The sequence below is a fragment of the Duganella sp. CF517 genome (assembly GCF_900110275.1).
GTDB lineage: Bacteria > Pseudomonadota > Gammaproteobacteria > Burkholderiales > Burkholderiaceae_D > Rugamonas.
In genome coordinates this window covers 346,029-461,371 of sequence record NZ_FODC01000003.1, presented here as the reverse complement: position 1 = coordinate 461,371, position 115,343 = coordinate 346,029, and the positions used below count along the sequence as shown (strand labels likewise).

Sequence of the window (115,343 nt, the reverse complement as noted above, 5' to 3'; positions counted from 1 at the left end):
GCGCTGCTCGGCGTCGAGCAACGTCAAACCGCCCAGCACCCGCAGGCCGCGCGTCGGCACGCCGAACACGGTCATCTCCAAGCCGCGATTGCGCTGCTCGCCGAAGACGCCGAAGATCCTGTTTTGCACGTAGGCCGAAGGCTGCTTGGTGCTGAACACCGCCGCGCTGGCGCCGACCGTGCCGACGTCGTATTTCACGCCGATTTCCTTTTGCTTCGACACGTACGGCGCGAACGCCTGGCCGATGTTGTCGACATCACCTGAAGCCACCGCACCCTGCTGCAAGCCCTCGGTGTAGTTCGCGTACAGCGACACCGCTTTCACCGGACGATAGACGATTCCGGCCATCGGCGTGTTTTTGCTTTGATCGTAGTGCGACAGCGAGACGCCGGAGTTGTAGTCGTAGCTGTCGGACTTGATGTTCTGGCGGCGCACGCCAACCGTCAGCAGCACCTTATCGTCCAGCATCGACAGCGTGTCCGCCAGCGCGTAGCTGGAAAGGATCGATTTGGACGTCAGCTTCGGATCGCTCATCGAGCCACCGATGAAGAAGTCGGCGGCCGGCGCCGCGACATCGACCGGATTGAAGATATTGGTCGCGAAGCCGGCGAAATTACTGAACGCGTAAGCGTTGCGCGACTCCGTCCAGAAGCCCGACGCGGTCGCGCTCAGGCTATGGCCGATGGCGCCGGTGCGCAGCCTGGTGCGCACGCCGATCTCGCCGGTACGCACGCTGTCGTGGCGCACGTTGTCGAAGCGGTACATGCTGGCCGCGCCGCCGGCGCTGCCGACGGTCGGTTCGGCGATGATGTTGGATTCGTCGCCGCTGCGCGCGCCCATCGCCGCCCACGCCACCGTGTCCCTGGCCACATCGATTTCGCCGCGCAGCGTGCCGAAGGTGTCGCGTTCCTTCGAGTGGGTCCACTTCTGCGCCCAGTTGCCGTCGGAGTCCGGCGCGGAGGGCAGGGCGACGCCCTGGCTGACGGTCACGCTCGGACGCGCGCCTTGCAGATTATGGTTCTGGTAGCCGACATCGGCCGACAGGCGGAAGCCGCGACCCTGGAAATCGAGACCGACGGAGGCCACCGACAATTCGCGCTTCTCGCCGTCGATGGGCGTGTCGCCGTCGCGCCGCACCGCGTTGACGCGGATGCCGGTGTTGCCGTTTTCGCCGAAGCGGCGGCCGATGTCGACCGCGCCGTAACCCTGGCCGCCGCTGTCGACGCCGACCGTCAACTGCGTCAGCGGGTTGTTGCTGGCGCGCTTGGGCAGCAGGTTGATCGAGCCGCCCACGCCACCGCCGCCCGGCGCCGCGCCGTTGATGAAGGAGTTCGCCCCGCGCAGCACTTCGACCCGTTCGAGCAGTTCGGAGGCGACGAACTGGCGTGGCAGCAGGCCGAACAGGCCGTTGTAGGCCAGATCGTCCGAGTTGACCGGGAAGCCACGGATCACGTACAGCTCCTGGTAGTTGCCGAACCCGCGCGCCACGCGCACCGACGGATCGTTCTGCAGTACGTCGGCGACGCTGCGCGCCTGCTGGTCCTGGATCACGGCCTGCGTGAAGTTCAGGGTGTTAAACGGCGTATCCATCATGTCCACATTGCCCAGCAGCCCGAGACGGCCGCCGCGCGCGACCTGGCCGCCGGCGTAATCCCTGGTCAAGCCGTCGGCCGACGCATCCGCCGAGGCGCTGATGACGACGGTCGGGATCTTGCCCTCGGAAGTATCGGCGGCGGCCGTCTGGCTTTGCGCGCCGGCGGCGCTGGCAGCGGCCATGAGGATGGCGGCGACGGCGAACGGGGACAATTTCAGGTTTGGCGTGTTCATGATTCGTTTAATTTTTGGTAAGTAAATGAGAGCGATTCTCAATTATAACGCCGGGCGACGCCGTTTTGCTACTAAATGAGATTGATTTGCATTATCATTGTAATTTCCGGTTTGCCGACTTACTTACAAAATGACACCCGTTACCGTCCGCCGTTGGGCCTGGATCCACAAGTGGAGCAGCCTGGTCTGCACCGTGTTCATGCTGCTGCTGTGCTTGACCGGGCTGCCGCTGATCTATCACCACGAAATCGACCACCTGCTGGGCAACGCGATCGAGGCGCCGAAAATGGCGCCGGACACCCCCAAGGCCGATCTGGACACCGTCATCGCCGCCGCCAAGGCGCGCTACCCGAACAAGCTGGTGATGTATATGTCGCAGGAGGCGGACGAGCGCGAGATCTGGTATCTGACGATGGGCGACCATCCCACCGACGAAGCCTTCAAATCGGTCGCCGTCGATGCGCGCACCGCGCAGGTGCTGGCCGAACCGAGTTTCGAAGGCACTTTCCTGGGCGTGATGTTCCACCTGCACGTCGATCTGTACGCCGGGCTGTGGGGCAAATTGTTCCTCGGCTTCATGGGATTGCTGCTGGTGGTGGCGATCATTTCCGGCGTCGTGCTCTACGCGCCGTTCATGCGCAAGCTGGAATTCGGCGAGGTGCGGCGCGAACGCGGTCCGCGCGTCAAATGGCTGGACCTGCACAATATGCTGGGCATCGTCACGCTGACTTGGGCGCTGGTGGTGGGCGCCACCGGCATGATCAACACCTGGGCCGATCTGCTGGTCAAGTACTGGCAAGCCACCGAAATGGCCGAGATGACCGCGCCCTACAAGGATATGGCGTTGCCGAGCAAGCTAGGTTCGATGCAGAAGGCGATGGACAACGCCGTCGCCGCCGAGCCGGGCATGCAGGTGGCCTTCGTCGCCTTCCCGGGCACCGCGTTCTCCAGCCCGCATCACTACGGCATCTTCATGCACGGCGCCGAGGCGCTGACGTCGCGCCTGTACAAGCCGGTGTTGATCGACGCGCAAACCAGCGAGATCACCGACCGCCGCGCGTTGCCGTGGTACCTGACGGCGCTGCTGGTGTCGCAGCCGCTGCACTTTGGCGACTACGGCGGCGCGTGGATGCAATTCCTGTGGGCGATGCTCGATATCGCCACCATCTTCGTGCTGGGCAGCGGGTTGTACCTCTGGCTGAAGCGGGGCGTGCAGGCCAAGGCGCCGGCGCGCAAGGAGGGCGATGCCGCCGTCGAAATATCGCGCGAGCCCGCCTTTGCGGCCGAAGGGGAGGCGCGATGAGCGGCGCGCGTTCGTTCCGCCGCATGTGGGGCGCGCCGATCATGCTGGCGATACTGACGGCGATCGGCCTGGTCTCGGCCTTGCTGGGCGACGGCGTGTGGGATTACGTCTCCGCCGTCGCGCTGGGCGTGCCGACCATCGCTTGCGCCTGGTACGGGTTGCGCCGCTGAGGAGACGCCCGCTTAGCCGGCCAGATTCCGCAAGGCTTGTTGTTGCCGCGTGTCCGTCAGCAGCGGCAATAGCTGCGCGCTGAGTTCGTGCAGCTCCGCGCCGCCGCGCTCCCGGATCTTGTTCACCTGGGCGATGATCTGATCGTTCGCCAGGGTGTACTCGACGGCCTTGAGCATTTCGATGCGGCTGCGGATGCGCCGCAATTCCTCGACCGCCTTGGGCTCGGCGGTCGGCGCCGCCTGGTCGACGATGGCCAGCAACACGTCGGTGATCAACCCCAGCTGTTTGCCGTACGAGGCGACGCCGGTGAACGCCTTCTGTTCGATCGCCGCGTTGCCGGCGCCCGGGGTGATCCATTGGGAGAACCAGGTCAGATCGGGGTCGATCTGCTGCATGACGCCGCCGCTCCAGGGGAAGTAGAACTGCGGCGACCAGGTCCAGAATGAATGGGGCGATGTCATGATGACTCCGTTGGTTGTAGGTTTTGGTACCTGTTAGACAGGGCTCGGCCGCTTAGTTCACATGTATGAGTCTCAATATATAACTGATAATTCCTGTGGGTTTGTGGCAAGCCAAGCCGACGTTAAAAATGGTGCGCAACGGGCGCCCGTCCGCTACAGATGAGCTAGTTGTGTGCGGGCCACAGACTGCGGATATCCGGCTGTTCGCATCCTTTCCACCGTTGTCGGCGTAGGTCTTCGTGGTAACCTCGCTCTCATTGAAACCAGAGGGCAAACCAGGCGAAAGCCTCGGGACGCAAAGCTTCAGGCCTGCAGCGCACTCCGCGCCATGGCGGCTGGGCTACCGTTCAAGGACTACATTCCTTGCCGGCCTCTATCAATCTGAAGAGGCCAAACCATGTTGCAGAAGCAAGGCGCTATTGCGCGCCGCACATTTGTCATCCTGTCCGCCATGTTGACGGTTGCGCTGCTCGGCGTCGCGTCGAGCTCGCCGGCGGTGGCCCAGCCCGCCGAACTGTCCCGGCAATCCGAACGTACCCGCTACATCGTCGTCTTCAAGCCGGGCGCGGGCGCCGTCAAGCAGCACGCCGAGTCGCTGGCCAACGGTTCCGGCAGCCGTCCCGACTTTGTCTACGAACACGCCGTCCAGGGCTTCGCGGTGACGTTGCCGACCAAGTCGAGCGCCCACTACCTGGAAGCGATACGCCGCCATCCGCTGGTGCAATCGATCGAGCCCGACATGATCGTGACGCACACGCAGAGCACGCAAACCGGCGCGACCTGGGGCCTGGACCGGTCCGACCAGCGCTCGTTGCCGCTCAACGGCGCGTACGGTTATTCGGCCACCGGCCAGGGCGTGCAAATCTATGTGCTCGACACTGGCGTGCGCGCCTCCCATGCCGATTTCGGCGGCCGCGTGCGCCCCGGCTACACCGCGATTGCCGATGGCAACGGCAGCAACGATTGCCACGGCCACGGCACCCACGTTGCCGGCACGGCGGCCGGCGCGACGTACGGCATCGCGAAAGCGGCGAGCATCGTTCCGGTGCGGGTACTGGCCTGCGATGGTTCCGGCAGCATGAGCGGCGTGCTGGCCGGCCTGGACTGGGTGGCCGCCAATGGCGTACGACCCGCCGTGGTCAACATGTCGCTCGGCGGCGGCACGTCATACACGCTGGACAGGGCCGTGGCCAACGTCGTGTCGCGCGGCATCAGCGTGGCGGTCGCGGCGGGCAATTCCAACGCGGATGCCTGCTACACGTCGCCGGCCCGCGAGCCGTCGGCCATCACGGTCGGCGCCACCGCCAGCAACGATGCGCGCGCCTCCTACTCCAACCGGGGGCGCTGCCTGGACATTTTCGCTCCGGGGTCGTCGATCACATCGGCGGGCATTTCCAGCGATACGGCCGTCAGGACGATGAGTGGCACGTCGATGGCGTCGCCGCACGTGGCGGGCAGTGTCGCCTTGTTGCTTCAGAGCCAACCAGCGTTGACCCCGGGCCAGGTGGTTCAATTGCTCAAGGCGCGCGCCACGCCCAACAAGGTGTGGAGCGCGGGCACGGGCTCGCCGAACCTGCTGCTTTACACCGGCACCGACAGCGCCACGACGCTGCTGCTTCAGTGACCGCGGTTCCGCACGCAGCGCGCCGCATGCCGCACCGCACAAATCGGAGGTTGCATTATTTGCATGGGTTGCTATCATTTGCCGGGTCATCCCACAGGAGCCCCAATGAATGCATCGACCGCGCAGCAATCCACGCACCCCAACTACGACCGCCTGATCGCCGCCGCCCGCAACGCCGGGCCGGTGACGGTGGCGGTGGCCCATCCCTGCGACCGCAACGCGCTGGAGGCGGCGCTGGATGCGGCCGAGATGGGGTTGATCAAGCCGATCCTGGTGGGGCCGGAGGCGCGCATCCGCCAGGCCGCCGACGCGGGCAAGTTCGATATCTCCGCGCTGACGTTGATCGATACCCCGCACAGCCACGCCTCGGCCGCGCGCGCGGTGGAGCTGGTGCGCGAGGGCAAGGCGCAGGCGCTGATGAAAGGCAGCCTGCACACCGATGAACTGATGGGCGCCGTGGTGGCCGCCGACACCGGCCTGCGCACCGCGCGGCGCCTGAGCCACTGCTTCATCATGGATGTGCCGGGACGCAGCGAGCCGCTGATCATCACCGACGCCGCCGTCAACATCAATCCGGGGCTGAGCGAGAAGGTCGACATCGTGCAAAACGCGATCGACCTGGCGCTGGTGCTCAAATTCGATCCGGTCAAGGTGGCGATCCTGGCCGCCGTCGAGACGGTGAGCGCCAAAATGCCGTCCACCATCGACGCGGCGGCGCTGTGCAAGATGGCCGACCGCGGCCAGATCACCGGCGCGATACTCGACGGCCCGCTGGCGATGGACAACGCCATCGATCCGGAGGCGGCGGCGATCAAGAACCTGGTGTCGCCGGTCGCCGGGCAGGCCAATGTGCTGATCGCGCCGGACCTGGAGGCGGGCAACATGCTGGCCAAGAGCCTGACCTTCATGGCCGGCGCCGGCGCGGCCGGCATCGTGCTCGGCGCGCGCGTTCCGGTGATCCTGACCAGCCGCGCCGATTCGGTCGAGGCGCGCCTGGCCTCGTGCGCGGTGGCCGTGCTGCTGGTGCACAGCAAGGCGTCGATCGTCGCCGCGACCGGAGCCTGATCGGATGGCGCCCAATGATTCCATCGTCGTCATCAACGCCGGTTCGTCCAGCATCAAGTTCTCGCTGTTCGACGGCCCAACGCTGCAACCGGCGCTGCGCGGCAAGATCGAGAACCTGAATGCGGGCGCCACGCGCTTCGTCGCGCAGGATGCGCAGGGCGTGACGGTCGGCGAGCAAAGCTGGCCGGATGCGCCGCTCGATCACGCGGCCGGCATGCGCTTCCTGATCGACTTCGCGCAGACGCATCTCGATGGCAGGCGGGTGGCCGCCGTCGGGCATCGCATCGTGCACGGCGGCGTCGCCTATAGCGGACCGCAGGTGCTGGACCAAACCGTGGTGGCGCAGCTGGACAAGCTGGTTCCGCTGGCGCCGCTGCACCTGCCGCACAACCTGGCGCCGGTGCGCTCGATGATGGCGCTGGCGCCCGAGGTGACACAGGTGGGCTGCTTCGATACCGCCTTCCATGTCGGCCAGCCGGCGCAGGCGCAGGCGTTCGCGCTGCCGGCCAGGATCACGGATCTCGGCATCCGCCGGTACGGCTTCCACGGCTTGTCCTACGAATATATCGCCAGCCGCCTGCCGCAGGCGGACCCCGGCCTGTCCGGGGCGAAGGTGGTCGCCGCGCACCTGGGCAACGGCGCCAGCATGTGCGCCATGTCGGCCGGGCGCAGCGTCGCCAGCACGATGGGCTTCACCGCCGTCGACGGCCTGCCGATGGGCACCCGTTGCGGCGACCTCGATCCCGGCGTGGTGTTGTATCTGATCGAGGAGCTGGGCATGGACGTGGCGGCGGTCCAGAAGCTGCTGTATCAGGAATCCGGCCTGCTGGGCGTATCGGGCATCTCGGCCGACATGCGCACGCTGGAGGCCAGCGGCGATCCGCGCGCCGGGGCCGCCATTTCGTTGATGGTCTACCGCATCGGCCGCGAACTCGGTTCGCTGGCCGCCGCGCTGGGAGGACTCGATGCGCTGGTGTTCTCGGGTGGCATCGGCGAGAACAGCGTCGCGCTGCGCGCCGCCGTCTGCCGCGACGCCGCCTGGCTGGGCGTGGAACTGGACCCGGCGGCCAACGACGCCAATCCACGCGGCGTGGCCCGCATCAGCGCCGCCGGCAGCAAGGTGGCGGTGTGGGTGGTCCCGGCCAACGAGGAACTGATGATCGCCCGCCACACCCTGGCGATGCTGGAGGAAGCATGAACACGCAAACCGTTTTTCCCATTTTGGCCGGCAAGCGCGCCCTGGTGGTCGGCGTGGCGAACGAGCATTCGATCGCCTGGGGCTGCGCGCTGGCGTTCCGCAGGGCGGGCGCCGACGTGGTGCTCACCTATCTGAACGACAAGGCGCTGCCGCACGTGGCGCCGCTGGCGGCGCAGATCGACGCGCAGCTGCTGCCGTTGGACGTGACCCGGCCGGGCGAACTCGAAGCGTTGTTCGCGACCCTGGCCGGGCAGGGCAAGCTCGATATCCTGGTCCACTCGATCGCGTTCGCGCCGAAGGCGGATTTGCAGGGCGGCTTGCTCGATTGTTCGGTCGAGGGTTTTCTCCAGGCGATGGACGTTTCGTGCCACTCGTTCGTGCGGATGGCGAAATTGGCGGTGCCGCTGATGACGGACGGCGGCGCCATGTTCGCGATGAGCTATCACGGCGCCAACAAGGTCGTGCCCAACTATAACGTCATGGGACCGGTGAAGGCGGCGCTGGAGGCGTCCTGCCGCTATCTGGCCTATGAACTGGGGCCGCGCGGCATCCGGGTGCACGCGATCTCGCCGGGGCCGCTGAAAACGCGCGCGGCGTCGGGCCTGAAGGACTTCGACCGGCTGCTGAACGAGGCGGTGGAACGGGCGCCGCTGGGCGAGTTGGTCGACATCGACGATGTCGGCGCCACCTGCGCGTTCCTGGCCACGCCTTACGCGCACCGGCTCACCGGCAGCACCGTGTATGTCGATGGCGGCCTGAATATCGTCGGTTGAAGGCCGAGCGTATCGGCTAGGGTTTTCCGATCAACAGATACAGCGCGGTCTTGTTGCGGGTGGCGCGGCCGGCGCCGAGATAGATCGGCCCGAGCGGCGTGTCGATGGCGACGTACAGCGCGTTGCTGCGCACGTTCTGCACGCCGTCGACCGAATCGAGCGTGTCGCCCATCCGTCCCAGCTCCGCCGACAGGCCGATGTAGGCGCCGTCCAGCAGGCCGGGACGCGAGATGCGGTAGTTGTAGACCAGCCGCCCGAAGTGCAGGCTGTTGCCCAGCAGTTCGCCGGTGCGGTAGCCGGATAGCTTGAGGAAGCCGCCGAACGGGATCAGTTCATGATCGGGCAGCGGCTTGCCGCCCATCTTGCGCTGGATTTCCAGGCCGCCCTGCAGCGAGTGCGGCCCGGTGGCGACGGCGGTGCGCGCCGAGAACGACAGCTTGTCGTAGCTGGAGCTGGCGCCGAGGCCCGTACGCGACGAGTACACCTGCACGTCGGCCTCGAATCCGGAGCGGGGGAAGGCCAGGTTGTCCAGCGTGTCGGCGCGCAGGCGCGCCTGGATGGCGGCGGTGCGTGCGCTGGGATAGAGCAGGGTGGGTAGCAGGCTGGTGTCGCTCAGAAGCCGTGCGTGGCCGCGCGAGTAGCCGATCCTGGCTTCGCCCCATTCCGCCAGCGGCACGCCGATGTCGGTGCCGGCGGCGACCGACTCGCGCCGGTAGCGCGCCAGCCGGTCGCCTTTGGTGTACACGTCGAGCGGGGTGCGCTCCGCCGCCAGATAGACGGTGGCGAACAGGCGTTGCGCCGGCGTCAGGGGCTGGCGCCATTCGGTGCCCAGCCGGTCGGTGTGGCCGATCTCGATCTCGTTGCGCCACTCCGCGCCGAGTGAATTGAGCCAGGTCCAGCGGTGCGACGCCCGCAGCGAGAAGAAGGAATCGCCTTCGAAGTCGGTCGACACGCCCAGTCCTAGCCGCAGGTACTGCGGGCCCCACGATTTTTCAGTGACGGTGGTGGTCATCACGTGGCTGCCGTCGTGCAGCGGCGTGACCGCATAGCCAACGTGTTCGAAGTCGCCGCGCCCGTACAGGCGGCGCATGTCGCGCTCGGCGACGGCCGGATCGAACAACTGGCCGGGCTGGGATTCCATCGTGCCGCGCAGCGCCTCGGCGGGCACGCGCTGCGTGCCGGCGATACGGACCTCCTTGAGCAGCACGCCCTTGGGCGGCGGCTCGCCGCTGCGATGGCGCGCCAGCAGCGCATAGTCGTCGGCGCCGATCGCGTAGCGTCGCAGTTCGGGCGTCGACGCGCGGGCCGCTTCCAGCCCCTGGGCCTCGGCCTCCTTGAGCATGTCGAAGCTGGCCGCCTGGATCGCCGACAGGTCGGGCGTGATCAGCACATCCTTGTCATTGAGCTCGCGCAGCGACACCTGGACGTTGGTGTTGGTCAGCATGCGCGTCATCTGGTCCGACATCGACAGCACCGACGTGATCTCGTCGCGCCGCAGCAGCGGCGTGCCGATGTTGACCGCGATGACCACATCGGCGCCCATGGCGCGCGCCACGTCCACCGGCAGGTTGCGCGCGATGCCGCCGTCGACCAGCAGCCTGCCGTCGATCTCCACCGGGTTGATCGCCGCCGGTATCGCCATGCTGGCGCGTACCGCCTGCGCCAGGTTGCCGTCGGCCAGCACGATCATCTGGCCGTCGCTGACATCGGTGGCGATGGCGCGGAACGGAATCGGGAAGTGATCGAAGTTGTTGGCCGTCTGGCGCGCGGTCAGCCGCCGCAGCACCGCTTCGAGCGCCACCCCGGCCACGGCGCCTTTGGGTAGCGCCACGCCGCCGTGGCCGACGCCGATCTCCGGCCCGACGTAGGCGCCGGCGTTATCCGCCTTGCGCGCGATCGACAGGTCGCGCCGGGCGACGTCGTGAAACAGGTTGGCGGTGCTGAGGGTCTGCATTTCGCGTTCGATATCGGCCAGCGGCATGCCGCTGGCGTAGGCGCCGCCGACGATGGCGCCGGCGCTTGTGCCGACGATCATATCGACCGGAATCCGCAAATCCTCGAGGACTTTGAGCACGCCGAGGTGCGCGCCGCCGCGCGCGCCGCCGCCGGACAGCACCAGCGCCACCCTGGGGCGGGGGGATGGTTGCGCGGCGGGTGCCGCGTCCCGCGCCCGCGTCTGCGCGTGGGCGGTTTGGAGCAGAAGGCCAAAACAGCATAGCAGCGCGGTGATTTTTCGCATGGCTTGACTGTAGCACGGTGTTGTTTGTAAAACAACCAATCGCGCCAGCCGTCCGCGCTATGCGCGGGTCGCCATCAGCGGGTCAGACAGCCAGCCCGCGCCGCGCCAGGAACGCGTGTATCTGCGATACCACGGCGGCGCCTTCGCCGACGGCGGCGGCCACCCGCTTGGTCGAGTTGGCGCGCACGTCGCCGATCGCGAACACGCCGGGCACGCTGGTCTCCAGGCTGGCCTGGCGGCGCTCGGGCGTGCCGCCCGGGGCGTCGTAGCCGGTCAGGATGAAGCCCTTGGCGTCCACCTCCACGCCGCAGTCGCCCAGCCAGCCGGTGTTCGGATCGGCGCCGATGAACAGGAACAGGCGCCGCACGTCGTAGTCGGTTTCCACTTCATCGCGGTTGTCGCGCACGCGCACCTGCCGCAATCCGTCCTCGCTGGAGCCTTCCAGCGCGACGATTTCGGAATGCGTGTGCAGCACGATGTTCGGCGTCGCTTCGATACGTTCGATCAGATAGCTCGACATCGTCGATGCCAGGCTGTCCCTGCGGATCACCAGATGTACCCTGGACGCGAAGCCGGACAGGAAGACCGCCGCCTGGCCGGCCGAATTGCCGCCTCCGACCAGCATTACCTCCTCGCTGGCGCACAGTTTGGCCTCCAGCGGCGAGGCCCAGTAATACACGCCCTTGCCCTCGAACTGGGTCAGGTTGGCCAGGGAAGGGCGCCGATAGCGCGCCCCGCACGACAGCACCACCGTGCGCGCTTGCAGCCTTTGCAGGCTGCCGCACATCTCCACCTCCAGCGGGTAGTTGTCGCACACCAGGCGCCCGGCCGGCGCGGGGATCGCCATCTCCACGCCGAATTTGCGCGACTGCACGTAGGCGCGGCCGGCCAGCGCGCGGCCCGAGATCCCGGTCGGGAATCCCAGGTAGTTCTCGATGCGGGCGCTGGCCGCCGCCTGGCCGCCATAGGCGCGCGTTTCCAGCGCCAGCACCGACAAACCCTCCGAGGCCGCGTATACGGCCGTCGCCAGCCCGGCCGGCCCGGCGCCGACCACGATCACGTCCCACACCTGGTTGGAGTTCAGTTCCGGCAGCGTGCCCAGACAGCGCCCAAGTTCCACCGTCGACGGATTTTTCCGCACGCTGCCGTCGGGGCACACCACCAGCGGCATGTCGCCGGGCAGCGGACGATAACGTTCGCACAGCGCGCGCGCCTGCTCGTCGGCCTGCGGGTCGAGCACCATGTTGGGAAGTCCATTGCTGTTCAACCAGCCCTGCAGCGCGTGCACGCGCGGATGGCCCGGTGTTGCAATCAGCACCACGCCGCTGGCGCCGTTTTCCATTAGTTCGACGCGCCGCAATATGAAGGCGCGCACGATTTTCTCGCCCAGCTCCGCTTCCGCCACCAGCAGCGCGCGCAGCGATTGCGGGGTCAGTATCAGCACTTCGACGGCGCCGATCGCGTGACAGTTGACCAGCGACGGCGCGTTGGAGATCTGGCTCATTTCGCCGGCGAATTCGCCCGGCAGATGTTCGGTGATCACCGAGGTGTTTCCCAGTCCGTCATAGCGGCTGACGCGGATTTTCCCGCTGAGCAGAACGATCATGCCGAAGATGCTGCGGCCCGCCTCGACCAGCATCTCGCCGTCACGGTAGCAGGCGCGCGCGCCGAATCGTTCGACGCGCCGGATTTCGGACGCTTCGAGTGTGGGGAGCGCCTGGCCGGTGCGGGATTTGAAGGTGTCGTAGGTCGTCATGGTCACAGTGTAGCGCGGTTAAATGCTGCAGCGCCAGATTCTAAAGGGAGAGCGGTTGGTGATCATCATTGTGATTCTTTGAGCGGGCGATGATTTTTATGCGCAAGCGACTACTAGAATGCGCTCACAAGCTGATCATAAAACACCGGCCGGACACCCGGCCGAGAAGACGGGAGACAAAAATGAACATAGCAATGAACAGGACTGGTAAGCATCCGAAGCAGGCCGGCAGCCGCACCCGCTACACCCAGCGTGTCATCGTAGCGGCCGTGGCGTCGGCGGTCGCCTCCTTCCTGGCCAGTCACGCCGCGATGGCGCAATCGACCGAGGCGGCGTCCAGCCCCCGGCCGGCCAGCGTGCCGCGCGCGACGGACGACGCCGCGCCGGCCGTCGTCACCGTGGTCGGCACCCGCAAATCGGTGGCGTCGGCGATCGACCGCAAGATCCGCAACTCCACCGTCTCCGATTCGCTGGTGGCCGAGGACATCAACCAGTTCCCGGACAAAAACGTCGGCGAGGCGCTGTCGCGCATCACCGGCGTCCAGCTCACGCGCGATTTCGGCGAGGGTTCGCAGATTTCCATCCGCGGCGTCGAGCCCAATCTGAACCGGGTCGAGGTCAACGGCATGTCGGTGCTGGGCACCAATGGCGGCGCCGGCCGCGGCGCCGAGCTGCGCGAGCTGGCCTCGGAGCTGATTTCCTCGATCGACGTGTACAAGGGCAGCACTGCCGACCTGACCGAGGGTGGCGTTGGCGGCACGGTGGTGATCACCACGCGCAAGCCGCTCGACTTCAAGAAGTTCACGATGGCCGGCACGCTCTCGGGCGAACAGGCGTCGAGCCGTGGCGGCGTGCAGCCGCGCGCCAGCCTGCTGATCGCCGACCAGTTCCTCGACGGCCGCCTCGGGGTGATGGCCAACGTGGTCTACGACGACGTCCGCACCCGCAACGACTACACGCGCAACACCAGCTGGCGCTTCCTGCGCGACTGGGACTTTTCGCCCGAAAAGACCGTCACCTCGCTAGATCCGGCGGCGGCCGGTATTTCGGACCCCTCCGGCTGTTCGGCGTTGGCGCCCGGGCAGCGCGCCGCTTGCAGCTCGCAATGGTACGACTATTCGCCGGGCGTGCCGCGCTACGGCATCTGGACCCGCGACCACAAACGCTCGTCGGCGGAGCTGACGGCGCAGTACAAATTCAGCAACGACCTGAAAGCCTATGTGAGCTACCAGGGTAACAAGCAGGACCAGCGCCTCAACGATCGCAATTTCGGCACCGAGTTCGGCGCGGTCACCCGCCTCGCCAACGCCGGCGTCGCGCCAATCTACAGCGCCGCCGGCGTGCCCACCGGGGGAAGCTGCGTCGCCGCGCCGACCACCTCCACGCCGGCGGGGATGACCGTCACCAACCACTATGTCACCGACTACACCGTCGGCAACTGCAACTACGTGGCGGGCGTCGGCGCCCAGGGCGCCTTCAGCACCTCGGCGCGCGACTTCGACCTGAAGATCGATTCGCGCTACGTCAGCACCGGCTTCACCTACAAGAACGGACCGTTGGAGGTCGAGGGCTTGGGCGGCACCTCGCGCTCGAACTACCACAACGAGACCAACAGCATCGTGTTGACCCAGAACGCGCCAGGCCTGAAGGTCTCGCTCGACAAACAGGGCACGCCGCACTTCACCTTCCCGCAAGGGTACTCGCCGGACGACAGCAGTTCCTATGTGCGCGCCGAGCTGCAGTACCGGCCCTACGAAACGAAGAACGACGAAGACCAGGCCAAGCTCGATTTCAAGTACCGGCTGTCGACGCCTTTCTTCAGCAAGGTCTGGTTCGGCGTCCAGGCGCGCAAGGCATCGGCGCAGCAGTACAAAGGCGACCCGTATAAGCTCAGTAGCGGCGCGGACCTTGTCAGCACGGCGGATGACATCAACGTCGGCGGGGCCAACGCCAACCAGACCCTCACCTATGATCCGAACAACAAGACCGGCGTGATTCGCGCGCCGGATGCGGTCAGTCCCATCAGCCCGGCCGCCTCGAGCGGCTATCTCAGCGCCGCCCAGATGGCGCAGCTGGTCGACGCGGTGCGCGGTCGCTCGCCGGGCACGTTCTTCGCCGGCTACGATAAGGTCAACAACATCCCGAGCGATTGGCTTGCGCCGGTGTATAGCCAAGCGGCGCAATTTTTCAATCCCTCCCAATTCAACTTCGATGCCATTTACAATGGCTTGGGCACCGATGGCGCCATGCACCCGCAAGTGCCGGTCTACCGGGTCGAAGAGCGCATCAAGTCGGCCTATATGCGCGTCGACTTCGATACCGAACTGTATGAGCACCAGATTTGGGGTAACGTCGGCGTGCGCTATACCGGCACGCGCGACAAGTCCACCGGCTCGCAGACGTACGGCGTGCGCATGGCCAACCCAAGCAGCGGAAGCGGCTATTCGGACTACCTGTTCGGCACCAGCATCGCGTCGGTCGAAAATACCTACCACGACTACCTGCCTAGCCTGAACGTCATGGGCTGGGTGGTGCCGGACAAGTTCATGGTGCGATTCGGCCTGTCCAAGGTGATGTCGCGCCCGAGCGTCGACCTGCTGGTGCCCAATGCCCGCTGCATCCGTAACAGCGGCCTGGCGGTGTTCGGCGGCGACGGCGACGACGATTGCACGGCCGGCAATCCGGATCTCAAGCCATTCCGCGCCAGGAACACGGATTTGAGCTTCGAGTATTATCCAAGCGCCGACAGCCAGGTGAGCGTTGGCTTGTTCAAGAAGGATATCGACAGCTACATCCTGGAGAAGCAGATCGTCAAAGGCGTCGACCTGTTCAAGAACGGTGAACGGTTCGACGTCACGCAGGCGATCAACGGCAAGGGCGCCACCACCAAGGGTATCGAACTGACGGCGCGCACCGCCTTCACCTTCCTGCCTGGCTGGCTGGGTGGCTTCGGCGGCGACGCCAATTACACCCGCATGACGTACAAGTATGCGGCGGGGACCGAGCGCCTGAACATCCTGGACGGCACGGTGCTGCCGTATGCCGGGCTGTCGAAAAACAGCTACAACCTGGCGCTGTGGTATGACCTGGGCAAGGTCAACGCCCGTCTGGCCTACAACTACCGCGACCGCTTCTACACCGGCAGCAACGACGTCTCGGGCAATCCGAACTTCCAGGAGAAGACCGGCTTCCTCGACGCCAAGTTCCAATATCGCTACAATGACAACATCACCTTCTCGATCGAAGGCAAGAACCTGACGGACCAGGCGCAGACCACCGACGCCGGCGATACGTTCCGCGTGAACGAATTGGCATGGTCCGGGCGGCGTTACTTCGTGAGTGTATCGTTTAAAAACTAAGGGCATCCATGGCGCAGGCGTTCATTGCGCGCGGACTGAAAACGGCGGCCTGCATGGCCGCTGTTTTTTCGTTTGCGCTTGCCGCATCGGCGGCGGAACCGGTATTCAACAACCCGCTGGTCAAACAGCGGGCCGACCCCCAGGTCTCGCTGCACAGCGACGGCTATTACTACTTCACTGCGACGGTGCCGGAGTACGACCGCATCGAACTGCGGCGCGCCAAATCGCTCAACGACCTGGGGACGGCCGAGGCCAAGGTGGTTTGGCGCAAGCATGCCAGCGGCATCATGGGCGCGCACATCTGGGCGCCGGAGATGCATCACATCGACGGCAAATGGTACATTTACTTCACCGCCGGCAGCTCCGACAAGATCTGGGAGATTCGTCTCTACGTGCTGGAAAACTGCTCGCCGAATCCGCTGGAAGGTGAATGGAAGGAACTGGGGCAGCTCAAGACGGGTTGGGAGTCGTTCTCGCTGGACGCCACCACCTTCGCGCTGGAAGGCAGGCGGTATCTGCTATGGACGCAGGTCGCCCCGGAATCGACCACGCACGCCACCAATATCTACATCGCCGCCATGGATACGCCTTCGTCGATCAAGGGGCCCGCGGTGATGCTGACGAAGCCGGAGTACGACTGGGAGAAGGTCAAGCACGCGGTCAACGAGGCGCCGGCGGCGCTGGTGAAGAATGGCAGGGTCTTTGTCAGCTATTCGGCCAGCGCGACGGATGCCAATTACGCTTTGGGCTTGTTGACGGCGCCGGCGCGAGGGGATTTGCTGAAGTCTTCCACGTGGAGCAAATCGTCGAAGCCGGTGTTTGTCAGCAGCGAGCCGAATGGACAATATGGGCCGGGGCACAACTGGTTCACGACCACTCCGGACGGCAAGACGGACATACTGGTCTACCACGCGCGCAATTATCGCGACATCGTCGGCGATCCGCTGAAGGACCAAAACCGCCACACGCGCGCGCAAGTACTGCGCTGGAACGCCGACGGCACGCCGGATTTCGGGCAGCCGGTGCGTGATTGACCGAAGAGGCTCGCATGGCCAAATTACGCGCGCTAATCCGCCCTATGTGCCTCCACGAGCGACAACCAGCGCTGTCTGTATTCATCCCAGCCGTCTATCGCCAGCGGCGCCGCCGTTGCGGCGCGCACCGCCGGCGCGTTGCCCCAATGGTGCAGCATCCAGCCGCCGCACGCGGTGCCGCTGGCATCGTCCGTGCTGCTGATCTGCTGCCGCGGACGCAGTGCCGCCAGCAACGGCGCGAACCACGGATTGCCCGTGTAGCTACCCTCGACCACCACCGCGCCGTCGGCCCCCAACTGCTCCAGACAGTAATCGCTCATCAAAACACAATACAGCGTGGCGAGCGCGTAACGCTGCCTGTTGTCCTGCGGCGCGATCCCGACGATCGCCCCGGCCCGCCCGGCGAACGGACCGCCGGCCTGCGAGTAGCAGGGCAGCGCCATCGTCCCGCGCGCGACCAGCAAGCGTAAATCCTCGACGCCGCAAACCTGCGGCTCCACCCCCGCCAACTCGCCGAACTCCCGCCCACCCATGAAGCGGATGCACGCCACCGCCTGGCCAAACGCATTGCTGTTGGCGAGCATGTCGGCCTCCTCGCGCAACCCCGCCAGCGGCTTGCCCGGCGCGGCGGCGATCACCCATGTTCCGGTGGATAGCACCGCCGGCGTATCGCCTTTTCCGCCATCCGCACGCGCAAAATGGCGCAGCAGCGATGCGTTGCTGTCGTGGATACCGCACAAGACCTTGCACTCGGGCGGCAAGCCCGTTAGCCGCGCCAGCTCCACCTTCAGCAACCCAAGCGGCGCCCACGCCGGCTGCAGCGGCGGGAACATGCCGTTCCATCCCATGCGCTCGACCAGCGATGAATACTGCTGGCGTGCCGGTTGCCACAGGTCCGTGTGGCAGCCCAGCGAAGTCACTTCGCTGGCCGCGATGCCGCTCAAACGCCAAGCCCAATATTGCGGATACATGAGGATATGGCGCGCGCGGCGGAACTCGGCGGGAAAGGCCTGCGCCTGCCACGCCAGCTGCCTGCCGAGATTGAGTCCCGCCGGCAGCTGTGGCGAGTAAGTCGCGGAGTAGGGCGGCCGCTGGCCGGCGTAGTGCGCTCCTTGCCCGGCCGGCATCTCGAACTCGTAGTCGAGCACCGGCAGCACCAGTCCCTCGTCGTCGACCAGCGCCGCCGTGGCGCCGTGCGTCACGCTGACGATGGCGCCGACATGCGCCAGCGCCGAGAACTGCCGCAGCCCTTCGAGCATCCAGTTCCAGATGCGCTCCGTGTCGTGGTGCGGGTAAGGCGCCCGATCGCGTACCGTATTCGGACTGCGGCGCTCCGCCACGACCGCGCAGTTGGCATCGATCAGCACCAGCTTGACGTTGGTTTTGCCGATATCGAGGACGATGGTGGCTTCGGTCGGCGAGGTCATTTGGCGGTCTTCCGGCCGCGCAAAAGCCGGGGCAGGGCGATGGTCGCCAGCAGCAGGATACCGACGACGATGGTCATGTAGATGCCAGGGACATTGGCCAGCGACAGGCCGTAGGTGACGGTGCCCAGTGTCAGAACCGCCAGCATTACGCCGCCGATGGTGCCGGCGCCGCCGGCGATGCTGACGCCGCCCAGGATCACCATCGTGATCACTTCCAGCTCCCAGCCCATGGCGATGTTCGGCCGCGTGCTGCCGATGCGCCCCGTCAGCAGGTAGGCCGCAAGTCCGGCCATGGCGCCGGTCAGCATGAACAGCACCAGGCGATAGCGGTCGACAGCGATGCCCGAGAAGCGCGCGGCGACCGGGTTGTTACCGATGGCGTAGATGCGGCGTCCCCACGTGGTCGCGTGCAGCACGAACGCGAACAACCCGGCGAACAGCAGCAGGATGACGAATTCGCGTGGGATGAAGCCGAAGAAGTAGCCCTGGCCCCAATCGGCCATCACCTGCGGATAGCCGGTGAAGGCCTTATCGCCCAGCACCACGCTGGCCAGGCCGCGGAACAGCGAGACGGTGCCGATGGTGACGACGATCGACGGCAGGCGGTAGCGCGTGATCATGATGCCATTGAGCCATCCGCAGGCCGCGCCCGTGGCCAGCGCGACCGGCAGCAGCAGCTCCGGCGCGACGCCGTTGGTGTGGGCGAGGCCGATCGCGACCGACGACAGCGCGAGGATGCCGGACACCGAAATGTCGATCTCGCGGCAGATGATCAGCAACGCCATGGGCAGCGCGATCAGCGCCTTTTCGCTGAAGTTGAAGGTGCCGTCGGCCAGGTTGTACAAGTCGAGGAAGTGCGGCAGCAGGATGGCGTTGGCGGCGAAGGCCGCCACCAGCAGCAGCGCAAGCAGGCTTTCCCAACGGCCCAGCAGCGCGCCCAGGCGGAAACCCGGACGGTCCGCGATGATGTAGCGGGAGGAGCTGGGCTTTTCAGGCGCTTCGGCGGAGTTGGACATCACGGTACTCGTATTCACGCAGCGCTCCCGGTTGCGTTGGATTTATTCAGGTGCAGCGGCAGGATTTGCCGGCCGATCGGCCTGCCGCCACGGGCGTTGATCAGCACCGCCGTCAGGATCACCACGCCGGTCAGCGCGCTTTGCCAGAACGGCGACACCTTCACCACCGGCAGCGCGTTGCCGATCACGGCCAGGAACAAGCCGCCGAGCACCGCGCCGGCCACGCTGCCGCTGCCGCCGGCGATGCTGATGCCGCCGATGACGCAGGCGGCGATGACGGTGAATTCAAAGCCGTAGGCGATCTCGGTGTAGGCCACCGCGTAGCGCGCCACCCACAGGTAGCCGCACAAGCCGGCCATGGCGCCGGACAGGCCGTAGGTCCACATCAAGCGGCCGGCGATCGGAATGCCGACGTAGCGCGCGGAGAACGGTTCGTTGCCGATGGCGTACAGGTCGCGGCCGAAGCGGCTGTGCTTTGCGACATACCACGCCGCCAGCACGGCAAGCGCGGCGATCCACACCAGGTGCGTGACGCCGAACAGGCGCGCCAGAGGAAAGGCGATGAAGTCGGCCGGCATCTGGTGCGACGACACCCACGCGCCGCCGGACAGCACGAACACCAGTCCTCGATAAACGCTCATTGTGCCGAGCGTGACGACGATGGGCGCCAGATCGAGATAGCCGATCAGGTAGCCGTTGATCAAACCAAGCAGCAGGCCGATCGCCACCGCCGCCAGCATCACCAGCGGCAGCGGCAGTTCCGGAAAGCGCGACGCCAGTAGCGCCGACATCATGCCCGCCAGCGCCAGGCTGGAGGCGACCGACAGATCGACGCCACGCGTGACGATGACCAGCATCTGCGTCAACGCCAGCATGATCAGCAAGGTACTGTCGGTGAGCAGGTTGGCCAGGCTCGAACCGGTGACGAACACCGGCGCCCGCGTGCCGACCAATATAATCAGTGCGACGGTGCACAGCGCAAGCTGGACTTCGCGCATTTTCAGCAACGCCTTCATACGCATTCCTCCACTGGCAGCGCGCAGCCGGAGGCCGCCGCGACGATGTTTTCCGGCGTGGCGTCCGCTCGGTTGTAGGTGTGCTCGATCCGGCCCTGGTGCATGACGACGATGCGGTCGGCCAGGCCCATGACCTCGGGCAGCTCGGACGAGACCAGGATCACGGACAGCCCCTTGCTCACCAACTCACCGATGAACCGGTGGACGGCGGCCTTGGAACCGATGTCGATGCCCTTGGTCGGCTCGTCCAGGATGATCACTTTGGGATTGGTCGCCAGCCATTTGCCCAGCACGACCTTCTGCTGATTGCCGCCGGAGAGTTCGGAGACGTTCTGCGTCAGATGCGCCGCCTTCAATTCCAGCTGCTCGGCATAGTGGCGCGCGATCGCGGTTTCCTGCGCCCGGCGTCCGCGCAGGAAAAAGCCGACCCTGGACAGGATCGGCAGCGTGATGTTTTGCATGATGGGCAGCGACAGGTGCGCGCCCTGGTGCTGACGGTCCTCCGGCACATAGGCGATACCGTGCTTGATGGCGTCGGACGCGCAGGATACGCAAATTTCCTTGCCATCGAGCCTGACGGTTCCGCGCGCGGCGCTGCTCAATCCAAATATCGCGTGCATGACTTCCGAGCGACCGGCGCCGACCAGACCATAGAAGCCGAGGATTTCCCCACGCCGCAAGGAAAAGCTGACGTCGTCGAATTCGGTCGGGTGGCACAGGTTCTTCACCTCCAGCAGCACCTCGCCGGGTGTGACATCGGCTTTCGGGTAGGCTTGCTTGACGGTGCGACCCACCATCAGCGCCACCAGATCCTGCTCGGTGACGTCGGCGATCGCTCCCTCGGCGATGAACTGGCCGTCGCGCAGCACCGTGTAGCGGTCGGCCACGGCAAAGATCTCGTCGAATTTATGCGTGATGAAGATGATCGCCGTGCCGGCCGCGCGCAGCTGGCCGATGATGCGATACAGCTCGTGGATCTCGCGTTGCGACAGCGACGCCGTCGGCTCGTCCAAAATCACCACCCGCGCATCCTGCGACAGCGCGCGCGCGATTTCGACGAAGTGGCGCTGCGCCACGCTCAAATCCTTGACGCGGGCGCGCACCGGCAGGCTAACCTCCAGCCGCGCGAACAGCTTCTCCGCCTTGGCCTCGATTTTGCTCCAGTCGATGCGGCCGGTCGCGCCCTTGCACGGCTGGCGGCCGACATAGATGTTCTCGGCCACGGTCAGCTCGTCGAACATCACCGTTTCCTGATGCACCGCCGTGACACCCGCGCGCATGGCGTCCTGCGCGTTGGCGAACCTGATCGGTTGGCCGGCAAGTTCGATCATGCCTTCGTCGGGACGGTAGATACCGGTCAGGGTTTTGACCAATGTCGATTTGCCGGCGCCATTCTCTCCGATCAGCGCCATGACTTCACCCGCGCGCACCGACAACGACACGTCGTTCAACGCGACGATGCCTGCGAAGCGCTTGCAGATCCCGGTCAGTTGCAGCACCGGGGTTGTATTGTTATCCATGGGACTCCAGCTCAGAAGATCTTGGAGAACTTGTCGACGTTCCCTTTGTCGTAGGTGAATGGCGGCGCCATCGCGCCTTCACCGTTGGCGTCCAATGCGATACTGCCCATGCGTCCGGCCGATACGCTGCCACCCGCCTTCGCGGTGGGCTGGCCTTTGACGAAGTCGTAGGCGGCGTAAGTGGCCGCGTAACCGAGATCGATCGGGTTCCAGATCGCGAACTCGCGCACGGCGCCGCTCTTGACATGGCCGGCCATCTCCGACGGCAGTCCCAGGCCGGTGACGTACACCTTGCCGACCAGGTTTTCATCGACCACCGCCTTGCTGGCGGCGTTGATGCCGACGGTGGTCGGGGCGATGATCGCCTTCAGGTTCGGATTGCTGCGCAACAGGCCGATCGCCTCGCGGTAGCTCTTGTCCGACTGGTCGTCGCCATAGACGGTGGCGACCAGCTTCATGTCGCTGAACTCCGGCTTCTGCAACGTCTTCTTCATCACGCCGATCCAGATATTCTGGTTGGTCGCCTGCGCCGACGCCGACAGGATCGCGATTTCTCCCTTACCGCCGATGGCGTCGGACGCCATCTGGATTTGCTTCAATCCGATCAGCTCCGCATTGGAGGGATTGAGCTGCATCAGGCGGCCTTCCGGCGCCAGGCCGCTGTCGAACGAGATCACCTTGATCCCGCGCGCCATGGCCTTCTTGGTGATCGGCACCAGCGCGTTCGGATCGTTGGCCGAGATGACGATGGCGTCGACCTTCTGGCTGATCAGCGAGTTGATGATTTCGATCTGGCCCTCGGCGCTCGGCGTGGTCGGGCCGGTGTAGATGATCTCCACATTTTTCAGCTCCCTGGCGGCGTCTTTGGCGCCGGTGTGGGCGGCGTCGAAGAAGCCGTTGCCCAGGCTTTTGACGACCATCGCGATGCGCATGTTCTCATTTTTCTTCTCGCCGCAGCCGGCGATGGCCGTGAGCAGGCCGGCGGCAACGGCCGCCAATACGATCTTCCTGCGCTTCAATGCGATACCTCCGATTGGTACATCGCCGCCGACTGGTAGTCGAACGGTGGATTGAACTGGCTGGCGTTGTGCTGGGCGGGGATCGCTTCCGGCTCCACGGTCACCACGCGCACGCCGGATTGCTCGAGCAGCTGCACCGCAGAATCGGAGGCGTAGGTGTCGGTGATGACGGTCGATACGCGGTTCAAGCCGCACAGGATCAGGCCCGCCTTCTTGGCGAACTTGGAGCTGTCGACCAAAACGATCAGTTCCTCCGCCTGCGAGATCAGGCGCTTCTCGGCCTGGATCAGCAGCGGATCGGCCTCCATCAGGCCGAGCAGCGACAAGCCGTAGACGCTCATGAACATCTTGGCCGCGTAATGGTGCTGGGTGATGTCGTTGTCGAAGGGGCTGAGAATGACGTTCTGCTCGCGATAGACTTTGCCGCCGGGGACAATGATCTCGTTCTCGCTCGATACCAGCAGGCGCTCGGCCATCAGGAAGGAATTGGTGAGGATCTTGAGGTGCTGGTCGACCAGGAATTCGGCCATCATGAACGTGGTGGTGCCGCCGTTGATGATGATCGTTTCGCCTTCGGTGCACATGCCGGCGGCGTGGCGCGCGATGGCGCGTTTGCGCTCGGCGTAGCACTGGATATTGTGCTGGAAGGTCTCGCTGGTGAGGGTGAAGCTGCGCTTTTTCTGCTCAAGGTTGGCGGCGCCGCCGCGGGTGCGGGTGAGCAGACTGCGGGCGGCGAGCCAGCTGATGTCGCGGCGCACGGTGGCGGGGGAGGCGCTGAGCCAGTCGACCAATTGCGGCACGCTGGCCGTATTATGTTCGGCGAGCAACTTCAGCAAACGTTTACGGCGCTTGTGATTTACCATTCCTGTCTCCTTTTATTTGGCGCTTACTACCGTCGCTGCCACGGTTTTCTGGGGGACCGATCCGGTGTGCGCCTTTATTAATTACTAAGACTAAACATTTCAAAATCGTCCGTCAATCATTAGGCGATCAAATATTTGATTGTTTCGATATCGTTTTCGCGATCCAATCACGTTTCGATCATCGATATGATTATTTCCTACTTGGTCATCAAGTTGAGCGCTTGCGCATTGACACCCATGGCGCGCTGATTTCTACTGATTACAGTTGCCCAAAGCGGCATGAAGCAATCGCGAAGCACACAATCAAACAACGGAGATCAGTAAATGAAAGTAACCCAGCAGCAAGCCCCGATCACTTCTCTGTGGGACGACCAAGCTGCGGCAGCCATGAGCGAGCCGGAGCTGTTGCTATACCGTTCGAACCTGCTCGGTTCGGACCTGCGCATCACCAATTTCGGCGGCGGCAATACCTCGGCCAAAGTGATGATGGCCGATCCGCTCAGTGGCGAGCAAGTGGAGGTGCTGTGGGTGAAAGGCTCCGGCGGCGACCTTGGCAGCATCAAGCTTGACGGCTTCTCGACGCTGTACATGGATAAGCTCAACGCCTTGAAGGGACGCTATCGCGGCCTGGCGCTGGAAGACGAGATGGTGGCCTATCTGCCGCACTGCACGTTCAACCTGAATCCGCGCGCCGCCAGCATCGACACGCCGCTGCACGCCTACATCGCCCGCAAGCACGTCGACCACATGCACCCGGACGCGGTGATCGCCATCGCCGCCTGCGCCGGCAGCCAGGCGCTGACGCAAAAAATCTTCGAGGGCGAATTGGGATGGCTGCCATGGCAGCGCCCAGGCTACGACCTTGGCCTGAAGCTTGAGCAGGTATCGAAGGCGCAGCCCAACCTGAAGGGCATCATCCTCGAAGGCCACGGCTTGTTCACCTGGGGCGACACCGCCAAGTCCTGCTACGAGACCACGCTGGCAATCATCAAGCGCGCGGAGGAGTGGCTGGCCGCGAATTCGAAGCAGCCATCGTTCGGCGGCCAGGCGATCGAGCCGCTGCCGTCCGAACAGCGCAGCGCGCTGGCGGCCAGGTTGATGCCGCTGCTGCGCGGTAAAATCAGCCGCGACGAATACAAGCTCGGTCACTTCGACGACAGCGCCGCCGTGCTGGAATTCGTCTGCAGCCGCGACCTGCAACCGCTGGCGGCGCTGGGCACCTCGTGCCCCGACCACTTCCTGCGCACCAAAATCCGTCCGTTCGTGATCGACTTCGATCCGCTCCAGCCGGACTTCGACAAGCTGGTCGCGGGCCTCGATCAGGCGCTGGAAGAATACCGCGCCGGCTACGTGGCCTACTACGAGCGCTGCAAGCACGATAACAGCCCGGCGGTGCGCGACGCCAATCCGATCATCTACCTGATTCCTGGCGTAGGCATGCTGTCGTTCGCCAAGGACAAGGCCACCGCCCGCATCGCCGGCGAATTCTATGTCAACGCGATCAATGTGATGCGCGGCGCGAACGGCGTCGACACCTATGTCGGTTTGCCGGAACAGGAAGCCTTCGACATCGAATACTGGCTGCTGGAAGAAGCGAAGCTGCAGCGCATGCCGAAGCCGAAAAGCCTGGCCGGGCGTATCGCGCTGGTCACCGGCGGCGCCGGCGGCATCGGCCAGGCGGTGGCCAGGCAGCTGCTGCAGGAGGGCGCTTGCGTGATGTTGACCGATATCGATCCGGAAGCGCTGTCGCAGGCGCACACCGATCTGGTGAAGTCGGCCGGCAAGGACAGCGTCGGCAGCATCGTCGCCAACATCACCAGCGAAGAAGCGGTGGAAAGCGTGCTGCAGGCGGCCGCGCTGCGCTTCGGCGGTGTCGATCTGCTGATCTCCAACGCCGGCATCGCCTCGTCGGCGCCGCTGGAAGACACCACCCTGGAGATCTGGCAGCGCAACCAGGACATCCTGGTCACCGGCTACTTCCTGGCCAGCCGCGCCGCCTTCCGCATCATGAAGCAGCAGGGACTGGGCGGCAGCATGGTCTTCGTCGCCAGTAAAAACGGCCTGGTCGCATCGGCCGGCGCCTCGGCCTACTGCACCGCCAAGGCGGCGGAAATCCACCTGGCGCGCTGCATCGCGCTGGAAGGCGCGCCGCACGGTATCCGCGTCAACGTCGTCAATCCGGACGCGGTCATCAAGGGCTCGCGCATCTGGGACGGCAAATGGAAGCAGGAACGCGCACAGTCGAATAAAATCGAGGCCGACGACGTCGAGAAGTTCTACCGCGACCGCAGCATGCTCAAACTGAGCGTCCTGCCGGAGGATATCGCCGAAGCCGTGTACTTCCTGGCGAGCGACAAAGCCGGCAAGAGCACTGGTAACATTCTGAACGTCGATGCAGGCAACGCTGGCGCATTCACGCGTTAAGCCTCGCTATAAAAATAACGAAGGAGACCTAATGAGCACCATCATCGACAGCGGCCGCGTGGCCGAACACAACGCCAAGCTGCGCGCCAACCTGGACGAAGACTACGCGGCTCTGGGCGGCATGCTTGCGCGCCGTGGCCAGGACATCGAAAAACTGACCGAGCAGGCGCAGAAGTTCGCCGTGGCCTTGCCAAGTTGGGGCGCAGGCACCGGCGGCACGCGCTTCGCCCGTTTTCCCGGCAAGGGGGAGCCGCGCAACGTGGTCGAAAAGCTGGAGGACTGCGCGGTGATCCACCAGCTGACCTGCGCCACGCCCGGCGTCTCGCTGCACTTCCCATGGGATAAAACCTCGGACCCGTCGGCGCTGCGCCAGCAGGCCAAGAGCCATGGCCTGTACTTCGACGCCGTCAACTCCAACACCTTCCAGGACCAGGCGGGCCAGGAGCACACCTACAAATACGGCAGCATGACGGCGCACAGCGCCGCCACGCGCGCCCAGGCGGTCGAGCACAATATCGAATGTATCGAGTTGGGCCGGGCGCTGGGATCGAAGGCGTTGACGGTGTGGGTGGGCGACGGCGCCAACTTCCCGGGCCAGCACAACCTGCGTGGCGCGCTGGAGCGGTATCTGGACAGCGCGCGCGGCATCTACGCCGCGCTGCCCGATGATTGGAACATGTTCATCGAGCATAAGCTGTTCGAGCCGGCGTTCTACGCCACGACGATCGCCGACTGGGGCACCAGCTTCGCCTGCGCACAAACGCTGGGCGAGAAGGCGAAATGCCTGGTCGACCTGGGCCACCACGCGCCGAATACCAACATCGAGATGATCGTGGCGCGGCTGGCGCAATTCGGCAAGCTCGGTGGCTTCCACTTCAACGACAGCAAATACGGCGACGACGATCTGGATTCGGGCAGCATCAATCCGTTCCAGCTGTTCCTGGTCTTTAACGAGCTGGCCGATGCGGCCGAGCGCGAAGGCGCCTCGTTCGCGCCGGCATACATGCTGGACCAGTCGCACAACGTGACCGATCCGATCGAAAGCCTGATGAACAGCGCGGTCGAAGTGCAGCGCGCTTTCGTCCAGGCGAAGCTGGTCGATCGCGCGGCCCTGCGCCAGTATCAGGAAGCCAACGACGCGCTGCAGTCGGCGCAAACGCTCAAGCACGCGTACCGCACCGATGTCAGCGCGATTCTGGCGATGGCCCGTCTGCGTTCGGGCGGCGCGATCGATCCGGTGGCGTTCTATCGGTCCAGCGGATATCGCAGCCAGGCGGCGGAGCGCCGGCCGGCGAAGGCAGGCGCCAGCAGCAGCGGTATCGTCTAAGCGGTGGCCCCGACGATCAAGGGGCCGCGCGACGAGCGCCGCCCGGCCGCTCGCGCCGCACGGGCGGTCTGTTTGTCGTTGGCGTCGGCGCTGGCCTTGCTGTGCGCCGGCTTGGCGATGGCGCAGGGCGGCGCGCCCGGACCGGTGCTGTTTGACCGGCTCGCGGATGTCGCCGCCCACCTGGCCATTCCGCCGGCGGATGCCCGTCCCATGGTGCGTTGGTGGTGGTTCGGGCCAGCCGTCGTCCAATCGGAGCTCGAGCGCGAACTGCTGGCGATGAAGGCCGGCGGTTTCGGCGGCGTCGAGATCCAGCCGGTGTATCCGATGGAGCTCGACGACCCGGCACGCGGCATACGCAACGTCCCCTACTTGTCGGCCGATTTCCTCGAATCGGTCGGTTTCGTCAATCGCAAGGCGCGCGCCGAAGGCATGCGCGTCGATATGACCTTGGCCAGCGGCTGGCCGTACGGAGCCCCAACGTTCCCGTCACGGAGTCGGCGGGGCGCTTGCGCGTCGCCGTCGCGGAAGTGGCGCCCGGCGCGGCCAGTGTCGCGCTACCGGCCATCATGAGCGGCGAGAAGCTGCTGGCCGCATTCGTCGGCGCGGGCAACGCCAAGCAGTACGACGCCGCCGCGCTGAAACTTGCCCGGCTGCCGGCGGCCGCAGGCCCGGGACGCGCGGCGGTGGCTCCGGCGGCCGACGCGCGCGTGATGGTGTTCTACATCGCCAGCCGCACGGGCCAGCAGGTCAAGCGCGCCGCGCTGGGCGCGGAAGGCTTTGTACTTGACCATCTGAGCCGCAAGGCCATCGATCATCATCTGAATACCGTCGCCGAGCCGCTGCTGAAGGCCTTTGGCGATCAGCCGCCTTACGCGGTGTTCTCGGACAGCCTGGAAGTCTACGGCACCGACTGGACCGACGACTTTCTCGAAGAGTTCCAGCGCCGGCGCGGCTATGACCTCAAGCCGTATCTGCCGGCGATCCACAGCGGCGCCGGGGCGGATGCGGGCGCGCTGCGCCACGATTGGGTACAAACGCAAACCGAATTGGTCAACGAACGCTATCTGACACCCGTCAACGATTGGGCGAAAAAGCACAAGACGCAGTTCCGCTCCCAGACCTATGGCGAGCCCGCGGTATCCATGTCGAGCAACCGCCTTGTCGCCCTGCCTGAGGGCGAAGGGCCGCAGTTCCGCACTTTTTCGTTCACCAGGCTGGCGACATCGGCCGGGCACCTGTACAACAAACCGGTGATCTCGGCGGAGACCTGGACCTGGCTGCATTCGCCGGCCTTCAGCGCCACGCCGCTGGACATGAAGGCGGAGGCCGACCGCATGCTGCTGCAAGGCGTGAACCTGTTCGTCGGCCATGGCTGGCCTTATACGCCGCCCGGGTCGCCGGAACCCGGCTACTCGTTCTATGCGGCCGCCGTCTTCAACGATCACCAGCCCTGGTGGAACGTCATGCCCGACGTGACCTCGTACCTGGGTCGCACCAGCTATCTGCTGCGCCAGGGACGGCCGGCCAACGATGTCGCCGTGCTGCTACCGAACGACGATGTCTACGCCTCGATGACGCCGGGTAAAGTGTCGCTGTCGGCCGAGATGCACAGGCACGTGACGCCGGAATTGACGGAGCAGATCCTGGACGCCGGCCATAATCTGGACTACGTGGACGCCGAATCGATCCTCGCGCTGGGTGTCAGTCATGCGGTGCTGGTGATGCCGCATGTGACACGCCTGTCGCCGGAAGTGATGGCAAGGCTGGCGGACTACGTGCGTGGCGGCGGCAAGATCATCGCCATCGGCGGTTTGCCATCGATGGCGCCCGGCTTCGCCGACGCGCGGCGGATCACGTCGCAGGTTGTCGCGGCCTCCAAGACGCTGCAAGCCAGCGCCGGCGTAACGCTGGTCGCGGACGATACGGCGGTCGGCGCGGCACTCGCCAAGGTTCTGACGCCGGACCTCAAGCTGGCGTCGCAGTCGGCCGATGTCGGTTTCATCCGCCGCAAGCTGGCCGATGGCGATATCTACTTCATCGCCAATACCAGCAACCGCGAAGTTCGCACCACGGCAAAGCTGCGCGCCACGCGCAAATCCGCGTCGTGGTGGAATCCGCACGACGGCACCGCCAGCGCGGCCAGGGTCACGCCGGCGCTGGAGCTGGTTTTGGCGCCATACGAGTCGCGCATTCTGGTTCTTGATGATGGCGACGCCATCGGCCCGGTGGCGCTGCCCAAACCGTCGACGGTGCTTGCGGAGCTGGGCCGCGATTGGCAAGTACGGTTCCCTGGAGAGAAACCGCAAGCGATGCCGCAACTGCGCTCGTGGACCGACGATCCGTCCACGCGCTTCTTTTCGGGCATCGCCGTCTACAGCAAGGATGTGGAACTCAGCGCGTCGCAAGTGAGCGGCGGCGCCATTCGTCTCGACTTCGGCAAAGGCACGCCGTTGGACACAACGCCCAAGGTCCCAGCCGGCATGCGCGCAATGCTCGATAGCCCGGTGCGCGAGGCGGCCGAAGTCTTCGTCAACGGCCGGCGCGCCGGTTCGGTATGGCATCCGCCGTATGAGCTGGACGTCACCAGCCACCTGCGCGCCGGTGTCAACAAGATCGAGGTAAGGGTGGCCAATCTGTCGCTCAACGCGCTGGCGGGGCAGGAACGTCCGGATTACCGGCTGCTCTCGGCCCGTTATGGTCAACGCTTCGTACCGCAAGATACACATTTGATCGTCCCCACGGCGTCCGGCATGCTGGGCCCGGTGCGGCTGCTGACGCAACCCAAATAATGAGAACCACGATGATGATAACGAAGTGGATGCACCTCGCCGTGACGGCCATCCTTGCCCTTGGCATGGCCACGGCCGGCGCAAAAACCTACGACGCAGGCAGCTACGGCGCCAAGGGCGACGGCGTCACCCTCAACACCAAAGCGATTCAGGCGGCCATCGACGCCGCCGCCAACGATGGCGGGACGGTGGTGCTCAGTCCCGGCACCTACCTGAGCGGATCGATCTTCGTCAAGACCGGCGTCACGCTGCGGCTCGACAAGGGCGTAACCATCCTCGGTTCGCAGCGGATCGAGGATTATCCCATTATGCCGACCCGGATCGCGGGCATCGAAATGAGCTGGCCGGCGGCGCTGATCAACGTCTACGAGCAAAAGAACGCCGCGATCACCGGCCAGGGAACCATCGATGGCGACGGCAAGATCTTTTGGGACAGCTACTGGACCCTGCGTAAATCCTACGAGCCTCGCGGATTGCGCTGGGCCTCCGACTACGATGCCCGGCGTCCGCGCCTGATCCAGGTATTCAACTCGTCGCAGGTGAAGGTCGGCGGAGGCCTGCTGTTGCGCCGTTCTGGTTTCTGGACGCTGCACATCTGCTACTCGACCGATATCACCGTCGATGGTGTCGTCATCCGCAACAACGAGGGTGGACGCGGGCCGTCGACCGACGGTATCGATATCGATTCATCGAAAAAGGTCCTGGTGCAGAACGCCGATATCGCCGTCAACGACGACGCCCTGTGCCTGAAGGCGGGCCGCGATTCGGACGGCCAGCGCGTCGCCCGCCCGACAGAGGACGTCATCATCCGCGATTCCATCGTGCGCGACGGCGCCGCCGGCGTGACGTTCGGCAGCGAGACGGCTGGCGGCTTCCGCAACATCGAGGCCTACAACATCACGGTGCTGGATAAAGTCCCCGTCGGCATCCTGTTCAAATCGGCGCATACGCGGGGCGGTTTCGGCGAGAACCTGCGTCTGCACGATTTCACGATGAAGGGCACGCCCGTCGTCATCCGCATCACGATGAACTGGAATCCCAGCTACAGCTACGCCGAGATCCCGCAAGAGATCAAGGACTATCCGGCGTATTGGAAGGTTCTGGCCACGCCGGTGCCGAGGGAGAAGGGCATCGCGCACTTCCACGACGTCCGTATCTGGAATATCAAGGCGATTGGAGCGACCACCGCGTTCGAGGTCGATGGCTACAAGGAAGTGCCGCTGGACCGCTTCAGCCTCGCCAATCTGGACATCGAGGCGGAGAAGGGCGGCCATATCTACGACGCCAGGTCTTGGGAGTTCATCGATGCGAAATTGCGCCTGAAAGAGCCGGTCGCCATCGAGGACGCCGAGACGGTGCGCGGCCTGCCGGCGGGCAGCGTGGTCGTCAAGCCGGCGCCGCCCAGGGAAGATCCATCGAAGAAGAGTTTCGAAGAACAGGACAAGACTTGATGAAGACATCCTATTTGCTGCTGGCGGCGTTGGGCATTGTCAGCGGCTGCGCCACCACCAACACGCAGCGGTATCCGCTGCCGACGCCGGCCATGCAGGCCATCGTCGACAAGGACACCAGCCGCCATTTCGGCGACGCACCAGCCGACGCCGGGCCGCTGGCCACCGACCTGTCGCCAGCCTTGCGTTCGGGCGACATCGACAAGGCGCTGCGCAAGGTGGCGGACTGGCAGCTGGCGCGCACCTTGCCGCATCTGGACCGGATCTGGACCTCCAGTGTGCTGTTCAGCGGCTTCATGGCCGCTTCGGAAGCGACCGGCGACCCGAAATACCGCGACGCCATGCTGGCGATGGCCAACCAGTTCGAATGGAAGCTGAGCACGCCGTATCCCAACGCGGACGATATCAGCGTGGCGCAGACTTATCTGGAACTGCACGAGCGCGATCCGTCGTCTGCGCGCCTCGGCCCGACCAGAACCGAGCTCGATATCCTGATCGACCTCAAAACGCTCAAGCCCGGCGACGACCGCCTGCCGTGGTGGTGGTGCGATGCGCTGTTCATGGCGCCTCCGGTGTGGGTGAAGATGTACAAGGCCACCGGCGAGCGAAAATACCTCGACTATGTCCACGAGCAGTGGCGCAAGACTTACGATCTGCTGTACGACAAGGAAGATCATTTGTACGCGCGCGATGCCAGCTACATCGCCAAGCGCGAGCCGAACGGCAAAAAGATCTTCTGGTCGCGCGGCGAAGGCTGGGTGCTTAGTGGCTTGGCGCGCACGCTCGACTATATCCCCGACAACGATCCGCAAAAGCCGTTCTACGTGCGGCAGTTGCGCGACATGTCGGCCCGCATCGCCGGCCTGCAGGGCAAGGACGGCCTGTGGCACGCCGCGCTGCTCGATCCGGACAGCTATCCGCTGCCGGAGATCTCCGGTTCGGCGCTGTTCGTGTACGGCATGGCCTATGGCGTCAACAAGGGTTATCTGGACGCCAGAGTCTACCGCCCCGTGATCGAACGGGCGTGGGCCGGCATCCTCAAACATGTCTACGCGGACGGCCGACTTGGCGGCATCCAGCAGACCGGCGCGGAACCGGCGTTTTACCTGCCCGCGTCCAGCTACAACTACGGCGTTGGAGGCTACCTGCTGGCGGCCGCCGAACTGAAAAAGATGGCCGATGGAGGCAAACCATGATCACCCGCGCATTCCGCATGAAACTCAAACCGGGCACGGTGGACGAATACAAGCGCCGCCACGATGAGCTGTGGCCGGACCTTGCGGCGGCGTTGAAGGAGGCCGGCATCCACGACTACTCCATCTTCCTCGACGAGGAAACGCTGCACCTGTTCGCGGTCCTGAAGCTGGCGCCGGACAACAAGGTAGAGGCGTTGCCGGGTCAGCCCGTGATGAAGCGCTGGTGGGACCATATGGCGGACCTGATGGAGGTGGAGCCGGGCAACCGGCCCCGCGAGTGGCCGCTGCGGCCGATGTTCTATTTCGCCTGAGTGAGCAGGCCGCGATCGCGCATCCACTCTTCCGCACGGCGCGGCCACAGCGAAGAAGTGCCCAAGCCATCGCGCATGCCCATGCCGTGGCCACCGTGCTCGAACAGGTACATTTCCGCCGGCACCCCGGCCTTGGTCAGCGCCTGGTAAAACAGGATGCTGTTCTCGACAGGGACTGCTTGATCTTCCTGCGTGTGGATCAACAGCGTCGGCGGGGTGGCGGCAGTGACCTGTTTTTCCAGCGACAGCAACTTGAGCGATTCGGCCGATGGCGCCGCGCCCAGCAACGCTGCGCGCGAGCCCGCGTGGACGGCCGGCTCCTGCATCGAGATGACTGGATACATCAGCATCAGGAAATCAGGTCGGGCGCTGACCGCGTCCATGGCGGCGCCCGTGCGGCCGGCGGGATTGTCGAACAGCGTGCCGGCGCTTGCCGCCAGGTGGCCACCGGCAGAACTGCCCATGACGCCTATGCGTGCCGGATTGATGTTGAATTCGGCGGCGCGTGAGCGCAGCATGCGGACCGCGCGCAGCACGTCCTGCAGCGGGGCGGGGTGGCCGTACTCCTGCATGCGATACTTGAGGACAAAGCTGGTCACGCCCAGGGTGCTGAGCCAGTTGGCGTATTGATCGCCTTCGCGCGCGGTGGACATGCGCACGTAGCCGCCGCCGGGGCAGATGATGACGGCGGTGCCGTTCGGCCGGTCGACGGCGGGAGCGACCATGGTCAGCGTCGCCTCGCTGACGTTGGAGTTGTAGCCGCCACCGACCTTCTCGGGGCCGATGTCGGTTTTAAGTCCCGGCACGCCCTCGGGCCAAAGCCGGATGACGTTGGGGGCGGCGCCCGCGAGGCTGGCGCTGACGCCGAGGATCAGGGAAATCAAGGGTTTTTTCATAGCGAAGAGAGTATCAGATGATGAATCGGATGGCATGCGCCACCTTGCTGTTTTTTTCCACCCACACGGCTGGCGCGGTGGATTTGTTCAACGGCCGCGATTTCGGCGGGTGGGAGTTGAAGACGTCGCCGGCCGCCGGCGTCGACAGCGTGTTCCGCATGCTGCCGGGCGGTGTGGTCGCTTCGACCGGGCAGCCGTCCGGCTTTCTGGCTACGCGGGATATCTACCGCAACTACAAGCTGCACGTCGAGTGGCGTTGGAGCGGGAAGCCGGGCAATGGCGGCATCCTGCTGCATATCAGCGACGGTCCGATGGATCGCGTGTGGCCGCTCAGTCTTCAGGTTCAGACCAAGCGCGGGAATGCCGGCGATTTGCTGCCGATGGCCGGGGCTAGTTTTGCGGAGCCGTTGACGTCCGCTCATGGCGCCGAGCCGCGCATCAAAGGGCACACGGCGCCGGACAGCGAGCTCGCCGCCGGGGAGTGGAACGTCTGCGATATCGTTAGCCGCGACGGCAAGGTTGATGTCACGATTAATGGCGTTGTTCAAAATAGCGTGACCCGAAGCGAGCCGGCTTCGGGGCGTATCGGTTTTCAGCTTGAAGGGGCGCCGTATGAGTTGCGCCGCGTGGCGCTGGTGGAGCTGGATTGAGCTGGCGTCAGCGTTTGAGCCACGCCTCCGGCACCGGCACGATGCAAATGTTCATGCTGCGCCCATCCTCCGATAACATGGCCGATTGAATCTGTATGCGCGTGCCGTCGGCGTTGAACGTCGGGTGCGGATGGTCGGCCGCCGTGGTTTTGTGGCCGGTGGTGAGCATGATCATCTCGCGCGTTTTGCGGTCGATCAGGTAGACGCTGCGACTGAAATCATCGCCCACCGCCCAACGGCCGTCCGACGATCCATGCACGTGCCATAATCCGCTGCCGGACGGCGTCTGTCCGGCGATCGTCATCTCGCGGGTGCGCAGGTTGACGATCGCCAGGCCGCTCGGTTTCTCGCGGGTGCCGGTGATGCCCCAGCCCTCGTCCTGGCCGGGATTCGCTCCCTGCACACCGGTCGCCGGCGCGCCAACGCCGCCGCCGCCCTCGGCGATGGGCCGGTGCCCCATGATCGCCATCGCCACTTCATCCTTCGATATCACCGCTTCATGGGTCACCCACTCATACGGCGCTTCGGGATAGAGCGGGCGCAGGCCGGTGCCGTCGGCCTTGATCGTCCAGGTGCGTTGCGGCGACTTTCCGCCGGTCTCCCAGCAGAAGACGATCTCGCCGGGGTTCCACAGGTTCGCCTGGATATGACCGATCTGGAAAGGCACGGATACCACATGTTTGACCTCCCCGGTGCGCACATTCATGCGCGATATCCCGTTCGGACCGGCACCCATGCCTCGCGGGCCGAACGCCTTCTCGATCTTCACGCCAGGCGCCAGGTGTTTTGCGGCCTCGGTCGGGCCGGTGCGGAAGTAGGCCCATTCCTCGTCGGCGTCCAGCGCCATGTCGCCGCCGGCCTCCAGCTCCGGCGCGGTGGTGCCGCAGATGCGCTGATAGGCGTCGGCGGATTTAAGCTTGCCAGCCTTGCTGTCCGCCAGCAGCGCCGCCAGATCCACCTCGACGAACTGCATGCGTTTGGCGTCGGCGTCCTTGCGCATAAAGTAGAGCTTCATCGATTTGCGCGCTAGGTTCAACATGCCGACGTAGCCGCCCTCCGTGACCTGTACCAGGTCGCCGGTGTCCTCGTTGACGGCCATGGCCTCGCCCTTGACCCGCGCGGAGCGGAACACCAGCCACTTGCCGTCGGAGGTCCATTGCGGATGCGTCGGATAGATCTTGGAGTCGCCATTCGGTGTACTGGTCAGGAAGGTCAGCATGGTGCCGGTGACCGGGTCCTTGACCACCTTGCGCTCGGACGGAAACCGCTTGCCGATCTGCGCATGCGCGCTACTGGAGAGGATCAGGGCCGCGCACATCAGGATCTTGGTAATCATCGATAGCTCAAAACAGGTTGAAAGGTTACGATTGTCTGCTCATACCGACATGGACATTGCTCATTTTTCTGATTCTTTAAGCTCAAAGTACAAGCCTCGAAAATCCTCGCATAGAATTGGCGCCATGAACAGATACCTTGCCTTCGTCGCTAACTTGTGCTGCGCCGCAGCAGTCGCGGCTTCCTCGGCGGCCGCGCAGACACCTTCGCCGGCTATCAACACCGATCCGCGCAACGCGCAGGTGGTGCTGCCGGAACCGGCCAATCCAAACCTGCCTTCGCTGATACTGATCGGCGATTCGACTGTCCGCAACGGCAAGGACGACGGCCAGGGAAAAGGCGCGGCCGGCCAATGGGGCTGGGGAAATCCGCTCGCCACGATGTTCGACCCGGCCAGGATCAATGTGGTCAACCGCGCCATCGGTGGCCTGAGCAGCCGCACCTACCTGACCACCAGGCACTGGCAGCGCAGCCTCGCACTAATCAAGGCGGGCGACGTGGTGCTCATCCAGTTCGGCCATAACGATGGCGGTCCGGTCAACGACAACGTTCGCGCGCGCGGCACCATCAAGGGCACCGGCGACGAGACCGAGGAAATCGACAACCTGATGACCGGCGAGCGCGAAGTGGTGCACAGCTACGGCTGGTATCTGCGCGTCTTTGTCGCCGACATCAAGGCGCGCGGCGCCACCGCCGTCATCTGCTCGCCGATCCCGCGCAAAAGCTGGGGTGGCGACGGGAGGATCCGGCGCAGCCAGAACGAATACGCCGGCTGGGCCGAACAGGTGGCGCGCCAGCAAAAGGTGGGCTTTATCGACCTGAATGGCATCGTCGCCCGCCAGTACGACACGATGGGCCGCGACGAGGTGATGAAGATGTTCCCGCTGGTGACGCCGGACGAGCAGACCCATACCAACCTGGCCGGCGCCGAGTTGAACGCCCGCGCGGTGGTCGCCGGCCTCAAAGCGTTGCGCACGCCTGTCGTCATGACGGCGCTGAACGCGGCCGGCCTGGCCGTTCCCGCCGCCGAAGATGACCGTCCGGTGGTCGACGCCGGCAAGGTCGCCGGCGATAAGCCGCGCGATCCGTCGCTGCCTAGTCTATTCCTGGTGGGCGATTCGACCGTTAAAAGCGGCGGAGCGAATGGCGCGATCGGCTGGGGCGAGCGCATTACGCCGCACTTCGACACCAATAAGATCAATGTCGTCAACCACGCGATCGGTGGCCGCAGCAGCCGCACCTTCTTTACCGAGGGGCGCTGGGACAAGGTGTTGGCGCAGTTGAAGGCCGGGGACTTCGTCGCCATTCAATTCGGCCACAACGACGGCGCCCGCATCGGCGATCCCGCCGGTAAAAATCGCGGATCGGCGCCGGGCACCGGGGCGGAGACGGTCGAGGACACGCGGCCGGATGGCAGCAAGGAACAGGTGCACACCTTCGGCTGGTACATGGCGCGCTATGTCGCCGACGCCAAAGCCAAGGGCGCCACCGTGATCCTGTTCTCGCCGGTGCCGCACCGCGACGTGTGGGAGCAGGGCCGCGATTTCGCAAGCTATGCGCAATGGGACGAGGAAGTGGCGCGCCAGGGCGGCGCGCTGTTTGCGGACCTGACGATGGTCGTCAGCGACGCTTACCGCAAGGCCGGCGCCGGCGCCGTCGACAGCTACTTTTCCGACGCCCGCACGCACACCAACGAAGCCGGCGCGCAGTTCAACGCCGCACGCGTCGTTGACGCTTTCAACAGCTTGCCAGGCAATCCGCTGGCGGCGTATTTAAAACACTAACAACAACGAGACACATCATATGAAAGTTAAGCTTTTGCTCAAGAAAACCGCCGTCGCCGCCATGCTGCTGCCGTTGGCGTGCCAGGCCTGGGCCGAGACCAAGCCAGCCAACGATATGACGGCGCCGCTGCACCTGATGAAGGCCGACTATCCCACGCCGTACGGCAATCCGTCGATCGACGACGTGAACAAGGTGCTGGACCGCGTGTTTACATATCTGGATGGCGCCACGCCTGCGCAGGCGATCAACGCCAAAACCAAAAAAGAGCTCACCGATTTCAGTAAGATGGATGACGACACGGTTCTGGCGCCGGGCGATTTTCGCCTGACCAGCTACGAATGGGGCGTGACATACGCCGGCATGCTGGCGGCCGGCGGCGCCACGGGCGACAAGCGATACAAGGAGTACGTGAACAAGCGTTTGACGCTGCTGGCCAACCTCGCCCCGGCCACGCTAACGCGCATGAAGTCCAACCCCCAGAGTAAATCGCCGGTGCGCGGCATGCTCGAGCCGCATGCGCTGGACGACATCGGCGCGGTATGCGCGGCCATCGTCAAGGCGAAGCAGGAAGGTTTGCAGGCGGACGTGAAACCGCTGCTGGACAGCTGCATCACCTTCATCCGCACCAAGGAGCATCGTCTGAAGGACGGGACACTTGGCCGCGTGCGCCCGCAGGTCGATACACTTTGGCTGGACGATCTGTTCATGGCGGTGCCGGCGCTGGCGCAGCTGGGCAAGTTGACGGGGGACGCGAGTTACTACGACGACGCGGTCAAACAGGTGGAGCAGTTCTCCAAGCGGATGTTCAATGAGCAGAAGGGCATCTACATGCACGGCTGGGTGCAGGGGATGGAGGCGCATCCGGAATTCCATTGGGCGCGTGCGAACGGCTGGGCGGTGATGACGCTGGTGGAGCTGCTCGATGTGCTTCCGAAGAGCCATTCGGGTTATCCGATGGTGTTGAAACAGCTGCGCGCGCATGTCAAGGGGTTGGCGGCGTATCAGGATGGCACAGGCCTGTGGCATCAGCTGTTGGACCGCAACGATACGTATCTGGAGACGTCGGCGACGGCGATTTATGCGTATTCGATGGCGCGGGCGATCAACAAGGGATATATCGACAAGATGGCGTATGCGCCGGCTGTCATGCTGGCCTGGAACGCGGTGGCGACCAAGGTGAATGCGAAGGGGCAGGTGGAAGGGGTTTGTGTCGGGACGGGGATGGGCTTCGATCCGGCGTTCTATGCTTATCGTCCGGTGAATGTGTATGCGGCGCATGGATATGGGCCGGTGCTGCTGGCCGGGGCCGAGGTGATCACGATGCTGAAGACGAACAAGTTCGAGATCAACGATAGCTCGTTGCAGTTGTTGGTGAAGTAAGCCGGACGATGTGAGCCGCCGGTTGGCCGACGGCTCGTAGATGCTATTGCAACTTGCCCAGCACTTCCTCAGGCACGGCGATCACCGTGCCGTGGCGCAGCCGCAGCGGCGTGCCTTCGTCGGGGAACCGCATCTTGTCCGTGACGTCCTCCCAGTGCACCATGTCGCGCGAGCGCATGGCGCCATAGTGCTTGGTGGTGTAGGCGTCGTAGTAAAGGACGACGTCCTGGCCGATCTGCAGCGCCGTCGGGCCTTCCACCCACAGTCCCGGCGGGGTAATCGGCGCGCTCAGTTTGCCGAACGGTCCGCGCAAGTCCGGTGCCGACGCGATCTGCAGATACTTCTTCGGCGGATTGCGCGTTTCATCCTTGACCATCAGGTAGCTTTTGCCGTTGGCGCGCACGAAGCTGGCGTCGATCACGCTGAAGCCGGGATCGTAGTACAGCTTCGTCGGCGCGTAGGTGACGAAGTCGCGCGTCGTCGTGAAGTACATGCGGTGGTTGTATTTTTCCTCCGACGACCCGTCGGTGGCGGCAAAGCGGCCAGGTATCGTCGACGCCCAGAAGATCAGGAATTCGCCGCGCTTGTCGTCGTAGACGATCTCCGGCGCCCACGCGTTCAGCGAGCCCGGTTCATGCGCCATCACCGGCACCTGTTGTTGCGGCGACCAGTTGACCAGGTCCTTCGACGACGCATAGCCGATGTTATTCTCGTTCCAGCCCGAAGTCCACACCATGTGATAGGTGCCGTCCGGCCCGCGCATGATGCACGGATCGCGCATCAATTTGGCGTTGCCGACCCCGGGCGCCAGGAAGCTGCGTCCGCCCCCCAGCTTGCCCCATTTGTAGCCGTCGGCGCTGCCGGCGAAATGCAGGCCGTCCTCACCGTTGCCGGTGAAATAGGCGAAGACGTAGGCGTCGGCCGCCTGCGACGCGAAACTGGCCAGCGCCAGCGTGAAGCCAACGGCCAGTTGCCGCGTGATGTACATGCTATTGGTTCGCCTCGTCGCCCAGCGGGCGTTCATTGGTAAAGGTGGGGCTGGCCGGAACCTGAAACAAGGCCACGGGATCGGGACGGGATGGATCGAAATGGCCGTATCCTCCCGCGATAAACGCGGCGGCGGGCAGGCCGCTCGCGCGCATGCCGGTCAGCACGGCCTGCGCCAGCTCGTAAGCGCCATAGTTGTTGTGGTGCGTGTTGTCGATACGGCCCGGTTCCGGTTCGGCGAAGGCTTTCTTCGACAACTCCGGACCCAGCGCTTCGTAAAACGGTTTGCTCATCGCGTTGAGGTCGATGAAGGCCACGCCCAGCTCTTTCGCCGATTCGCGCGCGGCGTCGGCATAGTCCCGCAACGACGGCACGACCTTGCCGCCCGCGTCGAAATGACGCCGCTCCATCGACGACACGATGACCGGAACGCCGCCGTGCGCGCGGATGGCGTCGACGTGGCTGCGGATCTCGCCTTTGTAGGTGGTGAAAGGGCCGCCCTTGTTTTCCTTGATCTGCTTCTGGTCGTTGTGGCCGAACTGCATCAGGACCGTGTCGCCCGGCCGCATGGCGCTAACCACCTTGTCCAGCCGGCGGCGCGCCAGCGAATCGCGGTAGGTCTCGCCGGATTCGGCATGGTTGGCGACCGCGATGCCCGGCTTGAAAAAGCGCGGCAGCATTTGTCCCCAGCTGCTGTATGGCTCGCCGGGCTGGTCGCAGACGGTGGAGTCGCCCAGCAGGAACAATGTCGGTGTTCCGACCGGGACGATCTCGATCGCGCTGATGGCGGGCTTGCCGCCGTTGATCTCCAATGTCAGGCGCCTGTCCCAGTTCCAGGCCTCCTGCACGGTCTCTCGCGGCGCCTTCAGCTTGACGCTGCCGGCGGCGATGCCGTCGCGGGCAGCAATGCGGGGCGTGCGGACGTTGACCGTAAAGGTGCGTTTGAGCGTGGCGCCCGGCGCGGTTGTCACGTTTTCCAGCATCAGCCGGCGCAGTTCGGACTTGACCGTGGTAGTCGACGCCGCGTTGCCGCCGCCGAAGGTGATGGTGACGTTGTAGTTCCCTTCGGGCAGATCGACCGAAAAGAAGTAGGGCTTGTCGGCGGCGAGGTGGCCGGAACCTTCGGTGACATTGCGCACCAGGGCGCCCGGTTCGAAACCGAAGCCGCGCTTCTCGTCGTAGTCCATCCCCGGCTGCACGGCGGTATAGCCCGCGGGCGGGTTGCCGCCGCCGAAAGCCAACCGCCAGGTGTCGGCGCTGGTGGCAGATTGGGCATGGCCGCATGCGGCCGACGCCAGAATAGAAAACCCTGCCAGCAGCGTCGCCGAGGAGAGGCGGCTTGCCACCGGCAGGGAAGGAGTGCACGGTTTAAACAGCATTGCTTATCTGATTATTTGCTGGCGCCCAGCGTGACGCTGACCGGCGCGCGCACGCGTGCGGCATGCGCCGACACGTACTTCTTCCAGTCTTCGCTGGTGGCGAAGTCGCCGCCGCGGGTCCAGCCGGAGCCCACGTAGTAGCGCAGCGGCTGGCCGGAGACGACCTTGGCCAGCATCAGCTGATTGAGCTTGTCCTCGGCGTAGCCTTTCTCTTCGGCGGTCGGCACGATGATGGCGGTGCCGAAGGCGCCGTTCGATTTCTGCTCGACCCACTGCAGCATCGCGCGGTCCGCCGGCACGGTCGACGGCGTGATAACGGCTTCCTGGCCTTTGTCGGCCGGCGTTTTGTTCAAGCCGACGGCGGCGGTCAGTTGTTGCGGACCGGTGAATGTGAATGTGCTTTCGATCTGGTCGAAGTAGTGGCCCGCGTCGACCGTGAAGCGCTTGACTTCGGAAACCTTGGTGCCGGCGGCGTCCCACGCGTCGTAGTTCAATTCGAAGATGGCGCGCACCGGGCCGTTGGCGATGACTTTCCACTTGGCGTAGTTTAAGCTCGTGAACAGGGTGCCTCCGTCCCAAATGCCGGTACCGCCCGCGCCGCGCGATTTGCCGACGTTGTACATGTCCATGCCTTCGCCTTCGTCATGGTGATAATGGTCGTGGCCCTTGTTATACCAGCGGTCGACGATCGGATAGGCGACGCGCTTGTGCCAGATATCCATGCCGCTGGTGACCAGCACTTCCTTGCCGCTGCCTTCGGGCGCCGGCGCGGCCAGCGCGGGGCCGTAGGTGCGGTGCGCGACCTTGTCGTTCTCCCACGCGAAATCGTCCAGGCGTTCCTGGATGTAGCGGGCCGAGACCTTGCTCGGGAAGGGCGGCGCCATCGCTTCGATTTTCTCGACGGTGAAGGTGGCTTTCTTTTCGCCGGCGGCGAAGTTGTGCTGGAAAATCAGGTCGCCATACGCGATGCCGACGTTCTTCGGGTCCTTGGCCTGCGGGGCCACATTGGTCACCTGGTACGGCAGCACCCGGCCGGCGGCGTCTTTCACTTCGATATGCTGTAACAGCGCGCCTGGCAGCACGCGATTGACTTCGGTCCACGGGATGGCGATCGTCTCCGAAGGACGCGCCGCATCCAGGTTGTGCGTGACGGTGACGGTCAGACGGTCGGCGGCGAAGCCCGCGCCGGCGGCGGCCAGTGCGGCAGGTACGAACAGGATGTGGCGAAGGTTCATGTATTTACCAGTGTGAGTGACGACGTTATAAAAGCGGGTTTCCTAGACTTTACCGCAACTTGCAAATCCGGCAAAGCACGAATGAAACCGTCCCGCCAACCGCCGCCATCCCCAGCTTGTTTTGGATTTTTCGTTGGGGTGAGTATCGATACTGCGCTGGCCGGTGTCAACGGCCGACGCGATCTAATCAAATTTATGACTGAAGCTAGTAAGAGTTCCTAAGCCAAATTTCGTTGTCCGTTCTGGTGATTTTCATAATTGCGGCCGTCAAGGCGAAATCGCAGAATGGTCGAACGCGCACCTGAGGCGCGATAACTATAAATCCAAGAGAGACAAAAAATGAGAACAAAGCCCGTTGTGGCGCTGCTTGCGGCAGCGTTGTCGATTCCGCTCGTCTCGACGGCGGAAAACTACCACTGGGACTCGGTCGCCATCGGCGGCGGAGGCTTCGTCACCGGTGTTGTCCCCAGCAAGCTCGAACGCGATATCGTCTACGTCCGCACCGACGTCGGCGGCGCCTATCGCTGGGATGCCGCCAAATCACGCTGGGCGTCGATGACCGACTGGATCGGCCAGAGCGATGTGGGCTTGCTGGGCATCGAGTCGCTGGCGGTCGACCCGCACAACGCGGCCAACGTCTACATGCTGGCCGGGACCAGCTACTTCAGCGGCGGCAAGACCGCCGTGCTGCGCTCCAGCGACTACGGCAAAACCTTCATGGTCACCGACGTCAGTAGCCAGTTCAAATCCCACGGCAACGGCATGGGGCGGCAGAACGGCGAGAAGCTGCAGGTCGACCCCGGCTCGGGCAATGTGCTGTACGCCGGTACGCGGCGCGACGGCTTGTTCAAGAGCGCGAACGCCGGCGCCACCTGGAGCCGCATGCCCGGCTTCGAGGTCACCAGCACGCCGAACGACAATGGGGTCAGCTTCGTGCTGCTCGACCCCACCAGCGTCGACGGAGGGCTGGCGCAGCGCATGTTCGTGGGCGTGTCGCGCTTCGAATCGGCGGGAGCGAACCTGTACTTCAGCTATGACGCCGGCGAGACCTTCGTGCCGGTCGAAGGTGGGCCAACGGGCCTGATGCCGCAGCGCGCGGTGCTGTCGGCCGAGGGGCTGCTGTACATCACCTACGCCAACGGCGCCGGTCCGCATCCCGGCACCGGCGAACCGATGGACAACGGCCAGGTATGGGAATACGACGCCGTGGGAGGCAACTGGACCAACATCACGCCGCGCGGCTTCGCGCGTCCATTCGGCGGCGTCAGTATCGACCGCAGCGATCCAAAACACCTGGTGGTTTCCACCATCAATACCTGGATGCAGCAGGGCGCGAACCAGTACGGCGACCGTATCTTCACCTCGAAGGACGCCGGCCGCACCTGGACCGACGTCGTGGCGCGCGGCTTCGCCGTCAATCCCCAAGGCGCCAACTGGATCACCGACACGTCGATCCATTGGGCCGGCTCGGTCGAAATCGATCCGTTCGACGGCAAGAAGGTGTGGGTGGTCTCCGGTAACGGCTTGTTCAAGACGAACGACATCAACGCCACCAAGACCACCTGGGATTTCAATGTGGCGGGGCTGGAGGAGACGGTGCCGTTCGATTTCCAGAGCATCCCGAACGGACCTCTCGTCTCGGTGATTGGCGATTTCGATGGCTTCATCAACACCGACCCGGCGCAATACGGTGTGCGCCATACGCCGCAGACCGGCACCACCACCGGCCTGGCGATCGCCGCGCAAGACCCGCGCATCATGACGCGCGTCGGCAACGACATGTACTACACCACCAATAGCGGCTCGAGCTGGACCAAGTCGCCGGTGCTGAACGGCGCCAAGGGCTACATCGCGCTATCGGCCGACGGTTTCGCGTTGCTGCATAGCCCCGCCGATTCGGCCGTGAGCTATCGCTCGACCAACTTCGGCGCCAGCTGGGCCGCCATCTCCGGGCTCACCGCCATCAATGCGCGTCCGGTGGCCGACCCGGTCAACCCGTCCAAGTTCTACGCCTACGACAACGGCAAGCTGCTCGCCAGCGTCGATGGCGGCGCCTCGTTCGCGCTCAAAAGCACGCTGGCGTCGGGTGGCTCCAAACTGATTCGTCCGGCGCCGGGGCGCGAGGGCGATCTGTGGGTTTGCCTGAATGGCAGCGGGTTGTCGCGCTCCACCGATTCCGGCGCGACGTTCACCAAGATCGCGACGGTCAACCAGTGCGACGCCGTCGGTTTCGGCAAGACCGCGCCGCAGGCCGGCTTTCCGACCGTGTACCTGCACGGTACGGTCGGCAGCGTGCACGGCATGATGCGCTCGACCGACGCCGGCGCCACGTGGGTGCGCGTCAACGACGCCGCCCACCAATACGGCGGCCTGGCCAATGGCGGCATGGTGGCCGGCGATATGAACGTTTTCGGCCGGATCTACATGAGCACCGCCGGCCGCGGCATCGCCTACGGCACGCCGGCGACAGGTGGCGAGGTGCTGGTGACGCCGGTGACGGCCGGGCCGCCCGTGGTCACACCGCAGCCGGTCAACGAGTGCAGCTACGTTGTCACCGCCGCCTGGTCCGGCGGTTATAACGCGGCCGTCCGCATCAAGAACAACCGTTCGACCGCCGTCAACGGCTGGGCCGTCAGCTGGACTTACACCGACAATTCAAGCGTCCAGGGTTTCTGGAACGCCGACGTCACCGGCACGCCGCCGACTTACACGGCCACGCCCAACCAGAGCTGGAACACGAACATCCAGCCCGGCGACACCGCCGAATTCGGGATGACGGTCAGCGGCGAGGCGCTTCCCGTCGTGACCGGCGACGCTTGCAAATAAAGAGGGCAGACAAAATGAAGACAATGAAAACAGTACTGAGTGGATTTTTGGCGGGTGTGGTCCTGGCGCTGGCATCGCCGGCGCACGCCGCCGTGGTGGACTTCGACGACATGAGCGCGGGCGGCAAGCTGTCGACGCTCTCCAAATACAATCCGTACGAGGGCCTGACCTGGACCAACAGCTGGTTCCTGGGCGACACCGCAGTCAATGGCTACAGCAACGGTGCGCATTCGGGCACGCAGTTCGTGTCCAACGGCTTCGGCGTGAACAATCTGGGCATCAGCAGCGCCACAGCCTTCAATCTGGACGGCGCCTGGTTCGCCACGCCCGCCACCAACGGATCGAAGGCCACGTGGATCAACATCACCGCCTACGATGCGGCGAACCAGCTGATAGGCAGCACCGGCAATATCGCCATCAACGGCAGCTACAGCTGGGTGCAAGCGAGCTTCGCCAACGTGTCGCGCTTGACCATCACGCGCGACAAGGGCTGGTTCGTGATGGACGACCTGTCGATATCCGCCATCGGTCCGGTGCCGAGTCCCGTGCCGGAACCGGGCAGCGTGGCCCTGCTGGCGGCGGGATTGCTGATGACCGGTTTTGCCGCGAAGCGTCGGAAGTCCTAACCACGTAACCATGAAAGGTCACATGATGAAACCCTTGTTATCGATGGTGCTATTTCTCCTCGCGTTGGGCGCGGGGCCGCTCGCGCAGGCGCAAAGCTGCGGCAGTGGGGGCGGCGCAACCGTGTGCCTCACCGCCACCGGCACGGCGGACAACGTTAAACTGACTTGGACCGTCAGCGGCGCCGTCACCGGCGTCCAGGTCTACCGCGACACCGACAGTGACACCAATGGCCGCAGCCGGGTGGCGATTCTGGCGGCATCGGCCACCACCTATACCGATGCCACGCCGGTCCAGGGCACGCCCTACTGGTACTGGGTCAAGTTCACCAATAGCGGCGGCACCTTCAATTCGGGCGCGGCGACGGCGGTGCGCTCCGGCGCCGTGCGCAATCTGACCAGCCTTCAATTGTCGGCGCAGATGTCGCCGGGGTGGAACCTGGGTAACTCGCTCGAGGCGATCGGCGGCGAGACCGCCTGGGGCAATCCGCAAGCTAACCAGGCGCTGTTCAACGGCGTGAAGGCGGCCGGCTTCAAGAGCGTGCGGATTCCGGTTTCGTGGAGCCAGTATGCGGACGCCAACTACAACATCAGCGCCAGCTGGATTGCGCGCGTGAAGCAGGTGGTCGACTACGCGCGGACGGCAGGCCTTTACGTGATCATCAACGTCCACTGGGATGGCGGCTGGATGCAGCCATCGTTCACCCAGCAGGCGGCGGTGAACTCGCGCCTCAACAAGTTCTGGACCCAGATCGGCAATACCTTCAAAACCTACGATGATTATCTGCTGTTCGCCGGTACCAACGAGACCAATATCGAAGGGGTGTTCAGCGCGCCGACGGCGGAAAACTGCACCGTCCAGAAAAGCTTCAACCAAACCTTCGTCAACGCGGTGCGCGCCACCGGCGGCAACAACGCCCAGCGCCATCTGGTGGTGCAGGGCTATTTGACCAACATCGATTACACGGTTGGCTGCAATGCGACGATGCCGACCGATTCGATCGCCAGCCGCTTGATGATGGAGGTGCATTACTACGATCCGTACAACTTCACCTTGAGCGAGAGCGATAACATCTGGCAGTGGGGCGCCAGCGCCACCAATCCGGCGGCGACCGAAACCTGGGCCAACGAGTCGTTCACCGACGCACAGTTCCAGAAGATGAAAACCAACTTCATCGACAAGGGCATACCGGTGATCCTGGGCGAATACTCGGCCAACTTGCGCAGCAATGTCGATCCGAACGGTAAGTACCGCAAGCTGTGGAATCAGTACATTACCCAGGCGGCGTTCAAGCGCGGCGTGGTGCCGGTGTACTGGGACAGCGGTTTCACCGGCAACCACGCCTCGGGATTGTTCAATCGCTCGACCGGCACCCAGGCCTATCCGGACGTGGTCACCGGAATTGTCAACGCTGCAAAGTAATCACGCTTCGACCGCGCTTTCCTTCGCCGACATGCGCCAACGCTTGTCGGCGTCGGCTGCGGCGTTGAGGTCTTGCGGGAAGTCGTCCACGTGCACCGACAGATCGGTGAAGCGCGCGAAGTCCGAAAGTGCACGGCGTTCCTCCGGCGTCACCAGGCCCTTGGCGGCGGCCTGCGTGACCCATTGTTCCATCTCCGGCAGGCTTTGCGGCATGCCTTCCAGCTGACCGGCGCGCACCGCCGGCTTGAGGCGGTGTTCGACCGCTTCCACCTGCGGCAGCAGGCCGAACGCCAGTTCCCCGCAGGCCACCGGATCGCGCAGGTCGTCGGCCAGGAAGCCGTCGGCCAGCAGCCGCTCGCGGCTCGCGCCGGCGGTCTGCATGGCGTTGGCCACGGCGCTGCCCAATTCATCGGACGGCGGCGAGTATGGGAGGCCGAACGGGAACGTCAGCAGGCGCGCCAGAACGGCGGCGGGGCGGTTGGGGAAGTTCTCCAATACGCCGTCCAGCGCCAACTGCGCCTTGTGCAGCGCGTCCTGCACCGACCAGTGGACGTACGGCGCGTCGCCAACCTGCCGGCCGTCGTCCTCGTAGCGCTTCAGCGTGGCGCTGGCCAGATACATCTGCGACAGCGCGTCGCCAAGGCGGCCGGAAATACGCTCGCGGCGCTTCAATTCCCCGCCCAGCACGAACATCGACACGTCCGTCATCAGCGCGAACGCGGTGGACATGCGGCCGATGGCGCGATAGTAGCGCGCCATTTCCCCGGCCGCCAGATCCGGCACCGGCGCGGTGGCGCCGCCGGTCAGGCCGTACCACAGGCCGCGCGCGGCGTTGGCGCAGACGAAGCGCATATGGCCGAAGAAGGCGGCGTCGAAATCGTGCAGCGCCTTGCGGTGATCGGTATCGGCGGTCGCTTGCATCTCCTTCAGCACATAGGGATGCGAACGGATCGCGCCCTGGCCGAAGATGATCAGGCAGCGCGTGAGGATGTTGGCGCCTTCCACGGTGATCGCGATCGGAATCTGCTGGTAGGCGCGGGCGAGGAAATTGCTCGGTCCCATGCAAATGCCTTTGCCGCCCAGGATGTCCATGCCGTCGTTGACGACGGCGCGTCCGCGCTCGGTGACGTGGTACTTGGCGATGGCCGAGATCACGGCAGGCTTTTCACCCAGGTCGACTGCCAGCGCCGACAGCTTGCGCGTGGCGTCCATCATGTACAGATTGCCGCCCATGCGCGCCAGCGCCTCCTGCACGCCTTCGAACTTGCCGATCGAGGTTTTGAACTGGCGACGGATCGCGCAATAGGCGCTGGTGCCGCGCACCGCCAGCTTGGCCGTGCCGACGCTGGCCGATGGCAGCGAGATCGCGCGTCCGGCGGCCAGGCATTCCATCAGCATGCGCCAGCCCTTGCCGATCTGGCGCGGTCCGCCGATGATCCATTCCATCGGGATGAAGACGTTATCGCCGCTGGTCGGGCCGTTCTGGAACACGGCGTTGAGCGGCCAGTGGCGGCGGCCGATCACCACGCCGGGATGGCTGGTCGGGATCAGCGCGCAGGTGATGCCGGTGCTGGAGCCGGCCGGCAGCAGGCCGTCCGGATCGACCACGCGGAAGGCCAGGCCGAGCAGGGTGGCGATCGGCCCCAGGGTGATATAGCGCTTGTTCCACGTGATGCGCAGGCCCAAAGTCTCGCGGCCCTCGAATTGGCCCATGCAGACCACGCCGGTGTCGGGGATCGCGGCGGCGTCGGAGCCGGCATAGGGGCTGGTCAGCGCGAAGCAGGGGATCTCGGTGCCGGCGGCCAGGCGCGGCAGGTAGTAGTTCTTCTGTTCGTCGGTGCCGTAGTGCAGCAGCAGTTCGGCCGGGCCGAGCGAGTTCGGCACCATGACCTGCACCGCCAGCGCCGAGCAGCGCGTCGACAGCTGCATCACCACCTGCGAGTGCATGTAGGCGGAGAAGGCTTTGCCGCCGTATTCCTTCGGAATGATCATGCCGAGGAAGCCCTTGTCGCGGGCGTACTGCCACGCCGGCGCGGGCAAGCCCTGCCAAACCTGGGTCGCTTCCCAGTCGTCGACCAGCTCGCACAGGTGGCGCACTTCGTGGTCGAGGAAGGATTGCTCTTCGGCCGTCAGCGTCGGGCGCGGCAGCTTCATGAACTTGTTCCAGTCGGGACGGCCGGAGAACAGGTCGGCGTCCCACCAGGTGGTGCCGGCTTCGAGTGCGTCGCGTTCGGTGTCGGACATGGCCGGCAGGATGCGCTTGAACAGCGCGAAAATGTGCGGGGTGACCAGGCTGCGGCGCAGCGACGGCGTGGCCAGTATGATGGCGGGAACGCCGATCAGTATCACGAGGAAGAGAGAGAAGATCATATCGTGCTCCTTTATTATTGGAGCACCATACTGCGCGGGAAGCGAAATTACCGTGCGTTTACGCGCATAACAGTTATGAAAACCGCCATGCGCGCCTGTGCGCTATCGTTTGGTTGGCACCGACATCAGCACTTTTTCGGGGCTGCCCGTATTAACGCTCTGGTTGAACAGGTAATTCTGGGCGGCGTCGAGCCCGGCGTTGTAGCGTACCGTCGCCATGACGCTATTGGTGTCGATGGTCCACTCCTTGAACGCCGGGCCGGCCTGTTGGGTGCGCATTTCGGCAAGAATATCGTCGCGGCTTGGGCCCGCCGCCAGCTTTTGCTGCCAGGTCGTCGCCCAGGTGGCGGTTTTCGGATCTAGCGTGTTGAGGGCCAGCGTCTTCAGCAAAATTTTCGCCTGCGAGGTGTTGCCCAGGTAGGCGTGCGCCAGCGCCGCCGATCGGGCGAAGACGCCAACCTCGCGCGCGCTCTGCCAGGCGGTAAGCGCGCCCTCCAGCGCGGTGTCGCTCAATTCGGACCGTGCCAGCACTTCGGCACGGAAGTAGGCGTAGGCGGCGTCCGCCGATTCCGGATTCAGTTCGCGGGCATTGAGCAACTGTTGCTGCGCCGCCTGGAGGTAGGCCGGCGTCGCGGCGCCGTTGTTTTGTTCGGCCAACCGCAAGTGCGCCAGCCCGGAAAGATATACGGCGTCGAAATTGCCGGCATTTTTGGCGATGGCCTGCGTCAACCACGGCAGCGCCTGCTTCGGGTCGCCGAAGGCGATGCGCGCCCGGCTCAACGTCATGTGCCCGAATTCGTTCTTCGGAAACTTGCCGGCCTCGCCGGCGATCTTGCCCAGCAGCGCTTCGCCGGCCGCCTTGCCGGGACAGGCCTTGACCGCCGCGTCGAGCATGATGAAGTCGCTGGCCGCCTCCGGCAACGCGGTGAAGTTGACCGTCGCGGCCGGCAGATAGGGCACGTCCACCGTCAACACCTTGACGGACGTGCGGCGGTAGCGCCACATCTCGGTGCCCAGCTGCGACGCTTTCAGATCGAAGGCCCCCTCGAAGGCCGGCACCGCGTCCTTGCCCTGGTAGACCGAGTTCAGGTATTTACTCAGTCGGCCGCGGTTGTCTTCGGAGGCGAGCATGTAGTGCATCAGCAGCCAGGACTTGGCGGCGAATTCCAGGCGCACGCCGGCGTCGCCGGCGTAGTTCTTGGCGGTGGCGATCTGGTTCGCAAGCACGTCGGTGTAGTCCAGGCTGTAGCGATGGCCCTCGTCGAGGAAGTCGAGATACTGCGCGATAGTCGGCGGCGTTTTGCCGACGATCATCTGCGCGTCGGTGAAACGCACGCTGGCGAAGTATTGCGCGAACCCGTCGATGAACGCGGCCGGCGCGCGGATATCGGTGTGGCGATAGATGAAGTGGCGCGTATAGGCTTCGAAGATATAGGACAGTCCTTCGTTGTCCGCCGTTTCGCCGAGGTGGAAGCCGAAGCCCTGCACGCCCGCGGCGCAGCTGCTGTACAGGCCGATGGCGTCGGCCGGCAGCGCGGCGTCGATGCCGCTCAGCCCCTCGACCCGGTCCTGGTAGTACAACGTCAGCTTCTGTTCCGAGCTGTTGGCCTTGCGGTATGGCTTGGTATAACTGCGCAGCAGGAAATCGAGCCGCTCCAGATTGTTCAGCAGTTCGGTCGCCGCTTCGCGCTTGGTGTCGGCGTAGACCACGAAGTGCTGGCTCTCGGCGAGGAACCACGGCGATGCCTTCTTGTAGTTGGCGACGGTGACACTCTGGGTTACTTGCGGCGACTCGCTTTGTTGTGCGGCGGCGTGGGACATCGAGATGATGCCGAGCACGGCAAGCGCACCGGCACGAATGGCGTTGTTCATGACTGTCTCGTATAAAATTTTCCAGTACGATAACAGTCTATGTATCTATTTACAACTATTTTTGCCAAGACATTGCAGGATGGCGCAATCCTTCGCTGTCTGTACATCGGTGCAAAGTCCCCGTAATTCGAGCAGTTGCTGCTCAAGGTCGCGCAGCTGCGCGATGCGGTCCGCTACCTCGACGACGTGCCGGTCTAGCAGCGCGTTGACGGCACCGCAACTTTGCTCCGGATGATCGCGAAAGTTCAGCAGGCTGCGGATCTCGTCCAGCGCCATGTCCAGCGAGCGGCAATGGCGGATGAACCGCAGCCGATCCAGATGCGCGCCGCGATACAGCCGGTAGTTGCCGCCGGAGCGCGCCGGCGCTGGCAGCAGCCCCTGGCGTTCGTAGTAGCGGATCGCCTCGACCGTATAACCGGTTTCGGCTGCCAGTTCACCGATTTTCAGTTCCTGTTGCATACGCTTGACCTTGTAGTGACTTCAGGGTTTTTAATGGAGACTATACAAGGAAAGGAACGCTCATGTCTGACTGTTGTTCGGGAGCTTGCACGCCGGGTAAGCCGGTGGTCGATCCGCGTTATCGCCGCATCTTGTGGATCGCGCTGGTGGTGAATGCGTTGATGTTCGGCGTGGAGCTGGCCGGTGGACTGGCGAGTAACTCCGTCGCGCTGCTGGCCGACGCGGTCGATTTTCTCGGCGACGCCGGCAATTATGCGCTGTCCTTGCTGGTGCTGGGATCGACGCTGATGTGGCGTTCGCGCACGGCGCTGTTCAAAGGCGCGACGATGGGGTCGTACGGCATCTTCGTGCTCGGCAAGGCTGCGTGGCATATCGTGTCGGGCCCGGTTCCCGAGCCGGTGATGATGGGCGGCATAGGCTTCGCGGCGCTGGTCGCCAACGGCACGGTCGCGTTGCTGCTGTACGCCTACCGCGACGGCGACGCCAACATGCGCTCGGTGTGGCTGTGCACACGCAACGACGCGATCGGCAATGTCGCCGTCATGCTGGCGGCGCTGGGCGTGTTCGGCACGCAAAGCGGCTGGCCGGACATCGGCGTCGCGCTGATCATGGGCTGCCTGGCGCTGAGCGCCTCGCGCCAGGTCATCAAGCAGGCGAGGGCGGAGATGCGCAACGCCCCGCAAACGACAGCTGCGCCGGAAGCCACACCACGCACAGTGGCGGTAAAGATATCTGAAATACGTAGGGCGGATTAGGCGGGACGCCGTAATCGGCCATCGTTGAGCCGCTGGCGGCGCATGCATGGCCGATTACGCGTCGCTAATCCGCCCTACGCGGTGCAGAGCGGGTTTGGATCGGTTCAGATAGGAGTAGCCGAACGCTTAGTTCAGCTTGCCCGCGCCGGCCTTCGCCGGCACCGCCGTTTGCGCGGCCGCCGCCGTCTGCAACGTGTACGCATACGGCGGCGTCCACAAGTTCGCCGCGCTGGGCTGCGCGTATCCGCACTGGCCATCGATCGCGCTGGCGCCCGAGCGGTCGCTATTGAAAATATGCCCCGACGAACGGAAACCGAGGAAGCTTTTACCCTTGATGACCTTGCCGCAGAAGTCCTCCACCTTCAATCCTTCGATGGTGTAGTAGTTGTTCTGCAGCAGCATGTTCGACTGGTAGCGGGCATCGCTGCCGCCTTCGAACTTGAGGTCAGAATTGGTGGTCGTGGTGCTGCCGGTGACGACGTTGTTGAACATGTGCACCTGGCCAAAGCGGTTCAGCGGCAGGCGCGTGGTGGCGCCATTCCACCAGTTGCCCGCGAACGTCACGTGCAGGCGGCCGGCGTCGCTCCAGGCGCGGCCGGAATCGCCGTTGCCCACCAGCGTGGTCTTGTGGTGCTTGGCAAACAGGCTGTTGGCGATGGTGACGTAATCGCTGCCGCGCACCACGTCGAGCGCGCCGTCGTGCCGGGTTTTATAGGTGCCGGTGGCCATCGAATCGGGCGTGTCGCCGTCGCTGACTGTCAGGTGGTCGATATAAATATTCTGCGCCCGTCCCAGCGTTATGCCGTCGGCGTAGGCGTTGGCCGAATCCTCGGGATTGACGTCCCACGGCGTGTCGAGCACCAGGTTGCGGACGATGATGTTGCGGGTCCAGGTTGGATAATCGTCGCCGTCTTTGCCGTCGGCGATCCACTTCTTGAAGTCCGACTCGGGATCGCCGCCAGGCGCCAGCGCCAGCTCGCCGCCGATCAGCACCGCTGTGCCGCTGATGCGCGCCGGCCGGCCTTGCGCATCGTTGATACCCACCAGCGTCGTATTCGACGGCAGGCTGATCGAGCCGCCGAACTTCTGGTCCGAATAGCTGGTGTACTCACGGAAGACGGTATTGTTCTGGCTCCAGCGCAGATCGATGTGGCCGATCACGCGGATGATCTTAGGCTCGTTGCCGGCCTGCTGGATAGCGGCGATCAACTGCTGGCCGTTGTAGACGGTATAGACGCGGTTGGCGCTGGCCGAGCCGCCGCCCGTCACCACCACATTGCCCTTGCGCGACCAGGCGTGCCAGCCGGCGGCTGGCGCGCTCTGGCGCTCGAAGGAGAGCACGCCGCCGGTCGGATCGGCCGACGCGAACTGCCAGGTCGGCAGCTTGGGCGCGGCCATGTAGCCGGCGGGGGCGTGCTTGCCGTCGACCAGCACCGGGGCCGAGTAATTGCGCACGCCGTACTGGGCGGTTTGCAGCGGCGTGCTGGCGCCGACCAGGGTGGCGGCGTCGATGGCCGCTTGCGCGGAAGTGGCCAGCAGCATGCTGGCGGCGAGGACTGTGAGTTTCATGCGTGTCTCCAATGTGGAAGTAACGTGCGGCGTGCGTTCTTTTGTGAACGCTTCGTTTTCTGCTCGCGCTACGATCCGTACCCGCGTGTGGGCGCCTTGCCTGAGGCAATGCGAGGTCGATTTCCGATCTCGATGTTCGATCGAAAGCCGACAACAATGCCGGCCGGAGCCGGTGGCGGACCGCCACCGCGGGTCGCGACGGACATTTTCCAACTGGGTGGGTACGGACAAACATTCAGCATCCGGACGGCGATGGCTGAAACAGGCACCTTGCGTACCTGTCGCCGTTGCGAGGAGGGCGGTGGGCCGAGTTCGCGCAGGTCAAGGAACCGGCGCCGGCGTACCCGGATGGGCGCGTATCGGCGTCGATGAATGAATACTAATCCTGGCGAAAGAAATTTGCAATGTTGGATTTATGTCACGCCGCATACCAAGTTGCAAGCCAGTTCGCCACTCAAGATTGCACCGGCGTGGATGCTTGGTCGTCGCGCCCGCCATGACCAGCACGACGGCCGGGTTGGCGTGGCCGCTCAAAATCGCCGCCGCCACGATCGGGCCGGCGGCCTTGGCCATCGCGCCGGATATGGCGCCGCAATTGGCACGCGCCCTGAAATTCGCGCGAAGTGCAGCGCTGCGGGGACCTCATCGCGGGTGCATTCCGTGAATCCGCGTCGGGCGAAGAACGCTGTGGCGGTGGTCGTCAGCAGGTACGGCGTGCCGATGCCGCGTGACATCGCTAGCCCTTTGAGTGCCTCGAACAACAGGCCGCCGGTGCCGGCTCCACGTTGGGAGGCCACCACCGTCGCCGAGAATAAGTCGATGTCATCAAGATGTCAATATGCTTCGATACTATTTGAATTATCGTAATCAACGCGTTATGATATTTCAATCATTATCGAATTATGGAAGCAGGCCTTATGGAAACCAAGGACGTTTTAGCGGCGCTGGCTGCCATCGCGCAGGAGAGCAGGCTGGCAATTTTCCGGTTGCTGGTGCAGATCGGTCCTGGCGGCATGGCGGCCACGAAGATCGCCGAGCATCTGGACATCGCGCCGTCATCGCTGTCGTTTCACTTGAAGGAGCTGACCCACGCCAAGCTGATCACGTCGCGCAGCGAGGGGCGGTTCGTCATTTACTCGGCCGACGTCGCCGTCATGAACGGCCTGATCGGCTACCTGACGGAGAACTGCTGCGGCGGCGTTCCCTGCGGCCCGGCCGGCTGCTGAACAGATTCGCTTTCCAACCAACCCGGAGAAATCACATGCAAGAACAAGCCCAGACCGTCCTTTTCCTTTGCACCGGCAACTCCTGCCGTTCCGTCATCTCCGAAGCGACGTTTAACCACCTGGCGCCGGCCGGACTAAAGGCGATCAGTGCCGGCAGCCACCCGGCAGGCCAGCTGCACCCGCGCGCGGTGTCGCTGCTGGCCAGCAAGGGCATTTCGACCGAGGGCTACTTCAGCAAGTCATGGAACGACCTCCCGGTGACTCCTGATGTCGTCGTTACCGTGTGCGGCAGCGCCGCCGGCGAAACCTGCCCGGCCTACCTGGGCCCGGTGACGCGCACGCATTGGGGCGTTGACGACCCCGGCCACGTGGTCGGCACGGAAGAGGAGATCGACACGGCGTTCGAGCGGACCTACGGCATCATCCGCGCGCGCATCGAAGCGTTCCTGGCTTTGCCGCTGGCCGGGCTGGCCAACGACAAAGCAGCACTGAAAGCCGAGCTCGACAAAATCGGCCGCATCACCACATAACCCAAATCCGTACCCCTGAGTACCAAGGACTTGCCGTGCTTGCTGCATTGTTGATTTTTCTTGCCACATTGATTTTGGTCATCTGGCAGCCGCGCGGGCTGGGCATCGGCTGGAGCGCGGCCGCCGGCGCCGCCGTGGCGCTGCTGGCGGGCGTGATCCATGTCGCCGATATCCCCGTTGTGTGGCACATCGTCTGGAACGCCACCGGTACCTTTGTGGCGGTGATTATCATCAGCTTGCTACTGGACAAGGCCGGCTTTTTCGAGTGGGCCGCGCTGCACGTGGCGCGCTGGGGACGCGGTAGCGGCACGCGCTTGTTCGTGCTGCTGGTCCTGCTGGGCGCCGCCGTTGCCACGCTGTTCGCCAACGACGGCGCGGCGTTGATACTGACGCCGATCGTCATCGCCATGCTGCGCGCGCTGCGCTTTTCCGCCAAGGCCACCTTGGCCTTCGTGATGGCGGCCGGCTTCATCGCCGATACGGCCAGCCTGCCGCTGGTGGTGTCCAATCTGGTCAATATCGTGTCGGCCGATTATTTCGACATCGGCTTTGCCCGCTACGCCGCCGTCATGGTGCCGGTCAACCTGGTCTCCGTGGCCGCCACCCTGGCCGCGTTGATGTGGTTCTTCCGCAAGGACATTCCGGCCGACTACGAGCTGGCCCAGTTGAAGGCGCCGCACGCGGCGATCCACGACCGCGCCACCTTCATCACCGGCTGGTGGGTGCTGGGCCTGCTGTTGGTGGGCTTCTTCTGGCTGGACCAGCTGGGCGTACCGATCAGCGCTGTCGCGGCGGCCGGCGCGGTCTTGCTGCTGGTGGTCGCGGCGCGCGGCCAAAAGATTTCGACGCGCGACGTGCTGCGCAACGCGCCCTGGCACATCGTGGTCTTCTCGCTCGGCATGTACCTGGTGGTGTATGGCTTGCGCAACGCCGGGTTGACCGCTTACCTGACCGGCGTCCTGAACCAATGTGCCAGCCACGGCGTGTGGGGCGCGGCGCTGGGGACCGGTTTGATCACGGCGTTGCTGTCGTCGGTCATGAACAATATGCCGACCGTGCTGATCGGCGCGCTGTCGATCGACGCGACCACGGCCCAGGGCGCGGTGCGCGAGGCGATGATCTATGCCAACGTCATCGGTAGCGACCTCGGTCCGAAAATCACGCCGATCGGCAGCCTCGCCACCTTGCTGTGGCTGCACGTCCTGTCGAGCAAGGACATCAAAATATCGTGGGGCTACTATTTTCGTGTCGGTATCGTGCTGACCTTGCCGGTACTATTAATCACCTTGGCCGCGCTGGCGTTGCGGCTCGCTTGAACAACAACCCGGACCAACTATGGAAAAGATTACCAACCTGCCCAACATCAATCCCGAGCAACTCGACTTGCCAAAGCTGGACAAGCTGGCCCAGGTCGGCGACCAGAGCCACCCGCCACGCATCCTGATGCTGTATGGTTCGCTGCGGGAACGCTCATTCAGCCGCTTCCTGACCGAGGAGGCGGCCCGCATCCTGGAACACCTCGGCGCCGAGGTCACGATCTTCGATCCGATGGAACTGCCGATGGCCGGGAGCGTGGCGGACGATCATCCGAAAGTGGTGGAGTTGCGCGACCTGTGCCTGTGGTCCGAGGGCCAGGTGTGGTGCAGCCCGGAACGCCACGGCGCCGTCACCGCCGTGATGAAGAACCAGATCGACTGGATTCCGCTGGAGATGGGTGCAATCCGCCCCAGCCAGGGACGGACCCTGGCGGTGATGCAAGTGTGCGGCGGCTCGCAGTCGTTCAACGTGGTCAACACGCTGCGCCTGCTGGGGCGATGGATGCGCATGTTCACCATTCCCAACCAGTCTTCGGTGCCGATGGCGTACAAGGAGTTCGACGACGCGGGGCGCATGCGGCCGTCCGCCTACTACGACCGCGTGGTCGATGTGATGGAAGAACTATTCAAGATGACGCTGTTACTGCGCGGCCGGTCCGACTACCTGACGGACCGTTACAGCGAACGCAACGAACGGCAAATGAAAGTGATCGACGCTGCCGTCGGAAAAATATGAGCGCGCCGTAAGAGGGGCCACCCGCGCACTACGGGTGTGGCCCGCGCCCGGTCAAGACTTCGCTGGCGAAGGCAGGGCGCAGCCGCCAACGGCCTATGCCTCACGGCCAAAACAACGGATAATGGCGGCCAACTCATTTTTGCGCACCAGATTGGAAATCCCCATGGAAATTAAGGTCAACTTTCTCGATAAGCTACGTCTTGAAGCTAAATTCGATGATTTCACGGTCATCGTCGACCAGCCGATTCGCTACAAGGGCGATGGCTCGGCCCCCGGGCCGTTCGACTATTTCCTGGCCTCGTCGGCCTTGTGCGCCGCTTACTTCGTCAAATTGTATTGCGTAACTCGCAATATTCCTACTGAAAACATCCGCCTGTCGCAGAACAATATCGTCGATCCGGAAAACCGCTATCAGCAGATTTTCAAGATCCAGGTCGAACTGCCGGCGGATATCTCGGAAAAGGACCGCCAGGGTATCCTGCGTTCCATCGACCGTTGCACGGTCAAAAAAGTGGTGCAGGCCGGCCCCGAATTCGTCATCGAAGAGGTCGAGAATCTGGATGCGGACGCCCAAGCGTTGCTGACCATGAAGCCGGCCGGCGAATCGAACACCTATATCGTCGGCAAGGACCTGCCGCTTGAGCAAACCATCGCCAACATGTCCGGCGTTTTGGCGGGCTTGGGCATCAAAATCGAAATCGCATCGTGGCGCAATATCGTACCCAACGTCTGGTCGCTGCATATCCGCGATGCGCACTCGCCAATGTGCTTCACCAACGGCAAGGGATCGACCAAGGAAAGCGCGTTGGCGTCCGCCTTGGGCGAGTATATCGAGCGTCTGAACTGCAATCATTTCTATGCGGGCGCGTATTGGGGCGAAGACATCGCCAACGCCGCCTTCGTCCATTACCCGAACGAACGTTGGTTCAAGCCCGGCCGCAAAGATGCGCTGCCGTCCGAAATCCTGGATGAGTACTGCCTGGAAATCTACAATGCCGACCGCGAGCTGCGCGGCTCGCATCTGTACGACACCAATTCGGGTAATAAAGAACGCGGTATCTGTTCGCTGCCGTTCGTGCGGCAGTCGGATGGCGAGGTCATATATTTCCCGTCAAACCTGGTCGAAAACCTCTTTGTCAGCAATGGGATGAGCGCGGGTAACACGCTGGCGGAAGCGCAAGTGCAATGTCTGTCGGAAATTTTCGAGAGGGCGGTTAAACGCGAAATTCTGGAGGGCGAGATCGCCTTGCCGGACGTGCCACAAGAAGTCCTGGCGAAATACCCCGGCATCGTGGCCGGCATTAAAGGCCTTGAAGAGCAGGGCTTCCCGGTGCTGGTCAAGGATGCGTCGCTGGGCGGCACGTATCCGGTGATGTGCGTGACGTTAATGAATCCACGCACGGGCGGCGTGTTCGCCTCGTTCGGCGCGCACCCGAGCCTGGAAGTGGCGCTGGAGCGCAGCCTGACGGAATTGCTGCAGGGTCGCAGCTTCGAAGGCTTGAACGATTTGCCTCGGCCGACGTTTGTCAGCAACGCCGTGACAGAGCCGAATAACTTCGTCGAACACTTCATCGATTCCAGCGGCATCGTGTCGTGGCGCTTCTTTAGCGCCAAAGCCGATTACGAATTCGTCGAATGGGATTTCTCCGGCCACGGCGAAAACTCCAATGTCGATGAAGCCGCGACCTTGTTCGGCATTCTCGAAGAAATGGGCAAAGAGGTCTACATGGCCGTCTACGACCAGTTGGGGTCGACCGCGTGCAGGATTCTGGTGCCGGGTTACTCGGAAGTGTATCCGGTGGAAGATCTGATCTGGGATAACACCAACAAATCGCTGTTGTTCCGCGCCGATGTGTTGAACTTGCATAGCCTGGATGATGCCGCGCTGGAGGCGCTGCTGGAACGTCTGGACGATAACGAGCTGGACGAATACGGCGACATCGCCACGTTGATCGGCGTCGAATTTGACGAAAACACGCCATGGGGCCAGTTGACCACGCTGGAGTTGAAGCTGCTGATCAACGTGGCCTTGCAGCAGTTCGAAGAGGCGAAAGAGCTGGTGGAAGCCTTCCTGCAGTACAACGACAACTCGCTCGACCGCGGACTGTTCTATCAGGCCCTGAACGTGGTGCTGGAGGTGGAGCTGGACGACGACCTGGAACTGGAAGACTACGTGGTCAATTTCCGCCGCATGTTCGGCGATGAGAGGATGGGTGCGGTGCTGGGATCGATGGACGGTAGCGTGCGGTTCTACGGTTTGACGCCAACGAGCATGAAACTGGAGGGCTTGGACCGGCACGAGCGTTTGATCGACAGCTACAAGAAATTGCATGCGGCGCGGTCGAAGGCGGCGGTTTGACCTTGAGGTAAGCTTCAGCCGCAATTTCGCATAATTTATATTATGTCAAATGGAGTTAGAAGGAAGGCACGGTAGCGGCACCGAGCGCCGCCGCCACCGTGATATGCGTCCTCCCAATTCGCAATCCAGCCCGGTCAGTCCGGTAGTTGCATCAGCAACTTATCGAGGGTGATCGGGTAATCACGCACGCGCACGCCTGTGGCGTTGTAGACGGCATTGGCAATTGCCGCCGGGACGCCGGTGATGCCCAGCTCTCCCACCCCCTTGGCCTTGAGCGGCCCGGCCGTCGCGTCCACCTCGTCAAGAAACACCACTTCCTGATGGGGAATGTCGGCGTGGACCGGCACCTCGTAGCCGGCCAGGTCGTGGTTGACAAAAAAGCCCGCGCGCTTGTCCACCACGAGCTCTTCCATCAACGCCGCGCCGGCGCCCATGGTCATCGAACCAATGATCTGGCTGCGCGCCGCCATCGGGTTGAGGATGCGCCCTGCAGCGCACACCGCCAGCATCCGGCGCAGGCGAATTTCGCCGGTATCGGCGTCCACCGCTACTTCGACGAAATGCGCGCCAAAGGTCTGTTGCGCGAATTTTTTGGACAGGTCTCCGTACTCCATCGCATCCTCGCCGACCAGCTCGCCGGCCGCGACCGCGTCCGTTAGCGGCCGGCTGTTGCCGCCGGCGCGCACGCGGCCGTTGGCAAATTCGATATCGACGCCGGACAAGCCCAGGCGCGCCGCCACCAGCTCGCGCAACCTGACGCAGGCGGCGTACACCCCTGCCGTCGACGACGCCGCGCCGAACTGGCCGCCCGAACCCGCACCGTGCGGGAAGCGCGAATCCCCCAGCAAGACCTCCACCTTGCCCAATTCCACGCCCAGCATTTCGGCCGCCGTTTGCGCCAGGATGGTGTACGTGCCGGTGCCGATGTCGGTCATGTCGGTTTCCACCGTCAGCGTGCCAGCCCTGCTTAAGCGCACCCGCGCGGCCGATTTCACCACCGGGGCGCCGCGGATGGCGGACGCCATGCCCATGCCGATCAGCCAGCGCCCTTCACGCCGGGTGGCCGGCTTGGCGCTACGCCGGTTCCAGCCGAACTGCGCGGCGCCGCGTTCCAGGCACGCCAACAGCTGGCGCTGCGAGTACGGCTTGCCAGGCGACTCCGGATCGACCTGGGTGTCGTTCATCACCCGCAAGGCCACAGGGTCGATGCCCAGCTTTTCGGCCAGTTCGTCCATGGCGATTTCCAGCGCCATCATCCCCGGCATCTCGCCCGGCGCACGCATCGCGCTCGCTTCGGGCAGGTCCAGGTGCGCCACTTGCAGCCGCGTCATGCGGTTCGCCCCCGCGTACAGCAGACGCGTGGGCGCCGTCGACGCCTCGGGCCGGTCGCCCAGATTGCCCGACCAGCTTTCGTGGCCAATGGCCGTGAGCTTGCCCCCACGGGTGGCGCCCAGGCGGATGCGCTGGATGGTGGCGGCCCGGTGCGTCGTGTTGTTGAACATGAGGGGGCGCTGCAGCGTTACCTTCACCGCCCGCCCAATGCGCTTGGCCGCCAACGCGGCCAGCACGGCGTCGCTGAGGATGGAACCCTTGCCGCCGAAGCCGCCGCCGACGTACGGCGCGACGATGCGCACGTTTTCCTTGGGGATACCGAGGATCTTGGCAATGTCGCGTACCCCCCAGCCCACCAGCTGGATCGCCGTGTGCAGCGTGAGCTTGTCGCCGCTCCATGCAGCGATTGTCGCGTGCGGTTCCAACATGGCGTGCGACTGATCTGGCGTGGTGTACATCGCGTCGAGGGTGACGTCCGCCCGCGCGAAGGCACCGTCGAAGTCGCCCACCGCCGATGACAGTTTAGGATCGGGCCGGACCTTGGCTAGCCTGTCCTTTTCCACGCCGAGGTCGTAGGCACCGGCGGTGGCGGCATAGCGCGGCCGCACCAGCGCGGCGGCCGCACGCGCCTGTTCAAACGTTTCGGCCACCACCAGCGCCACCGCCTGGTGGTAGTGGGCCACGTCGGGGCCGGCCAAGGCGCGGGCCACGTAGAAGCCGCCGACGTCCAGGCGGCCCGCGTCCTCGGCGGTGATGACGGCCAGCACGCCGGGCGCGGCGCGCGCCGCAGCCAGATCGATGCCGACGATGCGCCCCTTGGCGATGCCCGCGCCCACCACGTAGCCGTAGGCAGCGCCCTTCGCCGCGTCGCGGTGCTCATAGGCGTAAGGCGCCGTGCCGGTGGTTTTGAGGGGGCCGTCGATGCGCGTGGTGGCCTTGCCGACCACTTTCAAGCGGTCGATCGGGTTGCGGATTGCGGGGGTGTCGAATTTCATCGTTAGCCTTGCCTTAATGGTTGGGACGGCGGTTTATCGAGCGGGGCGACGGTGGCGGGCGTTGCCGGTTTCATGCACCGCCCTGCTTCGCGGCAGCCAGCACCGCGCTCAAAGTGCGCTCGACCAATGTTACCTTGAACGCGTTTTGTTCGGTCGGTCGGGCGCCGGCCAGCAAGGCGGCGGCCATTGCCGTGGCGCCCCGCCCCATCAGCGCCTCGGCCGCCTCGACGCGCCAGGGCTTGTGCGCCACGCCGCCGACGGCCGCGCGGCCGGTGCCGTCCGGCTGTATCACCGCCGCCACGGACACCAGCGCGAAGGCATACGAAGCGCGGTCGCGCACTTTGCGGTAGATGTGCAGGCCGCCCAAGGGACGCGGCAAGACCACCGATGTGATCAGCTCGCCGGGTTGCAGCACCGTTTCGAGATGAGGCGTCTCCCCCGGCTGGCGATAGAGGTCGGCGATCGGAATAACGCGCCGGGCGCCGTCGGCGCGCATGGTTTCCACGCTGGCATCGAGCAGGCGCATGGCCACCGCCATGTCGCTCGGATGCGTGGCGATGCAGGCGCCGCTGGCGCCGATCACCGCGTGCTGGCGGTTTACGCCCCCGATGGCCGAACAACCACTTCCCGGGACGCGCTTGTTGCACGGCTGGTTGGTGTCGTAAAAATACGCGCAGCGCGTGCGCTGCAGGAGGTTGCCGGCGGTGGTCGCCCTGTTGCGCAACTGGCCGGACGCGCCGGACAAGAGCGCGCGCGACAGCACGCCGTAATCTTTGCGGACGCGGGCATCGGCCGCCAAATGGGCGTTGCGCACCAGCGCGCCGATGCGCAATCCGCCCTCTTGCGTCGCCTCGATCTGGTCGAAGCCGATGCCGTTCACGTCGATCAGGTGGGCCGGGCTGTCGATCTCCAGCTTCATCAGGTCGAGCAGGTTGGTGCCACCGGCGATGAAGCGGGCGCCGGGCGTGCGGACGAACGCCTCGGCCGCCGCCGCCGGGGTGGCGGCGCGCTGGTAGGTGAACGCCTTCACGCCGCACCTCCGGCGACGTCGAGAATGGCGTCGACGATGTTGGAGTACGCGCCGCAGCGACAGATATTGCCGCTCATGCGTTCGCGGATCTCATCGGCCGACAGCTGCGGCCGCGTGGTCAGGCTGGCGCTCGCGTGGCTCGGAACACCCTGCTTGATTTCGTCGAGCACGGCCACGGCGGAGCAGATCTGGCCCGGGGTACAGTAGCCGCACTGGTAGCCATCATGTTTGATGAAGGCGGCCTGCATCGGGTGCAGCTTGCCGGGCGTGCCGAGACCCTCGATCGTGGTGATCGTGGCGCCGTCGTGCATCACGGCCAACGTCAGGCAAGAATTGATGCGGCTGCCATCGAGCATTATGGTGCAGGCGCCGCACTGGCCATGGTCGCAGCCCTTCTTCGTACCCGTCAAGTGCAGGTGTTCGCGCAATACGTCGAGCAAGGAGGTGCGGGTGTCGAGCTCGAGCTGGTGGCGCTGGCCGTTGACGGTGAGTGCGACCTTGGCCGGCACCGGTGGCGCAGCCTTGGTGGCCGCGGCCGTCCTGGCGCCGGCCGGCGACGGCACCACGGCCGTGGCCGAAACGGCGCCCGCTTTCAGCAAGTCCCGCCGGGTGAGTTTGAGTTCGCTGAAATGGTCCATGCGTCGCTTCCTTTATTGGTTGGCAGGTGATAGTTGATCGAGCGCGGCGCGTGCACGCGCCGCGGCCTCGTGGCCCACACGTTCGGCCAGGACATCGGCGAACTGGCGCAGTTGCGGGGGCGTGAGCCCCTGGTACAGGCTCACGCGCACATGCGACAGCAGTTGCGGCTCCACGCCGTTCATGGCCGCCAGTGCGGCCACGGTGGCCAGTTCGCGGCTTTGCCAGTCGAGGTTGTTGCGCGCAAAAATATCGCCGAACAAATGTGTCTTCAGATACTGGTCGATGGCGGGAGCGAAGTCGAAGACGGGGCCTTTGACCGGGGCGCCTGTCAGCTTGGTTTGATTCGCGGTACCCGCAGCCAGCAGCGCGTCGCCAACGGGAACCGGGCCGGGACCGTCGCCCTCCGGGTCGTTGATGCCCCGCCGCTTGCGCGTGTCCACGGTTTTCATCAGCACGCCCAGCGCGTTCAGGCTGCGTGGGAAACCGGCATAGGCGTACATCTGCACCAGGATTTCCTTGCAGTCGCCCACGGACAGGCCGGCGTCAAGGCCGCTGTCGAGCGCGCTGGCCAGGCGTACCAGGTCGCCGGTGGACGCGAAGGCAGCGATCGGTCCGATTGCCTGCTGCTTGGCCGAAAGCCGGGATGGAGCGATGTCCGTCTGCATGGGCGCCTTCTCTGGTTGCGCGGCGCCAGCGGGCGCTGCGGGGGCCAGCGCGAGCAACGCGGCCAGCGCCGTGGACAACAGGGCCGCGCCGGCTTGGCCTGATGTCGACCTGTCAGCGGGACTGGTATTGTTCATCACCAACCTTTTCCTCCCATTGGACGCTCTTGCCCCCTTGGTTTCCGGTGATGGCGATGTGGGTCAGCGCGGTGGTCGGCGCGGCGCCGTGCCAGTGCTTGACGCCCGGCGGGCACCACACCACGTCGCCCGCGCTCAACTGCTGCAGCGGTTTGCCCCATTCCTGGGTCAGACCCGCCCCGGCGGTCACGACGAGGTATTGGCCTTGCGGGTGCGTGTGCCATGCCGAGCGCGCGCCCGGCTCAAACGTCACGTAAGCGGTGGACGCGTTGATCGACTCGTTGGCGGCGGTGAGCGGGTCGACCCGCACCCTCCCCGTGAAACTCGCGGTCGGACCGGCGATGGCGGCCACCGTGCCCGACTTTGTAATGCGCTGCGCCGGCGCCGACACAGCTGGTTGTCGGGCCTGGGCCAGGCTGGCAAGCAATACCGCCCCGAGGGCAAACGTGCGCCACAGACGTGTGGTCATGCGTGATTTCCTTCCATCGAACATTTTCAGCTTGCAAGAGCTCCAATGTAGTCGGTGCGCTATCGTGCGGCTAGGGCGGAAAAGCGCATGGGCTTATAAGCACAGCTGATCAATCAGCGGCGGCGCGGCCAGTTGTCGACTGCGGTAGGCCGGTGGGCGGGATGGGGAGCGGCCGGACCAACCGCGATGGGCGCGAAACGGTTGAGGCGCCCCCATGGTAGAGTGGCCGCTACCGTTACTTCACTCGCACCGTCTGCTCAATCACAACATGGCACTGACTAATTTCAATGACATCCTCGCGTTCATCGCTGTCGCGCGCGAAGGCAGCTTTACGCGCGCGGCAGCCAAGCTAGGTGTATCGCAATCGGCACTGAGCCAGACCGTGCGCGCTTTTGAGCAGCGCCTTGGCATACCGCTGTTGGTCCGCACGACGCGCAGCGTCTCCCCCACCGAAGCGGGCCGTCAAATCATGACCAGCATCGCGCCGCGCTGTGAGGAGATCGAGACCGAGCTGACCGCGCTCAGCGAACGGCGTTTGTTGCCAGCCGGCACGATCCGGGTCAGCGCAGGTGAGCACGCCGCGCTGAGCGTGTTGCAGCCGGTATTGAACAAGCTGCTGCCGATTTACCCCGACATCCGAGTGGAAATCCACGCCGAGAACCGCATGGCGGATATCGTTGCCGAGCGTTTCGACGCCGGGGTGCGTCTCGGCGACCAGGTGGACAAAGACATGATCGCGGTGCGTATCGGCCCCGACTTGCGCTGGGCCGTGGTGGGCTCGCCCGCGTATTTCGAGCGGCATCCGGCGCCGCAAACGCCAGCCGACCTCACCCGCCACAACTGCATCAACATGCGACTGCCAACGCACGGATCGATCTTCACCTGGGAATTCGCAAAGGATGGCCGTGAAGTGAAGGTCAAGGTGGATGGACAGATGGTGGTCAACAACCTGGCCATGCGTGTTCTATCGGCCCTCGACGGACTGGGCTTGGCGTATGTGCCGGAAGACCAGGTCGCGGCGCACCTGGCGTCCGGACGGCTGGTAAGGACGCTCGATGAGTGGTGCCCGGCCTATCCGGGCTACCGGCTCTACTACCCGAGCCGGCGCCATCCCTCGGCCGCTTTCGCTTTGTTTCTTGACGCCGTGCGGTACCAACCGGCCTGAGACGCCGGGATTAGCGCGGCACCGGTTTCCCCAGCCACTGCAACACTTCGGTGGTGGTGCGCCGCTCCTGGTCCGCTTCCATCACCAACGGCGGTTTCAGCATGGCCCCTATCGCGCGCTTGGCCAGCTCGGCCGCGCTCTTCCCTGCCCCGTAGCCACCGTGGGTGATAAACGGCACCACCGTCTTGCCGCGCAGGTCGATCCGCGACAGGAAGCTGCGCACCGGCGGCGGCAGGGTTTCGCCCCAGACCGGAAAGCCGAGGTACACCTTATCGTACTGCGCCATATTGGGCGGCCCGTCGCGCAACGCCGGCAGGTAGCCCGTGTCGCGCTGCTGGCGGGCCTGCTCCACGGTGTCGAAATAATCGTCGGGATAGGCGCGCGCGGCGCGGATCTCGTACAGGTCCGAAAGCTCGGCACGGTGGATCACACCCGCCAGCACCCGTGTGTTGCCCGAGCGCGACAGGAACGCCACCAGTGTGCGCGGGCGCCCCTTCCCGGTCGCGCCTCCCGCTTCGTTATCGGCGGCGGCGACCGCCTCGCCCATGGGCAATGCCGCCATGGCTGTCATCAGCATACGGCGCGATGGATTGTCGATGTTCATGTTATCCCCTCGGATATCGGCTGGCGTTCGGTTCTCGTAATCCATGATCGACTGCTTACTGTTTTTTTGGAAAAATAAATGCCGCGACCAGCAACAACGCCAACACCAGCAGGCCGGCTGAACAGGCCAATGCGGTATTGACACGGTGTAGCAACAACGTCGTGCCGGTCGCGGCATCCGCTCGATAAGCAGCGACAGCAACCAGCGCCGCCAGCCCCAGCGAGTTCCCCAGCTGATGTGCCACGTTCACCACGCCCGACGCCGCGCCGGCATCCGGTGCCGGCACCCCCAGCATCCCGGCGGCGGTCAACGGGCTCAGTGTCAATCCTTGGCCGATGCCGATCAATACCATAGGCAACGCCACCGCCAGTACGTAGTTGTGGCTGGACGACACCTGACTCAACCACGCCATACCGACCGCGCCTATCGCAAGGCCTGCGGCCAGCAGGCGGCCGTTACCGAACCGGGCGGTGAAGCGCGGCACTTGCAGCGCCACCGCAAAATTAACGGTTGTCATTGGCAGGAATGCCAGGCCAGTGATCGCGGGCCGGTAGGCGAGCACCGTTTGCAGATACTGGGTGGTGAAAAAGAAAAACCCTATCATAGCGCCCAGGAACAGCAAGCGGGCACCATAGGCCGCCGCGCGCGCCGGCACCGAAAACAGCCGGAGCGGCATGATCGGCTGCGCGGCGTGACGCTCGTTGAGGATGAACGCGATGAGCAGCAGTACCCCGCCCGCCACCGCGCCCTGGGTGGTTGAATCGCGCCAGCCGGCGCTCGCCGACCGGATCATGCCGTACACCAGCGCGCTCATGCCGGCGGTCGAGGCGAGCGCGCCGATGGCGTCGAAGTGCCCACTGTTGCGCGGGCTCTCGTTGATATAGCGCAGCGCCGCCCAGATCATGGCGATGCCGATTGGCAGGTTGATAAAGAAGCCCACGCGCCAGGACAACCAGTCGGCAAGCACGCCGCCGAGCACCAGTCCCACGCTGGCGGCAATTCCCGCTACAGCGCTGTAATACGACACCGCGCGCGTGCGCTCGGCGCCATCCGCAAACGTGGTTTGCAGCAGCGCCAATGTGGACGGCGCCAGGATGGCGGCACCGAGCCCCTGCACTGCGCGCGCGCCCACCATCCAACTCGGAGAAGGCGCCATGCCGATCATGAGCGAGGCCAGCGTGAACACGGCCAACCCGAGCACCAGCATGCGACGCCGCCCCACGATGTCGCCAGCGCGCGCCGCCAGCAGCAGGAAGCCGCCAAAGGTGAGGGTGTACGCGCTTTGCACCCAGGCCAGGCCGTTATCCGTAAAGCCCAGATCGCGGTGAATACTAGGCAGGCCCGTGAGCACGATGGACGTGTCGAGCACAATCATCACGTAGCTGACCAGGATGATCGCAAGAATGGCGGCTTTGTGTGGCATTGTGGAGGATGTGGACATAAGAAGATTTTCAGACAGTGACCCAGGAGACACTGTAGGCTGCTCCCATTTGTACCAATAATTTCATTCACGCCGGTACTGCCGCGCCGCGCTGGTTGCGTGCTCACCTTAACGCTTTGGCGCCGCATCGACGCCGGAAAACGCCAACACGGCATCGGGCAGGCGCGCGCCCCGCACCTTGATGGCGCGAACCGCCCCATCGAGTTCCGCCAGTTCGGCAACGCTGAACCGAATGCCGGTCGCCGCCACGTTGTCCAGCATGTGGGCCATCTGTGTCGTGCCCGGTATAGGCACGATCCACGGTTTTTGCGCCAGCAGCCACGCCAGGGCGATCTGCCCGGGTGTCGCATGCTTGCGGGTGGACCATTTTTTCAGCAGCGCTACCAGCGCCATGTTCGCCGCAAGGTTGGCGCCTTCGAACCTCGACTCGACTTTGCGGATGTCGCCTTCGGCAAAACGGGTGTTGGTGTCGATCGCGCCGGTCAGGAAACCCACGCCGAGCGGACTCCAGGGTACGAAGCCGATGCCTAGTTCCTGGCAGGTATCGAGCACGCCGTCTTCCGGTCCGCGCCACAGCATCGAGTATTCGTTTTGTACCGCTGTGACGGGCAATTCCGCATGTGCGCGGCGCAGGGTGTTCAGGCCCATTTCGCACAGGCCCCAATGCAGGACCTTGCCTTGTCTGACCAGATCCCCGACGGCGCCGGCCACGTCCTCGATCGGCACCGCAGGATCAACGCGGTGTTGGTACAGCAGATCGATACGGTCGGTGTTCAGGCGCTTAAGCATGCCCTCGACCGCCCGTTTGATGTGGTCCGGCCGGCTGTTCAAGCCAGGCAGGCGCTGGCCCGTTTCGAGGTCGATATTCCAGCCGAATTTCGACGCGATGGCGACCTGGTTGCGGAACGGCGCGACCCCTTCGCCCAGGATGCGCTCGACTTCGTGTGGGCCGTAAGCTTCGGCCGCATCGAAGAAAGTCACGCCACTGTCGAACGCGGTGCGCAGGATCTGGTGCATGTCCGCGCGCGTTGGAATGAGGGTTTGGTACGTGCGACTCATGTTCTGCGCGCCCAGCCCTATGCTGGATACCTCCATCGTGCCCAACTTGCGGCGGCCCGCCACCATTGGAACGGTCGTGTTGGTCGGTTGAGCTTTGCCCACAAACGGCACGGCGGCGACGCTCGCGGCGGCCGCGATAAAACCACGGCGGGAGCTTGGTTTATCGGTCATGGCGTTCTCCTTAGATGTCGAGCTTGCGGCTCGCCATCCATCTGACCATTTCCGGGTCCTGGTGCGAGAAGAAGCTGCTGTTGCCTGTTTCTAGCGTAGCGATCGCCATGGTGTCTTCGTCGCTCAACGCGAAATCGAATACATTCAAGTTTTCTTCCATACGCTCGCGCTTGACCGTCTTAGCCAGCGCCACGATTCCGCGCTGCACCAGCCACCGCAACACCACCTGACCGATCGATTTGTTATACTTCGCAGCAATCCCGGCCAGCACCGGATTGTGGAACAGATCGTTCTTGCCCTCGGCGAACGGTGCCCAGGCTTCGGCTTGGACCTTGCTCGCCGCCATGAATTTTGTCGCGTCTCCCTGTTGGTGGAAGGGATTGATTTCAATTTGATTGACTGCCGGCGTGATCTCGTTAAAGGCGATCAGGTCCATCAAACGATCCGGCGCGAAGTTGGAGACGCCGATGGCGCGCAGCTTGCCCGCCTTGCAGGCGTCCTGCATCGCGCGCCAGGAACCGTGGATGTCGCCGTACGGCTGGTGGATCAGGAACAGGTCGAGGTACTCCATCCGCAAGCGAGCGAGCGATTTGTCGATGGCCTGTGTCGTCTTGTCGTAGCCGGTGTCCTGCACCCACAGTTTACTGGTGACAAACAGGTCGCCGCGTGCGACGCCACTGTTTCTGATGCCGGTGCCAACGGCTCCTTCGTTCTGGTACGAGGCCGCCGTGTCGATCAGGCGGTAACCCGCGCCGATGGCATCGATAACGGTGCGTTCGCATTCGGCGGGGTCGGGAATCTGAAAGACACCGAAGCCGAGGATCGGCATAACCAAGCCGTTGTTGAGTGTGACGTGTTCCATGATATGTCCCTTGGATGGTGTTAGCGATCGATCAGTTTTTGGTCACGGAAAGGTGCCAGTGCCTCGCCAAGCAGTCCTTCGTTGGCGCCGTAGGCATCGGCCGTGTCGGACAGCGTCACGCCTCCCGCAGCAACAGAGTTCAAGTTGTTGCATGTTGCTCTCTAATGAGTATGCGATGTGTACAGGTTAAATCCATTCGATTGAATTGATAACCCGCTCTAATCGGCATGTCTCTATTAGTAGAACTAATCAATCGTGAAGCACACCCTCACTCGACGCCCCGGCACCAGGCATAGATGCTGTTTTGCTGCGCGGTGAACTTGTCCGCCGACGTGATTTTGATGGAGTCGTGGGGTTCGTTCTTGATGTTGTCGGCCGAACAATGGATGATGCGCGTCGCGTGTCCGTCCGCGTCGGCCTCGACGACGACGGCGACGTGCCCGTAGCGTTCGTCGCTGCCCTGCTTCGGGTACACCACCAGCGCCCCCGGGCGCGCCCGGGCGATCTCCTCAAAACGCCGCTGCGGTCCTTTGGCATCGGCCCATATGCTGTCCGTATTGATCCAGGCGTCGCCGCCGGCCCCGGGCAGAACGCGCGCGAACCCGAGCGCCCAGCAGACGAAGCCGCTGCAGTCGCACGCATCGCGCACCAGCGCCGGATCGTGGACGTCGATGCCCATGGCCTGGGCCAGTGGCGCGAGCGCCTGCTGGTCGGCCGCATCCAGGCTTGCCCACGCCTGTGCGACCCGTACCGGGTTCGATGGCAGCGCGGCGCCCGGATCGCGCCCGCCCTGCCCGATCCAGTACAGGATGGCGTGGCCGCGGGCCGACAAGGCGCGCGTGAGGACTTGTTGTGCGGTGATCATCGAAATCCCTCCAAAAATTGCCCACTATGCGCCTGCCTGGCGGACTTGGCCATCCCGTCAACACGTTATCGACGCTGCGTCGAGGTTGTACTAAAATTAACGCATGGCGTCCTCCCAACCCCCACCCGTGCCGACGTCCGTGCTGATCGTCGAGGACGAACCCGAGCTGCTGCACCGGTTCACGGCGGCGCTGCTGGCCGAGGAACGCCTGCATCTGCTGGCCGCGGTGGCGACCGGCGCTGCGGCGCTGGCCGCGCTGTCGGACGGCACGCCCGATGTCGTGCTGCTCGACCTGGGCCTGCCCGATTGCGATGGTATCGCCGTCATCCGCCACGTGATGCGGCATTGCCCCGAGTGCGATGTGCTGGTGGTGACGATGTTCAGCGACGACGACCACGTCTTCGCCGCGCTCGAGGCGGGTGCGACCGGCTACCTGCTCAAGGATGCGGGCCTGGAGCGCATCGCGGCCAGCATCCACGAGCTGCGCGCGGGCGGCTCGCCCATTTCGCCCAGCATCGCGCGCCGCGTGCTGGCGCGCATGCGCACGGCCACGGTGGCCGACGCGGCGCCCGGGCAACCGGCGTCGGCGGCCATTCTGACGCCGCGCGAGATCGAGCTTCTGAAGCTGACGGCCAAGGGGCTCAGCTTCGACAAGGTCGGCGACATGCTGGGCATCTCGCCGCACACCGTGGTCGCCCACGTCAAGAAGATCTACCGCAAGCTGGCCGTCCACTCGCGCACCGAAGCCGTCTATGAAGCCACCCAAATGGGGTTGCTATGAGATGTTGGAGGCTGCGCCGCGCCCTGCTGGCGTGCGCGGCCGCCGTGCTGCTGTGGCCGATCCCGGCGCCGGCGCGGGACGCGGTGGTCGAGGAAATCCGGCAAGCCCAAATACTCGAGTCGGACGCCACGGCGCCGCCGCCGGCGACGGCCGCCTGGCAGCCGGCGGCGCTGCCGCTGTCGCGCGGCGCACTGCCGAACCAGGCGCCCCGGGTGACCTGGTTGCGCATGCGCTTCGATGTGGCGCGCCAGCCCGCCGAATTCTGGGGCGTGCTGCTGTTATACATGTATGGGGGCGGCCAGGTCTGGCTCGACGGACGCCTCGTGGGCGAGCTGCCCGTCGCCAGCGCGGCCATGCACGTGCGCTGGGAGCGGCCGTGCCTGATCGTGCTGCCGCGCGCCTACCTGGGCGCGGGGCGCCACGAACTGGCGATACGCGCCAGCCCGGTGGACGGCGAAACGGTGCTGCAACTTCCCGCGCCGCGCGTCGGGCCGCTGGCCGATCTGCGCGTCCAGCACGACCGGCGCCATTTCTGGATGCACACGATGCCCGAACTGACCGCCGCCGGTTGCCTGGTCGTTACGATGCTCATGCTGCTGATCTGGTGGCGCTTGCCGGAAGAAGTCCTGTACGGCTGGTTCGGCATCGCGGCCCTGATGTGGGGCATTCGCACGCTGACCTTCGTGATCGAGGCGGTGCCGCCCGAGCGCTGGCAATGGTGGCGACTGCTCTACCTCGCCAGCACCGGCGGCTTCATCGTGGTGCTGGCGCTGTTCGCCGGACGCCTGGGCGGCATGCACAGCCGTTGGACCGAACGCGCCCTGCTCGCCTATTGGGCGGTCGGCCCGGCGTGGCGGCTGGCGAGCGGCATGAACAGCGACGAGCCGGTCAACCGCTTGTGGACCGCCGGCCTGATTCCGATCGCCATCGGCATCGTGGTGGTGTCCATCGTGACCGCCAGGCGCCAGCGCACGCCCGGCTCCCTCCTGCTGCCGGGCGCGCTGGCCTTGGCGACGCTGACCGGCATCCACGACTACCTTCTGGTGTGGAAGCCCGCGCTGCTGGCGCGCTTGGTGCCGCGCTGGGCGGGCGAACGCTATTTCCTGCTGCATTACGGCGCCGACCTGGTGCTGGTGGCGATGGGCGTGTTGCTGTGCGCGCGCTTCGTGATCAGCGTGCGCGCGCTGCGCGTGCTGAATGAAACCCTGGAATCGCGCATCGCCGACCGTGAGCGTGCGCTGAACGCCAACTTCTCCCGGATGGCCGAGCTCGAGCGGGAGAACGCCGCCGCCATGGAGCGCAAGCTGATCATGCGCGAAATTCACGATGGCCTCGGTTCCAAGTTGTTCACCTCGCTCTCACGCGTGGAGCGCGGCGCGATGGACGCCACCGAAATGGCCTCCTCCCTGCGGGCTTGCATCGCCGACATGCGCCTTGCGCTCGAAGCCTTGGCGCCCGACGACCACGACCTGCGCGTCGCCTTCGGGGACTTCATGTTCCGCTGGGGCGGCGAGCTGCAAGCGGCCGCCGTGCGCTGCTCATGGAGCGTCGAGCTCCCCGACGATTCGGTGCAACTGGGGCCGCACGCCACGCTTCAGCTGCTGCGCATGGCACAGGAGGCGCTCACCAATGTCGCCAAGCACGCCAAGGCGCGCATGGTGGACCTGTCGCTGGTGGTGCGCGACGGCCGGCTGGTGCTGCGCATCGCCGACGATGGCGTCGGCTTGCCGCCCGACCGGGAAGCAAGCGGACGGGGCCTGCGCAACATGCTCGGGCGCGCGCAGCAGCTCGGCGGCACCGTCACCATCGCGCGGGGCCCCGAGCATGGCACCATCGTCACCCTCACGCTGGAGCTGGCGAGCAAGCCGGGCATACCGTAAACGCGGGATTTCGCGCCATGGCCGGCGTGCCTAGAATGGCATTCACGGTATTGGCCAGCGTCGATGCCGCCATCACCGGCGTTAATTGGTTTCGAGAAAATCCAAATTTTCCAGCAGGGTCTCCGTGTCCAACCATATCCACTCCAGCCTCGGCAAGCTGCAAGCCGTCACCTCGGGAAGTCCCGATGTGATCGTCGGCGTGATCGATGGTCCGGTCAGATTGGACCATGAAGACTTGTCAGCCAATATCAGTTCGGCGCGAAATAACCCATCCGGCAGCGCCCTGGCGCGGCGGCACGGCACGTTCATTGCCGGAATATTGTCGGCGAGGACGGATGCCCCCGTACCCGGCATATGTCCCGGCTGCACGGTCATCGTCCGCCCGCTGTCGGCACTGTCGGCACTGGAAAATGGCATCGTCTCGCTGTCGCCAGACGAGTTGGCGGCGGCAATCGTCGAGTGCATCCAGCGTGGCGCACAGATTATCAATCTCAGTCTGAGTCTGTCCCCATCGATCGGGGATCGCACGTCTTCGATGGCCGATGCGCTCCGGCTCGCGGCCTCGCGTGGCGTGTTGGTGATCGCCGCGTCGGGCAACGGCGCCCACCTGCATGACAGCGAGTTGACGGCGCATCCTTGGGTGATCCCTGTGGTGTCGCTGGCGGCGGATGGCCGCTACTCCATCTTCTCCACGACCAGTCCTTCGATCGGCTCGCGCGGGGTCGGTGCGCCGGGCGAGAACATCCACGGACTGTCCGAACAGGGCGGGCACGTGACGCTGAGTGGCACCAGCGCCGCCGCCGCCTTTGTGACGGGCGCCGCAGCGCTGTTGCGCGCAAGCTTCACCAAGGTCTCGCCGGAAGTCCTGCGCGCCGCGCTCGTCGGCACACGCAGACTGCGGCGTACCTTGTATCCGCCGCCGCTCAACGCGTGGGCGGCGTACCTGCAGCTGTCTCAAATGTCATTGTAAAACAACGGTTTCACCATCTCGGAGGCTAGGCAATGATCGAAGATTCCATAGTTGAGGTAAACAAAACACAGGGGCAACTGGCGGCCGCCGCCGGCGCCGCGCCGCCATGCGGCTGTCAGGCAGGCAGGGAGGCGCCGGAAGGATTTGTCTACGCGGTCGGCCGCCTCGAGCCGCGGTTTCCGAGCCTGTCGGTCGAAAAGGAGTTCAACCAGGCCGCGGCCCGCCTCGATACCCAGGGCTTAAGCGAGCGCCAGCGTCATCAGACGGTGCTGTCGCTGCGTGAACACCGTTACCTCGTGCGGCAGGTTTGCTGGGTGTTCAGCGTGCAGGGACTGGAGACCTATCTGGTCCAGCTTGGCGACGGCGGCGACTACGACCTGCTCACCGGCTCGTTACGGGAACGTCCAAGCCCCAACGACATCGATGTGGTGGTCGGCAGACGGCTCGGGCTCAGTTCACCCGCTATGTGCAACGGGCTGGTGATCCCGATCCTGCGTGCCGACCAGATCTACTCGTTCGATCGGGATTCGCTGATCGACAGCCTGCCGGTGCCGGAAGATGTTCCACGCGAGAAATTCGATGCCTCCGCGCGTGAAATGTTGGAGCAAATGATGTTGCTATCGGATAACGTCGGCGCCTCCGACGAGCACCGCGCGCTGAACTATCTGTCGCTGCGCTATTCGGCCGTCTACCACCTGATCGCCGGAGCGCATGCGCGGAACCTGAGCCTTACCGGTGTCACGGTGCGGCCGTCCAAGCTCAGCCAGAGCCGGTCCATCATGGACGTGGTGCTAGCCTTCACCAACAGGCAGACCGACGTGGTGGAAAAATTCATCGTGCGTGTCGATGTGACCGAGCAGTTTCCTTTTCTGGCCACCAAATTGTCGCCCTACTTCGACATGTAATCGGTGGCTGGAATCAACCAGGTTAAAAGGAGAATTTAAATGTCTATCCCAGGCTTTGATGCAGCGGCCACCCTGTGCCGCAGTTCCCGGACCTACGCCACGCCTCACCGCGCGGCGCCATCGAGGGGGCAGCTTGCCGGCGGCGGTCCGGTCCTCGAACCGCAAGAACCCGACCCTCCGCAAGGGCCATCCTGCGGAAAGTGCAAGTGCGACCCGGGCCAGGAGTGCGAGCAAAACTTTTGGGGCTGTAAATGCATGTGATTGCCGCGAAGTGCGGAACGATGCTCAAGCATAGTTTGATGCGCGATTTGATGCACGATTTGATGCACTATTTGATAAAGGAGAGCAACATGATCATCCCAGGATTTACCGCTGCCGCAGCGTTCGAGGTGCCGCACGGGCGCTATGCGAGCGCAACCAGATCGGCGGGCGCCGCGACATCGTCCGATACCGCCCGCCTCGCGCTACAGTCGACGTGCGGCGAATGTAGCTGCTCGGTGGGGCAGTGCTGCTCGAGCGGACCCGGCACGCTGTGCTCGTGCCGTCGCTGCGGCGGCCACGCCGGAGCGACACTGCCCGAATTCGGTAACGCTTGACCTAGCCGGCCCCCCTTCCAGTATCCCTCAACGGCCCGGCACGCGTCCATCGGACAGCGTGCGCGGGTCGACGCCGCCGGCGGCGCGCCGCGCCGCGGCGACGCTGCGCCCCTCGGTGCGGCGCACGCCGCCCTTGAGCGTTGTGGACAGCCCTGCGCGCCCGGCGACCCCCTGTCAAGCGTCGATTTCGCTATAATCCCCCCTTTCATCGCAACGGATCACGCCATGACTTTGCTAGCCCATCAGCTCGAACTGCTGTCGCCCGCTAAAACCGCTGAAATCGGCCGCGAGGCGATTTTGCACGGCGCCGACGCTGTCTATATCGGCGGCCCCGCCTTCGGCGCGCGCCACAACGCCAGCAACTCGATCGAGGAAATCTCCAAACTGGTGGCGTTCGCGCACCGCTACCGCTCGCGCATCTTCGTCACGCTCAACACCATCCTGCACGACGCCGAGCTCGACGCCGCCCGCGCGCAGATCTGGCAGCTGTACGAGGCCGGCGTGGACGCGCTGATCGTGCAGGACATGGGGCTGCTGGAGATGGACTTGCCGCCGATCCAGCTGCACGCCAGTACCCAGTGCGACATCCGCACGATGGAAAAGGCCAAGTTCCTCGGGGACGTCGGCTTCTCGCAGCTGGTGCTGGCGCGCGAGCTGACCATCGAACAAATCCGCAAGATCCGCGCCGAGGTCGACACCCCGCTCGAATACTTCATTCATGGCGCGCTGTGCGTGGCGTATTCGGGCCAGTGCTACATCTCGCACGCGGACACCGGCCGCAGCGCCAATCGCGGCGACTGCTCGCAGGCTTGCCGCCTGCCCTACACGCTGAGCGACACCAAAGGCCGCGTCGTCGCGTACGAAAAACACCTGCTGTCGATGAAGGACAACGACCAGAGCCGCAATCTGGAAGCCCTGGTCGACGCCGGCATCCGCTCGTTCAAGATCGAGGGCCGCTACAAGGACATGGGCTACGTAAAGAACATCACGGCCCACTACCGCCTGCTGCTCGACGAGATCCTGGAGCGCCGCACGGAATTCACGCGCGCCGCCAGCGGCCGCACCGACATCATGTTCACGCCCGATGTCGACAAAACCTTCCACCGGGGCCACACGGATTACTTCGCCCACGGCCGCGAGGACGGCGACATCGGCGCCTTCGACAGTCCCAAATACGTCGGCGTGGAACTGGGCACGGTCACGCGCATCGCCACCGACCACTTCGACATCACCACCAACGCGCCGATGGCCAATGGCGACGGCCTGAATTACATGTACAAGCGCGAATCGTTCGGCATCCAGGCCAACACCGTCAAGAAAATCGGCGCCGGCGCCGATGGCGAGCAGTGGCGCGTGTTCCCGAACGAGACGATCGGCCTGCTGACCGGCTTCAAGGTCGGCGCCTCGATCCTGCGCAACCGCGACCACCACTGGGAGGGCGCGCTGAGCAAGAAATCATCGGACCGGAAAGTCGACCTGCACCTGTACCTGAGCGAGTACGAGCATGGCCTGCGCCTCGCGCTGCGCGACGAAGACGGCATTCTGAGCAGCACCGACGCCGCCATCGCCTTCCAGCCCGCACAGCAAGCCGAGCAGGCGGAAGCGTCGCTGCGCGCCAGCCTGTCCAAGCTGGGCGGCACCATGTTCTCTGCCGCCAGCGTGCAGCTGAACCTGTCCAGGCCGTGGTTCGTGCCGGCGGCCGCGATCAACGCGCTGCGGCGCGACGCCATCGAGGCGCACGAAGCGGCGCGCCTGGCGGCCTGGGACCGTCCGACGCGCAAGCCGGCCGCCGAACCGCCGGCGGTCTACCCCGACACCCAGCTCAGCTACCTGGCCAACGTCTACAACGAAAAGGCGCGCGCGTTCTACCACAAGCATGGCGTCAAACTGGTCGCCGCCGCCTACGAATCGCACGAGGAAGCGGGCGAAGTGCCGCTGATGATCACCAAGCACTGCCTGCGCTTCTCTTTCAACCTGTGCCCCAAACAGGCCAAGGGCGTGCAAGGTGTGCAGGGGCAGGTCCGCGCCGAGCCGATGACGTTGGTCAGCGGCGACCACACCTACACGCTGCGGTTCGACTGCAAACCCTGCGAGATGCACGTGGTCGGCGCCATGAAGCCGAACATCCTGAAGTCGGCGCCGCCGTCGAACATCCCGTACAGCCCCCTCGTCTTCCACCGCCAGCGCCCGCGCGCCGCCACCTGAACACCCCCGGGGTCAAGTCTGTCATTCAGACACGGGGTCGACCGTACCCCCTCGGGGTCAAGTCTGTCATTCGTACACGGATTGGACCGTAGAACGCTGTACTGTCCAGCTCGTGTCCGAATGACAGACTTGACCCCGGTGTTGGTAAGCGCCAAATGGTTACGCATATCAAATCGCCCTTCACACTTCCTTTCCGCAGCGCATAACATAGACCCGCACCCCGCCAGGCCTTGTGTTGTTCTAAATGGTTGCGCTTATCAAATTTTGTTTGAAGTTGTTGACTTTGCTCAAGCCGCCTCCTAGACTTGGCGCTGTCGTGCTGAAAAAAAACAGGAAAAGCACGCCAGTACCGATAAAAAACAGGAGACCAGCAATGAATCAACGAACGATCGCTAGCCGGCGCGCGGCGCTTGGGCTGACCGTCATGGCCAGCATGATCGCCCAGGCCTACGCCCAGCAAACCGCACCCGCCGCCGACACCACCGCCGCCACCCCCGCCGCCACGGCGGAGGCGCCGATCACTAGCGTCCAGGTCACCGGTTACCGCAACAGCTTGCTGTCCTCGGCCCGTGACAAGAAGGAGTCCGTGGGCTTCCAGGATTCGATCAACGCCGAGGATTTCGGTAAATTCCCCGACAAGAACCTGGCCGAGTCGCTCAGCCGCGTGCCCGGCGTCGGCGTGTCGCGCGACGTCACCGGCGAAGGCATGACCATCCAGATCCGTGGCCTGGGCTCGTCGTTCACCAAGATTCTGCTGAACAATTCGCCGATCGCGGTGGCCTCCTCCGGCCCGATTGATGGCGCTAACACCAACCGCGAAGTCGATCTGGACCTGTTGCCGACCGACCTGTTCACCAAGCTCACCGTCAGCAAGAGCCCGACCGCCGGCCAGATCGAGGGCGGCGCCGCCGGCGTCGTCAACCTGCGCAGCGCGCGGCCGTTCGACAAGGAAGGCAAGCAGTTGTCGATGGGCCTGACCGGCACCAAGCAGCAGATCGCCGACAAGGCCGGCATGCGCGGCAACATCATCGGCAGCAACACCTGGGACGGCAAGTTCGGCATCCTGGGCGGCATCTCGTTCTCGCGCCAGCAGGCCCGCACCACCGGCTTCGAGACCGTCGGCTGGACCAATCCCAACCTGACCGCGTCGCAGAGCAGCTCCCCCACCCGCAACAATACCGGCGGCGGCAACTGGACCATCCCGGCCACCGTGCCGGCCGGCGCCGGCAACGGCCTCGTCGCGGGCACGCCGATCGACCAGGCCTTCCTGCTGGCTCACAATCCGGGCCTGACGATCGGGCAAATTGATAACGCCATCATTCCGCGTCTGGGCCGCACGATGGAGTACTACGGCACCAAGGACAAGATCTCCGGCGTGTTCGCCGCCGAGTACCGTCCGACGCAGGACCTGCACTTCTATCTGGACACCATGTACAGCAAGAAGGACGACGACATGACGCGCAACGGCTACACCTGGGCCGTGCGCAACAACGGCGCCATTCCGCTCAACATGACGGTCGACAAGACCGATTGCGCCAACGGCTGCACGGTCACCTCGGGCACCTTCGCCAATGCGCTCAACTTCATCGAGTTCGGCCCGCGCAAGGACAAGGTCGACCTGCTGGGCATCAATCCCGGCATGGAATGGAAGATCACGCCGAAGCTGTCGCTCGACGTCGCCGGTAACTGGAACCGCAGCCGCTTCACCCACGAGGCGCCGACCGTCATGCCGATCACCGCGCCCAACAGCGGCAACACCATCACCTATTCGAACAGTGGCGGCGTGCCGTCGATCGTCTCGAACCTGGACTTGAACAACCCGGCCAACTATCAGTGGGTCGGCGGCCGCGTCAACGTGCAAAACGAGTTGCGCGAGACCGAGACCAAGGGCTTCCATACCAACCTGGCCTGGGGCGACAAGAAACTGCTGATCAAGGGCGGCTTCGCCTGGGACGACATCGATCGCACGATTCGCGGCCAGGACAATTCCGCCGCCTGGCAGGCCGCCGTCTGCGGCAACAATCCGACGGTGTTCCTGCAAGGCCCGAACGGCGCGCCGCCATGCAACGGCGCCAGCACCCCGGGCGCCAGCGCCGCCGCCTTGTATCCTGGCTATGGCACCGGCTACACGGCCGGCCAGACCGCTCCCCTCACCTACCAGGGTTCGCTGATCACCAACGCGGCGCTGCCGAGCTACCTGACGCCCGGCCAGTACGGCAACCTGGCGCTGGACTGGGATCGCTTCCGCCAGGATTCCAAGTACGACTACTACAACAGCACCGCGCCGGACACGGGCGCGTCGTCGACCGGCGCCAGCGCCGGCTACATCCGCGAGAAGTCGAAGGCGGTCTACTTGGAGGCGAGCGGCGAATTGGCGCCGGCCGGCTTCAACACCCGCTGGAACGTGGGCGTGCGCTATGTCCGCACCCAGCAGCAGGTCGGTTCGCGCAATTCGTTCAGCGATCCGCGCAACGCCACCTTGCCGCTGAACGGCAGCAAGTATCCGAACATCGATTCGTGGGTCTACCAGGATTCGGAGTACAGCAACACGCTGCCGTCCGGCACCATCGCCGTCGATGTGGTCAAGGACGTGGTGGTGCGCGCCGCCCTGTCGCGCAGCATGACGCGCGTCAATCCGAATTCGCTGCGTCCGGGCGTCAATTTCTCCGGCGTCTCGGCGGATACCGGCACCCAGGGCAATCCGAACCTGAAGCCTTACCTGTCGGACAACATCGACCTGGGCATCGACTGGTACACCGGCCGCGAAGGCTATGTCTCGGTGACCGGCTTCCAGAAGCGCGTCAACGGCTTCACCGTCGACGAAAACGTCACCTTGCCATTCTCCGCGCTGGCGCAGTACGGCATCAACTACGGCACCCTGATTCCGACCCAGCAGCTGGCGATCGATTCGCGCGGCGGCCCGGACGTGGCCACCGTCGTCATGACCCGGCCGCGCAACGCCGAGGGCATCCTGCGCATCCGCGGCCTGGAAGTGGGCTGGGTCCAGCCGCTCGACAAGCTGTTGCCGATCAAGGGCTTCGGTTTCAACGAGACGCTGACCTTGATCAACCAGAAGGCCAGCGGCGAAGGCTCGAACGGCTTCATCGCGCTGGGCGTGCCGAAGAAGACCAACAACTTCGGCGTCTACTACGAGAACCACGGCTACATGGCGCGCTTCATGCACACCTACTCGCAGGGCAGCCAGGTAGCGACGGCCAACCAGAGCGGCATCACCCAGGCGGCGCTGTTCAGCGACACCTACAAGCAGTGGGACTTCTCGTCGAGCATCGAGCTCGACCAGGTGTTCGACCGCGAGGGACTGCCAATGATCACCTTCGACATCGTCAACCTGAACAAGGCCAAGCGCCGCGGCTACTTCCAGTTCCCGAACGCGACGATGTCCCAGTATGATCCGGGCCGCACCTTCGCCGTCGGCCTGCGCATGAAGTTCTAACGCAGCCAGTGCCGCACTTTTAGGGTTAATACATGAATCAAAAAATCTTACTTGTCGCGGCACTGTGCGCGGCGTCGGCGGCCCATGCCGCCGCCGAAGCCGCCGAAGCCGCCGCGAGCGCGCGCTTCGAGCGCTTCAGCTACGCCGGCAGGTCGCAGGAGCAGGCCAAGCCGCGCGCCGGCGAATTCCTCAATCCCATCCTGTCGGGGTATTTCCCCGACCCGTCGATCACCCGCGTGGGTGACGACTACTACATCGTCAATTCCTCGTTCACCAATTTCCCCGGTCTGCCGATCATGCATTCCAGGGACTTGGTCATGTGGACGCAGGTCGGCAACGCGCTGGACCGCCCCGAGCAGGTCGACTTCACCGGCGTGCGCGGTTCGCAGGGCATCTACGCGCCGGACATCTCGTTCCACAACGGGCGCTACTACATCATCACCACCTGTTCCAGCTGCCCCGGCGGCATGGGCAACTTCGTCATCACGGCGGACAAGCCGTCCGGCCCCTGGTCCAAGCCGGTCACCATCCAAGGCTTGAACGGCATCGACCCGTCGATCTTCTGGGACGGGGACAAGGCCTACGTGGTCCACAACGACGCCCCCGTCGGCACGCCGCGCTACGATGGCCACCGCGCCATCTGGATCACCGAGATCGACCCGGTCAGCTTCCAGCGCGTCGGCACGCCGAAGGTGCTGATCGACGGCGGCGTTGTGCCGGCCAGGAATCCGATCTGGATCGAAGGCCCGCATCTGCTGAAGAAGGACGGTTACTATTATTTGATGTGTGCCGAAGGCGGCACCGGGGACAACCACTCCGAAGTGATCCTCCGTTCCAAAGACGTGATGGGCCCGTATGTGCCCGGACCGGCCAACCCGATCCTGACCCAGCGCGACCTGGACCCGGCCCGGACGAATCCCGTCACCACGACCGGCCACGCCAAGCTGGTGCAGACCAGGCAGGGCGACTGGTGGGCGGTTTTCCTGGCCACCCGCCCCTATCCCGGCAATTTCTACAATATCGGCCGTGAAACCTTCCTGCTGCCGGTGACGTGGAAGGACGGCTGGCCGACGATCCTCGAGCAGGGCAAGCCGGTGCCGTACACGCTGGCCAAGCCCAAGTTGCCAGCCCAGCCGGTGCCCGCGCTGCCGATGAACGGCGACTTCAGCTACGTCGACGAATTCGACAAGCCGTTGTCCGCCGCGTGGATCGGCATGCGCACGCCGCGCGCCCAGCTGTACCAGATCGACAAAGGCGACCTGGTGCTGCAGTCGGGCCAGCCATTTGGCAAGCTCGACGGCGTGCCCGGCTTCATCGGCCGGCGTCAGCAACACCACGACGCCACCGTATCGACGGTCGTCGACTACGCGCCCCGGCGCGACGGCGACCGCGCCGGCCTGGTCGCCGTCCAGAACGATGCCAATTATCTGTTCCTGGGCGTGACGCAGGCCGCCGGCCGCCGCGTGGTGGCGCTCTACAAGTACGAGGACGGCAAGGAAACCTTGCTGGAATCGGCGCCGGTCGCGGACCAGCGAGTCGAGCTGGTCATGGAGATGCGCGGCGGCCGCTCGGCCTATCGCTACCGCAGCGGCGGCCAGGTCAAGGCGCTCAAGAGCGACGTCGACGTGACGTTCCTGTCCACGCAAAAAGCCAAGGGTTTCGTCGGCGTGGTCATCGGCCCCTACGTGCAGGCGAGCGGGACGGATTAGCCAAGCGGGACGCGGTCCGGCTATGGCTGGCGCGTCCACAACAGCGCGATCGGGGCCGCGCCACCGCGCGGCCGGTATAGCAACGAGACGGCCTGCGTTTCGGCGTGCTCGACGCGTATCCGGCTCTCGACCAGAAAGTAGTCGCTGCGCAGGCCGACGCGCACCCCGTCGAGCACGGAACTGTCGGGCAGCGCCGCGCTGAATTCGGCCATGCTGCGGAAGTGGGCCTGGCCGCGGCGCCGCGCCAGCGCGCGCGCCTGCGCCGGCGACAAACGCGTGGCCGCCGCCAGCAGCTCCGGCGGCGCCGTGTCCAGATTGAGATCGGCCGGCGCCGGCAACAGGACCACGAAAGCGTCGAGCGCCGCCAGCACCTGCGGCGTGTATCCGGGCACCTCGGCCAACTCGTCGAGCCGCCCGAGGGCGACCCGGCGTCGGACGGATGTGCCCGGCTCCGCGCCCGGCTGGCCGGCGGCGACCGCCAGCGCGGCGCGCATGGCCAGCGCGGGATCGAGCTTAAGGCCTGTCAACAGGCGTTCGTAGAGGCGGATTTCCGCCGGATTGATGGTGCTGGCGTCGGCCAGGTTGGCCAGGTTGTAGCGCGCTTGCGCGTCGACGATGCGGCTGGCGATGCCGGCGTCCGATGGCGCCGGCGCGGCGTCGGCGCCGGTCTCCGGATCGCGTGGGCCGTCGGCGCCGCCGTCGAGCCGTATCCGCGCCGGCCCGGTGTTCCAGCCGCCGTCCAGCGTGGTCAAGGCAGGCGAGCGTTCGGCGTCCTCGCGCAGCGTTTGCCGGCACCAATCGAGGCCGGCGCGCAGTACCCAGCGCGCCCGCGCTTGCAAGCGCTGGTTCTCCATCATGCGCACCTGCACCTGCTGTTGCCAGAACAGGCTGGCGACCGCGCTCACGGCCAGCGTGGCGATCAACAGCGCGGTCACCATCGCGATGCCGGCTTGCCGCCGACGCCTGGCGCCGTCGCGCCGGGTGGGCGGCATCAGCCGCATCAGCCGCCTCCCAGCATGAACATCCGCATCAGCGGACCCACGCCGTCGGCGGGCCGCAAAACGACTTGCAGCCCGAGGGCCTCGGCCGATGGCGGCCGCACCACGCGGCGCGTGCGCATGCGGCGCTCGGCCGCAGCTTCGGCCGCGCTCGCCGCCTGCCACGTGCCGCCGCGCCAGGCGCTCGGCTCGAACGCCGCCACCCGCGTGTCCAGCGCCACGCTCGCCGGCGGCACCGCGCCCCGCAGCGCCGCGCTCCACGCCGCCCGTAGCTGATCGAGGTCGCGCGTGGCCAACGAGGCGCCGCGCATCAAACGGGCGCCGTCGCCGTGGTAGACGACCACCTGCATGTGGTCGGCGCCGCCGTCGCCGGCGACGGCGCGCAGCAGCACCAATCGGCCGGGCGCCACCGACAACGTCGGCTGCCCGTCGAGCGCCGCGCTGCGCATCAGTTGCGCGCAATCGGCTTCCAGCTGCGCGAAGGCCAGTTGATGGCCGCGCATCGCGTCGAGCTGCGCGGACAGCGCCATGCGCGAGGCCAGCACGCCGTCCAACGCGCGCCATCCCAGCACCGTCATCAGCGCCAGGATCAGGATGGCCACCAGCAGCTCGACCAGCGTCAGGCCGCCGGCGCGCCGTCGACGCGCGCGCGCGCTCATCACGGTTCCCGCATGCGCCGCCACTCCAGGCCGGGGCGGTCGACGCGGATTTGCAGCAGCCGTTGGTGTTCGACCTCGGTCACGTACAGCGTGCGCCCGTCCGGCCCGCCGAAGCACAGGTTGCTCGGCCGATCGCCCGGCAGCGCGATCTCGCGCAGCAACGCACCGTCCGGCGCCAGCTTGACGACCGTGCCCTTGCCGAAGCGGCTCACGTACAGGTTGCCGTCGACATCGACGCGCATGCCGTCCAGGCCGTAATCGTCGAAACGGCGCAGCAGGCGCTGGTCCGACAGCGCGCCGTCGGCGCCGATGGTGAAGGCCTGGATGGTGCGCTGCGCGCTTTCGCCGACATACAAGGTGCGCCCGTCCGGACTGACCTCGATGCCGTTGGCGGTGCCCAAGCCGGAAGCCACCAGCGTGACCTTGCCGTCGCGGTCGATGCGCCAAACGCGGCCGGTGCCGTGCTCCCAGTCGGGGTCACTGGCGTACAGCACGCCAGCGGCGGTGATGGCCAGGTCGTTGGGCTGCGACATCGCCGCCTCGTGCGCATGCAGACGCGGCGTGGCGTCGCCGGGCGCGAAGCGGTAGATGTTATGGCCCACATAGTCGGCCACATACAGCGTGCCGTCGCGGTCGAAGCGCAGGCCGTTGGGAACGGAGGCGCCGGGTAGCAGCGCGAACTGGCGCGCCGCGCCCTGCGGCGTGACGATGCCGATCGCCTGCTGGCGGCCGAAATTGGCCGCGTAGATGTTGCCGGCGCCGTCCACCGCCGGCCCCTCGATGCCCGCCGTGAAGCTGCGCTCGGCCGTCAGCGGCGTCGCCGCGAACAGCCCGCCCGGTGCCAGCGGCGCGCCCGCGCCCAGCAGTGCCGCCGACAGCAGCAGCGCGCTCATCGAACCCATTGCCCACCTCCGTGAAATGACATCAATGGCCCAGCACCTGCAGTTCCCTGACCGCGCCGCTCCAGGACGAGGCGCCGGTCCGTCCCGACACCCGTACGCCGGTCACACCGGCAAGCGCGGCGCCGCTGAACGTATAGGTGGCGCCGCCGGCGGCCGCGCTGTTCGGGTAGGCCGGACTCACCGCCCAGCCCGATTCCACCCAGGTCGATCCGTTCGTCGTGTACTGCAAACTGAGGCCGGCCTCGAAGTAGCCGTTGCCGTAGGTGTCGATGGCGCCGTGCAGCAACTTCGCCGACGAAACGGTCTTGCCGGCGCTCCAGGTCACGCCGGCCGCCTGCCAGCGCTGGTTCCCACCCTCGCCCGCGCCGCTGAGCGTCAGGCTGGCGCTGGTGTTGCCGTCGTTGACCGCCGGCGCGGCCGCTTTGTTGGTGTTGGCGGTGGCGGCGGTGTTGGCGGTCCACGCATAGCCGGTGCCGCTGGTGGCGATATTGCCATCGGTGGTACTGCCGCCGCCCAGGCCGGCGGCCACCGCGCTCCAGAAGCCGCCGTCCTCGTAGCCCATGGCCCAGACGCTGGCGCCGCCCAGCGCATAGGTGTTTACCAGCGCCGCCTTGGCGGTGATGCTTTGGGCGTCGTCATACCACAGCACCGGCTGCTTGTTGGCGGTGGTCCATTCGGTGCCGTCCGGCTGCTGCACCACCGTGCCCCAGGTGGCGTAGGGCGTGGCCGACGCGGTGTCGCGGCGCTTGACCGCGGCGTGGGCGGCGATCACGTCGTTGTAACCGGACACGCCGTTGGTGCCCTTCCAGTACACCATGTTCCTGGTGCTGTAGTCATAGCCGTAGGTCGGCAGGCCGTGCAGCACCTTGGCCGCCGGCACGCGCGAAACCGCGTACGCCAGCTTGGACTTCATCCAGTCCAGGCCCGCCTCCGGTCCCGGCCAGGTGGCCGAGCTGGACGACGACCAGCCGGGACCGACTTCGTCGTACGTCATCAGCTGGAAGTAATCGACCGCCGCGCCGATGGCCGCGTAGTCGTAGCCGGCCAGGTATTCCGGCTGGCCGTCGCCGCTCATCGGCGGAATGCTGATGATCAGTTTTTTGTTCTGGTTGTGCAGGCCGGTCGCCAGCGCGTTGATGAACGACGTCATCTGCGTCTTCATCGCCGGCTGCACCGCCTCGAGGTCGATGTCGATGCCGGCGAAGCCGTTGTTGACCGCCAGGTTGACCAGGTTGGCGACGGCGGTGGCGCGGCTGGCGGCCGTCGCCAGCAAGCCGTTGCTGACGGCCGGATCGAAGCCGCCGTAAGAATTGCTGTAATCGGAAACGGTCGGATACAGCGGCAGGTTCTTGCCCTTGGCGAAGGCGATGATGCTGTTGGTGGTGGCGGTTAGGCCGCTGCTGTCGATGGCGCCGTTGGCCAGCATGGCGTACGACGAGCCGAGGCCCACGGCCGACAGGTTGGCGTAGTGGGCCTGCAGGTTGGTGTACGACTGCGCCACCTGGCCGTCGGTATAGGCCAGCACGAAGGCGGCGCAAGCGTCGCCGCCGAAGGTGGCGGCGGCCAGCGCCACGGATGCGGCCAGCGCGCGCAGGCGGGTTGGAACAAATGGGATAGCGATCACGGCAAGTCTCCTGGTTGTATGGATTTCGGGAACGACCGGGCGTAGTCCGCCCCGGCGGTCCGCGCGCGGACCGCCGTTTGCTGCTGTACCACGGGCAAATCAGAAAATGCCGGCGCCTACCATTCGGTGCCCACGCGGATGCCGAACATGCGCGGATCGTTGTAGGAAGCCAGCGTGAACGTCGATTGCGGGCCGCCGATGCCGCCCCACGTCTTGGCGCGCACGTCGCCGACGTTGCGCACATAAAGTTCGGCATGCCACGGGAACCTCGCCCCGCTCGGCGCGCTCAGGCGCAGCGCGGCGTCGACCTGGCTGTAGGCCTTCTGGCCGTCGGACAGGTGCGGCGTATCGAGGTTGCGCAGCGAGAAGAACATCTTGTCCTGCCAGCGCCACTGCACCCACGGCGACAGCGACCAGCCGTCGTTGAAGTAAAAGTCCTGCGAGAAGCTCAGGGCCATGGTCTTCGGCGGCGAATACGGCAGGTGGTTGCCCACCACGTTGTACGGACGCAGCTGCGCCAGCGATGGATCGGTGCCGCTGTAGTAGTCCGGGCATGGCGTAACGCCCTGCTTGGCGCGGGCGTCGCAGCCGATATCGTCGCTGTAGGTCGGGTAGTCGGCGATCTTCGCGCTCAGCAGCGATGCCGAATAGCTGATGCGGGCGTCGCGCCATGGACGGTACTGCCCTTCCAGCTCCAGCCCCTTGATGTCGGCGCGGCCGATGTTCTGGGTCGAATACCAGCTGATGACGGCGTCGCAGGCCGGATGGTCGGCGTCGCAGGTGCGCTTGCTGCGGCCCACGGTGTGCTGGCCGGTCGCTTGCATGTCCTTGTAGCGGCTGTAGAACACCGTGGCCGACAGCGTCAAACGGTCGTCGAGCAGCTTGCCCTTGTAACCCAGCTCCAGGTTAGTGACGGTCTCCGGCCGGTACGGCAGGAACGAGTACTGCGGTCCCGGCGGACCGGAGGCGCAATCGTAAGGCTTGCCGTTGGCGTCGAGCTCGGTGCCGCACAGGTTGAAGCGGTCGTTGAAGCCGCCCGCCTTGTAGCCGGTCGACAGCGAGGTGTAGACCATGTTGCGCGGATCGAGCTGCCACGTCAAGCCCAGGCGGCCGGTGGTTTTGCTCCACGATTCCTCGTGGTTGCTGATCGACGACGCCGCCGGGAACACGCCGCTGCCGTAGTAGGCGCCCATGCCAGGCTTGAGCAGGCCCGAATTGACGCCGGTGTAGCCGGGCGTGCCGGGACCGCCCGGATCGAGCATGCCGTTGAAGTAGTCCTTGCCGTACGATTCCCAGAACTGGCCGTTGTTGTCGGCGCGCTTGTCCTTGCTCATGCGCACGCCGGCGGTGAAGTTCCACGTCGGCGCGAACTGCCAGTCCGCTTGCGCGAAGGCGGCCTTGGACTCCGATTGGCGGTCGGGCTGGTGGTAGAAGTTGGAGTACGGGTAGCCGCTCGGCCCCTGGTTCAGGTAGTCCTGGCCGAAGTCGATGTTGTTCTTCTCCTTCATGTAGAACAAGCCGGCCACATAGCGCAGCGTGCCGAAGTTCTGGCGCAGCTGCAGCTCGTGGACGTCGGAGGCGAACTTCGACGCCATCGTGTAGGTGGCCGCGTCCACCACCGGCCAATGGTCGCCGCCGGCGGCGGCCGTGGCGTCGACGTCGGCCTCGATGTTCTGGTAGCCGGCGTCGGTGTCCTGCTGCTGGAAGCGGCGCTGCACCGCATGCGCGTAGCTGTATTCGATGTCGGTCTGTTTATCGAGGTTCCACACGATGTTCGAGCGCAGCGTGCGGATCGACATGTCGGTGATGCCCGGCACGTTGATGGCCACGTCGTACTTGCCGCCCTTGCAGGCGTAAGGGGTGCCGGCCGCCTGCGCGCAATCCTTGAGCGCCAGGTCGCCGGCGTCGTTGTTCTGGTAGTTTTCGTAGGTGAGCAGCCATTGCAGGTCCTTGTTGACCTTCCACAGGCCGGACAGGCGCGCGGCCCATTGGTCGCGGTTGGTGTAGTAGTCGCTTTTGGCCACCGGATGGTTGCGGCGCTGGTCGGTGTCCGGGATGCCGTCGGCCGGGAAGCCCTTCGACGGCATGTTGACGTCGTAGCGGTCCTGGGTCTGGTTGATCCAGCCGTCGCGCTTGACGCCCATCGCGGTGAAGCGCAGCGCGATGTCGTCGGACACCGGGATGTTTTGCACCACGTTGAGCTGGCGTTGGTTGTAGTTGCCGATGTCGAGTTCGACGCTGCCTTCCTTGCTGCCGATCACCGGCTTGTTCGGAATGATGTTGATGCTGCCGCCGGTCGAGTTGCGGCCGAACAGCGTGCCTTGCGGGCCGCGCAGGATCTCCAGCCGGTCCAGGTCGAACAGCAGCGCCAGCGCGCCCTGCGGACGGGGCGAATAAATACCGGCGACGTGCAGGCCGACGGCCGGGTTGCCGATCTCGGTGAAGTCGGAATTGGACACGCCCCGTATGGCGATCTGCACGCCCGAGCTGCCGTCGACCGAGCCGCCCAGCTGCAGATTGGGCACTTCGCCGGACAGCGACTTGACATTGACCGCGCCCTGGCGCGTCAGGTCCTCCTGGGTGACGGCGGTGACCGCGACGGGCGTTTTCAGCAGGGACGTGCTGTAGCGCGTGGCGGTGACCATCACCTCCTGGATCGTGTCCGCCGACTTGGCCGTGCTGGCGGTGCCGGCCGCCTCCTGGCCCAATGCCGGCAGCGCCAGCACCGCCAGCGCGCCGGTGACTGCAGAGCTGATCAGGGTCTTCCTGCGATTCAAATCAAACATGCTCTTTCCTCTTGTAGGCGTGACGGACATGCCGTCATCTCGATTGAAGTCCATCCGACGGCGTGGCGGTTATTCTTGCGTTTTCCTGCAGCCGTGTTGCAACACTAACACCGCGCTCCGGACCGGCGCAAACCCCCGCGCGGAACCAAAAAATAGTTTGTAAGTGATTGAATCGATTGACTATTCATCGAATCGGCGGGGCGCGCTCTTACACTTCTTTACGCGCCGGTCCGGCCCCACCCCGCCGAAGCCCGCGTTGCTAAAGAATGCATGCAAAACCTTACAATTCATTACACAGTTCCTGTGCCGCCATTGCAACATGGGAGCCGAACCGCTCAGAGACCGGCCGCGCCGCGCAGCACCATCGGTCCGAGCTTGCGGGCGAAGGGCCAACCCTGGCGCTCGTCGGTAGCCACTTCCCAGTTGAAGGCGCCGCGCAGATCGGGGTGGCGGCGCTGCACTTCGCGCCAGGTGGCGGCGGCCTGCGTCTCGCTCATGAAATTGGGGGCGTTGTTGATGCCGAAGCCGACCACCACGTGCGCGGCGCCGAGCAGCTCGACCCACTGGTCGACGCTGGCAATCACGTAGGCCGGATCGGCCAGGTTGGGACCGTCGTAGTACTGCGGCGCGCAGTAGTCGAGGGCGCCGGCGCTCAGCATCTCGCGGCAGAAGCGCCGGTCGACGGCGCTCCACGGCGCCGGCGGCGCGCTGACGATGAAGCCGGGGTACAGGCGTTTGAGTTCAAGGCTGATCCAGATCATTTCGGCGGTGTCGGGACGCTGGTTGGCCTGGAAGGTGTTCCAGTCCAGGCCATCGAAGCCGCCGAACTGCCGGTGCAGCCGCGCGATGCTGGCGACGAAGGCGCGCGACTTGGCGCGGTCGGGAAAACTCATGCCGTTGCCGTCGCCGCCCACCGACAGGATGATCTTGCGTCCCTGTACCGCGCGCGCGTACCGCAAGTCGTCGCCGAAGTGCGTGGCGGCGCCGCGGCCGTCGCCAGGCGCCGTCCAATACACCGCGCCGGTGGTGCCGGGCGGCCCGCCCACCGGCCGCGCGGCGAACAGGTACAGCAGGCCGTAATGGGGATCGATATCGCGCACGCGCGGCGGCACCTCGTGCCAGCCGGGGTAGTAGCCGGCCAGCACGCGCGCGGGCAGCGCGCCCTTGCCCGCCTGGCCAGGGGCGCCCGGCATGGTGCTCGTGCCAAGTGTGCCCAATGCGCCCAATGCGCCCGAGACCGCTGCGGCCGTCGCGACGGCGGCGGCGATGCACACGCCGGCGGCCGCGCGACGCCGGTTCACTTGCGTACTGCTTGCATCGCGCGTGACAGCGAGAAGGCGGCGTCGTCCTGGTCCAGCGACCAGGACATCAGGCCGCGCAAGCCTTGCGCGCGCACGTAGTCCGCCTTGTCGCGAATCACGCGCGGGTCGTCGTAGGTCCAGAAGGTACCCTTATCGTAGGTCCACAGCTGCTTCGTGAGCGGATGATAAAAGGTGGTCAGGCCGCGCGCCGCGATCGTCGAATACTGTTCCGCGCCCTCTTCGAAGCCTTGCGCAGGCCCGGTCGCCGGCTGGTACAGGCCATTGTTGGCGGCGCCGACGCCGCTCCAGCCGCGCGCGTAGAACGGCACGCCGACCACGATCCTGGACGCCGGCACGCCGGCCGCGATGAAGCGCTTGACGCCCGCTTCCACGCTGCGCGGGCTGGCGTCGCCGCTGGCCGGATCGCTGTACAGATTGGATTGGAAGCCGGTCGGTCCCTGCTTGCTCCAGGCGCCGTGGAAGTCGTACGTCATGAGGTTGATCCAGTCCAGCGAGCGGCTGTAGGCCGCCGGATCGGTGTGGCGCATTTTCTCGTCGGTACTGTTGACGGCGGCGGTCAGCAGATAGCGCTTGCCGTTGGCTTTGCCCAGCGCGTCGAGCTGGCGGCGGAATTCCTCCAGCAGCAGCGTGAAGTTGGCCTTGTCGCCAGCCCCCGGATGCTCCCAATCCAGATCGATGCCGTCGAACACGCCGGCGGCGGCGCCGGCGCCGCCATGGCCGTCCAGTTTGGGCAGGTTGCCGCGCAGGTAAAGGTCGATGCAGGACGACACCAGCGCGCTGCGCGAAGCCGCCGTGGCGGCGCCGGCCGGGAACTGGTGCGACCATTCGCCGCCGCCCAGCGCGACCAGCACCTTGAGCGCGGGGTGGCGTTTTTTCAGCTGCGCCAGCTGGTTGAAGTTACCGGCCAGCGGCTGGCCAGCCTGGTCGGCGCTGCCGTCGACCGATTCGTCGGCGGTGAAGCGGCGCGCGTAATCGAGCGTGGCGTTCATGCCGTCGGCGACATGGTCGCTGTCACGCCCGCTGTCGCAGCGCACGCCCCCGTCGGGCATCTTGTAGACATTTTCGAAGGCGTACACGAGATAGGTGAAGCCGGCGGCGCTGCCCGAGCGGTCCAGTTGCTTCAGGCGGAAGCCCTTTCCCACGCTCCAGCTGGTGTAGTAGGAGCCCACTTCGGCTGCCGGCGCGGCGCCGGCCAGCAGGGTGGCGGCGACGGCCAGGCAAGATAAACGTGTACGCATGTTGTCCTCAGAGTTTGACGTAGATTTTTCGGCGATCCATCGCATAGGCCACCAGCCAGCACGCCAGCATGAACGCCACGGCGAACAGCAGCGAGGCGTCGAGCGGCGACGCCCACGACAGGAACAGGGTTTGATACAGCCAGCGGTACACCGTCTCGCCGCCCGCGTGCAGGCGCGCCAGCACCACCACCGCGACGTCGGCCAGCACGTAGATAAACAGCGTGTTCTTGCCGAACACCTCGAAGAAGTAGGTGCCGAAGCGCGCGCCGGCCATGTCGATCGCCGCCACCAGCGCGGCCAGGATGATCAGGTCCCAGCCCACGGTACAGGCGACGTAGCTGCTGGTCCAGAGCTTCTTGTTAATCGGCAGCAGCACATCCCATCCGTACGCCAGCAGCAGGCACGCCGCTCCGGCCGCGGCAAGCGCCGCCACCGTGCGGGGCCCCGGCCCCTTGCGCCGCAGCCAGACGGCCGCCGCGTAACCGGCCAGCACGTTGACGATCGACGGCAGGGTGCTGAGGATGCCCTCCGGGTCGAATGGGACGCCTTCGCCGCGATACATATGCGGCTCGCCCAGCAGCGCCAGGTCGACCTTCAGCGCGGCGTTGCCGGCCAGCGTGTAGTCGCCGAACGACGCCAGCATCCACCAGTAGCCGAGCAAGGCCACCACGCTGAACGCCAGCGCGCCGCGCATGCCGCCATAGCGCACGATCAGCGCGCCGAACAGGTAGCACAGGCCGATGCGCTGCAGCACGCCCATGACGCGGGTGGCGCCGAGCGGCGCCAGCGTCCATTCGGGCGTCAGGAACGGGAACCAGTACAACAGGTAGCCGACCAGGAAAATCAGCGCGCCGCGCTTGACGACGCGCTTGAGGAAGTAGGCTTCGCCGTGGCCGCCGAACTTTTGCATGCTCAGACTCAGCGCGGCGCCCACCACGAACAGGAAGGACGGGAACACCAGATCGGTCAGCGTGAAGCCGTGCCAGGCCGCGTGTTCGAGCGGGCCGTAGCTTTCGGGCCCGCCCGGCGTGTTCACGACGATCATCAGCGCCAGGGTCAGGCCCCGGAAGACGTCCAGCGCCAGGTAGCGTGGGGAAGCGGAATTCGACATCTTAGAGTTTCAGTTTGAAGTTATAGGTGTTTAAGACAGCCACCACGGCCACGACGACGGCGGAAAACAGCAGCGCGAAGGCGATCGCCACGGCGCCGTGCATCAGCACCGGCCACCAGCGCAGGTGCAGGTAGGCCATCAGCGTCGCCAGGATCACCGGCAGCAGGTAGGTCACCAGCGGATTGGCCGCCGCCGGCTGCACCAGCGCGGTCCAGCGGGTGGCGCCGCGCATCTCGGTCAGCCAGTACAGCAGCACGAACACGCCGCTGCACAGCGCGGCGCAATACAGCGCCCAGGGCGGCGTCGCGCCGATCTTGGACACCGGATAGAGGTGATGCAGCAGCCAGGCGGCCACCGCCAGCCCGGCCGCCAGCATCGCGCCCGCCGCCAGCCGCGGCGATCCGGCGCCGCCCCGCGAGCCGTCGAACAGCAGCAAGACGCAGATCGCCCCGCACAAGACGATCGAGGTATGGGTCGCGTGCATGGCGACCACGCCGTTGCCGCCCAGCGCGCCGCTGGCCATGAACCACGCCACGCACGCCAGCATCGCCAGCGCCAGCAGCGCCAGGCGCCCGCGCCCGCCAAGGTAGACGATGGCGGCGACCAGGTACGCCCAGCCGATGCAGCCGAGGATGCCCCACCACGACGTTTGCATCCACTCCTGCCCGTCGGGGCCGCCCCGGTACGCCAGCGCGAGCGCCACGATCGCCGCCGTGCCCACCCAGCGCAGCGGCCGGTTGCTGCGGGTCCCCCACACCAGCAGCGCCGCCGCATAAAAACACAAGGCCCACAGCGTGATCGGGATGCCCATCGCCGCTTCGTTGTAGCCCTCTTCGGTGTTGACCATGAATACGCCGATGACGATCAGGCCGAAGGCCCGCGTGGCGATTTGCCACAAGGTCTGGCGCGTGCCGCCGGCGACCGCCAGCCGGTGGTTCAGGCTCAGTGGAATCGAGGTGCCCACCACGAACAGAAAGGCGGGAAAGACCACGTCGGCCAGGCTCATGCCGTCGACCGAGGCGGCCATGTGCTGGATGCCAAACGGGATGCCGTTGGCGCCGGACAGGCAGTTCACGAACAGCATGACGAAAAAGGTCAGTCCGCGCAGGGCGTCGATGGCGACGATGCGTTGGCGCGGCAGTGCGGGATGGGCAACAGGCATGGGCGATGTTCTTTTTATCAGCATATGCAGACACTAGCATGCCGTCGGCCGCCCCGCAATGCGCCCCGGGGAGACTGTTAAGTCATTGATTATTAATGAAATTCGCTGAATCCGGCGGGCTGGCGCTTACGCTTCTTTACACAAGCGCGCCGGACGGCGCTGGAACCCGTGCGCGCGCCCGGGCGCGGCTCACAAATCGTTACGAATCAGTGGCGCGCGGCAGCACGATCGTGGCGATCAAGCCACCTTCGGCATGGTTGGCCAGCGTGAGCGTGCCGCCGTTGGCCTCGACGATGCCGCGCGCGATCCCCAGACCCAGCCCCAGTCCGGCCGCGTTGCGGGCCCGCCCGTGGTCGAGCCGCAGGTGCGTATCGAACAGTTGCGCCAGCTGTTCCGGCGGCACCCCCGGCCCATGGTCGCGGATCTGGATATGTACCGCGCCGTCGCCTTCCACGGTGGCGATGTCGGCGCCGCCGGCGTAGAACAGCGCGTTGTCCAGCAGGTTGCCGATCGCGCGTTTGAGCGCCAGCGGCTTGGCGCGCACCGCCAGCCCGGCCGGCGCGTAGCCGATCTGGTGGCCGGCCAGTTGGGCGCCGCGCAGCATGCGGCCGATCATCGCGTCAAGCCGTACCGCGGTGGTGTTCTCGTGGATGTCGCTGTCCCTGACCGTTTGCAGCGCGCTCTTGACCATCATGTCCAGGTCGTCCAGGTCGTCGTGGAATTCCTCGCGGACGGCGTCGTCGTCGAGCAGTTCGGAACGCAGCTTGAGGCGCGTGATCGGTGTGCGCAGGTCGTGCGAGATCGAGACGAACAGCCGCTCGCGGTCCTCGACGTAGCGCTGCAATTGCGTCTGCGCGTGTTGCAGTTCCCGCGTGCGTGTGCGCACCTGCACCTCCAGCTCGCGCCGGCGCCGCGCGTGCACGCGCTCGCGCGTGCGATGTCCCAGCCATGCCAGCACCGCCGCCGACAGCAGCACCGCCAGCCGGAACCACCAGCGCTGCCAGTACGGCGGCGCGATGTCGAAAGCCAGCGGCGGCGACGGCTGCCCCCACACGCCGTCCTTGTTGGCCGCCCGCACCTGGAACTCGTAGTGGCCCGGATCGAGATTGGTGTAGGTGGCCACGCGCTTGCTGGCGTCGCCCTCGGTCCAGTCCTGGTCGTAGCCTTGCAAGCGGTAGCGGAAACGGTTGCGCGGCGGGTCGCTGTAGTGCAGCGCGGCGAATTCGAAGGTCAGCGCGGCGGCGTCGTGATCGAGGCGCATCGCGGCGCCGCCGACCGGCAAGGCCTTGGCGCCTGCGCGCATCGAAGTGACCACCGCCGGCGGCGGATGGGGATTGTCGCCGATGGCGGCCGGATGGAACGCGGTCAGGCCGTTGACGCCGCCGAAGTACATGGTGCCGCCGACGTCCCGGTAAGCGGAACCGGAGAAGTAAAAACCCTCGATCATGCCGTCGCGCGCCGAATAGTTGCGGAACTTGCCGGTGGCCGTGTCCATGCGCGAGATGCCGTTGGCGGTGCTGAGCCACAGCGCGCCGTCGTCGGCTTGCAGGATGGCGCCGATGGAATCGTCGGCCAGGCCGTCGCGGATGGTGTAGCGGCGGAAGCTGACGGCGCCGCCGGCGCCGCGCACCACGCGGTTCAAGCCGCCATTGGTGCCGACCCACAGCGTGCCTTGCCGGTCGACGAACAGCGACTGCGCGCGGTCGCTGCTGATGCTGCCGACATCGGCGGGGTCGTGGCGGAAATGGCGGAAGCCGCCGCCGCCCGGCGCCAGCAGGTCGAGGCCGTTGTCGGTGGCGACCCAGATGGCGCCGTCGGCGTCTTCGGCCGTCATGCGCACCCAATCGTCGCCCAGGCTGGCCGGGTCGCCACCGTCGTGGCGGAAGGTGTGGTCCGGGCCGCCCGCCGCGTCGATGCGATGCAGGCCGCCACGGCTGCCGACCCACAGGTTGCCGGCGCGGTCGCCGGTGATGTGGGTGATCGAGCCGCTATTGGGGTCCGGTCCGCCGAAATCATGCGCGGTGTAGGTGCCGCGCACGGGATCGAAGCGTCCGAGCTCGGCGCTGCTGCCGATCCAGGTGACGCCGCGCGCGTCGCGGTACACCGCCAGCACGATCTCCTTGTTGCGCATGTGGCGTTCCAGCCGGGCGTCGCCGCGCAGCCGGGTGATTTTGCCGCTGGCCGGCTCGAGCCGGTCGATGCCGCCGATGCCGGCCAGCAGCAGGCCGTCCCGGCCGTCCCCGCTGATGCCGTAGACGCGGTTGTCGTGCAGCGTGCGCGGATCGCCGGGGATGTGGAAATAGCGGCTGAAGCCGCCGCTGGCCAGGTCGGCCCGGCGCGCGCCGGCGGTCCAGGTACCGACCCACAACGTGCCGCTGTGGTCCTGGAACAGGCTCGATACCTCCCTGCCCGCGCCCTGCTGCGGATCGGCCGGGATCGCGACGAAGCGGCGCCGCTCCGCGTCCCAGCGGTGCAGGCCGTTGGTGTTGGTGCCCAGCCATAGGGTATCGTCGCGGTCGCGCAGCAGCGCCGTCACCAGTCCCGGCGCCAGTCCGTCGGCCGGCCCGAACACATGGCGCGGCATGCCGGGCTCGCCCAGGCGCCAGCTGACAAGGCCATCCATCGTCACCAGCCACAGCACCTGCCGCTGGTCGATATGCAGTTGCTGCACCTCGTTGAGGGGCGCGTTCGGCCTGGCCGGCGTGTCGACGCGGAAGTGCTCGAAGCGGGCCGCGCCGGCGGCCAAGCGGTCCAGCCCCTGCTTGAGGCCCACCCACAGCGCGCCCTCGGCGTCGAGCGCCAGCGCGTTGACCTGGTCGTTGGCCAGGCTGCCGGCATCGGCGGGGTGGTGGCGCAGCGCCGTGTAGCGGCCGGATTCCGGATCGAAGTGGCGCAAGCCATCGCTGGTGCCCAGCCACAGCTGCCCGTAGCCATCGTTGATGATCGCCCGCACCTGGTGGCGCCGGGCGCGCTGCGGGCCGTCGGCGGCGGCGGGGAAGCGCGTGAAATCGCCGCTGGCCGGATCGAAGCGCTGCAGGCCGCCGCGCGTGCCGACCCACAAGCGGTTCTTCTTGTCCACGTGGAGCACTTGCACCCAGTTGTCGGCCAGGCTGCGCGGGTCGTTCGGAATGGCGCGGTAGACGGTGACGCGATAGCCGTCGTAGCGGCTCAAGCCGTGCTGGCTGCCGAACCACATGAAGCCTTGCTGGTCCTGCACGATGGCGGTGACGGTTTCCTGCGCCAGTCCGTCCTTGACGCTCAGTTGCTCGAAATTGAGCGTGCGGGGCACGGCGCCGGCCGCCAGGCAGTGGACCAGCCACAGGCAGCAAGCGAACAGTACGCCGCGCAGCATGCCGGCCGGCTCACGCCGGCGAAACGGCGACATCGGCCGAGAACACATAGCCGGCGCCGCGCACCGTCTTGATCAACGACGGCTGCTTGCCGTCGTCACTGAGGCGCAGGCGCAGCTTGCTGATCTGGACGTCGAGCGAGCGGTCGAGCGGGCCGGCGTCGCGGCCACGGGTTTGTTCGCACAGCACGCCGCGGTCGAGGATGTCGCCGGGGTGCTCGACGAAATACTTCAGCAGCTGATAATCCATGCCCGTCAGCGGCACCGGCGCGCCGGCGCTGTCGGTGACGACCCGCTCCAGCAGATCGAGCGTGAATCCGACGAAGCGGTAGTACCGCGGCGCGCTCTGGTTGTCGAAGCCCGCGCGCCGCAGGATGGCCTTGATCCGCGCCAGCAGTTCGCGCGGACTGTAGGGCTTGGCGATGTAATCGTCGGCGCCCAGTTCCAGGCCGACGATGCGGTCGGCTTCGTCGGAGCTGGCGGTGAGCATGATGACCGGCACGGCCGAACGGCGCCGCACCAGCTTGCACAGCGCGAAACCGTCGGTATCGGGCAGCATCACATCGAGGATCACCAGCGACAGCTGGCCCGCCAGGCGCGAGAACTCCGCTTGAAAACCGAGGCCGTCCTGCGTCAGCGTCACCTCGTACTGGTGCTTTTCCAGATACGTCTTCAGCAACGTGCCCGCCTTGAGATCATCCTCGGCGATCAATATCTTGCGCATGCAGTTCCTGTCCCGTGAATTCAGTCCGAATCGAATCCCCAGTATAAACACAAGGTGGCGGAAAGAAAAAGCCGGCGCCCGGCGGGGCACCGGCAAAGGGAGAACCACGCCACCGGGGTGGAGCGGCATGGTCCGGTGCCTGCCCGGGTTGCGACGTCGGGCGAATAATAACGGTATAAACCATATGGCGCATACCTTGAGCCGATTCTATCAGCCGCCGCATGGCACCGCTTCATGAACCCAAGTCATTGATTATCAATGTTTTTCTTGCGGCGCGCTAACGCAGGCGTTACGTTTCCTAACCAAGCCCGCCATGCCACGGGCGGAACACGTCCGCGCCGCCGCCGCTCCGCCCGCGACATGGGCGAAAACCTTACAAAACTTAACAAAAATCTTCCGCAGTTGTTGTTGAGATACGCCATTGGCTGGCGGCAGATAAGCCGTATCGCTGGATGGGGGGTGGGCGGGCGCCATGCCGGCTTCGGGTGGGCTATCTGGTTCGCTTGCTGGACCCGGCGCTGATTTTGTCGAGATACGCTTGCAATTGCTCGCCCAGCTGCTCTTGCGCTTGCACCTTGGCGGTGGCTTGGGCTAGCAGCAATTCGAATTCGCGCGCCCGCGCCTCGGTCGGCGCGAGTTGCGCCTCGGCCGCCTTTAGTTGCTCGCTCAACAGCTCGGCTTCCGCGATCTTGCCGACCAGTTGGCGCTGAAGATCGCCGCCATGCAGCTGGCCCGCCTGAAGCTGCTCGATCTTCTGTTCCAGCTTGCGGCCATTGGTCAGTTGCTCGTACAGTGACTGTTTTATGTGCGACAACTCGAGCACCTGCCGGGCGCCCTCTTGATTGAGTTTGTTGATTTCGTCTTGTTTGTCGCGCACCGCCAGTTGCTGCTGGCGCAGCTCGAGCTTCGCTTGCTCCAGCCGCTCTTTCAAATCGGCCACTTGCTGTCCGGCCGTACGGCGCGCGACGGTTTCGGTTTGTAGCGCCGCGCGCGTCTTGGCGTGGTCCGCCGTTTCGCTGTGCAGACGCATCTCCAGATCGCGACTGGCTTCACGGCTGGCAAGCAGCTCGCTTTGCAGTTGCTGAAGAGACTGCGCGTGGGCTTGTTCTCTCGCATCGAACGCATTTGTCGCCTGCTCGATTCGAACGTCGGCCTCCTCGGCGAGCCGCGCGGCCAAGCGTTCGACGAGGTCTTGCAGCGCTTCGCTGATCGACGCTTTTTCGCGACCGCCAGCGCCCTCCTCCTCGTCGAGCTCCTTGAGGTATTTGTGGATGGTGGTTTTCGACCCGGTGTTACCCAACGCGATCCGAACCGCATCTACTGACGGATATTGGGATTGGGCGAGCAAGCTATCCCGCGCCTTTCTCACATCTGATTTTTCAAGTCCCGACCTCGCCATATCGCCTCCAGATTATTTGATACTGTATTACATACCACGTAATTATGTACCATCATCCCGGCAGAGGCAAACGATTTTAGTCTTATCCGGCGAGAGCGATGACCCGCCCGATCGCCGCGCCGGGAACATGCCGGCGGGCGTAGCGCTGCAACCGGGTTGGCGAATTGCTGATGCAGCGATGGAGACATCAGCCCTCGCCGCGTGCGCGGCGGCGTGCCACCATCCCCAGCATACCCAGGCCAGCCACTAGCATGCCATAGGTCGCCGGTTCGGGCACGGCCGTCACGTTGATGTTGGCGTTCGGCGCGAAGTCCGCCAAGCGACCCAACCCGGCGACATTGGAGTCGATCGACCACACGGTCCAGGTGTAATCCTTGAACGCCAGGCCGTTCGATGGCAGCAGCGACGCCGACACGGTGGCGAAAATGCGGTTGCCGACGATTTGCTCGGTAATAGGGGTCGCGCCGACGCCCGCCGTGCCGTTGGCGCGCAGGGTCACGGTCCGGTTGAACACCGCGCCCGGCAGGCCGACCGACGTGAACGGCGCGGCGGTCGTACCGCCCGCGTCGAGGCCGAAGACGTAGGCCGCGCCGTTGACGCCGGCGATGGCGCCCGCCGCCGTGGTGCTGAACACGAATTCGTTGGTGGCGGCGTTGAAGCTGACGTCGGCCGACAGCACGTCGAAGGCGGCGTCGCGGCTGCCGGTGTAGCCGGCCAGGAAATCGCCGGCAGCGTCGGTCACGGCGTGGGCATTCGCAGCCAGGGCCAGCGCGGCCACGGTCAGGGTCTTGTTTAACAGCTTTTTCATCGTTGTCATCCTCGTAGTTGTGATTGGCGCCGGTTGGCTGCCTACCGTAGATTCCCGGTGAACTACCAATAGTTCAAAAAACTTGGCATTTTTTTACGGTGACGCCCCTCTCCATTTCAGGTGGTGGACGGCACGGGGCGCCGGATGAGATACTCGCAAGCTCGATAACCGGCTCCGGCAGCGGCGCGCACAATGGGACCTTATGGCACACGGCTTTCTCTTACACATGGTGTTTTATCTGGTCGCGGCCGTGGTGCTGGTGCCGCTGGCCAAGCGGGCCGGCATGGGCGCGGTGCTCGGCTATCTGACCGCCGGCGCCCTGATCGGCCCGTGGGGCCTGTCGCTGATCGGCAATGTCGAGGATGTGCTGAGCGTGTCGGAGTTCGGCGTGGTGCTGATGCTGTTCCTGATCGGCCTGGAACTGGAGCCGAAAAAGCTGTGGTCGCTGCGCCGGCCCATCTTCGGCTGGGGCGGCGTGCAGGTGCTGATCGTCGGCACGGCGCTGACGGCGGCGGCCATGGCGTTCGGCGTCGACTGGAAAATCGCGCTGGTCGCCGGCCTCGGCATGTCGCTGTCGTCGACCGCCATCGTACTGGCCACCCTGGGCGAGCGCAAACTGATGCCCAGCCCGGCCGGCGCGGCGAGCTTCTCCATTTTGCTGTTCCAGGATATCGCGGCGATCCCGATGATCGCGCTGGTGCCTTTGCTGGCCGGCGTGGCCGCCGAGCATACCGGCGGCGGCTGGATGCGGGCGGTCAAGCTGGTTGCGGTGCTGCTGACCTTGGTCGCCTTCGGCCGCTGCCTGGTCAACCCGGTGATGCGTTTCCTGGCGCGCACCGGCCTGCGCGAGCTGTTCACCGCCTTCGCGCTGCTGCTGGTCATCGGCATCTGTCTGCTGATGGAATCGGTCGGGCTGTCGCTGGCGCTGGGCACGTTCACCGCCGGCGTGCTGCTGGCCGACTCCGAATACCGTCACCAGCTGGTCAGCGACCTGGAGCCGTTCAAGGGGCTGCTGCTCGGCCTGTTCTTCATGGCGGTGGGCATGTCGGCCGATTTCGGCGTGCTGCTGGCCCAACCGCTGCTGGTGGTGGGGTTGGCCTGCGGCCTGCTGCTGCTCAAGGGCGGCCTGCTGTACGGCATGTCGTTCTGGTTCGACATTCCACGCGGCCAGCGCCTGTTCTTCGCGCTGCTGATGTCGCAGGGCGGCGAATTCGCCTTCGTGGTGTTCGGAACGGCCGTCGAAGCGCGGGTGCTGGCGCCGGAGACCTCGGCCATGCTGGTGATGGTGGTGACGTTGTCGATGGTGGCCACGCCGCTGTTGCTGCTGCTGTACGACACGCTGGCGGCGCCGCGCCTGCGCACGGCGAAAAAGAAACGCGAAGCGGACCGGATCACCGTCGAGCATCCGGTGATCATCGCCGGCTTCGGCCGCTTCGGCCAGATCATCGGCCGCCTGCTGTCGGCCAACCGCATCGGCGTGACGGTGCTCGACCACGACCCCGACCAGATCGAACTGCTGCGCAAGTTCGGCTACGAAGTGTACTACGGCGACGCCACCCGCATCGACCTGCTGGAGGCGGCCGGCATCGGCAAGGCCACCACGTTGGTGATCGCGATCGACGCCGTCGACGACAGCCTGGCGCTGGTCGACGCGGTGCGCGAGCGCTACCCGTCGCTGACGATCCTGGCGCGGGCGCGCAACGTCACGCACTATTACGAACTGCTGGACCGTGGCGTCACGCTGATCGAGCGCGAAACGTTCGAAGCGTCGCTGCAGCTGGGTGCCAAGGTGCTGCAGCAGCTCGGCTTCGCCGCCGAGCGCGCCGAGCACGCCGCGCGCACCTTCCGGACGCACAACCTCAAGATGTTAATGGAAGTCTACCCGCACCAACAAGACCAGGACGAAATGGTCTCGCTCACGCGCAAGGGCAGGCTCGAGCTGGAAGAAATGTTCGCCGGCGACGCCGCCGCCTTCAAAACCGCCGAACACCGCACACCGGGGTCAAGTCTGACATTCGGACACGAGCCCGACGGCAAAAACCAACCGGGGTCAGTGCCGACATTCGGACACGAGCCCGAGGGCAAGCCGTAGCCCTCATCTCGTGTCCGGATGTCGGCACCGCCCCAGAGGTGTGTTAGCGCTCAGGTCGTGTCCGAATGTCGGCACTGACCCCGGTGTTGTTGTTTAGCAGCAGGAACCTTTTGGGCGCTTGTTGTCGGAACACCCGGCAGCGGCGACACCACGAACAAATCGCCCCGGCCCGGGCCGATCGGGTTGCCGTACGGGTCGATGGGCGTGATGACCAGCGTGCCTTCGCGGCCATCGGGGCCGTCGTTGCCGCACACCACGGTGCAGCCGGGTCGACGTCGAAGCCCGACGCCTGGGTGACGGTGCGTCCGTCGTTGATGATGCGGCCGATACGATGAGCCATGATGTTCTCCCTGGAGGAATGGCGCCGTGTACGCTCCTATTGGACGGCCGCGCCCGCGATCGCGCGCTCGACCATCAACGACCGGTTACGGTACATCAAAGGAGCACGTCCGGGGAGGACGCGCGAGTAACGTCAGACGAGAACGTTAGAGGAGAACAGCCGGCGCCGCCGCCGTCACGGTGGCCGCGCCGTCCCGCCGCGCGAACAGCGGCAGCGCCGCCGCGCCGACCGGCCGCGAGATATGGTATCCCTGCAAGTAATGGCAACCCATGGCTTCGAGCGCGCGCGCCTGCCCGGCCGTTTCCACGCCTTCGGCGACCAGTTGCAGGCCCAGGCTTTTGCCCATGGCGATGATGGTGGCCACCAGCGCGTTGCTGCGCGGGCTGTCCACCATGTCGGTGACGAAGGCGCGGTCGATCTTGAGCGTGTTGATCTGGAACTGGGTCAGGTAGCTCAGCGACGAATAGCCGGTGCCGAAATCGTCGAGCGACAGGCTGACGCCAAGCGCGCGCAACCTGCCGAGCGCGTCCCGGACCTGCGCGCCGTCGCTGATGAGCACGCGTTCGGTCAGCTCGAGCTCCAGCCGCCCCGGCGCCAGGCCGTTGGCCGACAAGGCCCGTTCCACCAGCCCGATGAAGGCCGGGTCGAGCAACTGCCGCGCGGAGACGTTGATGCTGACCACCAGCTGCGGCAGGCTGTCGCGCCAGCCCGCCAACTGGCGGCACGCCTCGTCGAGCACCCACGCCCCCAGTTCGATGATCAGGCCGCTGTCCTCGGCCACCGGGATGAAGCGGTCCGGCCCGATCGCGCCCAGCGAGGCGCTGTGCCAGCGCAGCAGCGCCTCGGCCTTGTCCATGCCGCCGCTGGCGGCGTCGACGATCGGCTGGTACACCAAGCTGAGCTCGCCGGCCTGGATGGCCCCGCGCAGCGCGCCGTCGATCACCAGCGCGTCGCGCGCGTAGGCGCTCATGGCCGGATCGAAGAAGCGCAGCTCGCCCCTGCCCGATTTCTTGACGTCGTGCATGGCGATGTCGGCGTTGCGGGTCAGCGCGTCGGCGTCGCCGCCGTCGCCGGGATAACACGCCACGCCGATGCTGGCCGACACGGTGATCAGTTGCGGCGACAGCTGGAAGCCGTTGTTCAGCGCGCGCAGGATCTGCTGCCCGCGGGCGGTCGCCGCGGCGGCGACGTCGGCCAGCGGCAGGTCTTGCAGCACCACGATGAACTCGTCGCCGCCGAAGCGGGCCAGCAGGTCGCCGTCGCGCGCCATGCCGCGCAGCAGCTGCGCCATCTGGATCAGCAACTGGTCGCCGGCGCCATGGCCGAAGCTGTCGTTGACCCGCTTGAACTTGTCGATGTCGACGAACAGCACCGCGCAGCCGCTGCCTTCGGCCCGCGCCTGCGCCAGCGCGGCGGCCAGCCGCCCCGACAAGCCATGCCGGTTCAGCAGGCCGGTGACGCTGTCGAAGTTCGCGGCGCGCTGCAGCAGGTCGTCGTTGTTCTTGCGCTCGGTGATGTCCATCACCAGCATCATGCAGTGCAACTGGCCGCGCTCGTAGTGCGGCGAGGCGATCAGCTCGAGCGGCAATGCGCGGCCGCCGACGTCGACGACCACCGTTTCGACATGCGGATAGCGGGCGGCGTCGGCGAAACGCTGGAAGTGGGCGGCCACGCCCCGGCGACCGACCGACGGCAGCCAATCGACGATGCGGGTGCCGAGCAGCTGCTTGACGCCCGGCGCGCCCAGCAGGCGGGCGCAGCTCTCGTTGGCGGAGCGGATGCGGCCGTTGCGGTCGTACACCAGGAAACCCTTGCTCAGGCTGTCGATCGCGCGCGTATAGCGCTTCTGTATCTTTTCCTGCACCGCGTGGATCAGGCACAACATCGAGCTGGCCTTGATCACGAACGACCAGATAAACCAGACTTCGAACGCGGTCGGCACCAGGTCCATGCCGTTGGCAAGGTTGAACACGCCGCGCGCCACCAGTATCAGGCCCAGCAAGCGGTATTGGTTGCGCTTGCCCGCCAGCCGCCAGCCGACCCAGAGGAACGTCAGGCCATAGGCGAAGGCGGTGATGGTCTCGACCGACCGCTCCAGCGTGGTCCACGCCGCGTAGGCGGCGCAGCCGAACAGCACGAACGACAACCCGGCGACACGCATGTGGCGGCGTTTGAGATTACCAAGGAAAAATTCGGTGCGACCCAGAACCCGGCCACGCTGACCGCCAGTGTAGCGGCCGCCAGCGCGTGGCGCGGCCAGTCCGGCGGCGCCACGTACCAAACAACAGTGCCGGCGGTCATCGCCAGCTGGCCCGCCGCCCAGGCGATCGCCTGCTTTTCGTCGCTATGACGCCACCACAGGAACACCAGCACCGCGCACAGGATCAGGTCGGTGCCAAGCGAAAACAGGATAAAAGTGTGGGGCGATACGTTCATAAACAAGCAATATGCCTTAGCCCCGGCGATTAATCAATGCCGAGGCCGCTTCAGCTTGTCGTTTCACCTCGTTTGCAGGCGGTCGCCCCCTCCAAGGCGCCTAGTCGAGCGTGACGACGCAGCCGACGCCGTAGCTCTCCAGGTCGCTCACGTGCATGCTGCGCAGCCGGAACGTGACGCTGCGCCCGAAGCCGACCCGCGCGCCCGGGCGCAGGTTCGAGTCCGACCCGGGCGCGCCCAGATGGTCGCCACCGGTGCCGACCACGCCCGCGTCGGCGCCGTCGATGCGGTAGACCTCGATCGCCTGGGCGTTGTCCCGATCGTAATCGGTGAGCGAGTCGGTGAACGTGATGCTGCCCCACGCCAGGAACGAGCGCGCGCGCCCGAAGTTGACGGTGGCGGTCGTCGTGCCGGCGCCGAAATTCCACAGGTTGACTCGGAAGGCGTCCATCAGGCTTCCCCTTTGGCGGCGCGGCGCGGCGCGCGCGCGGCCACCTGCAGGCGCTTGACCGCGCCATCGAAGACCAGCGTCTTGTCGCGGTTGGCGGGATCGAAGTCCGGCGGCGCGCAATGGACCTCGTAGCCGGCCGGATCGCCCAGTTCGAAGACGGCCGCGCGCAGCTCCTCGTCCGAGCACGTCACGGGCTGCTCGTTGCCGAACACATAGTGGGAATGCATCCGCACGATCTTGCCGGTTGCCGTCTCAACGATTGCATAGTGTGTCATGAGTGATACCTCCTTAGTCGAGCGCGAGCACGCAGCCCACGCCATATGCCTCAAGGTCGGATGAATGGAAGGTGCTCAACCTGAACTGCACCGTCCGCCCCGCGCCGATGAACGCGCCCTGGAACAGGTTGCTCGGGGCGCCATTCGTGCCCAGGTGGTCGCCGCCGAAGCCGGCATTGCCGACCAGTTCGCCATCGACGCGGAACACATCGAGCGCGCAGGCGTTGTCGCGGTCGTAGTCGGTCAGGGCATCGACGAAGGTCGCCTGGCCGAACGCCAGGAAGCGGCGGCGCCGGCCGAAATCGACCAGCGCCGAACCGGTGCCGCCGGCGAAGGCCCACAGGTTGACCACGGCCGCCCGCGCGCCGGCGCCGGCCCGGAACGGGTACAGGCTCAGGATGCCGCGTATGTCTTCCTCGGCCAGCGTGTGCTGGCCGTTTTGGACGAACGGGAACATGACCGCGTTGTCCTCGCGCGAGTGGCCCAGGCCCAGCGCGTGGCCGATCTCGTGGATGGCGACGTTCCACAGGTCCTGGCCGCCGGCCGAGCCAAAGCGCCAGTCGCGCCAGTTCTCGGACTCGTCGAAGTGGACCACGCCGGTCCGCGGATAGAAACCGTGCGCGACGATGGTGCCGGGGCCGTCGAACGGCGAACCGTCGCCATGGTCGCCGGATTCGAAGCCGAGGCGGATGTCGGCGCCGCTGTCGACGCGCGTGAAGCTGAGCGGACTGACGCCGGCCCACACCTGGAACGCGGCGTCGATGCACTCGACCTCGGTCGTCAGGTCCGGCGAACCGTTGTAGACCTGGTAGCGCAGGTCGTAGCTCTCCCACGGTCCGCTGTTGATGCGGAACGTAAACGGGTCCTGCGCCTCGTCTCCCGAGCTGCCCAGCGCGTCCGACAGCGCCTTCAGATCGACGCCTTCCGGGATGTCGCGCATGCCGCAACGGGGCTGGCGCAGCAGCTTCAGCGTCCGCACATCGATGTCGCCGCTCACCGGCAGGTGAAAGTAGGCCTGGAAGATGCGCACGGCGCGCGTCATGTCGGCATCGTAGAGATCGCTCCGGTCCCCGGCCGGGTGGTAGCCGAGCCGCGTCAGCAGTTGCTTGAAATGGGCGATGGCGTCGCCGCGCGCGCCTTCGCGGTGGACGATCCTGGCGAGTTGCCGCGCTCGCTCGGCGGGATATTTGCTCATTTTCACCATCTCCTTTGTCGACAACCATCGCTCGCAAAGGGGATTCTGTTCCCTCTCCAGGCCGTCGCGTTGAGGCGGATCAAGCGCGGCCTTGTCGACGCGGCTTGCGTAATTGCCGTAAGGCCATTGCTGTTACCCATGTTCTTTCGTCACGATTGCGCGCACTGAAAGTCAATTGAAAGCTTGGCGGATTTATAGTATTCGCAGAACTTATGCGGCTTATGCGCAAAAACTATAACGCCGGCAAGCCATCACGCCGACGGATGATACTGAGGAGAATTAAATGTTGACCGTGCTCGCCTATTCGATGGTCGTAGTCTTTATGTTTTTGATCATGACCAAGCGCCTGCCGGCGATGGTCGCGCTGATCCTGGTGCCGATCGGCTTCGGGCTGATCGGCGGCTTCGGCGCCGAACTGGGCCCGATGATGCTCGCCGGGATCAAACAGCTGGCCCCGACCGGCGTCATGCTGATGTTCGCCATCCTCTACTTCGGCGTCATGATCGACGCCGGCCTGTTCGATCCGGTGGTGCGGCTGATCCTCAAACTGGTCAAGGGCGACCCGATGAAGATCGTGGTCGGCACCGCCGTGCTGACGATGATCGTCTCGCTCGACGGCGACGGCGCCACCACCTATATGATCACCGTTTCGGCCATGCTGCCGCTGTACCAGCGCCTCGGCATCAGCCGCCTGGTCATGGCGTGCGTGATCATGCTGGCCGGCGGCGTGTTCAACATCCTGCCGTGGGGCGGCCCGACCGCCCGCGCCGCCAGCGCGCTGGCCGTCGACGTCAGCGACATCTTCGTGCCGATGATTCCGGCCATGATCGCCGGGGTCTGCTGGGTGCTGTTCGTCGCCTACGTGCTGGGCCGCAAGGAGCGCAACCGTCTCGGCGTGGTCGATCTGCTGCCGGCCAAGGCCACCAAGGCCGTGGCGGCGGAAGTCGACGCCGTCGGCGTGCAGCCGGCCTACACCGGCGTCGCCCAGCTGCAGCAAGTGAACGCCGCCATGGGCATGCACGGCGCGATGGGCGGCTCGGGCCAGGTCGGCATCGCCGGGCGTCCGCGCCACACCGCCGGCGACCAGGGCCCGGCGTTCGGCAAGGTGGTCCATCTGCACGGCGCGCCGTCCGCCGGCGACGCCGGCGCCGACGATGAAATCAACCTGACCGATCCGCAAACCGCGCGGCCGAAACTGATCTGGATTAACCTCGCGCTGACCCTGGTGCTGATGGGGATGCTGATCAAAGGCCTGCTGCCGCTGCCGGTGCTGTTCATGATCGCCTTCGCGATCGCCATCATGATTAATTATCCGAAGCTGGAAGATCAAAAGGAGCGCCTGACGGCCCACGCCGCCAACGTGCTGCCGGTGGTGTCGCTGATCTTCGCCGCCGGTATCTTTGTCGGCATCCTGCAAGGCACCAAGATGGTCGACGCCATCGCCGCCAGCGTGATCACCGCCATCCCGGCGTGGATGGGGCCTTACCTGGCCATCGTCACCGGCATCCTGAGCATTCCGTTCACCTTCTTCATCTCGAACGACGCGTTCTACTTCGGCGTGGTGCCGATCCTGGCCAAGGCGGCCGCCGTCTATGGCATCACCGCCGCCGAAATCGGCCGCGCCTCCATCATCGGCCAGCCGGTCCACCTGCTCAGCCCGCTGGTGGCGTCGACCTACCTGCTGGTGGGGATGGCCAAGATCGAGTTCGGCGACCATCAGCGCTATACCCTGATGTGGGCGATCTCCGCCTCGCTGGTGATGCTGACCGCCGCGCTGGTGTTCGGTGTGATTCCTTTCATGGGCGGTTGAACGCGCTTTGATCGACCTACGGGCGGGATGTCGCGGCAGAATGCGTGGTTCCCGGCGTCCAGCCCAGGAGTGGCCATGCAGAACGTGCTGTAGCACTTTCGCTTTCCCGACGGCGTCACCGCCAGTTGCGCCGTCGCCGCCGACGGCGAAGCCAGACCAGCGACCTCATCAACGCCCTCCTCGTGCTCGACCTGCTGGCCAAGGCGCTGCCCTACTCCATCGACGAACAACTCGACGACATCAAGGGTATCTTCCTGGCCGGGACGCCGCCGGCGCAGGCCTGGTGACCAGACCGTGGTCTACATCTAGAAACAGACGTCGGCCTGGACGCCGATCATCGAGCCGGATTTTGCGGCGCCGAAGGCGCCGGTCGACGACAGCGCGCTGCCCGGCGCGGCGCTGTCGGCGGCCAGGCGGGCCGCGTCGTTCCATTTGGCGTATGTGTAGAACAGGCGCAGATCGGGCCGCGCGTTCAGGCCCATGCCGGAGGAAATGGTCGGGGCGAAGGTGAACTTGGTCATCCTGCGCGTGGGGCCGTCGTCCGGCCGGATGGTGTCGACGCCCAAATCCATGCCGATCTTGAAGCGGCGGGAAATGCCGTAGACCAGATGTGTTCCCAAGCTGGTCCAGACCTTGTTCTCGGCCACGCCCAGGACGGTGCGCTCGGCGGTGAAACCCTTGTCCTTCTGGTAGATCGCCACCAGCTCGGCGCCCCAGCGCGGGGTGAACTGGGTGTACAAGCCTTCGACCACGCGCAGGCGGCTGATGTTCTTGTCGTCCCTCAGATTGCCGATCGCGCCGATGGCCTGGTCGGCGCCGCCGGTGCCCGGCCCTTTGCCGTACTGAACGGCGAACTTGTTCTCGCCGTCGCCGTTGATGTCGGACTGGCGGTGCTGGATCGTGACGCCGTAACCGGAATGCAGGCTGTCGGCCGGCTCATCGGCGTTGCCCTTGGCGTCTTTGACGATGAGGCTGATGCCCAGCTCCAGCGCGCCTTTGCGGTTGGTCGGAATGCCGCGCAGCTGGAAGTCGTGGCGGGTGGCCGAATTGCTGCCGTTGTCGGCCAGCGCGCCCGTCGCCGGCAGCAGGCCGCTGGTGGTGGCCACCAGATTGTCCTTGCGCAGCAAAGCGTAGCTGAACTTCAGGTCGCCCACCACGGGCACGTCCTCGACGCCGCCGCCGAAGCCCCGGCCGCTCCAGTAGATAAAGTCGTTGGCGCCCAAGCCTTCGCGTTTGTAGTACTTGCGGCCCAGCCAGACGCTGCCGCCGTTAAGTTCGGGAATTTTATCGCCTTGCACGTAAATCTGCGGCAGGTCGGCGTCGGACTTCGACGAGGCGTTCGGGCTGTAATAGGACAGCATGATGTTGGCGTTGAAGACGGCGCCGTCGTCGGCGACCTTCCCTACTTGCTGGCCCAGCCAGAACTCGCCGTAGACCTCGCATTCGTTGCCAAGCCGGTACTTGGCCAGCGCGCCGGCAAGCTGGAAGCAGCTGGCGCCGCCGTGGGAGGAGTTGGACCCGGCAAGCGCGCGGAAGTAGCCCTGATAATCGAGCGCGGCCGCCGGCAGGCAGCAGGCCATGGCGGCGGCGGCCAGCGCCGTTGGCATCGAAGGGAATCGGGGGGTGAGGCGTTGAATGATATTTTTCATTTGTACTGTCTCCAGTGTTCGTTTGTTGTCTGTCGTTGCTTGTTTGTTTTAGTTTTGGTCGGCGCGTGGGCGCCGGATGTGGCTTTGTGCATAAATTCGGCGCAGCGCTCCCCCTGGCGCGTCTGAGGCCATTTTTTTTGGTTATCTTGCTGCGTTTGCCGACGTTCAGGCGTTGTCGGAGGCACTTCGATGGCCGATGACGGCGTGCCGCCTAATCGGCGCTACGTGGTTGCGTCGGTCGGCGTCCCCTGTTGCCAGTCGATTCCAAACTGCACTGTTTGGTCCCACGTGGCCGGATCGCAACCGGCGCGCGTGACGTTGACGCTGGCGGCGCAAATCGCGTGCTGGAGCGCGCTTCTCAGCGTTTCCTGTTCGAGCCCTTGCAGCGCGGCCTCGCTGCTCAACGCGCCTTCCCGGTACAGGTAGGCGATCAGGCCGGCCTGGAAGCAGTCGCCCGCGCCCACCGTGTCGACCAGCGCCAGGTCGGCCGGTGTCGGCAGGTCGATGCGGCGGGTGCGCGACATCAGCGATGCCGTCTGGCCTCCGCGCGTCACCGCGATCAATCGCACCGACGATCCGTCGAACAGCGCATCGGCGACCTGCTCAAGGTTGGCGGCATCCAACCCAAGATGCGCAAGATCCTCGTCACTGACCTTGACGATGTGCGCCTGCTTCAGCGCTTGCCTGACCGCGTCCAGGTAGCGCGGCAGGTCGTCGGCCACCAGCGGCCGCAGGTTGGCGTCGATCGAAATCAGCGCGCCGCGTTCGGCTGCGGCCCGCAGCGCCGGCAGCAGCTTGTCGCCGTCCTCCGGCACCAGCGCCAGTCCGCCGGTGTGCAGCAACGCCAGTTGCGGCGGGAAGCTGGCGATCAGCGACGCGGCGCTGGCGTCGCGGTCGGCCACGCGTTCGCGATGGAAGGCGTAGGTCGGCGCGCCGTTGGCGTCGATGCTGACGATGGCAAGCGAAGTGGGCCGGGCGCTGGGTGCGGGCGCGGCCGGCAGCACATCGCTGGCGCGCAGCAGCGCGGCGAATCTGCCGCCGAATTTGTCGGTCGACAGCGGATTGAGATAGGCGGTCGGTACGCCCTGCCGCGCCAGTCCGATGGCGGAGTTGAATACCGACCCGCCCAGGCAGGCCTGGAAGCGTCCGTCAGGCTGTTCGATCATGTCCACCAAGGCCTCGCCTAAGGTTGCGATCATCGTGTCCTCGTTAGTTGCATTAGGAAAAATTAAGCTGGCCGCACACCGGAAAGCGCGCGTTCGGCCGGCCACTTAATTAATAAAACAACTTGATTTATTAATTTGTTGCGAATATATTCCTAATCGGTTCGGTAGTAAAGCGTTATCACTTCTACCGGAACACGCCCCGCCGACAGGCGCGGCCACCCAGAAAATCAGAGGAGACATCGAATGAGATTGAAATATTTGCTGGCGCTGAGCGCGCTCGGCACCGCCACGGCCATGGCCGCCGAACAACCGGTGATCGGCTTGATCACCAAGACCGAAATCAACCCGTTCTTCGTCAAGATGAAGGAAGGCGCGCACCAAGCGGCCCAGGCCGGCGGCGCCAAACTGCTCACCGGCGCCGGCAAATCCGACGGCGACAACGCCGGCCAGGTCACCGCCATCGAGAACATGATCGCCGCCGGCGCCAAGACCATCCTCATCACGCCAAGCGATGCCAAGGCCATCGTGCCGTCGATCAAAAAGGCGCGCGACAAGGGCGTGATGGTGATCGCCATGGACAGTCCGACCGAGCCGATGGACGCCGCCGACGCCCTCTTCAGCACCGACAACCACAAGGCCGGCGTGCTGATCGGCCGCTACGCCAAGGCCTCGTTCGCCGGCAAGCCGGTCAAGATCGCCGCGCTCGACCTGTTCCCCGGCCATCCGGTGGGCATCCAGCGCCTGGCCGGCTTCCTGGAGGGCTTCGGCATCAAGAAAGGCGACGCCAGCATCGTCTGCATGCAGGACAGCTACGGCGACCAGGCCAAGGGCCAGACCGCGATGGAAAACTGCCTGCAGAAGAACCCCGGCATCAACCTGGTGTACGCCATCAACGAGCCGGCCGCCGCCGGCGCGTTCAAGGCGCTCAAGGCGGCCGGCAAGGACAAGGGCGTGCTGCTGGTGTCCGTCGACGGCGGCTGCACCGGCGTGCGTGACGTCAAGGGCGGCAGGATCGCCGCCACGGCGCAGCAATAT

88 protein-coding genes and 1 riboswitch (2 of these 89 cut by a window edge) are annotated in these 115,343 nt (G+C 65.2%); of the genes, 40 read left to right on the top strand and 48 right to left on the bottom strand.

Annotation, left to right across the window (positions count from 1 at the left end):
• Positions 1-1,827 carry the 5' portion of a TonB-dependent receptor gene (locus tag BMX85_RS13670; RefSeq protein WP_090318743.1) on the bottom strand. It extends 363 nt beyond the left edge of the window, so the window shows 1,827 of its 2,190 coding nt (coding positions 1-1,827); its start codon is at positions 1,825-1,827; its stop codon lies off the left edge, out of view.
• A 130-nt stretch (positions 1,828-1,957) separates the two neighbouring features.
• Here BMX85_RS13670 and BMX85_RS13665 point away from each other — a divergent pair, with 130 nt between their 5' ends.
• Positions 1,958-3,130: a PepSY-associated TM helix domain-containing protein gene (locus BMX85_RS13665; RefSeq protein WP_090318738.1), complete on the top strand. Its 1,173-nt coding sequence runs from the start codon at positions 1,958-1,960 to the stop codon at positions 3,128-3,130.
• The gene (locus BMX85_RS30485) at positions 3,127-3,300 is read left to right on the top strand and encodes a hypothetical protein (RefSeq protein WP_177196750.1); all 174 of its coding nucleotides are present in this window, start codon (positions 3,127-3,129) and stop codon (positions 3,298-3,300) included. Before BMX85_RS13665 ends, BMX85_RS30485 begins: the two co-directional genes overlap by 4 nt.
• 12 nt (positions 3,301-3,312) lie before the next feature.
• Here the strand turns inward: BMX85_RS30485 and BMX85_RS30480 are convergent, their stop codons facing one another.
• Positions 3,313-3,762 carry a hypothetical protein gene (locus BMX85_RS30480; protein WP_177196749.1) on the bottom strand — a complete coding sequence of 150 codons (450 nt, stop codon included), beginning with the start codon at positions 3,760-3,762 and terminating at the stop codon, positions 3,313-3,315.
• 259 nt (positions 3,763-4,021) lie between these two features.
• A riboswitch (cyclic di-GMP riboswitch) is annotated at positions 4,022-4,110 on the top strand.
• A gap of 49 nt (positions 4,111-4,159) precedes the next feature.
• On the opposite strand from BMX85_RS30480, the gene BMX85_RS13655 reads away from it, so the two are divergent.
• The 4 genes from BMX85_RS13655 to fabI all read left to right on the top strand — a co-directional run bounded on the left by BMX85_RS13655 (position 4,160) and on the right by fabI (position 8,422).
• Positions 4,160-5,386 (top strand): S8 family peptidase, encoded by a 1,227-nt coding sequence (locus tag BMX85_RS13655; RefSeq protein ID WP_177196748.1) that lies wholly within the window; start codon positions 4,160-4,162, stop codon positions 5,384-5,386.
• A 105-nt stretch (positions 5,387-5,491) separates the two neighbouring features.
• Positions 5,492-6,451: a phosphate acetyltransferase gene (locus BMX85_RS13650; protein WP_090318735.1), complete on the top strand. Its 960-nt coding sequence runs from the start codon at positions 5,492-5,494 to the stop codon at positions 6,449-6,451.
• A gap of 4 nt (positions 6,452-6,455) precedes the next feature.
• Positions 6,456-7,649 (top strand): acetate/propionate family kinase, encoded by a 1,194-nt coding sequence (locus BMX85_RS13645; protein WP_090318732.1) that lies wholly within the window; start codon positions 6,456-6,458, stop codon positions 7,647-7,649.
• Positions 7,646-8,422: an enoyl-ACP reductase FabI gene (fabI, locus tag BMX85_RS13640; RefSeq protein ID WP_090318729.1), complete on the top strand. Its 777-nt coding sequence runs from the start codon at positions 7,646-7,648 to the stop codon at positions 8,420-8,422. Before BMX85_RS13645 ends, fabI begins: the two co-directional genes overlap by 4 nt.
• Before the next feature lie 16 nt (positions 8,423-8,438).
• On the opposite strand, the gene BMX85_RS13635 is transcribed toward fabI, so the two are convergent.
• Positions 8,439-10,661 (bottom strand): patatin-like phospholipase family protein, encoded by a 2,223-nt coding sequence (locus tag BMX85_RS13635; RefSeq protein WP_090318727.1) that lies wholly within the window; start codon positions 10,659-10,661, stop codon positions 8,439-8,441.
• A gap of 82 nt (positions 10,662-10,743) precedes the next feature.
• A complete protein-coding gene (locus BMX85_RS13630) occupies positions 10,744-12,417 on the bottom strand; it encodes an FAD-dependent oxidoreductase (protein ID WP_090318725.1) in 1,674 nt (557 codons plus the stop codon).
• A gap of 182 nt (positions 12,418-12,599) precedes the next feature.
• Here BMX85_RS13630 and BMX85_RS13625 point away from each other — a divergent pair, with 182 nt between their 5' ends.
• Together BMX85_RS13625 and BMX85_RS13620 are read left to right on the top strand one after the other, a co-directional pair.
• Positions 12,600-15,776, top strand: a complete 3,177-nt coding sequence (locus tag BMX85_RS13625) for a TonB-dependent receptor (protein WP_229210444.1) — start codon at positions 12,600-12,602, stop codon at positions 15,774-15,776.
• A gap of 53 nt (positions 15,777-15,829) precedes the next feature.
• Complete coding sequence (locus BMX85_RS13620; protein WP_229210443.1) at positions 15,830-16,810, top strand: glycoside hydrolase family 43 protein; 981 nt, start codon at positions 15,830-15,832, stop codon at positions 16,808-16,810.
• Between the two features lie 32 nt (positions 16,811-16,842).
• On the opposite strand, the gene BMX85_RS13615 is transcribed toward BMX85_RS13620, so the two are convergent.
• From BMX85_RS13615 to BMX85_RS13590, 6 genes are read right to left on the bottom strand one after another with little or no spacing between them, the layout of a single operon-like run.
• Positions 16,843-18,237 carry an FGGY-family carbohydrate kinase gene (locus BMX85_RS13615; protein ID WP_090318716.1) on the bottom strand — a complete coding sequence of 465 codons (1,395 nt, stop codon included), beginning with the start codon at positions 18,235-18,237 and terminating at the stop codon, positions 16,843-16,845.
• On the bottom strand, positions 18,234-19,253 hold the full coding sequence (locus BMX85_RS13610) for an ABC transporter permease (protein ID WP_090320028.1): 1,020 nt from the start codon (positions 19,251-19,253) through the stop codon (positions 18,234-18,236). Before BMX85_RS13610 ends, BMX85_RS13615 begins: the two co-directional genes overlap by 4 nt.
• A gap of 14 nt (positions 19,254-19,267) precedes the next feature.
• Positions 19,268-20,269, bottom strand: a complete 1,002-nt coding sequence (locus tag BMX85_RS13605) for an ABC transporter permease (protein WP_090318713.1) — start codon at positions 20,267-20,269, stop codon at positions 19,268-19,270.
• Entirely contained in the window at positions 20,266-21,789 is a 1,524-nt protein-coding gene (locus BMX85_RS13600; protein WP_090318711.1) for a sugar ABC transporter ATP-binding protein, read from the bottom strand. The genes BMX85_RS13605 and BMX85_RS13600 overlap by 4 nt, the downstream gene beginning before the upstream one ends.
• Positions 21,790-21,800: 11 nt before the next feature.
• A complete protein-coding gene (rhaS, locus tag BMX85_RS13595; RefSeq protein WP_177196779.1) occupies positions 21,801-22,814 on the bottom strand; it encodes a rhamnose ABC transporter substrate-binding protein in 1,014 nt (337 codons plus the stop codon).
• Complete coding sequence (locus BMX85_RS13590) at positions 22,805-23,671, bottom strand: DeoR/GlpR family DNA-binding transcription regulator (protein ID WP_090318706.1); 867 nt, start codon at positions 23,669-23,671, stop codon at positions 22,805-22,807. The genes rhaS and BMX85_RS13590 overlap by 10 nt, the downstream gene beginning before the upstream one ends.
• Positions 23,672-23,995: 324 nt before the next feature.
• On the opposite strand from BMX85_RS13590, the gene BMX85_RS13585 reads away from it, so the two are divergent.
• From BMX85_RS13585 to BMX85_RS13560, 7 genes are read left to right on the top strand one after another with little or no spacing between them, the layout of a single operon-like run.
• Positions 23,996-26,095: a bifunctional rhamnulose-1-phosphate aldolase/short-chain dehydrogenase gene (locus BMX85_RS13585; protein ID WP_090318703.1), complete on the top strand. Its 2,100-nt coding sequence runs from the start codon at positions 23,996-23,998 to the stop codon at positions 26,093-26,095.
• A gap of 31 nt (positions 26,096-26,126) precedes the next feature.
• On the top strand, positions 26,127-27,422 hold the full coding sequence (gene rhaI, locus BMX85_RS13580) for an L-rhamnose catabolism isomerase (protein ID WP_090318700.1): 1,296 nt from the start codon (positions 26,127-26,129) through the stop codon (positions 27,420-27,422).
• Positions 27,423-27,425: 3 nt separating this feature from the next.
• Complete coding sequence (locus BMX85_RS30770) at positions 27,426-27,992, top strand: glycosyl hydrolase (RefSeq protein WP_218147334.1); 567 nt, start codon at positions 27,426-27,428, stop codon at positions 27,990-27,992.
• On the top strand, positions 27,929-30,211 hold the full coding sequence (locus tag BMX85_RS13575; protein WP_218147333.1) for a glycosyl hydrolase: 2,283 nt from the start codon (positions 27,929-27,931) through the stop codon (positions 30,209-30,211). Before BMX85_RS30770 ends, BMX85_RS13575 begins: the two co-directional genes overlap by 64 nt.
• 11 nt (positions 30,212-30,222) lie before the next feature.
• A complete protein-coding gene (locus tag BMX85_RS13570) occupies positions 30,223-31,662 on the top strand; it encodes a glycoside hydrolase family 28 protein (RefSeq protein WP_090320025.1) in 1,440 nt (479 codons plus the stop codon).
• On the top strand, positions 31,662-32,858 hold the full coding sequence (locus BMX85_RS13565) for a glycoside hydrolase family 88/105 protein (protein ID WP_090318698.1): 1,197 nt from the start codon (positions 31,662-31,664) through the stop codon (positions 32,856-32,858). Before BMX85_RS13570 ends, BMX85_RS13565 begins: the two co-directional genes overlap by 1 nt.
• Positions 32,855-33,169, top strand: coding sequence for an L-rhamnose mutarotase (locus BMX85_RS13560; RefSeq protein WP_090318694.1), 315 nt, complete (start codon positions 32,855-32,857; stop codon positions 33,167-33,169). Before BMX85_RS13565 ends, BMX85_RS13560 begins: the two co-directional genes overlap by 4 nt.
• Here BMX85_RS13560 and BMX85_RS13555 read toward each other — a convergent pair.
• The gene (locus tag BMX85_RS13555; protein WP_229210442.1) at positions 33,157-34,053 is read right to left on the bottom strand and encodes an alpha/beta hydrolase; all 897 of its coding nucleotides are present in this window, start codon (positions 34,051-34,053) and stop codon (positions 33,157-33,159) included. The genes BMX85_RS13560 and BMX85_RS13555 overlap by 13 nt on opposite strands.
• Positions 34,054-34,082: 29 nt before the next feature.
• Between BMX85_RS13555 and BMX85_RS13550 the strand changes: the two genes are divergently transcribed.
• Positions 34,083-34,715, top strand: coding sequence for a 3-keto-disaccharide hydrolase (locus BMX85_RS13550; protein WP_090318688.1), 633 nt, complete (start codon positions 34,083-34,085; stop codon positions 34,713-34,715).
• Positions 34,716-34,722: 7 nt separating this feature from the next.
• On the opposite strand, the gene BMX85_RS13545 is transcribed toward BMX85_RS13550, so the two are convergent.
• A complete protein-coding gene (locus BMX85_RS13545) occupies positions 34,723-36,051 on the bottom strand; it encodes a TolB family protein (RefSeq protein WP_090318685.1) in 1,329 nt (442 codons plus the stop codon).
• Positions 36,052-36,175: 124 nt separating this feature from the next.
• Here BMX85_RS13545 and BMX85_RS13540 point away from each other — a divergent pair, with 124 nt between their 5' ends.
• Both BMX85_RS13540 and BMX85_RS13535 read left to right on the top strand, forming a co-directional pair.
• A complete protein-coding gene (locus BMX85_RS13540; RefSeq protein ID WP_090318681.1) occupies positions 36,176-37,834 on the top strand; it encodes a rhamnogalacturonan acetylesterase in 1,659 nt (552 codons plus the stop codon).
• A 19-nt stretch (positions 37,835-37,853) separates the two neighbouring features.
• Positions 37,854-39,215 (top strand): glycoside hydrolase family 88/105 protein, encoded by a 1,362-nt coding sequence (locus BMX85_RS13535; protein WP_090318678.1) that lies wholly within the window; start codon positions 37,854-37,856, stop codon positions 39,213-39,215.
• Between the two features lie 43 nt (positions 39,216-39,258).
• On the opposite strand, the gene BMX85_RS13530 is transcribed toward BMX85_RS13535, so the two are convergent.
• Genes BMX85_RS13530 through BMX85_RS13520 form a run of 3 tightly spaced genes read right to left on the bottom strand, consistent with a single transcriptional unit; the run spans position 39,259 to position 42,816 of the window.
• A complete protein-coding gene (locus BMX85_RS13530; protein WP_177196747.1) occupies positions 39,259-40,203 on the bottom strand; it encodes a glycoside hydrolase family 43 protein in 945 nt (314 codons plus the stop codon).
• A 1-nt stretch (position 40,204) separates the two neighbouring features.
• Complete coding sequence (locus tag BMX85_RS13525; RefSeq protein ID WP_229210441.1) at positions 40,205-41,581, bottom strand: rhamnogalacturonan acetylesterase; 1,377 nt, start codon at positions 41,579-41,581, stop codon at positions 40,205-40,207.
• A gap of 11 nt (positions 41,582-41,592) precedes the next feature.
• Positions 41,593-42,816 (bottom strand): DUF4861 family protein, encoded by a 1,224-nt coding sequence (locus BMX85_RS13520; protein ID WP_090318669.1) that lies wholly within the window; start codon positions 42,814-42,816, stop codon positions 41,593-41,595.
• Positions 42,817-43,155: 339 nt separating this feature from the next.
• Between BMX85_RS13520 and BMX85_RS13515 the strand changes: the two genes are divergently transcribed.
• The 3 genes from BMX85_RS13515 to BMX85_RS13505 are packed head-to-tail and all read left to right on the top strand — an operon-like array spanning position 43,156 to position 47,688.
• Positions 43,156-45,642, top strand: a complete 2,487-nt coding sequence (locus BMX85_RS13515) for a cellulose binding domain-containing protein (protein WP_090318666.1) — start codon at positions 43,156-43,158, stop codon at positions 45,640-45,642.
• 23 nt (positions 45,643-45,665) lie between these two features.
• The gene (locus BMX85_RS13510) at positions 45,666-46,268 is read left to right on the top strand and encodes a PEP-CTERM sorting domain-containing protein (protein WP_177196746.1); all 603 of its coding nucleotides are present in this window, start codon (positions 45,666-45,668) and stop codon (positions 46,266-46,268) included.
• Positions 46,269-46,290: 22 nt separating this feature from the next.
• Positions 46,291-47,688, top strand: a complete 1,398-nt coding sequence (locus tag BMX85_RS13505) for a glycoside hydrolase family 5 protein (protein ID WP_229210440.1) — start codon at positions 46,291-46,293, stop codon at positions 47,686-47,688.
• Here BMX85_RS13505 and BMX85_RS13500 read toward each other — a convergent pair whose 3' ends face one another.
• The 3 genes from BMX85_RS13500 to cadR all read right to left on the bottom strand — a co-directional run bounded on the left by BMX85_RS13500 (position 47,689) and on the right by cadR (position 52,389).
• Positions 47,689-50,058 (bottom strand): acyl-CoA dehydrogenase, encoded by a 2,370-nt coding sequence (locus BMX85_RS13500; protein ID WP_090318657.1) that lies wholly within the window; start codon positions 50,056-50,058, stop codon positions 47,689-47,691. It abuts the gene before it with no gap.
• A gap of 102 nt (positions 50,059-50,160) precedes the next feature.
• A complete protein-coding gene (locus BMX85_RS13495; protein WP_090318653.1) occupies positions 50,161-51,930 on the bottom strand; it encodes a tetratricopeptide repeat protein in 1,770 nt (589 codons plus the stop codon).
• Positions 51,931-51,975: 45 nt separating this feature from the next.
• Positions 51,976-52,389: a Cd(II)/Pb(II)-responsive transcriptional regulator gene (gene cadR, locus BMX85_RS13490; protein ID WP_090318650.1), complete on the bottom strand. Its 414-nt coding sequence runs from the start codon at positions 52,387-52,389 to the stop codon at positions 51,976-51,978.
• Between the two features lie 62 nt (positions 52,390-52,451).
• On the opposite strand from cadR, the gene BMX85_RS13485 reads away from it, so the two are divergent.
• The gene (locus tag BMX85_RS13485; protein ID WP_090318648.1) at positions 52,452-53,144 is read left to right on the top strand and encodes a cation efflux transmembrane domain-containing protein; all 693 of its coding nucleotides are present in this window, start codon (positions 52,452-52,454) and stop codon (positions 53,142-53,144) included.
• A 126-nt stretch (positions 53,145-53,270) separates the two neighbouring features.
• Here the strand turns inward: BMX85_RS13485 and BMX85_RS13480 are convergent, their stop codons facing one another.
• The gene (locus BMX85_RS13480; RefSeq protein WP_090318645.1) at positions 53,271-54,713 is read right to left on the bottom strand and encodes a pectate lyase family protein; all 1,443 of its coding nucleotides are present in this window, start codon (positions 54,711-54,713) and stop codon (positions 53,271-53,273) included.
• Positions 54,714-55,085: 372 nt separating this feature from the next.
• Here BMX85_RS13480 and BMX85_RS30085 point away from each other — a divergent pair, with 372 nt between their 5' ends.
• From BMX85_RS30085 to BMX85_RS13450, 6 genes are all read left to right on the top strand, one after another.
• Entirely contained in the window at positions 55,086-55,580 is a 495-nt protein-coding gene (locus BMX85_RS30085; protein WP_143067974.1) for a hypothetical protein, read from the top strand.
• A gap of 50 nt (positions 55,581-55,630) precedes the next feature.
• Positions 55,631-55,939: an ArsR/SmtB family transcription factor gene (locus BMX85_RS13470; protein ID WP_090318640.1), complete on the top strand. Its 309-nt coding sequence runs from the start codon at positions 55,631-55,633 to the stop codon at positions 55,937-55,939.
• 35 nt (positions 55,940-55,974) lie between these two features.
• Complete coding sequence (locus tag BMX85_RS13465) at positions 55,975-56,469, top strand: arsenate reductase ArsC (RefSeq protein ID WP_090318637.1); 495 nt, start codon at positions 55,975-55,977, stop codon at positions 56,467-56,469.
• Positions 56,470-56,504: 35 nt separating this feature from the next.
• Entirely contained in the window at positions 56,505-57,785 is a 1,281-nt protein-coding gene (locus BMX85_RS13460; protein WP_090318634.1) for an arsenic transporter, read from the top strand.
• 19 nt (positions 57,786-57,804) lie between these two features.
• Positions 57,805-58,521: an arsenical resistance protein ArsH gene (gene arsH / locus BMX85_RS13455; protein WP_090318631.1), complete on the top strand. Its 717-nt coding sequence runs from the start codon at positions 57,805-57,807 to the stop codon at positions 58,519-58,521.
• A gap of 163 nt (positions 58,522-58,684) precedes the next feature.
• Positions 58,685-60,880: an OsmC domain/YcaO domain-containing protein gene (locus tag BMX85_RS13450; RefSeq protein ID WP_090318628.1), complete on the top strand. Its 2,196-nt coding sequence runs from the start codon at positions 58,685-58,687 to the stop codon at positions 60,878-60,880.
• Between the two features lie 134 nt (positions 60,881-61,014).
• Here BMX85_RS13450 and paoC read toward each other — a convergent pair whose 3' ends face one another.
• The 5 genes from paoC to BMX85_RS13425 all read right to left on the bottom strand — a co-directional run bounded on the left by paoC (position 61,015) and on the right by BMX85_RS13425 (position 66,145).
• On the bottom strand, positions 61,015-63,207 hold the full coding sequence (gene paoC, locus BMX85_RS13445) for an aldehyde oxidoreductase molybdenum-binding subunit PaoC (RefSeq protein WP_090318625.1): 2,193 nt from the start codon (positions 63,205-63,207) through the stop codon (positions 61,015-61,017).
• A 70-nt stretch (positions 63,208-63,277) separates the two neighbouring features.
• A complete protein-coding gene (locus BMX85_RS13440; RefSeq protein WP_090318622.1) occupies positions 63,278-64,237 on the bottom strand; it encodes an FAD binding domain-containing protein in 960 nt (319 codons plus the stop codon).
• Positions 64,234-64,875 carry an aldehyde dehydrogenase iron-sulfur subunit PaoA gene (paoA, locus tag BMX85_RS13435; protein WP_090318618.1) on the bottom strand — a complete coding sequence of 214 codons (642 nt, stop codon included), beginning with the start codon at positions 64,873-64,875 and terminating at the stop codon, positions 64,234-64,236. The genes BMX85_RS13440 and paoA overlap by 4 nt, the downstream gene beginning before the upstream one ends.
• A 12-nt stretch (positions 64,876-64,887) precedes the next feature.
• Positions 64,888-65,676, bottom strand: coding sequence for a carboxymuconolactone decarboxylase family protein (locus BMX85_RS13430; protein ID WP_218147331.1), 789 nt, complete (start codon positions 65,674-65,676; stop codon positions 64,888-64,890).
• Positions 65,654-66,145 carry a (R)-mandelonitrile lyase gene (locus BMX85_RS13425; protein ID WP_090318611.1) on the bottom strand — a complete coding sequence of 164 codons (492 nt, stop codon included), beginning with the start codon at positions 66,143-66,145 and terminating at the stop codon, positions 65,654-65,656. The genes BMX85_RS13430 and BMX85_RS13425 overlap by 23 nt, the downstream gene beginning before the upstream one ends.
• Positions 66,146-66,413: 268 nt before the next feature.
• Here BMX85_RS13425 and BMX85_RS13420 point away from each other — a divergent pair, with 268 nt between their 5' ends.
• Positions 66,414-67,310 (top strand): LysR family transcriptional regulator, encoded by an 897-nt coding sequence (locus BMX85_RS13420; RefSeq protein ID WP_090318608.1) that lies wholly within the window; start codon positions 66,414-66,416, stop codon positions 67,308-67,310.
• 10 nt (positions 67,311-67,320) lie between these two features.
• Here BMX85_RS13420 and BMX85_RS13415 read toward each other — a convergent pair whose 3' ends face one another.
• The 5 genes from BMX85_RS13415 to BMX85_RS13395 form a co-directional block, all read right to left on the bottom strand.
• Positions 67,321-67,914, bottom strand: a complete 594-nt coding sequence (locus BMX85_RS13415) for a flavodoxin (RefSeq protein ID WP_090318605.1) — start codon at positions 67,912-67,914, stop codon at positions 67,321-67,323.
• Positions 67,915-67,969: 55 nt separating this feature from the next.
• Positions 67,970-69,355, bottom strand: a complete 1,386-nt coding sequence (locus BMX85_RS13410; RefSeq protein WP_090318602.1) for an MFS transporter — start codon at positions 69,353-69,355, stop codon at positions 67,970-67,972.
• Between the two features lie 108 nt (positions 69,356-69,463).
• On the bottom strand, positions 69,464-70,585 hold the full coding sequence (locus tag BMX85_RS13405) for an aldo/keto reductase (RefSeq protein ID WP_090318599.1): 1,122 nt from the start codon (positions 70,583-70,585) through the stop codon (positions 69,464-69,466).
• A gap of 10 nt (positions 70,586-70,595) precedes the next feature.
• Positions 70,596-71,447, bottom strand: a complete 852-nt coding sequence (locus BMX85_RS13400) for an aldo/keto reductase (protein WP_090318596.1) — start codon at positions 71,445-71,447, stop codon at positions 70,596-70,598.
• Between the two features lie 268 nt (positions 71,448-71,715).
• Positions 71,716-72,312, bottom strand: coding sequence for a CHAP domain-containing protein (locus BMX85_RS13395; protein ID WP_090318593.1), 597 nt, complete (start codon positions 72,310-72,312; stop codon positions 71,716-71,718).
• Between the two features lie 103 nt (positions 72,313-72,415).
• Here BMX85_RS13395 and BMX85_RS13390 point away from each other — a divergent pair, with 103 nt between their 5' ends.
• From BMX85_RS13390 to BMX85_RS13360, 7 genes are all read left to right on the top strand, one after another.
• Positions 72,416-73,093 (top strand): response regulator, encoded by a 678-nt coding sequence (locus tag BMX85_RS13390; protein ID WP_090318590.1) that lies wholly within the window; start codon positions 72,416-72,418, stop codon positions 73,091-73,093.
• On the top strand, positions 73,090-74,973 hold the full coding sequence (locus tag BMX85_RS13385) for a sensor histidine kinase (protein ID WP_090318587.1): 1,884 nt from the start codon (positions 73,090-73,092) through the stop codon (positions 74,971-74,973). Before BMX85_RS13390 ends, BMX85_RS13385 begins: the two co-directional genes overlap by 4 nt.
• Positions 74,974-75,097: 124 nt before the next feature.
• Positions 75,098-75,943, top strand: a complete 846-nt coding sequence (locus tag BMX85_RS13380; RefSeq protein ID WP_177196745.1) for a S8 family peptidase — start codon at positions 75,098-75,100, stop codon at positions 75,941-75,943.
• A gap of 32 nt (positions 75,944-75,975) precedes the next feature.
• Positions 75,976-76,848 (top strand): cyanobactin maturation protease PatG family protein, encoded by an 873-nt coding sequence (locus BMX85_RS13375; RefSeq protein ID WP_177196744.1) that lies wholly within the window; start codon positions 75,976-75,978, stop codon positions 76,846-76,848.
• An 821-nt stretch (positions 76,849-77,669) separates the two neighbouring features.
• Positions 77,670-79,649: a peptidase U32 family protein gene (locus tag BMX85_RS13370; protein ID WP_090318581.1), complete on the top strand. Its 1,980-nt coding sequence runs from the start codon at positions 77,670-77,672 to the stop codon at positions 79,647-79,649.
• Between the two features lie 373 nt (positions 79,650-80,022).
• The gene (locus tag BMX85_RS13365) at positions 80,023-83,103 is read left to right on the top strand and encodes a TonB-dependent receptor (protein ID WP_090318578.1); all 3,081 of its coding nucleotides are present in this window, start codon (positions 80,023-80,025) and stop codon (positions 83,101-83,103) included.
• 32 nt (positions 83,104-83,135) lie between these two features.
• The gene (locus BMX85_RS13360; protein ID WP_090318575.1) at positions 83,136-84,812 is read left to right on the top strand and encodes a glycoside hydrolase family 43 protein; all 1,677 of its coding nucleotides are present in this window, start codon (positions 83,136-83,138) and stop codon (positions 84,810-84,812) included.
• A gap of 20 nt (positions 84,813-84,832) precedes the next feature.
• Here the strand turns inward: BMX85_RS13360 and gspK are convergent, their stop codons facing one another.
• The 13 genes from gspK to BMX85_RS13290 form a co-directional block, all read right to left on the bottom strand.
• Positions 84,833-85,813 carry a type II secretion system minor pseudopilin GspK gene (gene gspK / locus BMX85_RS30475; protein WP_177196743.1) on the bottom strand — a complete coding sequence of 327 codons (981 nt, stop codon included), beginning with the start codon at positions 85,811-85,813 and terminating at the stop codon, positions 84,833-84,835.
• On the bottom strand, positions 85,813-86,469 hold the full coding sequence (locus BMX85_RS30470) for a PulJ/GspJ family protein (RefSeq protein WP_090318566.1): 657 nt from the start codon (positions 86,467-86,469) through the stop codon (positions 85,813-85,815). The genes gspK and BMX85_RS30470 overlap by 1 nt, the downstream gene beginning before the upstream one ends.
• Positions 86,469-87,371, bottom strand: coding sequence for an SMP-30/gluconolactonase/LRE family protein (locus BMX85_RS13340; protein WP_090318563.1), 903 nt, complete (start codon positions 87,369-87,371; stop codon positions 86,469-86,471). The genes BMX85_RS30470 and BMX85_RS13340 overlap by 1 nt, the downstream gene beginning before the upstream one ends.
• Positions 87,372-87,393: 22 nt before the next feature.
• Entirely contained in the window at positions 87,394-88,995 is a 1,602-nt protein-coding gene (locus BMX85_RS13335) for a glycosyl hydrolase family 18 protein (protein WP_143067972.1), read from the bottom strand.
• Positions 88,996-89,111: 116 nt separating this feature from the next.
• Positions 89,112-91,781 carry a TonB-dependent receptor gene (locus tag BMX85_RS13330; protein ID WP_090318558.1) on the bottom strand — a complete coding sequence of 890 codons (2,670 nt, stop codon included), beginning with the start codon at positions 91,779-91,781 and terminating at the stop codon, positions 89,112-89,114.
• A gap of 335 nt (positions 91,782-92,116) precedes the next feature.
• Entirely contained in the window at positions 92,117-93,082 is a 966-nt protein-coding gene (locus BMX85_RS13325; RefSeq protein ID WP_090318555.1) for a glycosyl hydrolase family 18 protein, read from the bottom strand.
• The gene (locus BMX85_RS13320; RefSeq protein ID WP_177196742.1) at positions 93,079-94,341 is read right to left on the bottom strand and encodes a glycoside hydrolase family 18 protein; all 1,263 of its coding nucleotides are present in this window, start codon (positions 94,339-94,341) and stop codon (positions 93,079-93,081) included. The genes BMX85_RS13325 and BMX85_RS13320 overlap by 4 nt, the downstream gene beginning before the upstream one ends.
• A gap of 7 nt (positions 94,342-94,348) precedes the next feature.
• Positions 94,349-95,452, bottom strand: a complete 1,104-nt coding sequence (locus BMX85_RS13315; RefSeq protein ID WP_090318549.1) for an acyltransferase family protein — start codon at positions 95,450-95,452, stop codon at positions 94,349-94,351.
• Between the two features lies 1 nt (position 95,453).
• Positions 95,454-96,614, bottom strand: a complete 1,161-nt coding sequence (locus BMX85_RS13310; RefSeq protein ID WP_177196741.1) for a DUF5009 domain-containing protein — start codon at positions 96,612-96,614, stop codon at positions 95,454-95,456.
• A 199-nt stretch (positions 96,615-96,813) separates the two neighbouring features.
• Positions 96,814-99,999: a sensor histidine kinase gene (locus BMX85_RS13305; RefSeq protein ID WP_218147330.1), complete on the bottom strand. Its 3,186-nt coding sequence runs from the start codon at positions 99,997-99,999 to the stop codon at positions 96,814-96,816.
• Positions 99,977-100,687 (bottom strand): response regulator, encoded by a 711-nt coding sequence (locus BMX85_RS13300; RefSeq protein ID WP_090318541.1) that lies wholly within the window; start codon positions 100,685-100,687, stop codon positions 99,977-99,979. Before BMX85_RS13300 ends, BMX85_RS13305 begins: the two co-directional genes overlap by 23 nt.
• A gap of 490 nt (positions 100,688-101,177) precedes the next feature.
• Complete coding sequence (locus BMX85_RS13295; protein WP_090318538.1) at positions 101,178-102,086, bottom strand: DNA-binding protein; 909 nt, start codon at positions 102,084-102,086, stop codon at positions 101,178-101,180.
• Positions 102,087-102,273: 187 nt separating this feature from the next.
• Positions 102,274-102,894, bottom strand: coding sequence for a PEP-CTERM sorting domain-containing protein (locus BMX85_RS13290; protein WP_229210438.1), 621 nt, complete (start codon positions 102,892-102,894; stop codon positions 102,274-102,276).
• A 202-nt stretch (positions 102,895-103,096) separates the two neighbouring features.
• Here BMX85_RS13290 and kefC point away from each other — a divergent pair, with 202 nt between their 5' ends.
• A complete protein-coding gene (kefC, locus tag BMX85_RS13285) occupies positions 103,097-104,986 on the top strand; it encodes a glutathione-regulated potassium-efflux system protein KefC (RefSeq protein WP_090318532.1) in 1,890 nt (629 codons plus the stop codon).
• Positions 104,987-105,471: 485 nt separating this feature from the next.
• On the opposite strand, the gene BMX85_RS13280 is transcribed toward kefC, so the two are convergent.
• Positions 105,472-107,487, bottom strand: a complete 2,016-nt coding sequence (locus BMX85_RS13280) for a putative bifunctional diguanylate cyclase/phosphodiesterase (RefSeq protein ID WP_143067971.1) — start codon at positions 107,485-107,487, stop codon at positions 105,472-105,474.
• On the opposite strand from BMX85_RS13280, the gene BMX85_RS30070 reads away from it, so the two are divergent.
• Entirely contained in the window at positions 107,488-107,676 is a 189-nt protein-coding gene (locus BMX85_RS30070) for a hypothetical protein (RefSeq protein WP_143067970.1), read from the top strand.
• Between the two features lie 186 nt (positions 107,677-107,862).
• Here the strand turns inward: BMX85_RS30070 and BMX85_RS13275 are convergent, their stop codons facing one another.
• Genes BMX85_RS13275 through BMX85_RS13265 form a run of 3 tightly spaced genes read right to left on the bottom strand, consistent with a single transcriptional unit; the run spans position 107,863 to position 109,683 of the window.
• Positions 107,863-108,213 carry a hypothetical protein gene (locus tag BMX85_RS13275; RefSeq protein ID WP_090318529.1) on the bottom strand — a complete coding sequence of 117 codons (351 nt, stop codon included), beginning with the start codon at positions 108,211-108,213 and terminating at the stop codon, positions 107,863-107,865.
• Positions 108,213-108,488, bottom strand: coding sequence for a hypothetical protein (locus BMX85_RS13270; RefSeq protein ID WP_143067969.1), 276 nt, complete (start codon positions 108,486-108,488; stop codon positions 108,213-108,215). The genes BMX85_RS13275 and BMX85_RS13270 overlap by 1 nt, the downstream gene beginning before the upstream one ends.
• Positions 108,489-108,501: 13 nt before the next feature.
• Complete coding sequence (locus BMX85_RS13265; RefSeq protein WP_177196739.1) at positions 108,502-109,683, bottom strand: matrixin family metalloprotease; 1,182 nt, start codon at positions 109,681-109,683, stop codon at positions 108,502-108,504.
• Positions 109,684-109,966: 283 nt separating this feature from the next.
• Here BMX85_RS13265 and BMX85_RS13260 point away from each other — a divergent pair, with 283 nt between their 5' ends.
• The gene (locus BMX85_RS13260) at positions 109,967-111,493 is read left to right on the top strand and encodes a CitMHS family transporter (protein ID WP_090318521.1); all 1,527 of its coding nucleotides are present in this window, start codon (positions 109,967-109,969) and stop codon (positions 111,491-111,493) included.
• A gap of 305 nt (positions 111,494-111,798) precedes the next feature.
• Here BMX85_RS13260 and BMX85_RS13255 read toward each other — a convergent pair whose 3' ends face one another.
• Both BMX85_RS13255 and BMX85_RS13250 read right to left on the bottom strand, forming a co-directional pair.
• Positions 111,799-113,142: a maltoporin gene (locus BMX85_RS13255; RefSeq protein ID WP_090318518.1), complete on the bottom strand. Its 1,344-nt coding sequence runs from the start codon at positions 113,140-113,142 to the stop codon at positions 111,799-111,801.
• A gap of 221 nt (positions 113,143-113,363) precedes the next feature.
• A complete protein-coding gene (locus tag BMX85_RS13250) occupies positions 113,364-114,341 on the bottom strand; it encodes a PfkB family carbohydrate kinase (RefSeq protein WP_090318515.1) in 978 nt (325 codons plus the stop codon).
• Between the two features lie 210 nt (positions 114,342-114,551).
• On the opposite strand from BMX85_RS13250, the gene BMX85_RS13245 reads away from it, so the two are divergent.
• A protein-coding gene (locus tag BMX85_RS13245; RefSeq protein ID WP_090318512.1) for a sugar ABC transporter substrate-binding protein crosses the window boundary here: on the top strand, positions 114,552-115,343 show its 5' portion. The gene runs 174 nt beyond the window's last position; the window shows 792 of its 966 coding nt (coding positions 1-792); its start codon is at positions 114,552-114,554; its stop codon lies off the right edge, out of view.

Excerpts from the sequence above, each read along its gene's own strand:
- BMX85_RS13540 (WP_090318681.1), top strand. The coding sequence starts at position 36,176 with ATGAACAGATACCTTGCCTTCGTCGCTAACTTGTGCTGCGCCGCAGCA.
- BMX85_RS13495 (WP_090318653.1), bottom strand. The coding sequence starts at position 51,930 with ATGAACAACGCCATTCGTGCCGGTGCGCTTGCCGTGCTCGGCATCATC.
- BMX85_RS13390 (WP_090318590.1), top strand. The coding sequence starts at position 72,416 with ATGGCGTCCTCCCAACCCCCACCCGTGCCGACGTCCGTGCTGATCGTC.
- BMX85_RS13270 (WP_143067969.1), bottom strand. The coding sequence starts at position 108,488 with ATGACACACTATGCAATCGTTGAGACGGCAACCGGCAAGATCGTGCGG.
- BMX85_RS30085 (WP_143067974.1), top strand. The coding sequence starts at position 55,086 with ATGAATACTAATCCTGGCGAAAGAAATTTGCAATGTTGGATTTATGTC.
- BMX85_RS13300 (WP_090318541.1), bottom strand. The coding sequence starts at position 100,687 with ATGCGCAAGATATTGATCGCCGAGGATGATCTCAAGGCGGGCACGTTG.
- BMX85_RS13265 (WP_177196739.1), bottom strand. The coding sequence starts at position 109,683 with ATGAGCAAATATCCCGCCGAGCGAGCGCGGCAACTCGCCAGGATCGTC.
- BMX85_RS13645 (WP_090318732.1), top strand. The coding sequence starts at position 6,456 with ATGGCGCCCAATGATTCCATCGTCGTCATCAACGCCGGTTCGTCCAGC.
- BMX85_RS13275 (WP_090318529.1), bottom strand. The coding sequence starts at position 108,213 with ATGGACGCCTTCCGAGTCAACCTGTGGAATTTCGGCGCCGGCACGACG.
- BMX85_RS13560 (WP_090318694.1), top strand. The coding sequence starts at position 32,855 with ATGATCACCCGCGCATTCCGCATGAAACTCAAACCGGGCACGGTGGAC.
- BMX85_RS13515 (WP_090318666.1), top strand. The coding sequence starts at position 43,156 with ATGAGAACAAAGCCCGTTGTGGCGCTGCTTGCGGCAGCGTTGTCGATT.
- BMX85_RS13395 (WP_090318593.1), bottom strand. The coding sequence starts at position 72,312 with ATGATCACCGCACAACAAGTCCTCACGCGCGCCTTGTCGGCCCGCGGC.
- BMX85_RS13520 (WP_090318669.1), bottom strand. The coding sequence starts at position 42,816 with ATGAACCTTCGCCACATCCTGTTCGTACCTGCCGCACTGGCCGCCGCC.
- BMX85_RS13665 (WP_090318738.1), top strand. The coding sequence starts at position 1,958 with ATGACACCCGTTACCGTCCGCCGTTGGGCCTGGATCCACAAGTGGAGC.
- BMX85_RS13320 (WP_177196742.1), bottom strand. The coding sequence starts at position 94,341 with ATGCGTACACGTTTATCTTGCCTGGCCGTCGCCGCCACCCTGCTGGCC.
- BMX85_RS13545 (WP_090318685.1), bottom strand. The coding sequence starts at position 36,051 with ATGATTACCAAGATCCTGATGTGCGCGGCCCTGATCCTCTCCAGTAGC.
- BMX85_RS13425 (WP_090318611.1), bottom strand. The coding sequence starts at position 66,145 with ATGACCACACGTCTGTGGCGCACGTTTGCCCTCGGGGCGGTATTGCTT.
- BMX85_RS13485 (WP_090318648.1), top strand. The coding sequence starts at position 52,452 with ATGTCTGACTGTTGTTCGGGAGCTTGCACGCCGGGTAAGCCGGTGGTC.
- BMX85_RS13550 (WP_090318688.1), top strand. The coding sequence starts at position 34,083 with ATGATGAATCGGATGGCATGCGCCACCTTGCTGTTTTTTTCCACCCAC.
- BMX85_RS13500 (WP_090318657.1), bottom strand. The coding sequence starts at position 50,058 with ATGATCTTCTCTCTCTTCCTCGTGATACTGATCGGCGTTCCCGCCATC.
- BMX85_RS13370 (WP_090318581.1), top strand. The coding sequence starts at position 77,670 with ATGACTTTGCTAGCCCATCAGCTCGAACTGCTGTCGCCCGCTAAAACC.
- BMX85_RS13375 (WP_177196744.1), top strand. The coding sequence starts at position 75,976 with ATGATCGAAGATTCCATAGTTGAGGTAAACAAAACACAGGGGCAACTG.
- BMX85_RS13310 (WP_177196741.1), bottom strand. The coding sequence starts at position 96,614 with ATGCCTGTTGCCCATCCCGCACTGCCGCGCCAACGCATCGTCGCCATC.
- BMX85_RS13400 (WP_090318596.1), bottom strand. The coding sequence starts at position 71,447 with ATGGAACACGTCACACTCAACAACGGCTTGGTTATGCCGATCCTCGGC.
- BMX85_RS13585 (WP_090318703.1), top strand. The coding sequence starts at position 23,996 with ATGAAAGTAACCCAGCAGCAAGCCCCGATCACTTCTCTGTGGGACGAC.
- BMX85_RS13305 (WP_218147330.1), bottom strand. The coding sequence starts at position 99,999 with ATGTCGCCGTTTCGCCGGCGTGAGCCGGCCGGCATGCTGCGCGGCGTA.
- BMX85_RS13620 (WP_229210443.1), top strand. The coding sequence starts at position 15,830 with ATGGCCGCTGTTTTTTCGTTTGCGCTTGCCGCATCGGCGGCGGAACCG.
- paoA (WP_090318618.1), bottom strand. The coding sequence starts at position 64,875 with ATGGACCATTTCAGCGAACTCAAACTCACCCGGCGGGACTTGCTGAAA.
- BMX85_RS13565 (WP_090318698.1), top strand. The coding sequence starts at position 31,662 with ATGAAGACATCCTATTTGCTGCTGGCGGCGTTGGGCATTGTCAGCGGC.
- BMX85_RS13635 (WP_090318727.1), bottom strand. The coding sequence starts at position 10,661 with ATGCGAAAAATCACCGCGCTGCTATGCTGTTTTGGCCTTCTGCTCCAA.
- BMX85_RS13470 (WP_090318640.1), top strand. The coding sequence starts at position 55,631 with ATGGAAACCAAGGACGTTTTAGCGGCGCTGGCTGCCATCGCGCAGGAG.
- BMX85_RS13405 (WP_090318599.1), bottom strand. The coding sequence starts at position 70,585 with ATGACCGATAAACCAAGCTCCCGCCGTGGTTTTATCGCGGCCGCCGCG.
- kefC (WP_090318532.1), top strand. The coding sequence starts at position 103,097 with ATGGCACACGGCTTTCTCTTACACATGGTGTTTTATCTGGTCGCGGCC.
- BMX85_RS13650 (WP_090318735.1), top strand. The coding sequence starts at position 5,492 with ATGAATGCATCGACCGCGCAGCAATCCACGCACCCCAACTACGACCGC.
- BMX85_RS13415 (WP_090318605.1), bottom strand. The coding sequence starts at position 67,914 with ATGAACATCGACAATCCATCGCGCCGTATGCTGATGACAGCCATGGCG.
- BMX85_RS13340 (WP_090318563.1), bottom strand. The coding sequence starts at position 87,371 with ATGGGTTCGATGAGCGCGCTGCTGCTGTCGGCGGCACTGCTGGGCGCG.
- BMX85_RS13605 (WP_090318713.1), bottom strand. The coding sequence starts at position 20,269 with ATGAAGGCGTTGCTGAAAATGCGCGAAGTCCAGCTTGCGCTGTGCACC.
- BMX85_RS13260 (WP_090318521.1), top strand. The coding sequence starts at position 109,967 with ATGTTGACCGTGCTCGCCTATTCGATGGTCGTAGTCTTTATGTTTTTG.
- arsH (WP_090318631.1), top strand. The coding sequence starts at position 57,805 with ATGGAAAAGATTACCAACCTGCCCAACATCAATCCCGAGCAACTCGAC.
- BMX85_RS13365 (WP_090318578.1), top strand. The coding sequence starts at position 80,023 with ATGAATCAACGAACGATCGCTAGCCGGCGCGCGGCGCTTGGGCTGACC.
- BMX85_RS13510 (WP_177196746.1), top strand. The coding sequence starts at position 45,666 with ATGAAAACAGTACTGAGTGGATTTTTGGCGGGTGTGGTCCTGGCGCTG.
- BMX85_RS13295 (WP_090318538.1), bottom strand. The coding sequence starts at position 102,086 with ATGGCGAGGTCGGGACTTGAAAAATCAGATGTGAGAAAGGCGCGGGAT.
- BMX85_RS13290 (WP_229210438.1), bottom strand. The coding sequence starts at position 102,894 with ATGAAAAAGCTGTTAAACAAGACCCTGACCGTGGCCGCGCTGGCCCTG.
- BMX85_RS30470 (WP_090318566.1), bottom strand. The coding sequence starts at position 86,469 with ATGAGCGCGCGCGCGCGTCGACGGCGCGCCGGCGGCCTGACGCTGGTC.
- fabI (WP_090318729.1), top strand. The coding sequence starts at position 7,646 with ATGAACACGCAAACCGTTTTTCCCATTTTGGCCGGCAAGCGCGCCCTG.
- BMX85_RS13315 (WP_090318549.1), bottom strand. The coding sequence starts at position 95,452 with ATGTCGAATTCCGCTTCCCCACGCTACCTGGCGCTGGACGTCTTCCGG.
- rhaI (WP_090318700.1), top strand. The coding sequence starts at position 26,127 with ATGAGCACCATCATCGACAGCGGCCGCGTGGCCGAACACAACGCCAAG.
- BMX85_RS30480 (WP_177196749.1), bottom strand. The coding sequence starts at position 3,762 with ATGACATCGCCCCATTCATTCTGGACCTGGTCGCCGCAGTTCTACTTC.
- BMX85_RS13450 (WP_090318628.1), top strand. The coding sequence starts at position 58,685 with ATGGAAATTAAGGTCAACTTTCTCGATAAGCTACGTCTTGAAGCTAAA.
- BMX85_RS13655 (WP_177196748.1), top strand. The coding sequence starts at position 4,160 with ATGTTGCAGAAGCAAGGCGCTATTGCGCGCCGCACATTTGTCATCCTG.
- BMX85_RS13280 (WP_143067971.1), bottom strand. The coding sequence starts at position 107,487 with ATGCGTGTCGCCGGGTTGTCGTTCGTGCTGTTCGGCTGCGCCGCCTAC.
- paoC (WP_090318625.1), bottom strand. The coding sequence starts at position 63,207 with ATGAAATTCGACACCCCCGCAATCCGCAACCCGATCGACCGCTTGAAA.
- BMX85_RS13590 (WP_090318706.1), bottom strand. The coding sequence starts at position 23,671 with ATGGTAAATCACAAGCGCCGTAAACGTTTGCTGAAGTTGCTCGCCGAA.
- BMX85_RS13570 (WP_090320025.1), top strand. The coding sequence starts at position 30,223 with ATGATGATAACGAAGTGGATGCACCTCGCCGTGACGGCCATCCTTGCC.
- BMX85_RS13385 (WP_090318587.1), top strand. The coding sequence starts at position 73,090 with ATGAGATGTTGGAGGCTGCGCCGCGCCCTGCTGGCGTGCGCGGCCGCC.
- BMX85_RS13480 (WP_090318645.1), bottom strand. The coding sequence starts at position 54,713 with ATGAAACTCACAGTCCTCGCCGCCAGCATGCTGCTGGCCACTTCCGCG.
- BMX85_RS13255 (WP_090318518.1), bottom strand. The coding sequence starts at position 113,142 with ATGAAAAATATCATTCAACGCCTCACCCCCCGATTCCCTTCGATGCCA.
- BMX85_RS13330 (WP_090318558.1), bottom strand. The coding sequence starts at position 91,781 with ATGTTTGATTTGAATCGCAGGAAGACCCTGATCAGCTCTGCAGTCACC.
- BMX85_RS13610 (WP_090320028.1), bottom strand. The coding sequence starts at position 19,253 with ATGTCCAACTCCGCCGAAGCGCCTGAAAAGCCCAGCTCCTCCCGCTAC.
- BMX85_RS13615 (WP_090318716.1), bottom strand. The coding sequence starts at position 18,237 with ATGACCTCGCCGACCGAAGCCACCATCGTCCTCGATATCGGCAAAACC.
- BMX85_RS13420 (WP_090318608.1), top strand. The coding sequence starts at position 66,414 with ATGGCACTGACTAATTTCAATGACATCCTCGCGTTCATCGCTGTCGCG.
- cadR (WP_090318650.1), bottom strand. The coding sequence starts at position 52,389 with ATGCAACAGGAACTGAAAATCGGTGAACTGGCAGCCGAAACCGGTTAT.
- BMX85_RS13600 (WP_090318711.1), bottom strand. The coding sequence starts at position 21,789 with ATGGATAACAATACAACCCCGGTGCTGCAACTGACCGGGATCTGCAAG.
- BMX85_RS13410 (WP_090318602.1), bottom strand. The coding sequence starts at position 69,355 with ATGTCCACATCCTCCACAATGCCACACAAAGCCGCCATTCTTGCGATC.
- BMX85_RS13250 (WP_090318515.1), bottom strand. The coding sequence starts at position 114,341 with ATGATCGCAACCTTAGGCGAGGCCTTGGTGGACATGATCGAACAGCCT.
- BMX85_RS13465 (WP_090318637.1), top strand. The coding sequence starts at position 55,975 with ATGCAAGAACAAGCCCAGACCGTCCTTTTCCTTTGCACCGGCAACTCC.
- BMX85_RS13430 (WP_218147331.1), bottom strand. The coding sequence starts at position 65,676 with ATGAACAATACCAGTCCCGCTGACAGGTCGACATCAGGCCAAGCCGGC.
- BMX85_RS13625 (WP_229210444.1), top strand. The coding sequence starts at position 12,600 with ATGAACATAGCAATGAACAGGACTGGTAAGCATCCGAAGCAGGCCGGC.
- BMX85_RS13630 (WP_090318725.1), bottom strand. The coding sequence starts at position 12,417 with ATGACGACCTACGACACCTTCAAATCCCGCACCGGCCAGGCGCTCCCC.
- BMX85_RS13535 (WP_090318678.1), top strand. The coding sequence starts at position 37,854 with ATGAAAGTTAAGCTTTTGCTCAAGAAAACCGCCGTCGCCGCCATGCTG.
- BMX85_RS13505 (WP_229210440.1), top strand. The coding sequence starts at position 46,291 with ATGATGAAACCCTTGTTATCGATGGTGCTATTTCTCCTCGCGTTGGGC.
- gspK (WP_177196743.1), bottom strand. The coding sequence starts at position 85,813 with ATGCGGCTGATGCCGCCCACCCGGCGCGACGGCGCCAGGCGTCGGCGG.
- BMX85_RS13530 (WP_177196747.1), bottom strand. The coding sequence starts at position 40,203 with ATGTACATCACGCGGCAACTGGCCGTTGGCTTCACGCTGGCGCTGGCC.
- BMX85_RS30485 (WP_177196750.1), top strand. The coding sequence starts at position 3,127 with ATGAGCGGCGCGCGTTCGTTCCGCCGCATGTGGGGCGCGCCGATCATG.
- BMX85_RS13360 (WP_090318575.1), top strand. The coding sequence starts at position 83,136 with ATGAATCAAAAAATCTTACTTGTCGCGGCACTGTGCGCGGCGTCGGCG.
- BMX85_RS13525 (WP_229210441.1), bottom strand. The coding sequence starts at position 41,581 with ATGCTGTTTAAACCGTGCACTCCTTCCCTGCCGGTGGCAAGCCGCCTC.